A 115343-nucleotide genomic window follows, 5' to 3' on the forward strand; every position below is an offset into this window, starting at 1 on the left:
GGTTATTCGGACAATCCGCAGGGATTATTCGATGTTGGACTCAATGAACCACAGGAACTGATCCAGGTCGCGTGATGCGGCAGTGAAGATATCAGCGGTATCTTCATCTTTGGCTTCGCCAATCGCTTTACGAACATCGTTCGCCACAATCGCATAACGATCCGCCAGCTCTTTAAGGTGATCCTGAACGGTATGGATATCCAGCGGATAGCTTTTCAGCGGCGTTTTGCTGTTGATCACCTGTGTGGTACCCAGTGCCACGCCACCCAGCTGTACGGCGCGTTCGGCCATGGTATCCAGGTGAGTCACCAGTGCTGTGCGGAAGCCATCCAGCATTTCATGAACGGCAATAAAGTTTGCACCGCGCATATTCCAGTGGGCCTGTTTGGTGATCAGCGAAAGATCGATGAACTGGACCACCTGGCGATTCAGCAACTCGATGGTCGCTTTTTTATCGCTATCCGATACATCGTTACGGGTATAAAGCAGATTAGACGCTTTCGTTTTCACCAGTTTAGCGGTACTCATAATCTCATATCCTCTTGATGTTTGTGTCCCAGGTAATTACGGGACTAAGTATAGCACCGGATTTTTTCTCTGCGGTTTGGCTCTGCCTATCGGTTTAATAGCGAAAGGAAGGTTGTATTATCAACTGTTTGAAAAATAAGTGGTTTATTTAAATTGATACAGATCAATCTTAATCCACTCTCCAGGAAGGCGAGCAGGTGAAATATTTTGGCAATATGAGAGAGTTTGTAAGAAATTATTTGAGCTACTGACGTGGCGTATATTCTGCATGGCGGGTTAGCCATGCAGAATTTAAGGCTTAGTTGAGGTCTATTTTTTCCACTTTAGGTTCCGGACGCATGGTCAGGGTGGAGCCCATTGACGCCGCGATAATGGAACAGAGCGCCAGCGTTTGTACCAGGGTCAGGGTTTCACCGAGGAAAATCATTCCTGAGATGGCGGCCAGCGCGGGCTCCATGCTCATGAGCGTACCAAAAATGCGCGTGGGCAGGCGCGTCAGGGCGATCATCTCCAGAGAGTAGGGCAGCGCCGTGGAGAGAATGGCAACCGCCAGCCCAACCGGCAGGATTGACCATTGCCATATTGAGTCTGTCGCTTGTGCCATTCCTATCGGGACAAAGATAACGGCGGCAATCAGCGAGCCTAAGGCGACCGTCGCGGGGCCGTGCTCTTCGCCCGCACGCTGGCCAGTGAGAATATACACCGCCCAGCACGCCCCCGCGCCCAGCGCCAGAGCTGCCCCTGTCAGATCGATTTGTGAAACGCTTTGCCCGAGCGGCAGCAGGAACCATAGCCCCAGCACGGCCAGTACGACCCAGATAAAGTCTACCGGACGACGAGAAGAGAAGAGGGCAACCGCCAGCGGGCCGGTAAATTCAAGCGCGACCGCGATCCCCAGCGGGATCGTCTGAATAGAGAGATAGAACATGTAGTTCATCCCTCCCAGCGCCAGCCCATAAAAAAGCAGAGGCAGTCGCTGCTCCTTTTTAAACCGTAGCCGCCAGGGTTTAAAGACAACCACGAGGATCAGGGTGCCTAATGCGATACGCAGCGCCGTGACGCCGGGCGCACCAACCAGCGGAAACAGCGATTTTGCCAGCGACGCGCCGCTTTGTATGGACATCATCGCGATAAGTATGACTGCCACCGGCATCCAGACCGACGATTTACGAGGTAAACCTGGCATCCTTTCTCCTGTCAATTTATGTCAAATGAGGTAAAAGTCGCAGTGTAATGGAAATAAGCTGCAACGGTTGAGCTACTGTTGAAAAAAATCCAGGGAAAATCCGTAAAATGAGAAAACGTTGATGATTTTATCGCCTGAAAGATTAGGAATAATCTGGATGAACTAAATGGCGATGACGCGCACTATTAGCATTTACAGGTGAAAATCTGGAGTTATTTGAACGAGATAGCTGGTGCTGGAAATGTTCTGTTACAGGAAAGGTCGCATTAGACATCGTGAATGACAAAGAGTTTCACAGAATTTTTTGATATATTTAAAACTTACGGACTTACTTGAAGCACATTTGAGGTGGTTATGAAAAAAATTGCATGTCTTTCAGCACTGGCAGCTGTTCTGGCTGTTTCCGCAGGTACCGCTGTAGCGGCAACTTCTACTGTAACCGGTGGTTACGCTCAGAGCGATATGCAGGGCGTGATGAACAAAACCAACGGTTTCAACCTGAAGTACCGTTACGAGCAAGACAACAACCCGCTGGGTGTGATCGGTTCTTTCACTTACACCGAGAAAGATCGTACTGAAAATGGCTCTTACAATAAAGGTCAGTACTACGGCATCACCGCGGGTCCTGCTTACCGCCTGAATGACTGGGCAAGCATCTACGGTGTTGTAGGTGTTGGCTACGGTAAATTCCAGCAGACCGAAAACCAGGGTCTGAACCGTACTGCAAGCAACAGCGACTATGGTTTCTCCTATGGCGCAGGTATGCAGTTCAACCCAATCGAAAACGTTGCTCTGGACTTCTCCTATGAGCAGAGCCGTATCCGCAACGTAGACGTTGGCACCTGGATCGCGGGCGTAGGTTACCGCTTCTAATCACTTCGGTGAGCCAGTAAAAAATCCGCCCAATGTGGCGGATTTTTTTTGTTTGTACCCTCTTCCCGTGGGAGAGGGCCAGGGTGAGGGCATCAGCCCGCACAAAACGGCAGAAATTACTTACTCTTAATATCGAAAATATCCGTCCCAAGATGGTTATAGTCGACTTTCTGTAACTTAAAGTTGGTAATGTAAACTGGCGGGCCCTTCTTCCCGGAGATAAACGGGTAATCATTTTTTATCTCTTTCGCCTTAATCCCCGTCCATTGTGAGAAGAATTTCAGGAAATCGTTCGCGGAACGGCGCGCTTTGATGATGCGATGCGTTTTGTCATCACTCGACAGCACCATAAACGGTACCTGGAAGTTTTGCTGGAACTTGTCATCGTGTGCCAGATACTGCACCTGTTTACCGCGCTCCTTAAATGCCAGACCGTGGTCAGAGAAATAGACCATCGAGAAGCTGTCGCCGCTGTTGCGCAGCTGTGCGTACAGCTTGCTGAGCAGATCGTCGGTTTGCGTCATGGTGTAGAGATAACACGAGGTCTCTTTGGATTGCACAAACTCCGCATATTTTCCCCCGGTACGATCGCATGCCTGCGGGTGTGACCCCATAAGGTGCAGGACAATCAGCTGCGGCTGGGTGCGCTGAGTAGCAAAGACCTGCGCCGTCATTTTTAGCAACGCTTCATCTTTTGTGTTTTTATCGGCTTCGAAATCACCGCTTTTCAGGAACTGTACCTCGTCGGCACGCTTCGCGATGCTGGCGATGGCGGTATCATACTCGCCGATCTGTCCCTGGTTAGAGAACCACCATGTCTGAAAACCTGCCCGGTTGGCCAGGGTGACAAAATTATCCTGAAACTGCGGTTTTCCATCCACCACGCGGTTGAGCGTCAGACCGAGTGATTTCTGCGTCGAGCCGCTGGCCGCCACGTAGTCGGTAAACAGCGTACCGTTAACGGAGCTGGCAAACGGCGTGTTATCCCAGTGACCGCCAAACGCGCCGAGCGCATCGCGACGCGCGCTTTCACCGATCACCACCACGTAGGTGTGATACTTCGGTTTCACCGCCAGCACGTTCCAGGTGTCTTTCATGGTGGAAAGCTCGGCCATACGCGCCTGCTCGTCGAGCACTTCCTCGTTATTCACCACCACGTCTTTGACGAAGCGAAACACCGGATACCCGGTATCTTTAAGCTTAAACACGCCGCCCCAGGCCAGATTTTGTACCGGTGCAACAAAAAACGTCACCACGCTTAAGGCCAGGCACAGGCTTTCAATTTTACCCCATGCCTTTTTCCCGACGGGCTTACGGCGAACCGCAATCACGCCGAGGGCAAAAATGAAAAGGCCAACCACGTAGTTGTACCACGGGAAGATCGTCAGGATCTCTGTGGACTCTTCCATATTGGTGGAGTGGAGCGCCAGCAGGGTATTAAAGTTCGGCGCGCCATAGGCCTGGCCAAACGGGAAATAGGCGGCAGCAATCAGAGAACAGATCCCGATAAGCACTTTCTGCACGCGCGGTGCGCTTCGCCAGAGCAGGTGAAGAATACAGGTGAACCCGACGGCATAAAGCAGGCTAAAGGGGTAGCCAAGAGCAAAGTTAATCAACAGCGATTGCAAAAAATAGAATCCCGTCCACGGGCTTAAGGCCCGGCTGCGGGTAACAAGTGTATCAATCAGGGTTACGTTCATAGATCACTATCACGAAAACGCCATGTGCTCACCCTGGCGTCAAGGGTCAAAGCCTGCCGGACAGTGCGTGGAAAGGGAATGAGAGGTCCGCTTCAGCGAGCCGCAAATTGTGCAGGGCTGCAAGAAGATAGTGCGAGCGTGAATTAAGGTCAACAGTTGCTAAACAGATGTTTTGCGAAGGGGGCTGCAAATCCGCAAAAATAATCGGGAACAGGCCAGTTTACAACGTAAGTGTGACGGGAAAATGAAGCGGCGTACCGCGACGCCGCTTAGTGGGAAGAATTGTCGTCCTGCTGCGGTTTGGCGTTAAACATATCGCACAGCATGTTCAACAGCATCAGGCGCACTTTAAAAGGAGAGTGGGTAAACACGTTCATACACCTCTTGAATTCATTCATAAGACCTCCTGATTCATGATCCCTTCGATCCGTGAAGGGTGACTGCATTACATACAGATATAGCACAGGCTATATTGTATAGCTATGGCTAATTCGTTAATTTTTTGTGCTTGTAGAGCTATGGTTTACAATGTGCGCTCCGTTACAGGGCGCTGGAAGCGTCAACCCCATTGAGGAAGCACAATGAACCGTCGCGCAGGTAAGCCAACAACAAAAAAAACGACGCAACTGGTGAACGTTGAAGAGCATGTGGAAGGCTTCCGCCAGGTGCGTGAGGCGCACCGCCGGGAGCTGATTGATGATTATGTCGAACTGATCTCTGATCTGATCCGTGAGGTTGGAGAAGCGCGCCAGGTGGATATGGCCGCACGCCTTGGGGTGTCGCAGCCAACCGTTGCCAAAATGTTAAAACGTCTGGCGTCGGTCGGGCTGATCGAAATGATCCCCTGGCGCGGGGTGTTTCTCACCGCTGAGGGCGAGAAGCTGGCGCAGGAGAGCCGCGAGCGACACCAGATCGTCGAGAATTTTTTACTGGTGCTGGGCGTCAGCCCGGAAATTGCCCGTCGGGATGCCGAAGGTATGGAACACCACGTCAGCGAAGAGACGCTGTTGAAGTTCCGCGAGTTTACGCTCAAATACGGTCCCTCCGCTGAATGAACATCCCCGGCTTGCAGGCCCTGAAACGCGATCGCTTTTTCCATCTTTTACTGATCACTGGCGTTGGGCTCAGCGTCTTTGTACCCTTCACGCCGCACACCTGGCCGGCGGCCATAGACTGGCGCACCATTATTACTCTGAGCGGTTTGATGATGCTCACCAAAGGCGTGGAGCTGAGCGGCTATTTTGACGTGCTGGGGCGCAAAATGGTGCGCCGCTTCGCCACCGAGCGCAAACTGGCCCTGTTTATGGTCTTTTCGGCGGCGCTGTTGTCGACGTTTCTCACTAATGACGTGGCGCTTTTTATCGTGGTGCCGCTTACGCTAACGCTGCGTAAACTGTGCGAAATACCGGTTACCCGTCTGATTATCTTTGAAGCGCTGGCCGTCAATGCGGGCTCGCTGCTCACGCCGATCGGTAACCCGCAGAACATTCTGCTGTGGGGACGCTCCGGCCTGTCGTTTACCGCGTTTACCGGGCAGATGGCGCCGCTGGCGCTGGCGATCGTGGCGTCGCTGCTGGCGGTGGGCTGGTTTGCTTTCCCGAATAAATCGTTGCAGTACCACAGCGGTACAACCGGCCCCCAGTGGCAGCCGCGTCTCGTCTGGAGCTGCCTGGGGCTGTATATCGTTTTCCTTATCGCTCTGGAGTTAAACCAGGCGCTGGCGGGCGCGCTGCTGGTGGCGTGCGGCTTCCTGTTCCTCGCCCGGCGGGTGCTGGTGAGCGTTGACTGGACGCTGCTGCTGGTGTTTATGGCGATGTTTATTGACGTCCATCTCCTGATCCAGCTTCCGGTATTGCAGAACGTTCTCCATAGCGTCAGCGGTCTGTCGCAGCCGGGATTATGGCTGACGGCGATTGGTCTCTCGCAGGTGATCAGTAACGTGCCGTCCACCATTTTGCTGCTTAACTATGTTCCCCCAACGGTACTGCTGGCGTGGGCGGTCAACGTCGGCGGCTTTGGGTTGCTGCCTGGCTCGCTGGCTAACCTCATCGCCCTGCGGATGGCCAACGATCGCCGCATCTGGTGGCGCTTCCATTTATGGTCAATCCCGATGCTGCTCTGGTCAGCGACGGTCGGTTTCGGACTATTCCTTCTCATATAGTGCGCAATTTGTCAGTTTTTCCTGGCAAATGTATAGCAACGTCCTAGCTTTAGTGAACGGCATAGTGTGATGCCGCTCACTGACAGGACCGTTGCTGAACTATGGCAGAAGATCAAAACCCACCTGCTGACGAGCAGGATCAAAACAATAACGAGCGCAAGCGCCCGGGCAAAAAACCGTTAATTATCCTTGGCATTGTGGTCATCGTGATGGTGATCGTAGCGCTGGTCTGGTGGTTTTTAACCCGTAACGAAGAGACCACCGACGACGCCTTCACCGACGGCGACGTAGTGACCATTGCCCCAAAAACGGCAGGCTACGTTACCGAACTTCGCGTGCGGGATAACCAGCGCGTGAAGAAAGGGGATGTGCTGGTGGTGATCGATCCGCGTGATACCACCGCCCAGCGCGATCAGGCCCAGGCCCAGCTTGGGCTGGCGATTGCGCAGTTGCACCAGGCGCAGGCGCAGCTGGCGCTCTCGAAGGTGCAATATCCCGCTCAGCGCGATGAAGCCAAAGCCCAGGTACTGAAAGCCCAGGCGGATATGGCCAATGCGCAGGCGGAGTACCGCCGTCAGCGCGGCGTTGACCCGCGCGCGACCACGCAACAAAGTATCGATGCCGCGAACGCTCAACTGCGGAGTGCCCAGGCGGGTCTGGCCAGCGCGCAGGCGCAGCTGGAAGTGGCGGAGCAGGTTCAGCTGCAAATCCGCCAGCAGGAGACCAACGTCGAAGCCCGCGAACGGCAGGTCGATCAGGCCAGAGCGCAGCTGGAAACCGCCAACCTGAACCTCTCTTATACCGAAGTCCGCGCCCCGTTCGACGGTTTTGTCACCAAACGCAACGTCCAGCCCGGTACGCTGGTGCAGGCAGGTACGGCGCTGTTCTCGCTGGTTTCCCCGAACGTGTGGGTGGTGGCGAACTTCAAGGAGTCGCAGCTTGAGCGCATGAAGCCGGGCGACAAAGTGACCGTGTCCGTCGATGCCTGGCCGGATATGGAGCTGGAAGGCCATATCGACAGCATCCAGCAGGGCAGCGGCTCGCGCTTCTCCGCCTTCCCGTCGGAAAACGCCACCGGTAACTTTGTGAAGATCGTTCAGCGCGTGCCGGTGAAAATCGTCATTGATAAAGGGCTGGATCCGAATAAGCCGCTGCCGCTGGGGCTGTCGGTTGAACCGAAGGTCACCGTGGAATGACGGATCACAGCCACGATAACTGGAAGCCCGCCAGTAACCCGTGGGCGGTGGCGATTGTGGTCACCCTGGCGGTGTTTATGGAAATTCTGGACACCACCATCGTCAACGTGGCGCTGCCCCACGTCGCGGGGTCGCTCTCGGCCAGCTATGACGAATCCACCTGGGTGCTCACCAGCTACCTGGTGGCGAACGGCATCGTGCTGCCTATCTCGGCCTTTCTGAGCCGTCTGTTTGGCCGCAAGCAGTTCTTTCTGATCTGCATTGTGATGTTCACCATCTGCTCGTTCCTGTGCGGCATCGCCACCGAGCTATGGCAAATCATCCTGTTCCGCGTGATGCAGGGGTTCTTTGGCGGCGGATTGCAGCCTACCCAGCAGTCGGTGCTACTCGACTACTTCAAGCCGGAGGACAGGGGCAAAGCCTTTGGCCTTTCATCCATTGCCATTATCGTCGCGCCGGTACTCGGTCCCACGCTGGGGGGCTGGATCACCGATAACTACTCCTGGCGCTGGGTGTTCTTTATCAATATCCCGGTAGGGATTGTGACGGTGCTGGCCATCTATCAGCTGCTGGAAGATCCGCCGTGGGAGAAAAAGTCGGAAGAGAAGCTCACCGTCGACTGGACGGGGATCGGCCTGATCGCCCTCGGTCTTGGCTGTTTGCAGGTGATGCTCGACCGGGGCGAAGATGATGACTGGTTCTATTCGAACTTTATCCGCACCTTCGCAGTACTGACGCTGGTCGGCATTATCGGCGCGATCTACTGGCTGATGTATGCCAGAAAGCCGGTGGTGGATCTGCACTGTATGAAGGACCGCAACTTTGCGATCTCCAGCCTGCTGATGGCGGGGATGGCGATGATCCTGTACGGCAGTTCGGTGGTTATTCCGCAGCTGGCGCAGCAGGATTTGGGCTATACCGCCACCTGGTCCGGGCTGGTGCTCTCGCCCGGCGCGGTGCTGATTGTGCTGACCATCCCGCTGGTGCTGAAGCTGATGCCGGTGGTGCAGACGCGCTGGATCATCGCGTTCGGCTTTACCTGCCTGGCGGTGTCGTTCTTCTGGTCCCGCACGCTGACGCCGGATATCGACTTCGAAACGCTGGTGCTGTTCCGCAGCGCGCAGTCGATAGGGCTGGGGTTCCTGTTTGTGCCGCTGACCACCATCGCCTTTATCTCGATCCCGAGGCGGCTCAATGCCGACGCGGCGGCGCTGTTTACCATGTTCCGCAACGTGGCCGGCTCGATTGGGATTTCGCTCTCGACGGCGGCGATCACCGAGCGCTCGCAGGCGCACAGCGCGCATCTGGCTTACCACGCTTCGCCGTTTAACGAGCAGTTCCAGCTGGCGATTCGCGAAAGCGCCCAGGCTATCCAGAACTTCACCACTCAGGTGGGCGATCCGACCGGCATTGCCACCGGGCGGATGTACCAGACGATGATCGAGCAGTCGCGCTTTCTGGCCTACATCGACGTATTCACCATTCTGAGCGCGGTGGCCCTATTACTGATTCCGTTTTGTTTGTTGCTCTCGCCGGTTAAGAGCGAGGGGAGTGCAGGAGCACACTGATGATACACAGACGTTTACACCCCCTGATGATAATGATGCTGCTGGTGGGCTGCGCCGTCGGGCCGGACTACCAACAGCCAGCACCGCCCGCCACCACGCACTGGAACGATAAGGGCGACAGCGCGGTGAAATCGCAAACTTCCTCCGCGGCCACTAACCCGCGCTGGTGGAAAACCTTCGGCTCGCCGCAGCTCGACAGCCTGATTGAACGCGCCATCGCCGGGAATCTGACGCTACAGCAAACGGTATTACGCATTGCCGGCGCGCGCGAACAGATTAACCAGGCCGGTGGGGCGTTTTTCCCGTCGGTGAATGGCAATGTGCAGGCGACGCGCCAGCAGCTTGGGCTGGAAGGGGAGCTGAAATCCCACGGCGTGTATGACCAGTTGAATAATGTCGATCCTGAACTGCGGGGCGCGTTAGGCCCGCTGACGCAGCCGATTAATCTCTATCAGGGCAGCTTCGACGCCCAGTGGGAAATCGACCTGTGGGGCAAGGTGCGCCGTCAGGTAGAAGCGGCCGAGGCGCAGCAGCGGGCGGCGATCGAACAGCGTAACGATGCGCTGGTCTCGCTGGAAGCCGAAGTGGCGCGGGCGTGGCTACAGCTGTGTGGGGCGCAGAGCATCATTGCCACGCTTAATACGCAAATTGAAAGCGCGCAGCAGACGCTGGATCTGACCGAAAGCCGCCAGCGGGGCGGGCTGTCGCCGCAGATGGACGTGGAAAATGCCCGGGCGCAGCTGGGCAATCTTGAAGCGCAGCTGCCGCAGTATCAGGCGCAGGAACGCCAGGCGATGAACGGGCTGGCGATCCTGCTCGGCAAACCGCCGGGCGCGCTGGATGCCGAACTGCAATCCGTGCAGCCGATGCCTGCCCTGCCAGATATTGTGCAGACCGGTATTCCGTCGACGCTGGCCCGCCGTCGCCCGGACGTGCGCGAAGCCGAGGCGAATCTCCATGCCGCCACGGCGCAGATTGGCGTCTCGGTGGCAGAGCTGTTCCCGAGCTTTACCCTCTCCGGACAGTTTGGCCTGCGCAACAGTGAATCTAACTGGCTGACCGACTGGAGCAGCCACTTCTACAGCTTTGGCCCGCAGGTTTCCATACCGATTTTCCAGGGCGGTCGGCTGGTCTCCAGCGTCAAGGTGGCGCGCGCGCAGCAGGGGGCGGCAGTGCTGGACTATCGCCAGACGGTACTGACGGCGCTCGGCGACGTTGAAAACGCGCTGGTGAGCTATCGCACCGACCAGCAGCGTGAAGCGGGCCTGGCGAAAACCATCGACGCGCTGCAAAACGCCTTTGATCTCGCCAGCGACAGCTACCGGCAGGGGATCGCCAGCTTTATTGACGTGCTGGACGCCCAGCGTCAGCTCGCTCAGGCCGAACAGCAGCGGGCGCAGGCGCAGGTGCAGAGCGCGCTTGATCTGGTGGCGCTCTACAAAGCCCTCGGCGGCGGCTGGGAGCCATATCAGCAGGTGCGGTTGCCAGACTACAGCGTCTTTGGCGACGCCCCGCGCGGATAGATTCAGAGGATTGGGCAAGAAACGGACAGGAACGCCACATTCGCGATGGCTGGGGGGCGGGTATAACTAACAGACATCCAATCGACATGCGAGGAAAGCGTTATGCGTTATCAAAAACTGGGCAATACCGGACTGTTTGTTTCTGAACTCTGCCTCGGCACCATGACCTTCGGCGGTGAAGGCGGCATGTGGGGCAAAATTGGTCAGCTTCAGCAAAGCGACGCCGAGCAGCTGGTGGGCCGCGCGCTGGACGCCGGGATCAATTTTATCGACACGGCAGATGTCTACTCGGAAGGGCGTTCAGAGGAGATCACCGGGCAGGCGCTGAAGAACCTGAAAATTCCGCGCGAAAACGTGGTCGTTGCCACCAAGGTGTTCGGTGAAACCGGCACAGCGGGGGTGAACTCGCGCGGTAGCTCGCGCTATCACATCATCAGCGGCGTGAAGGAGAGCCTGCGTCGCTTGCAGCTGGATCATATCGATCTCTATCAGCTGCACGGTTTCGACCCCGCGACCCCCATCGAGGAGACGCTTTACGCGCTGGATAATCTTGTGCAGCACGGTCACGTACGCTATATCGGCGTCTCGAACTGGGCGGCATGGCAGATTGCCAAAGCGCTCGGCATCTCTGAGCGTCTGGGGCTGGCGCGTTTTGCCTCATTGCAGGCGTACTACACCATCGCCGGGCGTGACCTTGAGCGCGAACTGGTGCCGATGATGCAGAGCGAAGGCGTCGGGTTGATGGTATGGAGCCCGCTGGCGGGTGGTCTGCTGAGCGGAAAATACGATCGCGACGGGCAGAGCGCGGCCGGTAGTCGTCGCCTGGCGTTCGACTTCCCGCCAGTGGATAAAGATCGCGCCTTCGACTGCGTGGACGTGATGCGTACCATCGCCGAAAGTAAAGGCGTTTCCGTGGCGCAAATCGCGCTGGCGTGGCTGCTGCACCAGAAGGCGGTGACCAGCGTCATCATCGGGGCGAAACGGGTCGATCAGTTGGATGACAACATTGCCGCAACCGGCATTCAGCTGAGCGATGATGAGCTGAAACAGCTGGATGCGGTCAGCGCGCTGCCGCGCGAGTATCCTGGCTGGATGCTGGAGCGCCAGGGCGAGTACCGTCGCAATCAGTTAGCGCAACAATAACCTTTCTTTCCCCGGTGGCGCTTGCGCTTACCGGGGCTGCGTTCCCTTGTAATGACATATTAACGTTATGTCACTACACGAAATACCAATGGGCTGTTCTCTTCTTCCGCTGTTTCAGTATGCCAGCTTTACGAACGCACAGGGTGGTACCCGGGAAGAATCACTCCGGGCCAATGCGTGCGTTTCATTAATGCGCGCATCCGTGTATTAAGGATTGCCTTAATCCTCTCCAAATGATATTAATTATCATTCTTATTATAAAAATAATGGCAGTTTAAAATATCTGGCAAGGATGTGAGCTTAACGATCGATCACTTTTGCGTTAGGCATGTATTAGGGAATGGGTATGAGAATTATCAAGATCTTCTGGCCGCTCACTGCGCTCCTGGCAGGGTTGAACAGTCAGGTATCACTGGCAAAATCCTCCGATGATAACGACGAGACCCTGGTGGTGGAAGCCACCGCTGAGCAGGTACTCAAACAGCAGCCGGGCGTGTCGATTATTACCAGCGAAGATATTAAAAAGAACCCTCCGGTCAATGATCTCTCCGATATTATTCGCAAAATGCCCGGTGTCAATCTGACCGGCAACAGCGCCTCGGGTACACGTGGTAATAACCGCCAGATCGACATTCGCGGCATGGGGCCGGAGAACACCTTAATTTTAATTGATGGTGTACCGGTGACGTCGCGCAACGCCGTGCGTTATAGCTGGCGTGGAGAGCGTGATACCCGCGGCGACACCAACTGGGTGCCACCGGAACAGGTTGAGCGTATTGAAGTGATCCGCGGCCCTGCGGCGGCACGCTACGGTTCGGGCGCAGCGGGCGGGGTGGTGAACATCATTACCAAACGCCCTACCAACGACTGGCACGGTTCGCTGTCGTTATACACCAACCAGCCGGAAAGCAGCGATGAAGGCGCTACGCGTCGCGCCAACTTCAGCCTTAGCGGGCCGCTGGCTGGCGATGCGCTGACCATGCGCCTGTACGGAAACCTGAATAAAACCGATGCCGACAGCTGGGATATTAACTCCTCGGCCGGTACGAAAAACGCGGCCGGGCATGAAGGGGTGCGCAACAAAGATATCAACGGCGTTGTCTCGTGGAAATTAAATCCGCAGCAAATTATCGATTTCGAAGCCGGATATAGCCGTCAGGGGAATATCTATGCGGGCGATACGCAAAACAGTTCTTCCAGTGCCGTCACTGAAAGCCTGGCGAAATCCGGCGAAGAGACGAACCGCCTGTACCGGCAGAATTATGGCATTACACATAATGGTATCTGGGACTGGGGTCAAAGCCGTTTTGGTGTCTATTATGAGAAAACCAATAACACCCGCATGAATGAAGGATTATCCGGTGGCGGTGAAGGGCGTATTTCGGCGGATGAAAAGTTCACGACCAATCGCCTGAGCTCCTGGCGAACCAGCGGCGAGCTTAATATTCCGCTGAATGCGCTGGTCGATCAAACGCTGACCGTGGGTGCGGAGTGGAGCCGCGATGAGCTCGACGATCCTTCCTCTACCAGCCTGACCGTGGATGACAGTGATATCGGCGGCATTTCTGGTTCGGCTGCGGATCGCAGCAGTAAAAACCATTCCCAAATCAGTGCGCTGTATATTGAAGATAATATTGAGCCGGTTCCCGGCACGAATATCATTCCCGGCCTGCGCTTTGATTATCTCAACGAGTCCGGCGGTAACTTCAGCCCCAGCCTGAACCTCTCGCAGGAATTGGGGGATTACTTCAAAGTCAAAGCGGGGATTGCCCGAACCTTTAAAGCACCAAACCTGTATCAATCCAGCGAAGGTTATCTGCTCTACTCGAAAGGCAACGGTTGTCCAAAAGATATTACATCGGGCGGCTGCTACCTGATCGGTAATAAAGATCTCGATCCGGAAATCAGCATCAATAAAGAAATTGGGCTGGAGTTCGCCTGGGAAGATTACCACGCCAGCGTGACCTACTTCCGCAATGACTACCAGAATAAGATCGTGGCCGGGGATAATGTTATCGGGCAAACCGCTTCAGGCGCATATATCCTCCAGTGGCAGAACGGCGGGAAAGCGCTGGTGGACGGTATCGAAGCCAGCATGGCGTTCCCGCTGGTGAAAGATCGTCTGAACTGGAATACCAATGCCACCTGGATGATCACCTCGGAGCAAAAAGACACCGGTAATCCGCTGTCGATCATCCCGAAATACACCATTAATAACTCGCTTGACTGGACCATCACCCAGGCGTTCTCTGCCAGCGTCAACTGGACGTTATACGGCAGACAAAAACCGCGTACTCATTCGGAAACTCGTAGTGAAGATACTGGCGGTCTGTCAGGTAAAGAGCTGGGCGCTTATTCGCTGGTGGGGACGAACTTCAATTACGATATTAATAAAAATCTGCGTCTTAACGTTGGTGTCAGCAATATCTTAGATAAACAGATTTACCGATCTTCCGAAGGGGCGAATACCTATAACGAGCCTGGTCGGGCTTATTATGCCGGTGTAACCGCGTCATTCTGATCGTAGTGCCAGAGGCGTACTGCCCGCGTCAAGGCGGGCAGTGTTTAGCGGCTTAATGAATGACAGCCTGCTGTGTTACCTGCGTTTTCACCACTGATATCTAACAGCGCTCCGCGGAAGGAGGCGTTGAACATCGGCCCGTGTCCCAGGTTTGGGAAATCCCAAAAGGCGGCATTGACGCCTTTATCTTCCAGCGTGGCGAGGGTGGCATGAATTTTCGTCAGCACTCCGGCAGCATGCGTTTCCCGGTTATTGCCCGGTGTCGCCGAACCTTCCATTATCATCAGGCGCCTGGCGCAGTGTTGCGACGGCTCAACCGCCGTGATGCGGCTCAGTAGCGCATCATGGCCTCTGCCCAACGACGGGCTGGCGCTGTAATACGTCCGGAAATAAGGGGAAGACAGCCATGCATCCAGCACGAACAGGCCGCCGTAGGAGTGCCCCCACAGGCCGCGACGCTGCCGATCGATATTCAATCCCTGTTCCACCTTTGGCGCTATACGCGTTTCCAGTAACTGGCGAAAGTCGTTGCTACCCCCACTCTTACGGCTAAAACGCCCGTTGCGGGTATCCGTTTTGCCGCTTTCTGCTGCTGGCGTATAGTCGTAGGCCCTGCCGTTGAGATCGAAGGGGAGGTTGGTCTGATACCCGACAGCCACAATCACCGGCGGTGATTTTTCTGCCAGCTGTTTGAGCAGGTCGTCGTTCAGGCGGTCCATAACTGCGTTGCCGTCGAGCATATATAAAATCGGGTAGCCCGACGCCGGTGCGGCTTTATTTGGCACGGCCGTCCATACCCGATAATGGCGGCTGCCATCGGCGGAGTCGAACGAGTTGACGCTGAAATGGTAAAACGCAGAGCCTTTATCGGCGATATTCGGCCCCAGTGGCTGCATATCCGGCTTTGCGAAAGCGTGCGCATTCCAGATAAGGGTGAGACCAGAAAGAAGAGTGACAAGCGCCTTGCGTGAGCGTGTTGGGCGATACTCGCGGGCATACATCTGATGTTTATTCCTTTTCCGCAGGTGACATTTTCTTTATTCAGGAAGCCTGTACAGTTGCCTGAAAGTGTTCGCGGGTCAAGTCAACCCTGGAGTAAACCAAGCCCGTCAATCAGTGCGCCGCGCCACCATGCGTAATCGTGACCCCCGGTATACATTGCGCAATGGCTGTCGACGCCAGCGGTAAGCAACTGCTGATGCAGCCGCTGAACGTGGGGTACCGTCGAACCTTCCAGCGATCCCACGCACAGGCGGATGCGCACGCCCTGCGGCGGGGCAGAAAGCAGATGTTCGCTCACCCATGACGTATCGGTTTCGCTGAACACGTTTGGCCGGCTGGCACCCTCTGGCGTCCACCACATCGAAGGAGAGTGGCTGAGCGCCAGCCCGAACGTTTCCGGTGCGTAACGAGCGGCCATGAGCGCGCTGACCCCGCCGAGGCTCTGTCCGGCCAGCACGGTGCGCGAACGGTCTGCCCACCGCCGCTGCGGGTGTTCGGCGCGGATCGTCGGCAACAACTGGTCGGCGATATCCTTTATCAGCTCGCTGCGCCCGCCGAGTATCGCAGTTCGCTCGTGTTCATCGATATTGTCGATGCCAAGTACAGCCACAGGCACGATGCGTCCGTTGTTTATGGCGGCGTCAATTGCCGCGCATACGCCAAGGTGATCGAACCAGGTTTCACCATCGGGCAGTACCACCAGGCCGAGGGGCTGCGAAACATCAACGTCCGGCAGATAGAGCCGAACCCGGCGCGATTCCCCGGCGAGAGTGCGCGCCGAGGTAAGCAATTGCCCGCTGGGTGACCCGCCGCGCCATTCGGACTGGGCGGGGGCTTTATCAAGCGCCAGCACCGACTCCTGTGTGCTTCCCCGAACGTTGATCCCCGGCGTTTTGTTTAGCGGATCGACGTGCCCGACGAGGGTAGCAAAGCGGCCTCCGGACTGTGCAATCGTCTCGGCCGGGGTGCCGGGGGGGATTTCCACCAGCGAATAGGAGCCGCAGTAGCTTGCGGGTAAACGCAGTGTCAGAGTCCAGATATCCGTCGCGGGAAGGGCGGTCATCATCCCTTTCGCCACGTGCTCTTTATCCGTCACCCGATTCAGACGCAGATAAACGCCCTGTAGAGGGTGCCTGGCGCGCCACAGAAATGTCACATCACGCTCGTCTTTCGCTCCGTCGACTGGCGTCACCAGCGGTACATTTAGCGACTCAGCGTCTCGCCAGAAGTCAGAAAGGTTAGCAATGTGGCCTGCTGCCAGCTGGCTGCGCAGCCTGGCGATAGCAGAGGGATGTTGTTGCATGTTCAGCATTCACTCTCTTTGAATATGAAGGGTGTCAGTATAAATAGCTAAAGCGGCTATTCCGGGAACAGCCGCTTTAGCGCGTGTTTTGTAATGTCTTACGTGCGCAATTACTCTTCCACGATTTCCCCCGTGATGTCGTGCTGGCGATGGGGAACAGAGCTGCCGACGCTGTCATGCCACAAGCGGGTGTAGAGGCCGCCGGCCGCTAACAGCTGTTCGTGGGTGCCGTATTCCGCAAGCTGCCCCTTATCGATAACGGCAATCAGATCGCAGCGCTGCGCGGTGGTCAGACGGTGCGCCACAATCAGCGCCAGGTGCTTCCCGGTGTGCGCGACGTCTGTTAACGATGACATCAATCGCTCTTCGGATGTGCGATCCAGGCGTGACGTGGCTTCATCGAGCAGCAGGATGTGAGCATTCGCCAGTTGTGCGCGGGCCAGCGCAATCAGCTGGCGCTGACCTGCGGACAGATCGGCACCGCCGTTATTCACCGGTGTGCGGAATCCCTGCGGCAGATTGCGCACCGTCTCATACAGCCCTGCCTGTTGAGAGGCAATCTCAACGTCGTCATTGGTACTGGATGGCCGTGAATAACGAATGTTTTCCGCGATATCACCACTAAACAACGCCACATCCTGATCGACCAGCCCAATCTGGCGACGGTAATCGGCAAGCGAGGCATCATCAATTATCCGATCGCCAATGCTGATCCTGCCGTGGGTGGGGGAATACAATCCGGCGATCAGCTTAATCAGCGTTGACTTACCCGCACCGCTGCGACCAACGACCGCGACGACCCTTCCCTCAGGGATTGTCAGGGTAAGTTTGTTCAGCGCGGGTTGAGGACTGTCGGGATAACTGAACGTGACCTCATCAAGATGCAGCGCGCCGGTGGCGGGCGGTGCGGAAGAGGGCTCGATGTTCTCTGTGCCTTCGGTCGCCAGCAGTTCATTGATATGTTTGCCGCTGGCCGTCGCCTGCTGCCAGGCGTCGACAATTCCTGATAACTGCTGCACTGGCCCATAGAATTGCCCCAGCAGCAGGAAGAAAGCCGCCAGCACCCCGGCGGTCATTTCGCCTTCGGCGACTCGCGATGCACCCACCAGAAGAACGGCGGCATAGGAGGCCTCGGTGCAGAAGGTCAGGAACGGGAAATAGACGGCAAGGTATTTTTGCGCACGTACGCGGGTCGCACGGAACCGATCCGATAACGCGCGCAGCCGGGCGGCTTCCTGTTCCTGCTGGCCATGCGATTGCACAACGCGCAAGCCGGAGACTTTCTCCTGCAGGGTGCTGTTGACTTTGCCTATTTCCAGCCGCGCCTGCGCATAAGCAGGGGAGCTGAGGCGGCGATAAATCCAGGTTGCCAGTGCGACCACTGGCACCGCGCTTAATGCCGTCAGCGCCAGGAGCGGGTCGAGCCAGAACATGGCGGCGGCGATGGCGAACATTGTCACCAGGCTGGTGGCTGCACCGGCAAGGCCGTTTTGCAGAAAGCGGGCGAGAGAGTCCACATCTACGGTCATGCGGGTCAGACGCGAATCGACATGCTTTTCATGCCAGGGGAGACCAAGACGCAGCATATGGCCGAAGCTGCGCAAGCGCACCGTATGCTGGACTGACTCTGCCGCTCTGGCGGCGAAGACAGTCTGTAGTGAATAACAGCACCAGCTCACGGCCACCAGGCACAGGGCGAATAGGGCACAGAGGCCGATAGTCGACATATCGCCTGTGGCAACGCCGGAGTCAATGCCGCGCTGCAGCAGTATAAGTACCCCGACGCCTGCCGCCGAATCGAGGGCGATCAGCAGGGCGGCGATGACGAACATCCACGCCACGGGCTTCAGCAGCGACGTGACTTTGTGGCCTTTACCGGCCAGCGCCTGCTGTACTGCATTTTCCGGCACGCGCGTCATACGGGCGACAAAGCCTTTATCCCCCGTCTGCGCCGCATCGTCTTGTGCCGCTGATACGGTCGGCCACAATCCGTTAGGCCCACAGTGGGAAGGCGCGAGGAAATCGCCGTCGCCGGTCATCAGCGCGCGGAACGCCGGACAGCGCGCTTCAAGTTCTGCCTGGGTTCCGGTGTCCACCACCCGGCCCTTATCCAGCACCACAATCCGGCTGGCTAACTGAAGCGTCGAACGGCGTCGGGCAATCACCAGCAGCATATGCTTTTCGTCAGCATAGCGACTCAGCGCGGTGTTGATCTCCGCTTCAGTACCGGCATCGACCGCCGAGGTGGTGTCATCGAGGATCAACACTTCCGGCGCGGTAATGAGTGCCCGCGCCAGCGCGATTCGCTGCCTCTGTCCGCCGGAAAGATTCGTACCGCGTTCGGTTAATTGGGTATCGAAGCCTTTCGGCAGGGCGTTGATAAAATCGCTGGCTCCTGCTGCCCACGCCGCGAGGCGAATGTCGTCCGCCGTTGCCTGAGGGTGCCCGTAGGCGATATTTTCCGCCACCGTACCGGCAAACAGAAAAGCATCCTCAAACACAACGCCTACCCGACGACGAAGCGCCTCCAGCCTGAGATCGCGGAGGTTCTGTCGGCCTGCGCTGGTGTTGAGCCATATCTCTCCGGCGCTGGGATCGTAAAAACGCGCCAGCAGCATCAGCAGCGTGGATTTCCCGGAACCCGATGCGCCCACTACCGCCACGGTTTCACCGGCGTGCAGGGAAAAGGAGACATCGCTGAGGATGCGTCTGCCGCCACGGTACTCGAAGCTCATATTCTCCAGTTGCAGCCCGATAACCTGACCGTTAACCGCCTCCGTCCCGTCTTCCATCTGCGAACGGGTGTCGATCAGAGCAAACACGCGCTCCACGGACGCCTGGGTGCGCTGGGCGATAACCAGAAACGATGCCAGTACACGGGTTGGCCCGGTCAGCATCGCGAGGAAGCTGGCAAACGCCACGAAGGTGCCGAGATCGATGCGCCCGTGCATAACCGACCAGCCGCCGTAGCACAGCAGGACGATTTGCCCGAGCACCGGTAGCGCCAGCATGGTGGCACCTGGCATCGCCTGCGAGATGGCCGCGCCGATGCGTACCCGCACCATCTGCCGCGACTGGCGATCCAGCCAGCGCGTTTCACGCAGCTCCGCCACGCAGGATTTTACCACTGAGATTTGCGCCAGCACCTCGCGCATATGTTCGGTGAGATTTGCCAGTCGGTCCGAGGCCAGCCCGGTTTGCGCAAAGACCCGGCGACGCGCGCGCAGCGCAGTGATAGCCAGGCATGCCAGTACGCACACGACGATGAGCGTCATGGCGGGTGACATCCACAGCATCACGGCAATGCCGGCAATGTAATAAGTGAACACCGCCAGCGGCACCGGGCACATCTGCAGCAGGGTATGCACCTGCTGCAGATCGCTGTTAGTCCGTGAAATCACCTGCCCGGTGCGCAGTGCGTCCTGGCCTGCGCCGTCAAGTTTTTGAATACTGTCGAATGCCCGTCCTCGCAGGGTGTGCTGCACCCAGAGCGAGAGCTCCCCGGCATAACCGCGGCGCACGTAGTTACCGATGAAATCAAAAAAGGCAATCAGCAATAGCCCGCAGGCCAGCCACGGCAGACGAGTCGGATTGCCCGCCAGCGCGTCGTTCACAGCTTGCCTTGTCAGCAACGGCGTCAGCGCGGCCAGCAGAATGGTCGAGACCGACGCTACCACTACGATGATGCTAAGTTTCTTACGTTCCCAGCACACGCGTGCCAGGCGAACTATCCAGGACCGCGCAGGAGTGGGAGAGTGAGTCGCAGGCATTAAGCCTCCTCCGTCTGTAAACAATAGGATCCAAGTCGGATCGCTGTGCAAAAAAAAGCGCCAGCCCGATCCGGTCCCGCATTGTTACGGGCGTATCTCCTGGATGCGTGCTGGCGTATGATCGTCATGACGGCGTAGTGGCTACCCTTTCTGTACCCTCGCGATCAGGCTTTTCGCCACCTCGCTCGGACAGGGTTGCGCTGCCATTTCCGCCGCTACCTCTTCAGAGGCGTCGCGAAGCGCGCGATTGTCGAGGAAAGCATTGATCATGCTGCTCGACAGGCCGTCGTCGCCGGGGATGATCCCGCAGCCGCGTTCGACAACAGCGCGGGCATTTACCGGGCGATCGGCACCCTGGCCGAAGACGATCTGTGGAATACCGGCGTGCAGCGCCGTCAGGGTATTGCCCGCGCCACCATGATGAATGAAGCCATCTGCGCCGTTCAGGAAGGCTCCCATGGGTATCCAGTCGACCAGGCGAACATTTGAGGGCAGTGAGCGCAGATCCGACCGCGCATTGGCCGAAAGATGCAGGATGATCTCGGCATCGACTTCACTGGCGGAATCCATCACCCAGGCGATCAGGTCAAGGCCGTCGACCATCGGTTTGACGGTACCGAGACTCACCAGCAGACGTTTACGGTCGGGCGTCCTCTCCCACCACGGTTCCCACACCGCGCCGCCGTTGTACGGGACGTACTGCATGGGAATAATGGGTTCTCCGTCGTTTTCAAGAATGCTCATGCTCGGTGGTGTTACGTCGATCCAGGCCATATCGCGCGGTGCGGCCCCAACGCCGTGGCGATGATAGGCGTCCGCGAGCGAACGCGTTACGCCTTTGATATGCCAGGGCGTATGGCCGAAGCCGACGGTTTGCATTACGACCGGTATATCGTATTTGGCGGCAATCAGAGGCCCGATGACGCCGAGCGGCGGGTAGATGATGAGATCGGGCCGCCAGTGTCCGGCAAACTCCACCAGGTGGTCGGCCATCTCTTCGCTGAAGAATGAGAAGTTGCCCATTTTTGTGCCGATGTTGCTTTCTTTTCGCTGTGCCTCGCGGCGGCGATAGTCAGCTTCAGAATCAAAACCGGGTGCGGCGTCAAATACCACCAGCCCTGCTTCTGCCGCTTTTTGGGCGAATTTTCCTCCGCTGGCGATCAGCACTTCATGGCCGTTAACGCGAAACGCCTGTGCCAGAGACAGCACAGGATACAGCAGCCCATAGAGAGGCGGGCCTACAAACAAAATACGCATGAGAAAATCCCTCTCCGCTTGACGAACTAAATCAGGAAGTCGACGCAGTCATATGCCAGCAGCAGGACGTTAATTTTCGTTAAGCCTGCTTTGACAGACGCCGCGTCCTTTTTGAGTTTCACCAGCCTTACGAACGGTCCTGTCGCTGACTATTCCGTGACGTAGGCTGGTGAATCGGGAATTCCTTGTCCCGGCTTCCATTAACGCTTACGCGCCGTTGTCCTTTTGAACAGCCCAGGCGTCGTGCTGCCACGCCGCGGTGTTCAGATGCATTTGTTGAGTGTGAGACCGTTCAACAAACCTGGAGAGGCTTGTTTCCTGATACCTCTGTATACCTTGCCAGATAAACCATCAGTGCAAATGCTAATGATAATAATTACTATTATCATGTGTGGGTTGCAACTATAATTAAGCACTTAATGCACAATGAATCGATTATGGGAAAAATCGCAGGTGGGGCTCAGCAGAAGGGGACTCTGTGGATTTAGGCACAAAATCCCACGCTTGCGGCGGTTTACAGGCGGACCTGGTGATTCTGTGTAATTGATGGCGGGGGTCTACGATGACGCTACTTCACCAAATAGCGCGGGTTTACCTCCCGTAAATACTGGCGATGTTACTATGATGCCTGATTCACTGCTGTTTATCGTTATGGAAAACCTGCGTAATGTTAACAAAATTCCCTCCCCGACGCGTAATGACCTGTGCTGCGGCTCTGCTAATTATTTTTAGCATCGCCTTGTTCTTCTTCCTGAGAAGCCCCGAGGTTCCTGAGTATGTTACCGCTCCAGTACGCATCGGCGATATTGAAAACGCCGTACTTGCTACCGGTCGAATTGATGCGATTGAGCGGGTCAACGTTGGGGCACAGGTTTCTGGCCAGGTTAAGTCGCTGAAGGTGAAGTTAGGCGATCGTGTCACTAAAGGACAGCTCATCGCTGAAATTGATGACGTGCCGCAGCGGAATGATTTACGCAACGCAGAAGCTGCTCTCAACGTGGTAAAAGCGGACCTTCAGGCTAAGCAGGCGCAGTTGAAGCAAGCCTCATTGCGTTTTAAGCGCCAGCGCCAGATGTTAAATGAGGATGCCAGCTCGAGAGAAGATTTCGAAACGGCTGAAACCACGCTGGCCAGTACCCGCGCTGAGCTATCGGCACTGAACGCCAAACTCGTCCAGGCGCAAATTGATGTCGACAAGAAAAAGGTCGATTTGGGTTATACAAAAGTTGTTGCTCCCATGGACGGCATTGTTATTGCCGTTGTCACCCAACAGGGCCAAACGGTTAACTCCAGCCAAAGTGCGCCGACCATTATCAAACTCGCACGTCTGGACGTGATGACAATTAAAGCCCAGATCTCTGAGGCGGATATCACGCGAATTTCACCGGGACAGAAAGCCAGATTCACCATTTTCTCTGAGCCGGATAAGCATTATGACGCCACGTTACGTACCGTTGAACTGGCACCTGAGTCGGTTATGAAAGATGATAGCCTTGCCAGCAGTAGCTCAGCCTCAGGGTCAGGCACGTCAAATGCTTCGGTGTACTACAACGCGCTGCTGGATGTCCCCAATCCAGAAAATCGGCTGCGAATTGCCATGACAGCACAGGTGACCTTGCTGGCTGGAGAAGCTAAAAATACGTTACTGGTGCCGATTCAGGCTGTGCACAAGGTGAGTGGCAACAAACAGCAGGTGCAGATATTGACCAGTGATAAGCGGCTGGAAACCCGTGAGGTCAAAACCGGCATTACTAACAGTGTGGATATCCAGATCCTGGACGGTGTAAAAGTCGGGGAACATGTTGTGTTATCGCAGCCGGGTGAAAAAGCGCCCGGGGAAGGGTTTGTATCTTGAGTAATATCATAGAACTCAAGGGCATCAGCCGCACCTACAGGAACGGTGGACAGGATCTCACCGTGCTTAAAGGGATTGATTTGACTATCGCTGCTGGGGAGATGGTCGCGATCATCGGCGCCTCCGGTTCCGGTAAGTCAACCCTGATGAATATTATGGGCTGTCTCGATGTCCCTGATTGTGGCGATTACTTTATCAGCGGTCAAAATGCCGCCCAGCTTTCACCTGACGATCTGGCAAGGATCCGCCGTGAGCACATCGGTTTTATCTTCCAGCGTTATCATTTAATGCCCGACCTGAGCGCGTTAAGTAACGTTGAAATTCCGGCGATTTATGCCAATAGTGAGCGCGAAAAGCGCCGTCTGCGCGCGGCGACATTGCTTGGAAGACTCGGGCTGGAAGGTCGTGAACATCATAAGCCGGGAGAGCTTTCAGGCGGCCAGCAGCAGCGTGTGAGTATTGCCCGCTCGCTGATTAACGGCGGTGAAATCATTCTGGCGGATGAACCCACCGGCGCGCTGGATACGCAGTCCGGTCAGGAGGTACTGTCAATACTCAGTGAACTGAATCAGCGTGGCCATACCGTGGTTATGGTGACACATGATATGAAGGTAGCGCAGCATGCTAACCGTATTATTGAGCTGCGTGACGGTGAAATTATTTCTGATACCGGCAGTCGTGTTACCTCCGGGGTTGCCCTTAAACGACCTGACAGCGTTCAGCAAAGCTGGTGGCAAAGTATTGTTGACCGTACCCGTGAATCCCTGCACATGGCGTTAAAAGCGATGAATGCGCATCGCCTGCGCACGACGTTAACCATGACGGGCATTATTTTTGGTATCGCCGCGGTTGTTACGGTGGTGGCACTGGGTGAAGGCGCGAAACAGCGAACCCTTGATAATATCAAGGAGCTTGGAACCAACGTGGTGAGCATCTACCCGGGAAGGGATTTCTTTGACGACAGCACTGAAGCCATTCGTACACTGGTCCCGGCAGACGCCGAAGCATTAGCAAAGCAGGGGTTTGTTGACAGCGTCAGCCCCGAAGTTAACGCTTCCGACAACATTCGCTTTCTGGGTAAATCCGCTACCGCCACGATCAATGGCGTTGGGCGCGATCATTTTCGCGTAAACGGTATTGAACTGTTGCAGGGATCAACTTTCCAGGACGATCGAAATGCCTCGCAGGAAGTCATCATTGATGAAAACGCCCGCAAGGCGTTATTTGACGATGCGGGACTCAAGGCACTTGGGCAAATCGTTTTTCTGGGTTCCGTGCCTGCACGGGTTGTCGGCATCGCCAAAGGGAACAGCCGAAGCTATGCGCCTAATCGCATTAACGTCTGGATGCCTTACAGCACGGTGATGTATCGAATGACAGGAAAACCGGTGTTGACCAGCATCAGCGTAAGGCTTAAGGATGATGTTGCCAACGAGGCAGCGGTCAGCGCTATTTCTCAGCTTCTCACTCAACGCCACGGCGTGAAAGACTTCCAGCTTTATAATTTCGAGCAGATTCGACAATCAATCGAACGGACCTCAATGACCTTTAGCATCCTGATTCTGATGGTGGCCTGCATCTCGCTGATGATCGGCAGCATTGGGGTGATGAATATCATGCTGGTGTCGGTCACGGAACGGACCCATGAGATTGGCGTACGAATGGCGGTCGGTGCGCGTCAGGGCGATATCATGCAGCAGTTTATGATTGAGGCTGTGCTGGTATGTCTAATAGGCGGAGTGTTAGGTATTGCACTGTCGTATGCCGCCGGAGCGCTGTTCACCGCGCTGGCAGGGGGCATTTTCACCGCCATTTATTCGTGGCAGGCCGCTGCTGCCGCATTCTTCTGCTCAACTTTAATCGGCATGATCTTTGGTTATCTCCCTGCCCGCAAGGCAGCAAGGATGGATCCGGTCGTTTCACTGGCCAGCGAGTAACCCATGAAAATATTATCCCCTTTAACGGTATGCCTTGCTGTCCTGCTTAGCGCTGGCTGCGCCGACTCTCTGAAGAGCGACTATCAGCCTCCTGAGGTGAAATACCCTGCCAACTGGTATCAGGCGGATGCTGCGGAGGAGAGGATGCCATTCGACTGGCAGGCCTTTAACGATCCAGACCTCGACGGCTGGCTGCGGCAGGTGATGGTGCGCAATAACGATGTCGCTGGAGCGGTATTGCGTGTTTATCGCGCCCGCCTGGAAGAAGAGCGGATTGGCATCACAAACGATCCGGGACTAAAAGGTTCGCTCGCGCTTGACGGTAAAAAACAGCTGAACAGCTCAGCCAACTGGAGCAGGGGCAGCGTTGCCAGTATTAATACCAGCTATGAGCTGGATCTGTGGGGCAAAATAGCGCGGCAGCGCGATGGGAAGGCGTGGGCACATTTTGCCTCGGAAGAGGATCTGCGTTCTGCACGCCTGACGCTGCTTTCAAATGCCAGTAATAATTACTGGCGCTTAGGCTTTATTAACCAGCAGCTGTCTGTCCTGCAACAAAGCATCAACTATGCAAAAGAGACGCTGCGCCTGGCTAACGCGCGTTATGCCGCGGGCGGTGCCTCCTCTCTGGATGTTGTGGATGCTCAGCAGGGCGTGCTTTCGCAGGAAAACAGGCTGGCGGCGTTGAAGAATGAACGTTTACAGGCGCTCAATCAGCAAGCCGTTTTGCTTGGAACCGCGCCGGGCAGCGCGATAGTCGAACCGAAAACGTTACCAATGGGACCACTGCCGCAGGTCAGTGGAAAGATCCCGGTCAACGTGCTGCGGCATCGACCCGATATCAGCGCTAAAGAGTGGCGGGTACGGGAAGCATTGGCCACCGTTGATGTCCAGCGTACTGCATTTTATCCAGCGTTTAGTCTGACCGGCTCGCTTGGCACCAGCAGCAGCAGCCTTATGGCCTTCCTGGAAAATCCTGTAGGCTCTGTTGGAGCAAACCTGACCCTGCCGTTCCTGGAATGGAGAGAAAGGGGCATGGACGTGAAGATTGCCCGCAACGACTACGAGCAACGGGTTCTGGAGTTTAAACAGGAACTTTACAAGGCGATGAGTAGCATAGAAGATGCGCTTGCTTTGCGTCATCAACTCCTGGAACAGGAGACGCTTCTACGTGAAGGCCTGGAACTGGCGAAAAAATCAGAGAGGCTAAACGAAGTTCGCTATCGCCAGGGCGCGGTGCGAATTTCTTTCTGGCTTGATGCTCAGGAGAAACGCCGTCAGGCCGAACTGGCACTGTATGAAAATCGCTTTAACCAGTTAAATAATCTGGCAAAAATCTATATGGAGTTCGGCGGTTCGGTATCTTTCCCCTGAATTGCGCAGACTCATTTACGTCTGGCAGCAATATGACTTGCTGCCGGGGCGCAGTTCGCAAGACATCCCTCGTCATTATTCAAACCCATCTCACAAAAATCGTTCCTCCCCTTTGATCGAAATTTCATCTCCGGCTATATGACTAGTCATATCATTTAAATGACTAGTCATATAGGAGGCAACCATGAATCAATCACTGCCAGCCAACTTCTTATGGGGCAACTCGGTGTCGAGCATGCAGACGGAAGGGGCCTGGAATGAGGGCGGAAAGGGGATGTCGGTGTATGACATTCGCGAAGCCGGTGAAAATATCTCTGACTGGAAAGTGGCCACCGACTCCTACCACCGCTACCGGGAAGATTTCGACCTGATGCAGGATCTGGGCATGAACTGTTACCGCTTCCAGATCTCCTGGAGCCGCGTCTGCCCGCAGGGTGACGGCGAGTTCAACGCCGAAGGCATCGCGTTTTATGACCGTTTTATCGACGATCTGATCGCCCGCGGTATCGAGCCGATGGTCTGCCTCTACCACTTCGATATGCCGCTGGCGCTGGCGCAGGAGTACAACGGATTTAACGATCGTCGCGTCGTGGAGGCGTTTATCCGCTACGGCAAAAAGATGATCGACTGCTTTGGTGACCGGGTGAAGTACTGGCTGACCTTTAACGAGCAGAATATTTTCCACATGCCGATAGCCTTTCGCATCTCCGGCTATATGAAGGGGGAGGAAACCCTGCGCGAGCTGTACGAAGTGCAGCATCACACCATGGTGGCGCACATGGCGCTGACCGAGTACCTGCACCAGACTAAGCCGGGCAAGCTGATGGGCGGCATGCTGGCGCACCAGCTGATTTATCCGGCCACCTGCAAACCGCGTGACATCTTCTGCGCCCAGCAGTACGACGAATTCCTCAACCAGAACCTGCTGCGCGTCTTCGCGGGCCAGGGCTACAGCCCGGCGGTGATGGCGGTGGTGGAGCAGGAAGGCTTCGGCGATATCTACCGCGCAGACGATCTCGCGCTGTTTGCGCGCACGAAGAACGACTTTATGGCCTTCAGCTACTACGCCAGCAAAACGCTGGACAGCGATGCCATCCCGGAAGGCACGCCGGTGAACTATTACCTGCTGCACGGCGAGAAAAACAATCCGTACCTGAAGGCCACCGAGTGGAACTGGCAGATCGATCCGCTGGGCTTTCGCACCATCATCACCCGCTATGCCAACGACTGGCGGATGCCAGTATTCCCGATTGAGAACGGCATTGGGGTGATTGAGTCCTGGGATGGCGTAAACCCCATAGAGGATACCTACCGCATCGACTACCACCGGGCGCATATCGAGGCCATGAAAGAGGCGATGTTCGAGGACGGGGCAGAGGTATTGGGCTATCTCGGCTGGGGGTTGATTGACATTCTTAGCTCGCAGGGTGACATGCGCAAGCGCTACGGCGTGGTCTACGTCAACCGTGAAAATCACGACCTGAAAGACCTGAAGCGCGTGCCGAAGAAGAGCTATGCGTGGTTAAAACAGGTTATCCATACCAACGGACGCGAGATGTAAGCCGTACGCTGCCGGGCCGTTTTTGTGACTGATTGATGGGAACTATCCGCTATGTCTGAAACAAAAATAACACCGCACATGCAGTCTTTTGTCGATAAATTTGTTGAGTTCTCAGCGCGCCTGGCAAACCAGGTGCATCTTCGCTCCCTGCGCGATGCCTTCGCCACGGTAATGCCGATTTTCATCCTTGCCGGTCTGGCGGTGCTGGTGAATAACGTGGTGTTCCCGTGGATTTTTGCGGGCGACACGCTTACGCAGTTTAAGGTGTGGGGCGAGGCGATCATCAACGGCACGCTGAACATCGCCGCGCTGCTGCTGGCGCCGATGATCGCCTGGTCGCTAGCGCGCAACAAAGATTTCGACAATCCGGTCTCGGCAGTGGTTATCGCCGTCAGCAGTTTCATCATCATGATGCCGATGCGCTTACAGATTACCCCCGTCGGCAGCGACGCCACGGTAAACGTTACCCAGGTGCTGACGTTCGCCAATATCGGCTCCACCGGGATTTTCGCCGGGGTGCTGATTGGGCTGCTCTCAACCGAGCTGTTTATCGCCATTTCACGGCTGAAGGCGCTGCACATTTCGCTGGGGGAGAACGTACCGCCAGCGGTGAGCAAATCCTTTACCGCGCTGATCCCGACGATCCTCACGCTCTCCCTGTTTGCGGTGCTGGCGGCCATACTGGCGAACGTGCTGCACACGGATCTGATCCATCTCATTACGACATTTATTCAGCAGCCGCTGCGGCTGATCAACACCAGTCTGCCCGGGACGATCTTCATTTACAGCTTCGGTAACTTCCTGTTCACGCTCGGTATTCATCAGTCGGTGGTCAACAGCGTGGTGCTGGAGCCGTTCCTGCTGATCAATACCAATGAGAATATGCTGGCCTTTGCCAACGGCCAGCCGATCCCGCACATCATTAACAACATCTTTGTGCCGACCTTTGGCATGGTGGGCGGGACGGGCAGCACAATCTCATTGCTGATTGCTATCTTCATCTTCTCAAGACAGAAATCAGCGAAGCAGGTGGCGCGTCTGTCGCTGGCGCCGGGTCTGTTTAACATCAACGAGCCGGTGATTTTCGGCCTGCCGATAGTCTTTAACCTGCCGCTGATGATCCCGTTTGTGCTGCTGCCCGCTATCGGGATTTACTTTGCGTGGCTCTGTACCACGCTGGGGCTCATGTCGCGCTGCGTGGTGATGATCCCGTGGACGACCCCGCCGATCCTCAGCGCCTGGCTGGCGACGGCGGGGGACTGGCGGGCGGTGGTGGTGCAGTTGGCAATCATCGTATTTGGTGTATTCTTCTACCTGCCTTTCCTCAAAGTTGCCGAGCGAGTGGCGTTGAAAAACAGCGGGACAGAACACTAATTTAAGGAAGGACGATGGCGGCGAAGTACATCACCATAGCGCGGGAAATTAAGAAACGCATTATCACCCAGCAGTACGCCGCCAATGAACCTCTGCCGGACCAGTTCGCGCTGGCGGCGGAGTTCAGCACCAGCCGGATGACCATTCAGCAGGCGATGCGTCAGCTGATCGTAGAAGGGCTGGTCTATACCCGACAGGGGCAGGGCACGTTCATCCGCAAAAATTTCCTCCAGCTTTCCCAGTGGGATCTCTCCGGCAGCGACTACTTCGGGGCGACCAAAACATGGGAACATTTAGGCACGGTGACGAGCCAGGTGGTGCACTTCGAACTGCGCTTCCCGAACGAGAAAGAGCAGGCATCGCTGATGATAAATCCGGATACGCCGATCTATGACTTTATCCGTCTGCGTTTACTGAACGGTGAGCCGATGTCTCTGGACGCTACGGTAATGCCGCTCAATCTGGTGCCCGGTCTGAACAAAACCCATCTTGAAAGTTCGGTGTTCCGGTATGTACAGGAGACGCTGGGGCTGAAGATCATGGGATCGTATCGGGTGGTGCGGGCGCTGAAACCAAATGCGCTGGATATGCAGCACTTAATCTGTGAACTGACCGATCCGGTGCTGGAGGTGGAGCAGGTGATCTATCTTGAAGATGGCACGCCGCTGGAGTATGCCCATTGTCACTATCGCTATGACCATGGCGGCATCGTTATCGTGAATAACGGATAAAAAAAAGCGGGCCCCGCGGCCCGCTTTTATAATTCTCACGATTAGTTCAGACGCACCGGCATACCGGAACGGTTCTGAATCGCCTGGTCAACAATGGTCGTGTCAACATCCGCCTGAGAGGTGACGGACTGCACCGCGCTGGTCAGCTTAATCGGTACGATTTCGTTGTTGTTGATCTGATCTTCGCTGGTGGACAGCGGGTTATGCACTTCAATGTAACGGCTGCCGTCCGGCTCTGACGTCGCTTTCACCGGTTCGTTAATGAACTGCACGCGCGTACCGACCGGCACGTTATCGAACAGGAATTTGATGTCTTCATTACGCAGACGCACGCAGCCGTGGCTTACGCGCAGGCCGATACCGAAGTTGGCGTTAGTACCGTGAATGGCATACAGACGTCCAATGTACAGCGCGTACAGACCCATCGGGTTATCCGGGCCGGCAGGCACAACGGCTGGCAGCGGTTCGCCGGCAGCAATGTACTCAGCGTGCATTTTGGCGGTCGGCGTCCAGGTTGGGCCCGCTTTCTTACGCTCTACTTTGGTGGTCCAGTTCAGCGGAGTGTCTTTACCCAGCTGACCGATACCGATAGGCAGCACGATCACGGTGTTGGTGCCTTTCGGGTAGTAATACAGACGCATTTCGGCGCTGTTAATCACGATACCTTCGTGCACGGTATCCGGCAGGATCAGCTGCTGTGGAATGTTGAGTACGGTACCCGCTTTCGGCAGATACGGGTCAACGCCCGGGTTCGCCTCCAGCATGTTCGACAGACCGAGCTGATACTGCGCCGCGAAGTATTCCAGCGGCTGAGAGTTCCCTTCCGGCACCGTCACCACCTGGTTTTCACCCACCAGACGGCTTCCGTCTGTCGGCAGGGGATACGTCACCGCAGACGCGGTCTTACAAAAACCTACTACGGCTAACGCCGCCGCAAAAAGCGTTGTTAATTTCATGTTCATGTTATGCGAGGTATCTAAGCCATTCTGGCGATGAGTTGATAAGTCTGAATCGGTAATGGGAGCGCATTATATGTGCATTCCCGTTAACTGGGAATTCAGATGTGTACGAAATCACATTTTTTTCGATTTTGTTAAAGTTTAGTGGATTACCGCAACACGGGATCTCAATTCGGAATTGTGGCATAATGCCGCGTTTATCACACTTTTCGCAGGAATCTCTCCGTGTTAGTTACCAGCAACGTCACTATGCAGTTTGGCAGTAAGCCGCTGTTCGAAAACATTTCCGTCAAATTTGGCGGCGGCAACCGTTACGGCCTGATTGGTGCCAACGGTAGCGGAAAATCCACCTTTATGAAGATCCTCGGCGGTGACCTGGAGCCAACGCTCGGTAACGTGTCGCTCGACCCTAACGAGCGCATCGGTAAGCTGCGTCAGGATCAGTTCGCCTTCGAAGAGTTCACCGTGCTCGACACCGTGATCATGGGGCACGCGGAGCTGTGGGAAGTGAAGCAGGAGCGCGATCGTATCTACGGTCTCGCTGAGATGAGCGAAGAAGACGGTTACAAAGTGGCCGACCTGGAAACGCAATACGGCGAAATGGACGGCTACTCTGCGGAAGCGCGTGCGGGCGAACTGCTGCTGGGCGTCGGTATTCCGGTTGAACAGCATTACGGCCCGATGAGCGAAGTCGCGCCAGGCTGGAAGCTGCGTGTGCTGCTGGCACAGGCGCTGTTCTCTAACCCGGACATCCTGCTGCTCGACGAACCGACGAACAACCTGGACATCGACACCATCCGCTGGCTGGAGCAGACGCTGAACGATCGCGACAGCACCATGATCATCATCTCGCACGACCGTCACTTCCTGAACATGGTGTGTACTCACATGGCGGATCTGGACTACGGCGAGCTGCGCGTTTATCCGGGCAACTACGATGAGTACATGACGGCGGCAACCCAGGCGCGCGAGCGTCTGCTGGCCGACAACGCCAAGAAGAAAGCGCAGATTGCGGACCTGCAATCCTTCGTCAGCCGCTTCAGCGCCAACGCCTCTAAATCGCGCCAGGCAACGTCGCGTGCACGTCAGATCGACAAAATCAAGCTGGAAGAGGTTAAAGCCTCCAGCCGTCAGAACCCGTTCATCCGCTTCGAGCAGGACAAGAAGCTGTTCCGTAACGCGCTGGAAGTGGAAGCCCTCACCAAAGGCTTCGATGAAGGCCCGCTGTTCAAAAACTTCAACCTGCTGCTGGAAGTGGGCGAGAAGATTGCCATCCTGGGCGCCAACGGCGTGGGTAAATCCACTATGCTGAAAACCCTGGTGGGTGAACTGCAACCGGATAACGGTACCGTGAAATGGTCTGAAAACGCGCAGATTGGTTACTACGCGCAGGACCATGAATATGAGTTTGAAAACGATCTGACCGTCTTCGACTGGATGAGCCAGTGGAAGCAGGAAGGCGACGACGAGCAGGCGGTACGCAGCATTCTGGGGCGTCTGCTGTTCAGCCAGGACGACATCAAAAAGCCAGCCAAAGTGCTCTCCGGTGGTGAAAAGGGCCGTATGCTGTTCGGCAAGCTGATGATGGAAAAACCGAATATTCTGGTGATGGATGAACCGACCAACCACCTGGATATGGAATCTATTGAGTCGCTAAACATGGCGCTGGAGATGTATCAGGGCACCCTGATCTTCGTCTCTCACGACCGGGAGTTCGTCAGCTCGCTGGCGACCCGCGTGATCGAAATTACGCCAGAGCGCGTGGTGGACTTCACCGGTAACTACGAAGATTACCTGCGCAGTAAAGGTATCGAGAGTTAAAAAAATAGCCGGGTGGCGGCTTCGCCTTACCCGGCCTACGTTCTATCCCCTCTCCCTGTGGGAGAGGGTTAGGGTGAGGGCAACAGGCCGCACTATACCACCCACTCGCCCCCTTCAACCCCGTTCACCCGCAGCGTACGTTTTTCCCCCGCCGGTAATGACACCTTCAGCGCCTTCCATGCCGGACGATAGTCGCCGCGCGCATTCACCTTCAGGTTGATACTTGCGCCGTCGCACACCATCTCCCATTCCACCCACAGCGCGTTGCCGTTCTGGTAGCCCCAGCTTTCGCCGTCATCCTCAAACAGCAGCCCGGCGGTGGTGCCGACGCCTTTCACCGGGAACAGTTTCAGCTCGCGGGTATCGTCTTTATCTGCGCTCACGTGACGGATGCGTTCGCTGAGCGGCAAACCGGCCCCGGCGCGCACCAGCAGCGGCAGTTTTTCCAGCGGCGCATCAAGGACGATCGCTTGCCCGCCCGCATACCACGCGTGGGTGTAAAAATCGTACCAGCCGGTTTCGTTATCCGGCAGCCAGACGCGGCGCTCGCGCTGCCCGGCTTCGACGACGCTGGCCACCAGCAGGTCACGGCCCAGCAGGAAGTCGTCGCACTCTTCAAAGGTCTGCGCATCGTGCTCATGATCGAGGAAGGTCGGGCGCAGCATCGGCTCGTCGTCGGCGTGCGCCTGCCAGAGCAGGGTGTAGAGATACGGCAGCAGGCGGTAGCGCAGTTCAATGGCGCTGCGAATCGCAGGCGTGACGCCCGGGTACATCCACGGCTCGTTCACCGTGTGATCATCGTTCCACGAATGAATGGTAAAGCGCGGGTGCATCACGCCGTTCTGTACCCAGCGCACGAACAGCTCGGCATCCGGCTTGTCGCCGGAGAAACCGCCGACGTCGTGACCGACGTTGAACAGTCCGGACAGGCTCATGCCCAGCCCCATGCGGATGTTATAACGCAGGGTGTCCCAGTTGGTGCGGTTGTCGCCGCTCCAGGTCTGAACGTAGCGCTGCATCCCGGCGCAGCCGGAGCGGGAGATCAGATACGGACGTTTCTCCGGCGCAAAGCGCTGCTGCGCTTCCAGCGAGGCGCGCATCATCAGCAGCGGCATCACCGGGCGAATGTGCTTGATGGCGATCTCCTGACCGAAGCCATAGCAGCGCGCTTCCCCGTCCCACACTTCATACTCGTTGTTGTCGTTCCAGGTGGAGTCGATGCCCATCTCCAGCAGCTGCGTGGTCACGCCGTTCTGCCACCACTGCACCGTCTGCGGGTTGGTGAAGTCGAGATGCGATCCTTCGTCATCCCAGAAGCTGGAAAGTTCAGGCGCATCGGTTTCTGAATCACGAATGAACAGGCCGCGTTCCGCCACTTCGCTGTAGCGGGGATGATCCTGCAACAGACACGGCTTGATGTTGGCCGCAAGCCGCAGCCCCGCGTCGTGGAACGCCTGGCTCATCACCTTCGGCTGCGGCACTTTGTCGTAGTTCCAGTTAAAGACGTAGCGCTTGCCGTTAATCGAGGTATAGCCGGAGGAGAGCTGGAACGAGTCGCACGGAATGGCATGCTCATCGCACAGGCGGATGAAGTTCATCAGCTGGTTTTGCGCATCCGGCGCGTCGGTGTAGTGCATGGTCGAGCCGCTGTAGCCCAGGCTCCATTTCGGTCCGAACAGCGTTTTCCCCGTCAGGCGCACGAAGGCTTTGGTCACGTCCAGCACGCGCTTGCCGGTGAAGAGGTAGTAGTCAATATCGCCCGCTTCCGCCTGCCAGCGGCGGTAGGCAGTGTGATAGTTGTCGATCTCGTTACCCAGATCCAGCCAGCAGTTGCTCAGGTTATCGTAGAACAGACCGTAGCTCACGTCATCGCGACGGGTGAGGGTGAACGGGATGTGCTTGTAAAGCGGATCGGTGCTGGCCGCGTTATAGCCCATCGCGTCCAGGTTACGCATCTCATAGCGTTTGCCGTTGCGCTGTAAATCACCCGCTTTCTCACCCAGACCGTAAAAACGTTCATCCTTACGGCGGCTGAGATAGTGCGCCACGCCGTCACCGTGGGCGTTCAGCAGGTAGGCGCTGGTCGGGCGGTCATTGACCAGCGGCTGCCACTCGCCCGCCTCATTGCGGTAGTGCCACTCCAGCCACAGCGGCTGGTGGACGGTGACGCGCAGCTGTTCAGTCGCTACGGTTAACGTGTCGTCCTGCTGCGTCAGCGTCCAGGCAGGGCAGGTGAAGCCGCTGACATCGTCACGACGGCGGCCTTCCCACGGCACATCTTGTTCCGGCGCGATGCTCCAGGTGCGGTTCAGCGCCAGCTCGCCTTTACGTTTGATCAGCACACGGAACAGATTCTCTTCCAGCACATACAGGCACAGGCGGTGCTGGTTATCGATCAGCAGTTCCAGATGATTCGCCGGCTGCGTATCGACGGTCCAGTTTTTCAGGGTTTTCATATGCAATACATCCACTATCAGGCGCGCTTGGCGCGACGTTCAGCAATAAATGCCACCAGGAAAACAGCGCCAATCAGGTCAAAGAAGCCCATGGCGATAAAGAGCGGGTTAAAGCCGATTTTGTCGGCGGTCACCCCAATCAAAAGGGAGAACAGGAAGCTGGCGATCCACGCCGCCGAGCCGCGCATGCCGTTGACCGTCGCCATCTGGCCTTTGTCGAACGACTCCACGACCAGCGCGCTAAGCATGCAGGAGATGATCTGGTGCCCGAAGCCGCCGATGGAGATCAGCACGATGGTGATATACGGGTCGCGGGTCACGGCCACGACGGCCAGAGAAATCATCAGAAACGCGCCGGTGACGGAGCTGGCTACCACCGAGTTGACGCGGGTGCAGCCAAACCAGCGGGTGTAGAGCCGGGTCAGGTAGCCGCTCGCCACGCTGCCGAGGTCGGCGGCCAGGAACGGCAGCCAGGCGAACATCGCGATCTGCTTCAAATCCATACCGTGCTCTTTGGCGAGGTACAGCGGCACCCAGAAGCTCAGCACGGCCCAGGCCGGTTCCGCCATAAAGGCCGGGATGGCGATACCGTAGAACCGTTTGTTCTTCGAGACGGTTTTCAGCGCGGTCAGGAAGGGCAGTTTGACCGGCGCAGGTTCGTTATCCTGCTTGATAAACGCCAGCTCATCGCGGCTCAGGTTCGGGTGCTGTTCCGGGTTGTGATAAAACGCCCACCACAGGATCACCCACAGCAGCGCCAGCACGCCGGTAAACATAAACGCACCCTGCCAGCCGAACGACGCGTGGGCAAAGTAGATGATAGGCGGGGCCAGCATGGCCCCAATGGAGAAGCCTACCCCCGCCCAGCCTGCGGCAACAGGGCGCTCTGATTTCGGGAACCATTCACCGATGGTTTTGGCGTTCGCTGGCGTGGCGGCGGCTTCGGACGCACCCATAAAGAAGCGCAGAATCGCCAGGTGCAGCCAGCTTCCGGCACCCGCGTGGAAGATACACATCAGCGCCCAGATCCCGGCGCAGACCATAAAGCCGATTTTCAGGCCGATAACGTCAATCAGCCAGCCGCACAGGGGCTGGAAAATGGTGTAGGCGATCTGGAACGCGCCGACGATCCAGGAGTACTGCTCGGTGGTGATCCCGAGGCTCTCTTTCAGCTCAGGGGCGAGAATACCTAACGAGTTACGGGTGATGTAGTTAACGGTCACGCCGAGAAGAAACAGCACCAGTACGTACCAGCGCAGGTTCCTGATGACGCGACGTGTTTTGCTTGTCGCAACGGTGTTATTGATGTCCTGACTCATTTTCTTCTCCACAAGACGGACGGTAAGGGGACAAAGGTTCAGGTGTCACACAGCGTCAGGCGTTTGAAAGTTATCTGTTTTAGAGCGCTAAGCTGCTATACAACTAGTATGGAAGTTGTGTGACAGGTTCACCTTAAGAAAGAAATTGGGCAGGGAATAGTGGATTTTGTGCAAATTTTCTCATAACAGAGGTTTAATTTTCGGCATTATGACCTTCTCGCAAGTTATTACCTGATAAACATGTTGTGAAAATTTTTTCATTTCACATCCGGAGCCAGATCACAAAATGGACAAAAGGCTTAAAATCACCGAAATCGCCGCCCGGACGCAGCTCTCCATCAGCACCGTTTCTCGCGTGCTGGCTGGGAAGGCAAACACCAGCGAAAAGGCACGGGCAAAGGTGCTGGCGTGCGCGCGGGAGCTGGGGGTAATGGACGGCATGGCGGCGGGGCGTCTGCTGCTTAACAGCCTGGTGGTGTTTGCCCCGCAGCGGGCGTTTGACGAGCGGTCCGACATCTTTTACTACCGCGTCATCCAGAGCGTGAGCAAAGGACTGGCCTCGCACGAGGTGCGTCTGCGCTACTGTGCGCTGGAGGAGAACGACAGCGATGCCCAGCTGTTTCTGGCCCGCATGAACGAAGCGGACACTCAGGCGGCGATCCTCCTCGGTATCGACGATCCGCATATCCACGATCTGGCGGTAGACGTGGGCAAACCCTGCATGCTGATTAACTGCCGGGACCGCCACATGCGCCTGCCCGCCGTCGCGCCGGATCATCGCGCGATTGGCGAGCGGGCGGCAGAGTACCTGTTCGAGATGGGGCACCGGGAGGTGATGAACGTGCTGTGCCTGCGTCGCTACACCATGGAGCTGCGCCTGTCCGGGATCCGCGGCGCGTGGCACGGTCATAACCTCAGGTTCAGCGACAGGCGCGACCTGCTGATGGTGTCCAGCTTCAGCGCCAGAGAGACGGAGCAGCTGGTGAGCGAGTGGCTTCACCAGCAGAAAGGGAAGGACCTGCCAACGGCGTTCCTGGTTGGTGGCGATTTTATGGCGGCGGGGACCATCAGCGCGCTGCAAAAACACGGTCTGCGCGTGCCGCAGGATGTCTCGGTGATGAGCATTGACGGGTTTAATCTGGCCGCGATTCAGGATGTGCCCTTAACGGCAGTGCATGTCCCGCGCGATGAGCTGGGAACAGAAGCGGTATATATGCTCCAGCAGCGGCTGATGCGCCCGGACGCGCCGGTAGGAACGTTGCTGCTAAACGGCACGCTGACCGTGCGGGAGTCGGTACGGCGGATACGTCAGGGGAAGCGACGCACCGCCGTGGAGCGGGAAGGGCTGTACGACGGTTAAGCCATGCCCAGCGCGCGCCTGCCGTGGATGTTGAGATCGTTCACGGTAAAGCGATCCTGCCAGCTTTTCTCATAATCCTCGCGCGGGAAATCGCCCGGCGACGCGCCGGTTTCCAGCGCTTCCTTGACCTTTTTCGCATAGGCGAGATTCTTCTCGCACATTGGCGCGGCAGGAATGTACATCACGTTGCCCCAGCCCTGCTGATTTTCCACCGGCGCGACGGAGTGGATCACATCGCAGTGCCACCACACGGAATCACCGGCTTCCAGCGCCGGAATGCTGGTTAACGCTTCGATCAGCAGCGGGTGCCACTTCTCGGAAATCGGCAGTACGCGTCCCGGCGCCACGCCGCACAGCTCGTCTTCCGGCACGTCGTCCAGCAGCGGACGCAGCAGAATGTAAGCCATTGCCTCCGGGATCGGCACCACGTGCAGCAGCCCCTGGCCGGGGATCATATCCGACAGCGCCGTCCAGCCCTGGAAGGTGCGGAACACCGAGCATTTGGTGGTGTTATCCACGGTGTACTCTTCCACTTCGGTACGGTGCGCGGCATTCCACGGATCGTATTTCTCAACGTTGCCGTCAAACACGCGGGCAAAGACCTGCTGATAAGCGGGCAGCAGCCAGCGCTCCAGCGCGCCAGAATCAGTGTGTGCGCCAAGTCCCTTCGAGGTGGTTCCCGGTGGACGACGGCGGATGCGGTCCGGGTAAATCACGCTCACGTCCGGGTCGAACCACTGCTTGCCGTTGCTCTCAAATGTCCATAAGCGGTTAAGGAACGACTGTACCTGCGCCATCTCTTCACTCTGACGCGCCTGCATTTGCGCCTGAGACCAGTAGATCGGATAAATCTCCGGACGAGAGGCCGTTAAGGTGCCGAAGAAGTTATCGCCGGGTCCTTTGTACACCTCGTCAAATTTGTTCAGATCGAGGTAGTCGAGCATCGACTGATCCCACGCCAGCGCCTGCTCGCGCGGGAAGTGGCCTTTGATCACCGCGCAGCCGCGACGTTTAACGGCTTCGCGCTGTTCGGCGGTGATCGTGCCGTTTTTCACGTCGGCAAAAGGGATCACTGGCCAGACGGTTTCGCCTTTGTTTTTGAGAGCGTTGATTTCCGCCACGCGGGTGGCGATTTTATCGCTGAGCCGGTCGAACACCGCCTGCACGTCGCCGATCTGCGCGCGTAATTCACGTTTCATCTGACGGATTGCCGCTTTATGGTCCGCTGGCAACGTTTCGCTGGTAAAGGTCATAACTGCCTCGCATCTTTCATTCGAAAGTAAAAGTGTCTACAAGTGATACTTTAAGTTAAAAAAAAGTTAATGCAAGTTTAAAACCTTGACGGGTGCCACAGGATGGGAAAAGAGTGAGAGGCCGGAGCGAGGCTCCGGCAGGTAGGGGGATCAGGCGTCGAACGGGGAGTGCGCGTCGAGCACGGACTGAATCACATTCAGCGCGCCCTGATGGTTGTTATCGTCGGTAGTGTAACGGCTGACCTCTTTAATGCTGTCCGCCGCGTTGCCCATCGCAAAGGAGTATTTTACCAGCTTCAGCATTTCCGCATCGTTGCCGCTGTCGCCAATGCCGACGCACGCCTGAGGTGAGACTTTCCAGCGTTTAAGCAGGCGGCTGATGCCGTTGGCCTTGTGCAGGCCGGGGATAATCAAATCGACAAAACCGAAGCCGCTGGTGACCGGCTTCATGATGCCGTCCAGGGAGACATGCAGTTTATCAACCAGATTCGGGATATCGCTGTCCGGCAGGTTCAGGGAGAATTTAAACAGCACGTCGTCAATTTCGCGGTAATCGCTGATGGGTTTTAAGCGATGGTAGTGTTTCGACATCAGCTTCACGAACGCTTCTGGCGCTTTATCGCTGACGTACGCGCTCTCCAGCCCGCAGGCCACAAAGTTCAGCCCTTTGTCTTTCAGCAACTCGCCAATGACGATCTGCGATTCATGACGCGTCAGTTCGCCGTGGAAAATCTGTTCGCCGTGATCGAAGACCAGCGCGCCGTTTTCCGCGACGAAGGAGATCTGATCTTTCAGCTCCGGGAAGAAGGAGATGAGCTGGTAATACTGGTTGCCGCTGGCGACAACAAATTCAATGTCGCGGGCTTTAAGCTGCTCAAACTGTGCCTGGAAGCGGTCACGATCGTACTGCTTGGCATCATCAAGGAAAGTTCCGTCCATATCGGTGACGATAACTTTTACGGTCATACTGTGCTCCTGGGTCACTGCGTTTGAAACATTCTAATAACAAGGTGACGGGGAGCACAAATTTAATTTCATTCGAAAGTCAAAGCAAAACGGCAACCGAAGTTGCCGTTTTTAGTGTTTTCTCCCTCTCCCCGTGGGAGAGGGCCGGGGTGAGGGCATCAGCGTGCGCATTTCCCCCTCACCCTAACCCTCTCCCTAAAGGGAGAGGGGATAAACCGTTACAGCGTATGCTCAGTACGGGCAATAATATCGTCCTGCGCATCTGGCGACAGGGCAGTGAAGAACGCCGAGTAGCCCGCCACGCGCACCACCAGGTCACGATACTGATCCGGGTGTTTCTTCGCTTCCAGCAGCGTTTCGCGGGAGACGATGTTGTACTGAATGTGCCAGCCTTTATGCACCTCGAAGAAGGTGCGCAGCAGCACCATCAGCTTCTGGCGATCGCTGTCGTTTTCCAGCGTCGACGGGTTCAGCTTCTGGTTTAGCAGCACGCCGCCGAGAATCGCTTCCGTCGGCAGTTTACCCACGGAGCCAATCACCGCCGTCGGGCCGAGGTGGTCGGTACCGGAGGCCGGGCTTGCCCCTTCCGCCAGCGGGGTGTGGGCTTTACGCCCGTCCGGCGTTGCCATGGTTGCTGCGCCAAACGGCACGTTTGCGGAGATAGACGACGTGCCCGCATAGTAGTTACCCCCAATCGGGCCGCGGCCGTAGCGTGGGTTATGGTACTGCTTCAGCTCTTCAATGTAGGTTTCGTAGGCACGGGTCAGCAGCAGGTCCACGCTGTCGTCGTCGTTACCGTACTTCGGCGCGCCGTTGATCAGGCGCTGGCGCAGCTGCTCGTGGGTCAGCCCCTCGAAGTCATCCGCCAGCGCCGCCGCCAGCTGTTGCTGACCGATAACGCCCTGGTCAAACACCAGCTTCTTCACCGCTGCCAGGCTGTTGCCGAGGTTGGCGATCCCCACCTGTAGGCCGGAAACCCAGTCATACTTCGCGCCGCCCTGCTTAATGCTTTTCGCGCGTTCGATACAGTCGTCCACCAGCGCCGAGCAGAGAATATCGTGGACGTTCTCTTCCAGCATGGTGTCCACCACGTACTCGATCTCAATGGATTTGCGGGTGTAGTAGCGGATCTGGTTATCCCACGCCGCCATGACCTCATCAAAATTCCCGAAGTTACCGGCAGAAAGCGCTTTTTCCTGCGGCAGGAATACCTGGCCGCTGGTGGCGTCGCGACCGCCTTCCAGCGCCGCCAGCATCACGCGGGCGAAGTTGATAAAGCTCATGCCGGTGCAGCGATAGCCCCACTTGCCGCCGACGGCGGTTTCGATGCAGCCAATCGCCGCATAGTCATACGCGTCCGCTCGTTCCACGCCGAGCTTGATAAATTCCGGGATCACGATTTCATCGTTGTTAAACGCCGGCATCCCGAAGCCGCAGCGGATCACCTGCACGCAGGCGTCGAGGAAGTCGTTGCTCATGCCCGCGTGGTAGCGCACGCTCAGGTTTGGCTGGGTGGAGCGCAGGCGACCGCAGGATTCGAGAATGGCGTAAGAGAGCGGGTTGACCGCGTCCATCGGTTCACCGTTGACCAGCTTCTGGCCGCCGATGGTGACGTTCTGATACAGCGGGCTGCCCGCAGAGGCTTTGGAGTGCGAGCCGGAGCGGATTTTGTTCACTTCCAGCAGCTTCAGCCAGCAGCTGTGCAGCAGCTCAATGGCGTGTTCGCGATCCAGACTCTGGTCCAGCTCCACGTCGCGGCGGTAGTACGGGTAAAGGTACTGGTCCATACGGGCAAAGGAGACGGAGTGACCGTTGGACTCAATTTGCAGGATCAGCTGAATGAAGTAGCACAGCTGTAGCGCCTGCCAGAAGGTTTTTGGCGGTTGGTGGGCGATGATGTCGCAGTTTTCCGCCATGGCCAGCAGCTCGTCGCGGCGGCTGTCGCGGGTTTCTGTCGCGGCCATTTCACGCGCCAGGTCGGCAAAGCGTTTGATGTGCAGGCTTACGGCTTCCAGCACGATATCAATGGCTTTCAGGAACTGGTCGCCGTGCAGATCGTCCAGCACCGTCAGGTTGATGCGCGACCGGCGCTCGGCCACTTTCGCGCGCAGGCCGTCGAGACCTTTCTCCAGCACCAGCGGGAAATTCACCGCCAGGTGTGCGTCACCGGAGGTCATGTTGCCTTCCGCTTTGATGATGCCGGTTTCCAGCAGGCCTTTCTGCTCGTCGGTAAACATGCCGTAGCAGCGATCCTGCACCGTCTGGCCGCGCCACCACGGGCAGATCGCATGCAGGACGCGCTTGTTCTCTTCGCTCACCGCAAAGCCCGCGCCCGGACGGTCCGCCAGATCGTCAATCTCTTTCTCAATCCAGGAGACGGTATATTCCGGGAAAATCGGCGCGGCGCGCACTTCGCTTGCCTGGTTGCCGATAATCAGCTCGTCGTGCTTGATCCAGATGGTACGTTTTGCCAGGTGGTGGGCGAGGGCCAGCGCGCGACGTACCGGGATCGGCTTGTCCAGATGCTGCTGATACATTTCGGTATAGTGCTGCGCGCGCTCGGTACAGACCGGCGGCTTAACGATATGCACCAGCGCCGTTTTGTGCGCCTTGATGCGCTCGCTGAGGGTGTTGAGATTCAGGGTGGTCATAAGTTTATCCTCGTAAGGTCGCGGTTAACCCTTTCTGGCAGGCATACTGCTGCGCGAAGTCCAGCAGGGCAGGGTTATCCAGCGGTTTGTCAGGGGCAGAGTAGGGTTGGCCGAGCAGGGTGTATTTGTTCATGCCCAGCGTGTGATACGGCAGAAAATGAATATCGTGAACGCCGAGTTCGTCGGCGGCGAAATTGGTAATGGCGGTAACCGACGCTTCATCGGCGTTAAAGCCCTGGATCAGCGGCACGCGGATGGTGATTTTTTTCCCGGCAGCGGCGAGGCGCTTCAGGTTGTCCAGGATCCGTCTGGCTGAGCCATCGGTCCACTGTTTGAATACGTCACTGTCCACATGTTTCAGATCTGCCAGGAACAGATCGACATACGGCAGTGACGGCTCGATATAATGCCAGGGTACGTGAAGGCAGGTTTCAACGGCGGTATGAATACCTTGTTCATGGCTGGCTTTAAACAGGGCGTGTGCCAGCGCCGGATTCATGAACGGCTCGCCGCCGGAGAGGGTGATCCCGCCGCCGCTGCGGTCGTAGAAGGGCTTGTCGCGCAGCACGGTGGCCATAATCTCCTCCACCTGCTTCTCTTCACCGCAGACGGTAAGCGCCTGGGTCGGGCAACAGTCGGTAAGGGCAGTGAGCGTCTCGTCGTTAAGCGTCTCACGATGAATGACCAGCCCGTTCAGCGCGCGTTCAACACACCCCGGCGCGGCCTGCTGACACAGGTCACAGCCGTCCAGGCACAGACGGGCATCAAACAGGACGTCCCGCGTGCGGGAGCGGCTTTCCGGGTTCTGACACCAGCGACAGCCCAGCGAGCAGCCTTTCAGGAATACCACGGTTCGAATACCAGGGCCGTCGTGGGTGGAGTAACGCTGTATATTGAAGATCATTTTCTTGCCCTCTAATTACATATGAAGATTAAATTACTTTCGAATGAAAGTTATCTTGATGTGGGTCAATTCCTGAGCAGGTTTTGCTGTGATAGGGTAAGTGCAGGCTAATTTTGAGGGTGACATCATGGAACTTTATCTCGACACATCTGACGTTGCGGCAGTCAAAAAGCTGGCGCGTATCTTCCCGCTGGCGGGCGTGACCACTAACCCAAGCATTGTGGCGGCGGGTAAAACGCCTCTGGAAGAGCTGCTGCCCGCGCTGCACGACGCGCTGGGCGGCAAGGGCCGGCTGTTCGCTCAGGTGATGGCGAAGACCGCCGAGGGAATGGTGGAAGACGCACGTAAGCTGCGCGCGATAATCAATGACCTGGTGGTGAAAGTGCCCGTGACCGCTGAAGGGCTGGCGGCGATCAAAATGCTGAAAGCAGAAGGGATCCCGACGCTGGGTACGGCGGTGTACGGCGCAGCACAGGGGATGCTCTCCGCACTGGCGGGGGCTGAGTATGTGGCTCCTTATGTGAACCGCGTGGACGCGCAGGGCGGGGACGGGATCCAGACGGTGGTCGAACTGCAACAGTTGCTGACCCTGCATGCCCCGCAGTCAAAAGTGCTGGCGGCGAGCTTTAAAACCCCGCGCCAGGCGCTGGACTGCCTGCTGGCAGGGTGCGAATCCATCACGCTGCCGCTGGACGTGGCGCAGCAGTTTATTACCTCTCCGGCGGTGGATGCGGCAATTGTGAAGTTTGAGCAGGACTGGCAGGGGGCGTTTGGACGGACGTCTGTCTGATGCGGTTGCCGGGTGGCGCTAACGCTTACCCGGCCTACATTCGCATTGCTGTTGCCGGGTGGCGCCGTTCGAGCCGTTGTAGGTCGGGTAAGGCGAAGCCGCCACCCGACTTTTTTATTTGCTGCACACCTCACACCCCGGGTTACGCATCAGCTTCATCTCGCGAAACTGGCAGGTCATCGCGTCATACATCACGATTTTACCCGCTGCGGGCGTGCCGTAGTGCGCCAGCACTTTGATCGCCTCTATCGCCTGCAAGGAACCAATCACGCCAACCAGCGGCGCCATTACGCCCGCCTCGACGCAGGTCAGCGCATTCTCGCCAAACAGACGGCTCAGGCAGCGGTAGCAGGGCTCTCCTTCAGCGTAGGTGAAGACGCTGATTTGCCCCTCCATGCGGATGGCCGCGCCGGAAATCAGCGGCGTTTTATGGGCAAAGCAACCCGCATTGAGCTGGTTGCGAATGGCGACGTTATCGGTGCAGTCCAGCACCAGGTCATGCCGTGCAATCTGCGCAAACAGCGCGTCGTCATCCAGCATCGCGTCAATCAGGGTGAACTGAACGTTGGGGTTAATGCGCGCCAGCGCTGTGCGTGCTGATTCCACTTTAGGCTGACCGACCGTCGCGTCGCTGTGCAGCGTCTGGCGTTGCAGGTTGGACACCGACACGGTGTCGAAATCCAGCAGTGTCATGCTGCCGACGCCCGCCGCAGCCAGATATTGCGCTGCCGCGCAGCCCAGCCCGCCAAGACCAACAACCAGCACGCTGGCCGCCTTGAGCGCTTCCTGGCCCTCGAAATCAAACCCGCGCAGCACGATCTGGCGGTTATAGCGCATCATCTCCGGGTCGCTCAGTTCCACCGTCATGTCAGCCTCCGAACAGGTGGTTAAAGCGTTCCACTTCAACCCATTCGCCCGCCTCAACGTGGCCGCGATCGCGCTCCAGCACGATAAAGCAGTTACCCTGACTGAAGGAGCTAAAGATGTGCGAACCCTGATGCCCGGTGGTGCTCACCTCCAGCTCGCCGTCGGCGTTGCGCGCCAGAATGCCGCGCTGGAAATCGAGACGGCCCGGTGATTTTTTGAGGCGCGTTGCCGCCCGCACGCGCACGCGCTCCGGCAGCGGGCTGGCATTGTTGCCTGAAAGCTTCGCCAGCAGCGGGATCACCAGCTGGTAGAAGGTCAGCGCGGCGGAGACCGGGTTACCCGGCAGGCCACAGAACCAGCTGTGCGGAAGTTTGCCAAACGCGAACGGTTTGCCCGGTTTAATCGCCAGCTTCCAGAAGGCGATTTCACCCAGCTCTTCAAGCAGGGTTTTGGTGTAATCCGCTTCGCCAACCGATACGCCGCCGGAGCTGATCACCACGTCGGCAGAGGCGTCAGCGTCGATAAACGCCGCGCGCAGTTTTTGCGGATCGTCAGGAATGATACCGAGGTTAATCACCTCGCAGCCCAACTGCTCAAGCATCAGGTGCACCGCCAGACGGTTGGTGTCGTAAATCTGCCCCTCGTTCAGCGGCTGACCCGGAAGCTGTAGCTCGTCTCCCGTGGAGAACACCGCCACGCGCACTTTGCGGATCACGTCAATCTCCGCGATGCCAAGCGATGCCAGCACCGGCAGTTCGGCGACCGTCAGTTTTTGCCCGGCGGCAAAGACCGTTGCGCCCAGGGTAATGTCTTCCCCGATGTGGCGGATATTTTGTCCCGCTTTGACGCTGGCGGTAAAGCGCACGCCGTCGTCCGTTTGTTCGGTCTCTTCCTGCATCACCACGGCTTCACAGCCCTTTGGCACCGGTGCCCCGGTCATAATGCGCACGCAGGTGCCCGCTGGCCACTCACCGTTAAACGGCTGCCCGGCAAACGCTTTACCTGCCACCGGCAGCGGCTGACCCGTTTGCAGATCCGCCAGACGTACGGCATAGCCGTCCATCGCCGCGTTATCGAACCCCGGCACGTTCAGCGGCGAGACGATATCGCGCGCGGCAATACGGCCAAAACAGCGCACAAGCGGCAGTGTCTCAACGTCGTGCAGGGGAGTAATACGATCAAGCATCTGCGAGAGTGCCGTCTCAAGCGGCATCAGTCCGGCGGTAAAATCCATGGTGGGCTCCTGCGGAGTAACAACGAAAGCGCTCATTATGGCAGAAAAGTGCGGCTAACTGTATGACCCGATGGGTGTACGCTTTACATCACAGTTGCGTCTTTCTATATTCAAAAATCATCTGAAGATTCGTCGACGATAATGATATTTATAGAAAAAGCAGCCAGCCAGGCTGATGGGTGATGCGAAATGAGTAAAGCGGTTATCGCAATTCATGGCGGTGCCGGGGCAATCACCCGTGCACAGCTCAGTCCCGAGCAGGAGAAGCGTTATATTGATGCGCTGAACGCCATTGTGGAAACAGGCCAGCGCATGCTGGAAGCGGGCGACAGCGCGCTGGACGTGGTGACCGAGGCGGTACGTCTGCTGGAGGAGTGCCCGCTGTTTAATGCCGGTATTGGCTCGGTCTTTACGCGCGATGAAACGCACGAGCTGGATGCCTGCGTGATGGACGGCGTCACTCTGAAGGCGGGCGCGGTAGCGGGCGTCAGCCGTCTGCGTAATCCGGTGCTGGCCGCGCGTCTGGTGATGGAACAAAGCCCGCATGTGCTGCTGGCCGGGGCGGGGGCGGAAAAATTTGCCGTCGAGCACGGGATGGACACGGTCTCGCCCGATCTTTTTTCCACCGAGGAGCGTTACCGGCAACTGCTGGAGGCCCGTACAGCGGGGATGACGCAGCTGGACCATGCCGCGCCGCTCGATGAACGCAGCAAAATGGGCACGGTAGGCGCGGTGGCGCTGGATAAAGCCGGTAATCTCGCCGCCGCGACGTCGACAGGCGGTATGACCAACAAACTTCCCGGTCGCGTCGGCGACAGCCCGCTGCCGGGGGCCGGGTGTTACGCCAATAACGCCACCGCGGCGGTGTCATGCACCGGCACCGGCGAAGTGTTTATCCGCGCGCTGGCGGCCTACGACATTACCGCGCTAATGGATTACGGCGGATTAAGCCTGAGTGAGGCCTGCGAGCGGGTAGTGATGGAGAAACTGCCGGCGCTGGGCGGGATTGGCGGCTTAATTGCGGTGGATCGGGAGGGCAACGTGGCTCTGCCGTTCAACAGTGAAGGGATGTACCGGGCGTGGGGGTATGCCGGCGATGCGCCCAGCACAGGCATTTATCGTGAATAAGGGGGCATTGCGTGCCGCACCGTGAAGAGCTGGACAACTGCGAAGTGCTGGCTGTCCACCAACTGAATATTGCGTTTCAGGAAGAGCGGCAGTTCATCCCCGCAGTACAGAATTTATCGTTTTCGCTCAGGCGCGGCGAGACGCTGGCGATTGTTGGCGAATCAGGTTCCGGTAAATCCGTTACCGCGCTGGCGCTGATGCGTCTGCTTGAGCAGACGGGCGGGCAGGTCACCAGCGAGCGGATGCTGTTGCGCCGTCGCAACCGTCAGGTAATCGATCTCAACGAGCTGAGCGCGTCCCAGATGCAGGGGGTGCGCGGGGCAGATATTGCGATGATTTTTCAGGAGCCGATGACCTCCCTGAACCCGGTTTTTCCGGTGGGCGAGCAGATTGCCGAATCTATCCGCCTGCATCAGGGACTGAGCGGTGATGAGGCGCTCAATGAAGCAAAACGGATGCTGGAGCTGGTGCGTATCCCTGAGGCGCACGCGATTTTGTCCCGCTATCCGCATCAGCTTTCCGGCGGCATGCGCCAGCGGGTGATGATTGCGATGGCGCTGTCGTGCCGTCCGGCGGTGCTCATTGCGGACGAACCCACCACGGCGCTGGATGTCACCATTCAGGCCCAGATCCTGCAACTGATTAAGGTATTGCAGCAGGAGATGGAGATGGGGGTGATTTTCATCACCCACGATATGGGGGTGGTGGCGGATATTGCCGATCGGGTGCTGGTTATGCATCAGGGCAATGCCGTGGAAACCGGCACGGTGGAGCAGGTCTTTCATGCGCCGGTGCATCCTTATACCAAAGCGCTGCTGGCGGCGGTCCCGCGTCTGGGGGCCATGAATGGCAGTGATTTTCCGCGCCGTTTTCCGCTGTTCTCACAGACCGAACAGGGCCAGCAGGAAGACGAAACCGAGCAGGATACGGTGGTTCCCGGCAGGCCAATCCTCGAAGTGCGTGACCTGGTGACCCGTTTCCCGCTGCGTAGCGGGATCCTCAATCGCGTGAAGCGCGAAGTGCATGCGGTTGAAAACGTCAGTTTTGATCTCTGGCCGGGCGAAACACTGGCGCTGGTGGGGGAGTCCGGCTGCGGTAAATCCACCACCGGACGGGCGCTGCTCAGGCTGGTGGCGTCGCAGGAGGGGAGCATCACCTTCAACGGTGAGCGCATCGACACGCTCCCTAACAGTAAATTGCAGGCGGTGCGCCGGGATATTCAGTTTATATTCCAGGATCCTTATGCGTCGCTCGATCCGCGCCATACGGTGGGGTACTCGATTATGGAGCCGCTGCGGGTGCATAACCTGCTCGACGGTGAAGCCGCGCAGCGCCGCGTCGCATGGCTGCTGGAGCGCGTGGGCCTGAAGCCGGAGCATGCCTGGCGTTATCCGCACGAATTTTCTGGCGGTCAGCGTCAGCGTATCTGCATTGCGAGGGCATTGGCCCTCAATCCGAAAGTGGTGATTGCGGATGAGTCCGTGTCAGCGCTGGATGTCTCTATCCGCGCGCAAATCATCAATCTCCTGCTCGATTTACAGCGGGATTTAGGCATTGCGTTTCTGTTTATCTCCCACGATATGGCGGTGGTGGAGCGGATCAGCCATCGCGTGGCGGTGATGTACATGGGGCAAATTGTTGAAATCGGCCCCCGTCGGGCGGTGTTTGAAAACCCGCAGCACCCGTACACCCGCAAGCTGATGGCCGCCGTACCGGTTGCCGATCCTGAGCATCGTCACGCCCAGCGCGTGCTGTTGCAGGACGAAATGCCGAGCAATATTCGTAAACGGGGCGAAACCCTGGAGCGCGTGGCGCTGCGTGAGGTGGGACCCGGTCATTTTGTCGCACCACCGCGTCAGGGCAATGCATTCTCGCGGTTATAACTTACAACAGGCAGGAGAACACAATGGTTCCTTTTGTTGCTCGTAAATGGCTGCTGGCCGCGAGCGTGACGGCTGCGCTGGCCGCCGCCCCCGCGTTCGCGGCGAAAGATGTGGTGGTGGCTGTGGGGTCTAACTTCACGACCCTGGATCCGTATGATGCCAACGACACTCTTTCTCAGGCGGTGGCAAAATCCTTCTACCAGGGGCTGTTCGGCCTGGACCGCGAAATGAAGCTGAAAAACGTGCTGGCGGAAGGCTATACCGTGTCGGACGACGGGCTGGTCTATACCGTTAAGCTCCGTACCGGCGTGAAGTTCCAGGATGGCACCGACTTCAACGCCGAGGCGGTTAAGGTCAACCTGGATCGTGCCAGCAATCCGGAAAACGGTCTTAAACGCTACAACCTGTATAAAAATATCGCCCAAACCGAGGTGGTTGATCCGGCGACGGTGAAGATCACCCTCAAAGAGCCGTTCTCGGCGTTTATCAATATCCTGGCGCATCCCGCGACGGCGATGATTTCGCCCGCCGCCCTGAAAAAATACGGCAAAGAGATTGGCTTCCACCCGGTGGGGACCGGACCGTACGAACTGCTCACCTGGAACCAGACCGATTTTGTGAAGGTGAAAAAATTCGCCGGATACTGGCAGCAGGGGCTGCCGAAGCTGGATACCATCACCTGGCGGCCGGTGGTGGACAACAACACCCGCGCCGCAATGCTGCAAACCGGCGAAGCGCAGTTTGCCTTCCCGATCCCGTACGAACAGGCGGCGCTGCTGGCGAAAAACAGCAAGCTGGAACTGGTGGCCAGCCCGTCGATTATGCAGCGCTACATCAGCATGAACGTTACGCAGAAACCGTTTGATAACCCGAAGGTGCGTGAAGCCATCAACTACGCCATTAACCGCCAGGCGCTGGTGAAGGTGGCCTTTGCCGGCTACGCCACCCCGGCGACGGGCGTGATGCCGCCAACCATTGAGTACGCGCAAAGCTATCAGCCGTGGCCTTACGATCCGGCGAAAGCGCGGGAACTGCTGAAAGAGGCGGGCTATCCGAACGGCTTTAGCACTACGCTGTGGTCGTCGCATAACCACAGTACCGCGCAGAAGGTGCTGCAATTTACTCAGCAGCAGCTGGCGCAGGTGGGCATTAAAGCCAGGGTTACGGCGATGGATGCCGGACAGCGAGCGGCGGAAGTGGAAGGCAAAGGACAGAAAGAGAGCGGCGTGCGGATGTTCTACACCGGCTGGACGGCTTCAACCGGAGAAGCGGACTGGTCCCTGTCGCCGCTGTTTGCTTCCCAGAACTGGCCGCCAACGCTGTTCAATACCGCGTTCTACAGTAATCCGCAGGTGGATAAAGATCTGGCCGATGCCCTGAAAACCACCAAACCGGAAGAGAAAGCACGCCTGTACAAAGAGGCGCAGGACATTATCTGGAAAGAGTCGCCGTGGGTGCCGCTGGTGGTGGAAAAACTGGTCTCAGCCCACAACAAAGCGCTGACCGGTTTTTACATCATGCCGGATACGGGCTTTAGCTTTGATGACGCGGATTTGAAATAAAACTCATGCTGAATTATGTGTGTAAACGCCTGCTGGGGCTTATCCCGACGCTGCTGATTGTGGCCGTGCTGGTGTTTTTGTTTGTCCATATGCTGCCCGGCGATCCGGCGCGTTTGATTGCCGGACCGGAAGCGGATGCGACGGTTATTGAACTGGTGCGTAAACAGCTCGGTCTTGACCAGCCGCTGTACAGGCAATTTCTGCGTTACATTGGCAATGTCCTTCAGGGCGATTTCGGCATCTCAATGGTGTCGCGTCGTCCGGTGTCGGAGGAGATTGCCAGCCGCTTTATGCCTACCTTCTGGTTAACGATTGCCAGTATGAGCTGGGCGGTTGTCTTTGGCCTGGGCGCGGGGATTGTCGCCGCCGTCTGGCGCAACCGCTGGCCGGATAAGCTCGGTATGGCGCTGGCGGTCACCGGCATCTCTTTCCCGGCGTTTGCGCTGGGCATGCTGCTGATGCAGATTTTCTCCGTCGAGCTGGGCTGGTTGCCGACCGTCGGGGCCGACACCTGGAAGCACTACATTCTGCCCTCTATGACGCTAGGCGCGGCCGTTGCGGCGGTTATGGCCCGGTTTACCCGCGCCTCGTTTGTCGACGTGCTGAGCGAAGATTACATTCGCACCGCGCGGGCAAAAGGGGTGAGTGAGAAATGGGTCATTCTGAAGCATGGTTTTCGTAATGCGATGATCCCGGTGGTCACGATGATGGGGCTACAGTTCGGCTTCCTGCTGGGGGGCTCTATCGTGGTTGAGAAGGTCTTTAACTGGCCGGGGCTGGGGCGCCTGCTGGTCGACTCGGTCGATATGCGTGACTATCCGGTTATTCAGGCTGAAGTCCTGCTTTTCTCGCTGGAGTTTATTCTTATCAACTTAGTGGTGGATGTGCTTTACGCCGCCATTAACCCGGCCATCAGGTATAAGTAAGATGCGATTACTGAACTGGCGTCGCCAGGCCATTTTAAACGCTATGCCGGGGATCAGGCCGGACCATATTCGCACCCCGTGGGTTGAGTTCTGGCGTCGATTCCGTCGTCAGCCCGTCGCTATGGTCGCCGGGTTGTTTGTGTTACTGCTGATCCTGGTGGCGATTATCGCCCCCTGGATAGCCCCGTTTGATGCGGAAAACTACTTCGACTACGACCGGCTGAACGATGGTCCGTCGATGATGCACTGGTTTGGCGTGGACTCGCTCGGGCGCGATATTTTTAGCCGCGTGCTGGTAGGGGCGCAGATCTCACTGGCGGCCGGGGTCTTCGCGGTGCTGATGGGCGCAGCAATTGGCACCGTGCTGGGGCTGGTGGCCGGGTACTACGAAGGCTGGTGGGACCGCATCATCATGCGTATCTGCGACGTGCTGTTTGCCTTTCCCGGTATTCTGCTGGCGATTGCCGTGGTGGCGGTGATGGGCAGCGGCATGGCGAACGTCATTATCGCCGTGGCGGTATTCTCGATTCCCGCTTTCGCGCGTCTGGTACGTGGCAACACGCTGGTGCTGAAGCAGCAGACCTTTATCGAGTCGGCGCGCAGCATGGGAGCCAGCGATGCCACCATCCTGTTCAGCCATATTCTGCCGGGAACGGTCTCGTCTATCGTGGTCTATTTCACCATGCGCATAGGCGTGTCGATTATCTCGGCGGCCAGCCTGTCGTTTCTGGGGTTAGGGGCACAGCCGCCGACGCCGGAGTGGGGCGCGATGCTGAACGAGGCGCGGGCGGATATGGTGATTGCGCCACACGTGGCGATCTTCCCGAGCCTGGCGATTTTCCTGACCGTGCTGGCGTTTAACCTGCTGGGGGATGGGCTGCGCGACGCGCTGGATCCGCGGATAAAAGGGTAGTGCTGTGGAATGTGCCGGGTGGCGGCTACGCCTTACCCGGCCTACAAAAGGGAAGCAGGGTGTTTAAACCCGGCTACCCCACAGGTCATACTCATCCGCGTTTTCAACCTTCACGCGAATAATATCACCCGGCTTAACCTGTGTTTCGCCGTTCAGGTACACCGCGCCATCGATTTCCGGTGCATCCGCCATGCTGCGGCCAATCGCGCCTTCTTCGTCCACTTCGTCGATAATCACCAGAATTTCGCGGCCCACTTTCTCCTGCAAGCGTTCAGCAGAGATCTGCTGTTGCAGCTGCATAAAGCGGTTCCAGCGCTCCTCTTTTACCTCTTCCGGTACCTGGTCCGCCAGCTCGTTGGCCGTTGCGCCTTCAACCGGGCTGTACTTGAAGCAGCCGACGCGATCCAGACGCGCCTCTTTCAGGAAGTCGAGCAGCATCTGGAAATCTTCTTCGGTTTCACCCGGGAAGCCGACAATAAAGGTGGAGCGCAGGGTCAGATCCGGGCAGATCTCACGCCACTGCTTGATGCGCGCCAGTTGGCGATCCACGGAGCCAGGACGTTTCATCAGCTTCAGAATGCGCGGGCTGGCGTGCTGTAGCGGGATATCCAGATACGGCAGGATTTTGCCTTCCGCCATCAGCGGGATCACATCGTCAACGTGCGGATAAGGGTAGACGTAGTGCAGGCGCGTCCAGATCCCGAGCTTAGCCAGCTGCTCGCACAGGCCGACCATGCTGGTTTTCACCGGCTCGCCGTTGTGGAAACCGGAGCGGTGTTTGACGTCCACACCGTAGGCGGAGGTGTCCTGGGAGATGACCAGCAGCTCCTTCACGCCCGCGTCGGCCAGGCGTTTGGCTTCTGCCAGCACCTCGCCAATCGGACGGCTCACCAGATCGCCACGCATCGACGGGATGATGCAGAAGGTACAGCGGTGGTTGCAGCCTTCGGAAATTTTCAGGTAGGCGTAGTGGCGCGGCGTCAGCTTCACGCCCTGTTCCGGCACCAGGCTCAGGAACGGGTTGTGCTTTGGTTTGGGGACGTAGTGATGAACATGTTCCAGCACCTGCTCGTAGCTGTGCGGGCCGGTGATCTCCAGCACTTTCGGGTGCACTTCGCGGATCTGATCCACCTTCGCGCCCAGGCAGCCGGTGACAATCACTTTGCCGTTTTCCGTCAGGGCTTCACCAATGGCTTCCAGTGACTCCTGGACCGCGCTGTCGATGAACCCGCAGGTGTTGACGATCACCATGTCGGCGTTGTCGTAGCTTGGCACCACGTCATAGCCTTCAGTGCGAAGTTCAGTCAGGATGCGTTCGGAGTCCACCAGGTTCTTCGGGCAGCCGAGGGAGACAAAGCCGATTTTCGGCGGGTGCGTAACATTGCTCATAGGTTAAAAATTCATCAATTATGGAGTTATCAGGGCGGGATTTTACAGCGTATCGCGGGGGATTTATACACTCTTGATGGCGCAGTTGAGGCGGGCAATCGTTGTAACATTGTAAAGAATGTTAATCAGTTATCGTTTATTGATCTCAGGCATTACATTGTACAAAAAATGACCTTATCCTTAATAAGGTAACATGGCTGACAGGGGAGGAAATAGCATGTCCGTTGACAGACTGAAACGCGATCTGCTTAACAAGCTGATCAACGCCCGAATCGACCTGGCCGCATATCTGCAACTCCGCAAGGCGAAAGGGTATATGTCAGTCAGCGAAAGCGAAAATCTGCGTGATAACTTCTTTGAACTTTGCAATTTCATGCGTGAAAAAGCACCCATCCTGAAAGCGCACTACGCTGAAAGCGAATTAGTGGCGCTGCGCCGCGCCGCCGAGGTGCTCTCCATCGCCGGAGTCTGTTTGATGAACGGACGTCACGACTGCCCGAATTTTATTGCCGTTAACGCGGAGAAGCTTGAAAACTGCCTGACCACGCTCGCGCTTTGCATCATGTGTCTGAACAAGCCGGAAACGCTTGCCCGGCACTGAACCCGGGGGAGGCAACTCCCCCTTCTGATTAAGTTTTTGTAAAAGTGGTAACGCACCCGGGAACAGTGGCTAATCTTTAAGCCATATGTCGATAAAGGAGTGCGTTATGCCTCGATCCTCGCTGATTTTCCTTCCAGTCTTGTTATTCCCGCTTTCACTGCTTGCAGCGCCTGAGACGGTTAAGGTCGACGTGCTACAGACAAAACTGGATCACCCCTGGTCGCTGGCGTTTCTGCCAGATAACAAGGGGCTGCTCATCACGCTCAAAGACGGGCAGCTTAAGCACTGGCAGGCAGGAAAAGGGCTCTCCGATCCGATTGTCGGCGTGCCGAAAGTGTGGGCGAGCGGCCAGGGCGGACTGCTGGACGTCGCGCTGGCCCCGGATTTTGCACAGTCACGGCGGGTCTGGCTCAGCTTCGCCGAGGCAGGTAATGATGGCAAAGCGGGTACCGCCGTGGGCTACGGGCGGTTGAGCGATGACCTTTCGCGCATTGAGGGCTTCCAGGTGGTGTTCCGACAGATGCCGAAGCTCTCTACCGGCAACCACTTTGGCGGACGGCTTGTGTTCGACGGCAAAGGCCATCTCTTTATTGGCCTGGGTGAAAACAACCAGCGCCCGACGGCGCAGGATCTGGACAAGCTTCAGGGCAAGGTGGTGCGCCTGACGGAGGACGGAAAAGTGCCGCCGGATAATCCGTTTGTGAACACCGCCGGTGCGCGCCCTGAAATCTGGTCCTATGGCATTCGCAACCCGCAGGGGATGGCGATGAATCCGTGGAGTGACACGCTGTGGCTCAACGAACACGGACCACGCGGTGGGGATGAGATTAACATTCCTGAGAAGGGCAAAAACTACGGCTGGCCCCTGGCGACGCACGGGATTAATTACAGCGGCCTGAAAATCCCGGAAGCGAAAGGCGAGCACGTTGAGGGCACCGAAAAGCCGCTGTTTGTCTGGAAAGTATCGCCCGCCGTCAGCGGCATGGCGTTCTACAACAGCGACGTCTTCCCGCAGTGGAAAAACAAGCTATTTATCGGCGCGCTGAAGGAGAAAGACGTGATCGTGCTGAGCGTGAAGGGCAATAGCGTGACGGAGGACGGACGCATTCTGGGCGATAAAGATCAGCGTATTCGCGATGTGCGCGTCGGGCCGGATGGCTATCTGTACGTGCTGACTGACGAGACGGACGGGCAACTGCTGAAAGTCAGCCCGTCCGGGTCGTAATCAGGTCACCGGGATCATCACCACGTTGCGATACGCCGGGCGCTCGCTAAGCTGCTGGATCCAGCGCTCCAGGTGAGGGCGCGGGGTCCAGCTAAGACCCATGTTAGTGAGGTTCCAGACGAAGGGGGCGACGGCGATATCACCCACGCCAAAGGTGTCGCCGGAGAACCAGGTGTGCTTCGCCAGTTCGTCGTCCATCATCGCGAACAGGGATTCGCAGGCGTCCTGGGCGGCATGAATGGCGGGATAATCACGTTCGGCTTCCGGCGTGCGGATAAGCCCCATCAGGATCACCCGGTGCGTGGGGGAAAGCGTCTGGTTTGCCCAGTCCATCCATTTTTCGCCCTGCGCGCGCCGGGCCGGATTTTCCACCCACAGGCGACCCTGGCCGTACTGCGCGGCGAGATAACGCACGATGGTGTTGGACTCCCAGAGCGTGGCGTCTGTCTCGTCATCGCGCAGCAACGGCACCAGTCCGTTTGGGTTCATCGCCAGATAGTCGGCGTCTTTATTCACCCCGAACGCCATGCCTGCCATGATTTGATTGAACGGTAAATCCAGCTCCTCCAGCGTCCAAAGCACTTTCTTCACGTTGGTCGAATTGTTCCTGCCCCACAGCGTAATCATATTTACTCCCGATGAGATGTGAATCCGAGTCAGCTTTTCGCCATGGTGAGATAAACCTAACAATTACGCAACAGATGCTAAAAAAAACGCCGCAATCAAAGCGTATCTGAATGTTATTGCATAAACTTTAAAAACTTTACCTGGAACAGGTTTCTTTGAACGCTGTAGTGCGCTATTACTCATCGCTTCTTGCGACACGGTGATTGTGACGTGATTTTTAGAATGGACACTCGGGTGGCATTTATGACGCAAAAAACTTCTTCTCTGCGCAGCCTGGCGGCAGGCTCGGCGCTGCTTTTCCTTTTTGCCCCAACGCTCCATGCGGCGGAACAGACGGCGCCCGAAGCGCCGCCTGTCGATGCGCGCGCCTGGATCCTGATGGATTACGCCAGCGGGAAAGTGCTGGCGGAAGGTAACGCTGACGAAAAACTCGACCCGGCGAGCCTGACGAAAATTATGACCAGCTATGTGGTCGGCCAGGCGTTGAAAGCGGGCAAGATCAAGCTGGATGACATGGTCACCGTCGGCAAAGATGCCTGGGCGACCGGTAACCCGGCGCTGCGCGGCTCGTCCGTCATGTTCCTGAAGCCCGGTGATCAGGTCTCCGTTTCCGATCTGAATAAAGGGGTCATTATTCAGTCGGGAAATGATGCCTGTATTGCGCTGGCCGATTACGTCGCAGGCAGTCAGGACTCATTTATTGGGTTGATGAATGGCTACGCGCAAAAACTGGGCCTGACCAACACCACCTTTAAAACCGTTCACGGCCTGGATGCGCCGGGTCAGTTCAGCACCGCGCGCGACATGGCGCTTCTGGGCAAAGCACTGATCCATGACGTGCCGGATGAGTACGCCATCCATAAAGAGAAAGAGTTTACCTTCAACAATATCCGCCAGCCTAACCGTAACCGTCTGCTCTGGAGCAGTAACGTTAACGTGGACGGCATGAAAACGGGGACGACCGCCGGGGCCGGATACAACCTGGTGGCTTCTGCGACGCAGGGCGACATGCGCCTGATCTCGGTGGTGCTGGGGACGAAAACCGACCGCATTCGTTTTAACGAATCCGAAAAACTGCTGACCTGGGGCTTCCGCTTCTTTGAAACCGTCACGCCGATTAAGCCGGACGCCACCTTCGTCAGCCAGCGCGTCTGGTTTGGGGATAAAAGTGAAGTGAACCTGGGGGCAGGTGAAGCGGGGTCCGTCACCATTCCCCGCGGTCAGCTGAAAAACCTGAAAGCCAGCTATACCCTGACCGAGCCACAGCTGACCGCGCCGTTGAAAAAAGGCCAGGTGGTCGGGACGATAGATTTCCAGCTTAACGGCAAATCCATTGAGCAGCGTCCGCTGGTGGTGATGGAAGCGGTGGAAGAGGGCGGCTTCTTCAGCCGGATGTGGGACTTTGTATTAATGAAGTTCCACGGCTGGTTTGGCAGCTGGTTTAGCTAGGTTTTTGCCGGGTGGCGCTGCGCTTACCCGGCCTTCGTTTGAGCCGTTGTAGGCCGGGTAAGGCGAAGCCGCCACCCGGCACAACCTCAATACATCAACTTCACCTGCTGCGCCTTTGCATACGACACCAGCTCGTCATCCGGGCGGCAATCACTGACGATGGCGTCAAAGCGCGACAGTTCACCCATCCTTGCCGGACGAACCTTGCCAAATTTACTGTGATCAACCACCAGCACATGCTGCTGTGCGGCGTTGAGCGCCCACTGTTTCACCGGTAACTCTTCAAGATTAAAACAGGTTGCCCCCTGTTTCACATTCACGCCCGCCGCAGAGTAAAAGGCGATATCCGGGCACACATTGCTCAGCGTGTCCTGAATATTCAGCGGTTTGAAGATGGCGTTGCTGGCATGAAACTCGCCGCCACACAAAATCACCCGGCACGCCGGTTTCTCCTGCAAGGCCAGGAAGGTGTTTAGTGAATAACAGACGGCGGTAAAGGGAACGGTGCTGTCGATGGCCTCGATGATCCACGGGGTTGTCGTACCGCAGTCAAAAAACAGCGTTTGATGTGGCTGCACCAGCGAGGCGGCGAGCCGCGCTGCTTTGCGCTTCTCTTCCACCAGGCGTGTTTTTTGATCGCTTAACAGATAATGGCTGGCGCTACGCGGCTCCAGAACAATATACCCGCCAAGCAGCACAACGGGGGCGCTGTCGCTGTTCAGATCGCGACGAATGGTCATTTCAGACACGCCAAGCAGGGTAGCGGCTTCCTTAAGATGCAGCTTATCGCTGCGCTTCAGCGCCTGAAGCAGCTGAGCAATGCGGTCATCGCGACGTGTTTCCATAGATCCTCGGGCTAAAAAAGTGAGCCCCCGCAGGGCGGGGGCTCAAGTGTAACCTGACGGACCGGGGTTAGTCACGTATCCAGCCTTTGCGGATCGGAAGGGCAAACAGAACGCGATAGGCCTGTGATAATCCACGATAAAGCGCCGGACCAAAGAGGCTCCACAGGATGGCTGCGCTGACGCAGCCCATCAGCCCCACCAGGAAACCGCCGACCATATCCAGCGGCCAATGTACGCCCAGGTAGACGCGGGACCAGGCGATGGCGACCGCCACGCCCATCAGCACCATGCCGGACCACAGGCGATGCCAGAACAGGAAGGCCAGCGCAAAGGTGAAGATCACCGTGCCGTGATCGCTCGGGAACGAGTCATCCGGCGCATGGTGCAGGAAGTTGTAGCCGACGTGCTCGACAAACGGACGATCGTGCGGGAAGGCGTGGCCCAGCACGTAGCTTGCCAGCACGCTCACGCCGATCGCCATCGCCATTTTGATCACCAGATGGCGCTGGGCGGTGACCTGTGTACGAGGTCCCCATAACCAGAGGATCACCGCCAGCGCCGGTACAATGCTGATCACATCTTTCGCAATGAAGGTGGCGAGATCGATCATCCATTCCGGTGATGCTGGCGTGGCGTTGAGCAGGTAAAACAGTTCGTAGTTCAGATTTTCTAACATAATCTCGTTACTCTTTAGCAAACCAGGTGGAAACCAGCCCGTAAACCAGCACCTGGGAAAACCAGACCCACCACCCGGCCCACAGGTTGTGAGAGAAAAAATGCGCGCCGCGCATGACCTGCCCGAATCCCATTAGCAGCCCCATAACAACGCCCAACGCGACAAAGAACCAGGCCAGGCGCGGACGTTCACGCCAGAAGGCAAAAAACAGCCCCATCACCATAAACCCGCTTGAGGCGTGGCCGCCGGGAAAGCAGCGTCCCGGTCCGCTGTCTGCCGGAACGGCGCTGAACAGGGGATACGAGACGGCTTTGCCGCCATACTCCACCAGATCCCACGGACAGCTGTGGTGGCTTATGCTTTTCAGCACCCCAACTACCAGCGCCCCCAGCCCCATCAGAAGCGCGGCCGTCACCAGCCGGGCATTGCGTTTGTAAGCGCCGTAAATCAGCGATGCGGCAGCCAGCGCAATGGTCACATATTTCGCCAGCCGATGGTTCAGCAGATCCAGCAGCGGGTTTTGCTGTAGCGGGAAATGGTGCGTCGCCGCGTCATACCAGAAGCCGGTTATCCATCGGTCAAGCGATTCATCGCGCGAAAGCCAGGTAAAAAGCAGCGCAAGGACGATCAGCCCGAAAAGCTGATAACCATAAAAGCGGGCAGGCAAACGGTAAAGGCATTTTGTCTTATTTGTCGGTAACTTAGATAATTCTGAAGGGCTGACGGCGTGTGTCATAGTTTCGGTCAATAACGTGAAATAGCACTATCATAGGGAGGGCAACTTAAGGAAACCTTAAACAACAACGATAAGTGCCTTATTTCTGTGTTTTCACGTGATTATGCTATCTCAGACAGCGGCAATTCATTACACTCATCGCGATTTTTTCATACTAAAGAGATTGCATGATAAACCGTTCTTCTTCCGGTAATCGTCTGGGTCGTCAGGCGTTACTTTTTCCTCTGTGTCTGGTGCTTTACGAATTCTCTACCTACATCGGCAACGACATGATCCAGCCAGGCATGCTGGCTGTGGTTGAGCAGTACAACGCAGGTATTGAATGGGTACCTACATCCATGACCGCCTATCTGGCGGGCGGCATGTTTTTACAATGGCTTTTAGGGCCGCTGTCGGATCGTATTGGCCGCCGCCCGGTGATGCTGACGGGCGTGGTGTGGTTTATCGTCACCTGTCTCGCCACGCTGCTGGCGCAGAACATTGAGCAATTCACGCTGCTGCGTTTCCTTCAGGGCGTGAGCCTGTGCTTTATTGGCGCCGTGGGCTACGCCGCTATTCAGGAGTCGTTTGAGGAGGCGGTATGTATCAAAATAACCGCGCTGATGGCGAACGTGGCGCTGATTGCGCCGCTTCTGGGGCCGCTGGTGGGAGCCGCATGGGTTCACGTTGCGCCGTGGGAAGGGATGTTCGTCCTCTTTGCCGCGCTTGCGGCCATCTCTTTCTTTGGGCTGCACCGTGCGATGCCGGAGACCGCCACCCGCCTGGGCGAAAAGCTCTCGCTTAAAGAGCTGGGGCGTGACTATAAGGCGGTGCTGCAAAACGGCCGTTTTGTCGCGGGCGCGCTGGCGACGGGCTTTGTCAGCCTGCCGCTGCTGGCGTGGATTGCCCAGTCGCCGGTCATTATCATCAGCGGCGAACAGCTTAGCAGCTATGAGTATGGCCTGTTACAGGTGCCGATTTTTGGCGCGCTGATTATCGGTAACCTGGTGCTGGCGCGTCTGACGTCGCGCCGTACCGTTCGTTCGCTGATTATTATGGGTGGCTGGCCCATAGCGGCAGGGCTGATTGTGGCGGCTGTCGCCACGGTGGCCTCTTCCCACGCCTACCTGTGGATGACCGCAGGGCTGAGCATTTACGCCTTTGGCATAGGGGTGGCGAATGCCGGGCTGGTGCGCCTGACGCTGTTTGCCAGCGAGATGAGTAAAGGCACCGTGTCGGCGGCAATGGGAATGTTACAGATGCTGATTTTCACCGTCGGTATCGAGGTGAGCAAACACGCCTACGCGCTTGGCGGCAACGGGCTGTTCAGCCTGTTCAACCTTGCTAACGGCGTGCTGTGGGTAGGATTAATGGTGGTGTTCCTGAAAGACAAACGCGTCGGAAGCGCCCTGCAACCTTAATTCTTATTCCCTTTCCCTGTGTGAGTGCACGGAACAGTCCCCTCTCCCTGTGGGAGAGGGTTAGGGTGAGGGCACCAGAACGCACGGTATCAATTAAACGGCGCTTCCCCGTTCAACACCTTCTCAATCACGTTTAAAACGCCTTCATCATTATTGTGCGGCGCCTCGAACCGGGCGACGGCTTTGATATGCGGTTTGGCGTTGGCCATCGCAAAGCTAAACCCTGACTGACGCAGCATCTCCACGTCGTTACCGCTGTCGCCAAAGGCCACCACTTCGCCGTCTTCAATCCCCCAGCGTTGCTGCAAAATCCGCAAACCGTTAGCTTTATGTACGCCCGGGATGATCAGGTCAATGCTGCCGTGGCCGGTGGTGACGGGCACCATGATGTCGCCCAGCTTTTCATGCAGCAGCGCCTGAATGCGGGGGATCTCATCATCGGAAACGTTCAGGCCGAACTTAAAGAAGATATCGTTCAGGTTGTCGAAATCCTTCACCCTTTCCAGGCGGTGATAATATTTTGACGCGATATCGATGAAGGTATCGTCATAGGCTTTTAGCGTGTAGGCGCTGCCTTTCCCGCAGGCGATGATCTCAATGCCGGCAACATCGTTTAGCACGGCGGCCACGGTGTCGAAATGGGCTTTCGTCAGCTCGCCGTTGAATACGTCTTCGCCCGCATCCACCACCCAGCCGCCGTTTTCGGCGACGAAGGCGATTTCATGGGCGATCTCCGGGAAAAATGAGATCAGCTGGTAGTACTGGTTTCCGCTGGCGACCACAAAACGGATGCCTTGCGCTTTCATGCGCGCGTACTGCGCCAGAAAACGCGCGCGGTTATAGGTTTTCGCATCGCTCAGGAAGGAGCCATCCATGTCGACTGCAATCAGTTTAACGCTCATATCCCTTCTCCATTGACGTTGTTTCTGCTTCCGGTTTTGCCACCGCTCGCGCCACCAGGGCGGCAATAATGACTAACCCTAATACCACCAGCATCGCGCTGCGTAACCCGTAGTGCTCCCCGAGGAATCCAAGCAGCGGCGGGCCCACCAGGAAAGCGAGGTAGCCCGTGGTCGCCACGACGCTCACGCGCGTCGGCGCGTCGGGGCCGGTATCGCTGGCAGCGGAAATGGTCAGCGGGAAGCCAAGGGAGGCGCCCAGTCCCCACAGGATCACCGACACGCCGGCAATCCAGTCCACATCCACAAAGATAATCATCGCGATGCCCAGCCCACCCAGCAGGGCGCTGGCACGGACGACCGCCACGCGGCTGTAACGGTCGATAAACCAGCCCCCGGTAAAGCGTCCGACGGTCATGCCGAGCGTAAACCCGGCGTAAATCAGCGAGCCGGAGGTGGGGCTAAATCCGTGCCCGTCCACCATCAGCAACGGTAGCCAGTCGTTGGCGGAGCCTTCAGCAAACGCCATCGCCAGTACCACCACGCCAATCAGCATCAGCTGGAAATCGCGATAGAAGGGCAACCCTTTTGCCGCAGACTTCTGTTCGTCCGAGGCATTTTGTCCTGTGCCTGCGGGAATAGCCCTGATGCCGGTGAGGATCGGGATAATACAGACCAGCGCGGCCAGCAAAATGTGCACATTGGCCGCAATGCCCAGCGCCGTCAGCGCCATCCCCACGCCCGCGCCTGCCAGCGTGCCGAGGCTGTAAAAGCCATGCATCATCGGCAGCACCGTTTTGTTCATCGCCTGTTCAACGGCGGCCCCCTCGACGTTAATGGCCACTTCCGCCGCACCAAAGCTGCCGCCAAATACCATCAGCCCAAGGGCAAACATCAGCGGCGAGGCGAACCACAGCGCCACGCTCAGACCGAGCATACCTACCACTGCGCAGCACATGGTGGTGCGGATCACCGCGCGCGTGCCAAAGCGTTTCACCAGCCAGGCCGAGCAGAGGATGCCGCTCATCGAGCCAATCGACAGGCCAAACAGCACGATCCCCATCTCCGCCGTCGAAACGGATAGCGTATCGCGGATTGCCGGGGTGCGCGTTGCCCAGGAAGCCATCAGCAGCCCGGGGATGAAGAAGAACATAAACAGCGCCCACATGCGCAGATGCAGGGCTTTGCGAGGAGAAGTTAGCGTCATTGGGATCAGCACCAGAAGTACAACAATAGCGACAACACTAGCAACTTTGTGTACATTTGTACATAAACCGGATGAGGATTTTATGAGCAGACCACCGAACGACCCTAACCGCCGCGAGAAGATACTCCAGGCGACGCTGGACACCATTGCTGAGCACGGTATTCATGCCGTCACGCACCGCAAAATTGCCACCTGCGCAGGCGTGCCGCTGGGGTCGATGACCTACTATTTCGACGGGATGGAGTCGCTTCTGGAGGAGGCATTCACGTGGTTTACGCAGCAGATGTCTCAGCAGTACCGGGATTTCTTCGCGGGGGTTACCGGGCGGGAGAGGGCGTGCGAGGCGATTACCACGCTGATCCACAGTTCAGCCGTGACCACGCCACACAATATGGCGCTGATGTATCAGCTGTACGCGTTTATGCACCGCAGCGCCGCGCTGAAAACGGTGATGCAGGACTGGATGAAGATGAGCCAGACTACGCTGGAGCAGTGGTTTGAGCCGGCCACCGCCCGCGCGCTGGATGCGTTTATCGAGGGGATGACGCTGCATTTTGTGACCGATCGGTCGCCGTTAACCCGGGAGGAGATCCGGGTGATGGTGGGGCGGATTGCAGGCGAGGATACCGTCTGATAGCACTCGCCCCGGCTACGCTTACTGTCGGGAGATTTTTTTCCCGCTGGCGTCAACGGCGACTTCGCCATCTTCCTTCGTAAATGCCCCTTTTTGCGCGTCAGGAAGGATGTCGAGAACGACTTCAGAAGGACGGCACAGACGGGTGCCCAGCGGTGTCACCACAATCGGACGGTTAATCAGGATGGGGTATTGCAGCATGAAATCGATAAGCTGGTCGTCGGTGAAATTTCCCCCCGCAAGGCCCAGTTGCTCATAAGGTTCGACGTTTTTACGCAGCAGATCGCATACGGAAATCTCCATGTCTGCAATCAGCCTGGTCAGTTGATCGCGTGACGGCGGGTTTTCCAGATAGAGGACAATCTCTGGTTCCGTACCGCTGTTGCGGATCATCGCCAGCGTATTGCGCGACGTGCCGCAGGCGGGGTTGTGATAAATAGTGATGTGGCTCATATCAGTGACTCATTATGGTGTGAAGGAGAGACGTAGCGCGAGTGCGGCGAGCGTCACAAAGAGAACCGGCAGGGTCATTATGATGCCCGTCCTGAAGTAGTAGCCCCAGGTAACAGTCATGTTTTTCTGTGCCAGCACATGGAGCCAGAGCAGGGTAGCCAGACTTCCGATGGGGGTAATTTTCGGCCCCAAATCGCAGCCAATCACGTTAGCGTAAATCATCGCCTCTTTGATCAACCCTGTTGCAGCACTACCCTCAATGGAGAGCGCGCCAATCAGCACCGTTGGCATATTGTTCATTATGGATGACAGGAAGGCGGTGATAAATCCGGTTCCCAGCGTGGTAACCCAGAGTCCGTATCCGGCTAAGTGATCAAGAACGCCTGAAAGAGACTCCGTCAGCCTGGCGTTGCGCAGGCCATACACCACCAGATACATCCCCAGCGAGAAGATTACGATTTGCCACGGTGCGCCGCGCAGCACTTTTCCGGTGTTAATGGCGTGCCCGCGTTTTGCAACGGCAAACAAAATCAGCGCGCCAGTTGTTGCGATAGCGCTGACCGGGATACCCAGAGGTTCAAGCACAAAGAAACCGACAAGCAGTAATAGCAGCACGATCCAGCCCGTTCTGAACGTCGGCAGGTCGTGAATGGCCCGTGCGGGCTCGCGGAGTTTTGCCAGGTCATATTCCGGGGGAATTTCTTTTCGGAAGAAAAGATGCAGCATCACCAGCGTTGCGGCAATCGCAGCGATATCAACCGGGATCATCACCGAGGCGTATTCGCTAAAGCCCAGCTTAAAGAAGTCCGCCGACACAATGTTGACCAGGTTGGATACAATCAGCGGCAGGCTGGCGGTATCGGCGATAAATCCCGCCGCCATCACGAACGCCAGCGTGGCCTGCTTGCTGAACCCCAGCGCCAGCAGCATAGCGATGACGATAGGGGTGAGGATCAGCGCCGCGCCGTCATTGGCAAACAGCGCCGCCACGGCTGCGCCCAGCAGCACGATCCGGGTAAACAGCAATCGCCCGCGACCGTTTCCCGAGCGGGCAACGTGCAGCGCGGCCCACTCGAAAAAGCCGGACTCATCCAGCAGCAGGCTGATAACGATAACCGCGATAAACGTTGCCGTCGCATTCCAGACGATATTCCACACCACAGGGATATCGTTAATGTGGATCACGCCGCTCATCAGCGCCAGCGCGGCGCCAATGGTCGCGCTCCAGCCGATGCTGAGCCCTCTGGGTTGCCAGATGACCAGCACCAGTGTGAATAAAAAAATCGCTCCTGCCAGAAACATCTTTTACTCCATTATATCTGTTATTGTGAATATGTTTTGGTCAGCACGAGCCCGGAAGTCGATTTTTCAGCTTCATACGCGTCTCTTCCCGCAGGCAGTTCCAGCTGGTGTCGATAACGGTTGCCGCCCATGCAGGCATGTTGGGAGAGAGACGGTAGTAGATCCACTTACCCTCGCGACGGTCGATGGCCAGCCCGGCCTCGCGCAGCAAGGCCATGTGGCGGGAGACTTTCGGCTGCGGCTCGTTGGTAGCGGAGCAGAGATCGCAGACGCACAGCTCGCCCGCTTCACGCAGAAGCATGACGATGGAGAGGCGCGTTTCGTCGGAGAGGGTTTTGAAGAGCTGAACGGGGTGAAGCATCGGATGATCCTGCGTACATTCATATTTGTTAAATCATATATGTTTGCAGGGCGAGGAGAAAGCGAAAATGGCAAAATGAGCAAGTTTCAGGCAACAAAAAACCCATCAACCTTGAACCAAAACGGCGGGGTTGATGGGCTCCACAAATTGGGGACATCAAAGAAAAGCAGTGGCACTAGTTATGACTGCACCCTGCGTAAAAAGTTCTGCGCGTAACGAAAATTTTTTGCGCCACACGCAAACTTGAGATTTATCCGAGTCCAGGCCAGATAATGATGATCAGCGTACCTGCCAGCGTCAGCAGCACGTTGGCGATTGCGTACGTGCCTGCATAGCCCAGTGCCGGGATATTGCTGCGCGCGGTGTCGCTGATGATCTCCATCGCAGGTGCGCAGGTGCGCGCGCCCATCATCGCGCCGAAGAGCAGGGCGCGGTTCATGCGCAGCACGTAGGCGCCGAACAGGAAACAGATCACCACCGGTACCAGGCTGACGATAAGTCCGGAAACCAACATTTGCCAGCCGACCGCGCCCAGGCCGTTGCCAATGCCGCTCCCGGCGCTTAATCCGACACCCGCCATAAAGACCATCAGACCGAACTCTTTCACCATGTTCAGCGCCCCCTGAGGGATATAGCCGAAGGTGGGATGGTTCGCTCGCAGGAAGCCCAGCATGATCCCGGCGAACAGCAGACCGGCTGCGTTACCAATGCCGAAGCTAAAGTTGCTGAACTGGAAGGTTATCATCCCGATCATCAGGCCGACAATGAAGAAGGCGCAGAAGGCTAACAGGTCCGTCACCTGGCTGTGGATCGAGATAAAGCCGATACGGTCGGCAACGGTTTTAACCCGTCGGGCATCGCCGCTGACCTGCAACACATCGCCTTTATTGAGCACCACGTTATCGTCGATAGGCATTTCAATCTGGCTGCGGATCACGCGGTTGAGGAAACAGCCGTGGTCGGTCAGCTTCAGCTGTGCCAGACGGCGGCCCACGGCGTTGTGGTTTTTCACCACAATCTCTTCGGTGACGATACGCATGTCCAGCAGGTCGCGGTCAAACACCTCTTTCCCGTTGCGGAAGCTCGGATCGAGACGCGCGTGGGCGTCCGGGTAGCCAACAAGGGCGATGTCATCGCCCATCTGGAGCACCGCGTCACCGTCCGGGTTTGCAAGAATGCCGTTACGACGGATACGTTCGATGTAGCAGCCGGTCTGACGGTAGATCCCCAGCTCGCGCAGGTTTTTCCCGTCGGTCCAGGCAACCAGCTCCGGCCCGACGCGGTAGGCGCGGATCACCGGCAGGTAAACTTTACGTTTGGAGTCCGTGTCCAGGCCGCGCTCGCGGGCGATGGTCTGGGCGCTGGTCTGAAGATCCTGATGCTGAAGTTTTGGCAGATAGCGCGCGCCAACAATCAGGCTCACCAGACCAATCAGATAGGTCAGGGCATAGCCCAGGCTCAGGTTGTCCAGCGCGGAGGAAAGCTGCGTGCCTGCCATGCCAGAATGACGAAGCGTATCCCCCGCGCCAACAAGCACCGGCGTGGAGGTCATCGAGCCTGCCAGCATACCGGCCGTTAAGCCGATGTCCCAGCCAAACAGTTTGCCCAGCCCTAACGCAATCAGCAGGGCGCTGCCGACCATCACCAGCGCCAGCATCAGGTAATTTTTGCCGTCTCGGAAGAAAATGGAAAAAAAGTTCGGACCAGCTTCCACGCCTACGCAAAAAATAAACAGCATGAAACCTAAGTTAAGCGCGTCCGTGTTAATACTGAAATGTTGTTGACCTAATAACAGGGAGACGACTAAAACGCCAATGGAATTACCAAGTTGAACTGAACCCAGGCGTAATTTACCCAGACAAAGGCCCAGCGCCAGTACCACAAATAATAACAGGATGTAATTCCCATTTAACAAGTCTGCGACGTTTATATTCACGGAGGCTAACTTCTTGTTTACCAGTAAGTTGTTGAATGAAAGGACTATTTGGGCTACTGTTTTCAGAGTCAGGGAATCACTTTGCATCTCCCTGCTTCCTGATAAATACCCTAAACACTAGCAGTCGGTTAGTTTAATCGTAATAGCTACCGACAGCCACCTATTATCGCACGACTTCTGTGCGTGCTTTGGCAAGGATTGCCGCATTGCTTTATCTGACTGGGCGTCCACCGGACGATTTTTGTATTTGATAGAGATAAGTCAGGAGGATAGTTTGAACTTTAAACGAAACTGGGCTGGCGTAATCAGCTGTTTTTTGCTGTTTACGGTCGTTTGCATGTCGCTCGCTTTTAACGTGAAAGGCGCCTTCAGAGCGTCCGGTCATCCCGAGCTGGGCCTGTTGTTCTTTATCCTGCCGGGGGTAGTCGCCGGTTTTCTCTCGCGTAAAGGCGAGGTGGTGATGCCGCTTATTGGGGCAATGCTTGCGGCCCCGCTCTGCCTGCTTCTGATGCGCGTGCTGTTTCTCTCGTCGAGAAGCGTCTGGCAGGAAGTGGCGTGGCTACTGAGTGGTGTTTTCTGGTGTGCGCTGGGCGCGCTCTGTTTCTTATTTACGCGCAGCCTGCTGCAACAGCGGAAGCACCGTAAATAAAAACGCCCTCAGGGTGAGGGCGTCTTCGCATTACTGAGCCGCAAACAGGCCCAGGTGTTCTTTGGCGTAGGCCTCAAAATCGGTGCAGCCGCCGATGTGTTTCTGATCGAGGAAGATCTGCGGCACGGTTTCAACCGGTTTACCCACGGTTTTTTCCAGATCGGCTTTAGTGATGCCTTCCGCGTGGATATCCACGTAACGGAAGTTGAAATCATCACGTTCTTCAGTCAGTTTCTCTGCCAGCTCTTTCGCGCGTACACAGTAAGGGCATCCTGGACGACCAAAAATTACTGCAAACATTTCTCTCTCCTCAAAAAACAAGCCTGACGGCGAATGGCGCCTATAGTGCACGATAACCTGCCGTCATGGAAAGAAGGTTTCACCTGTCACTTTGATACAGTCAGGCTATGTTTCGCCAATTACATCAGGTGGATCATTGCCTATACTGGCTGCCATACGTTTTACGCAACACAAAGAGAGACAAAATGACGCCAACCATTGACCTGCTTCGTTCCCACCGTTCCATTCGCCATTTCACCGATGAGCCGATTACCCAGGCGCAGCGGGAAGCGATCATCGACAGCGCAAGAGGCACCTCCAGCTCCAGCTTTTTGCAGTGCAGCTCCATTATCCGCATCACCGATCCGGCGATGCGTGAGCAGCTGGTAACGCTGACGGGCGGACAAAAGCACGTTGCCCAGGCGGCTGAGTTCTGGGTGTTCTGCGCCGATTTTAACCGTCATCTGCAAATCTGCCCCGAGGCCGAGCTGGGGCTGGCGGAACAGCTGCTGCTGGGCGTGGTAGATACGGCGCTGATGGCGCAAAACGCGTTCACGGCGGCGGAATCGCTGGGGCTTGGCGGCGTCTATATTGGCGGGCTGCGTAACAACATCGAAAGCGTGACGGAACTGCTGAAGCTGCCGAAACACGTGCTGCCGCTGTTTGGTCTGTGCCTCGGCTGGCCGGCGGATAACCCGGATCTGAAGCCGCGCATTCCTGCTGCGATGCTGGTGCATGAAAACCACTACCAGCCGGTCGACCAGGACGTTCTGCATCAATACGATGAAGAGCTGGCGAACTACTATCTGACGCGCGACAGCAACAACCGCCGCGACACCTGGAGCGACCATATTCGTCGCACCATCATCAAGGAGAACCGCCCGTTCATTCTTGATTACCTGCACAAACAGGGCTGGGCAACGCGGTAGTCCATTCCTCCTGCGCCTCGTGTATGATAGGCAGGCTTTTACCATGTCTTTAGAGAGGTGCAGGGTGAAAATTGCCATATTGTCCCGGGATGGAACGCTCTATTCATGTAAACGCCTGCGAGAAGCGGCGGCGAAACGCGGACATCAGATTGAAATCCTCGATCCGATGTCCTGCTATATGAACATCGACCCTGCGGCGTCGTCGATTCATTACAAAGGCCGCAAACTCCCGCATTTTGATGCGGTAATTCCCCGCATTGGCTCCCAGATCACCTATTACGGTACGGCTGCGCTGCGCCAGTTTGAAATGCTGGGAAGCTATCCGCTCAACGAGTCCGTGGCGATCTCCCGCGCCCGCGATAAGCTGCGCTCGCTGCAACTGCTGGCGCGCCAGGGGATCGATCTGCCCGTCACCGGGATTGCCCACTCCCCGGACGACACCAGCGATTTAATCGACATGGTGGGCGGTGCGCCGCTGGTTATTAAGCTGGTGGAAGGTACGCAGGGTATTGGGGTGGTACTGGCGGAGACGCGTCAGGCGGCGGAAAGCGTGATCGACGCGTTTCGCGGTCTGAATGCCCATATTCTGGTGCAGGAGTATATTAAAGAGGCCAACGGGTGCGACATCCGCTGCTTTGTGGTGGGCGATGAGGTGGTGGCCGCCATAGAGCGGCAGGCAAAAGAGGGCGACTTCCGCTCTAACCTGCACCGCGGCGGTATCGCGCGGGTGGCCCTTATTAGCGAGCGCGAGCGCGAGATTGCGGTGAAAGCAGCGCAGACGCTGGGCCTGGACGTGGCGGGGGTCGATCTGCTGCGTGCCGGGCGCGGGCCGCTGGTGATGGAAGTCAACGCCTCGCCGGGGCTGGAAGGGGTGGAAAAAACCACAGGCGTCGATATTGCAGGTAAAATGATCGCATGGATTGAACGCCATGCGACGCCGGGATTTTGCCTGAAAACGGGCGGTTAAATGGATCGGCGCGCACTTTTTGCGTAATCTGGACAACGTTTTTATTTAAGAGGCTGCACAGCGATGGATTTACAGGTCGTACCTACACTGGATACGTTACGTCAATGGCTCGATGATGCCGGTATTACTTTCTTCGAATGCGACTCCTGCCAGGCGCTGCATCTGCCTCACATGCAAAATTTCGATGGGATTTTCGATGCCAAAATCGATCTGATTAACGACGTGATCCTGTTCTCGGCGCTGGCTGAAGTAAAGCCTTCTGCGCTGCTGGCGCTGGCGTCTGATCTGTCAGCGATCAACGCCAGTTCTTTGACGGTGAAAGCGTTTCTCGACATACAGGATGATAATCTGCCAAAGCTGGTGGTTTGCCAGTCTTTATTCTCCGGCGCGGGGCTCTCCTTCAAGCAGTTCGCCTGGTTTATGCGCCTGAGCGAAGAGCAAATTTCCATGGTAATGATGGAAGCCAACGCACATCACCTGCTGTATAGCGCGGAAGATGATGCCGAGAATAATGATGCATCTCCCAATTTTCTCCACTAAGCCTGTCTGACTTTTGCGCAGTCGCTGCCAGAGCGGCTGCATAACACCGCTTTTTCTGCTGCTTTTAACCTTTCTTTAAAGAGTTTTTCACCTCCTCTCCGGCCGTTTCGGCTTATCACGTAGACATAATCTGCATAAAAAATTGATAAAAGGCGTTTTTTCGTCTGGGCTATAGCCGGAGACACGGGCTACAGTTATTCTTGCGGTGCTTAAAAAAGCGAGCGGAACCTGCCGGGAAGAGGGGGGTATTTTATTTCGGGCAGAGCGACAAACTATGCATGATTATTGCATATCTTCAGGCTGCACAGTTTTGGTTCGTTTGTTAACGAACTTTCAGAAGGAATAACAATATGATCGCCTTGAATAAAAAATGGTTATCGGGTCTGGTTGCGGGTGCTCTGATGGCCGTCTCTGCCGGCACGCTCGCTGCGGAACAAAAAACGCTGCACGTCTATAACTGGTCTGACTATATTGCGCCGGACACCGTCGCCAGTTTTGAAAAAGAGACCGGCATTAAGGTTGTCTACGACGTATTCGATTCCAACGAAGTGCTGGAAGGCAAACTGATGGCGGGCAGCACCGGTTTCGACCTGGTGGTGCCGTCGGCAAGCTTCCTGGAGCGTCAGCTGACCGCCGGTGTCTTCCAGCCGCTGGACAAGAGCAAATTACCGAACTGGAAGAACCTCGATCCGGACGTGCTGAAGCTGGTGGCGAAGCACGATCCGGAGAATAAATACGCGATGCCTTACCTGTGGGCGACCACCGGTATTGGCTATAACGTTGATAAAGTCAAAGCGGCGCTGGGCCCGGACGTCAAGCTGGACAGCTGGGATGTGGTGCTGAAGCCGGAAAACCTCGAGAAGCTGAAAAGCTGCGGCGTCTCTTTCCTCGATGCGCCGGAAGAGATTTTCGCCACCGTGCTTAACTATCTCGGCAAAGATCCAAACAGCAGCAAGGCTGACGACTACACCGGTCCGGCGACCGACCTGCTATTGAAGCTGCGTCCGAATATTCGCTACTTCCACTCCTCTCAGTACATCAACGACCTGGCTAACGGGGATATCTGCGTGGCCATCGGCTGGGCGGGCGATGTCTGGCAGGCGGCGAACCGCGCGAAAGAGGCGAAAAACGGCGTGAATGTTTCCTACTTCATTCCGAAGGAGGGGGCGCTGGCGTTCTTCGACGTCTTCGCGATGCCGGCTGATGCGAAAAATAAAGAGGAAGCGTATCAGTTCCTCAACTACCTGATGCGTCCGGAGGTGATTGCCCACATCAGCGACCATGTCTACTACGCCAACGGTAACAAGGCCTCCGTGCCGCTGGTGAGCGAAGAAATCCGCAATAATCCGGCGATCTATCCGCCAGCCGATGTGTTTGCCAAGCTCTTCACCCTGAAAGTGCAGGAACCGAAAATTGACCGTGTGCGTACCCGCGCGTGGACCAAGGTGAAAAGCGGTAAGTAACGGCGTTTGATATCGTTGCCCGGTGGCGCTGTCGCTTACCGGGCCGACAGATCCCGTAGGCCGGGCAAGCGTTAGCGCCGCCCGGCGATGCGCACCCTGACGGTGCGTTTGCACCAGTGTTGATCTATGCCGGAGAGCACCCCGTGAATGACGCGATCCCCCGCCCGCAGGCGAAAGTCCGTAAAGCGCTGACCCCGCTTCTTGAAATTCGTAACCTCACCAAATCCTTCGACGGCCAGCATGCCGTGGACGATGTCAGCCTGACGATCTACAAAGGTGAAATTTTTGCTTTGCTCGGTGCATCGGGCTGCGGCAAATCCACACTGCTGCGTATGCTGGCAGGCTTTGAACAGCCTACCGCCGGGCAGATCGTGCTGGATGGGGTAGACCTCTCCAGCGTGCCGCCGTACCAGCGGCCCATAAACATGATGTTCCAGTCCTATGCCCTGTTCCCGCACATGACCGTTGAGCAGAACATCGCCTTCGGCCTGAAGCAGGACAAACTGCCGAAAGCCGAAATCACCGCGCGCGTGGCAGAGATGCTGAGCCTGGTGCATATGCAGGAGTTTGCGAAGCGTAAGCCGCATCAGCTTTCCGGCGGCCAGCGTCAGCGCGTGGCGCTGGCAAGAAGTCTGGCGAAGCGTCCAAAATTATTACTGCTCGACGAGCCGATGGGCGCGCTGGATAAAAAGCTGCGCGACCGGATGCAGCTGGAAGTGGTGGATATCCTCGAGCGCGTGGGGGTGACCTGCGTGATGGTGACTCATGACCAGGAAGAGGCGATGACCATGGCCGGGCGCATTGCGATCATGAATCGCGGTAAGTTCGTGCAGATCGGCGAGCCGGAAGAGATCTATGAACACCCGACAACCCGCTACAGCGCGGAGTTCATCGGCTCGGTAAACGTCTTCGAAGGGCTACTGAAGGAACGCCAGGACGACGGTCTGGTGATTGAATCGCCGGGGCTGGTGCACCCGCTGAAGGTTGATTCTGATAACTCCGTGGTGGACAACGTGCCGGTTTACGTTGCCCTGCGCCCGGAAAAAATCATGCTTTGCGATGAGCCGCCCGCCGATGGCTATAACTTTGCCGTGGGCGAAGTGGTGCACATTGCCTATCTCGGCGATCTGTCGATTTACCATGTGCGCCTGAAAAGCGGCCAGATGCTCAGCGCCCAGTTACAGAACGAACACCGGTATCGCAAGGGGCAGCCAACCTGGGGCGACGAAGTGAGCCTCTGCTGGGATGCGGACAGTTGCGTAGTCCTGACGGTATAAGGAGCGGTCATGAGCACACTTGAACCTCCAGCCCGCGTCAAAAAACCGGGCGGTTTCGCGCTCTGGCTGGCGCGCATGCAGATGGCGCATGGCCGCAAGCTGGTCATCGCCATGCCCTATATCTGGCTGATCCTGCTGTTTCTGCTGCCGTTCCTGATCGTCTTTAAGATCAGCCTGGCGGAGATGGCGCGGGCGATCCCACCGTATACCGATCTGTGGGAGTGGGCCGACGGGCAGCTGACGCTGACCTTAAACCTCGGTAATTTCCTGCAACTGACCGACGATCCGCTCTATTTCGAAGCCTATTTGCAGTCGTTACAGGTTGCGGCTATTTCTACGATTTGCTGCTTGTTGATGGGCTACCCGCTGGCGTGGGCAGTGGCGCACAGCAAGCCGTCGACGCGAAATATTTTACTGCTGTTGGTCATTTTACCGTCGTGGACGTCGTTCCTGATCCGCGTGTACGCGTGGATGGGGATCCTGAAGAATAACGGCATACTGAATAACTTCCTGCTGTGGCTTGGGGTCATCGACCAGCCGCTGACGATCCTGCACACCAACCTTGCGGTGTATATCGGGATTGTCTATGCCTATCTGCCGTTTATGGTGCTGCCAATCTATACGGCGCTGACGCGAATCGATTACTCGCTGGTGGAAGCCTCGCTGGATCTCGGCGCACGCCCGTTGAAGACTTTCTTCAGCGTCATTGTGCCGCTCACCAAAGGCGGGATCATCGCCGGATCGATGCTGGTATTTATCCCGGCGGTCGGGGAGTTTGTGATCCCGGAACTGCTCGGTGGCCCGGACAGCATCATGATTGGCCGCGTGCTGTGGCAGGAGTTTTTCAATAACCGCGACTGGCCGGTGGCCTCGGCGGTGGCGATCGTCATGTTACTGCTGCTGATCGTGCCGATCATGTGGTTCCACAAACATCAGCAGAAACAGATGGGAGACCACGGATGAACAACTTACCGGTAGTACGCTCCCCGTGGCGAATTGCGATCCTGATTATCGGCTTTACCTTCCTGTATGCGCCGATGCTGATGCTGGTGATCTACTCGTTCAACAGCTCTAAGCTGGTCACCGTCTGGGCGGGCTGGTCCACGCGCTGGTACAGCGAGCTGTTCCACGATGATGCGATGATGAGCGCGGTGGGGCTGAGCCTGACCATTGCGGCGCTGGCGGCGACGATGGCCTGCGTGCTGGGCACTATCGCCGCGCTGGTGATGGTGCGCTTTGGCCGTTTCCGCGGGGCGAATGGTTTCGCGTTTATGATCACCGCCCCGCTGGTTATGCCGGACGTCATCACCGGCCTGTCGCTACTGCTGCTGTTTGTCGCGCTGGCGCACGCCATCGGCTGGCCAGCGGATCGCGGGATGCTCACCATCTGGCTGGCACATGTCACCTTCTGTACGGCGTATGTGGCGGTGGTGATCTCCTCGCGGCTGCGCGAGCTGGATCGCTCCATTGAAGAGGCGGCGATGGATCTCGGCGCAACGCCGCTGAAGGTCTTTTTCATCATCACGCTGCCGATGATTATGCCGGCGGTGATCTCCGGCTGGCTGCTGGCGTTCACGCTCTCGCTCGACGATCTGGTTATCGCCAGCTTTGTGTCGGGACCGGGCGCGACAACGCTGCCGATGCTGGTCTTCTCCAGCGTGCGGATGGGGGTGAATCCGGAGATCAACGCCCTGGCGTCCATCATCCTTGGCGTGGTCGGAATTGTCGGATTTATCGCCTGGTATTTGATGGCGCGCGCGGAAAAACAGCGTGTGCGCGATATCCAGCGTGCAAGACGCGGCTGAAGGAATTACTATTTCCAGTGATGTGCCGCGTATGACGCGGCACTGTTTTTCAGGGAAGTAAAAACATTGGGATTCTTACAAAAAACACGTCATTCGCACGCTCGTCCGAACGTCCCTGCACTGGTGCAGGTGGCGGCGCTCGCCATTATTATGATCCGCTGCCTGGATGTGCTGATGATAATGAACACGCTGGGTCCGCGCGGAATGGGGGAATTTATTCACCGCAGCGCGCAGACGTGGAATCTGACGCTGGTGTTTCTCAGCAGCCTGATGCTGGTGTTTATTGAGATCTACTGTGCGTTCTCGCTGGTGAAAGGACGTAACTGGGCGCGCTGGGTGTATCTGCTTACGCAGATCACCGCCGCAGGCTACCTGTGGGCCGCCTCGCTGGGCTATGGCTATCCGGAGCTGTTCAGCATACCCGGTGAGTCGCGACGCGAGATTTTCCATTCACTGGTGATGCAAAAACTGCCGGATATGCTGGTGCTCTGCCTGCTTTATCTCCCGGCTTCCAGTCGGCGGTTCTTCCGCCTGCAATAATGTGTATAATCGCAGCCCTCGTGTTTCTTAAGGTTTTCATATGCAGTGCGCACTCTATGACGCCGGACGCTGCCGCTCCTGTCAGTGGATAGAACAGCCGGTCTCTCAACAACTCACCGCCAAAATGGCCGACCTGCAACAGCTGCTGACAGCACATGCGGTGGGCGAGTGGTGCGCACCCGTCAGTGGCCCGGAACAGGGCTTTCGCAATAAAGCCAAAATGGTGGTCAGCGGCAGCGTTGAAAAGCCGCTGCTGGGGATGCTGCACCGCGACGGCACCCCGGAAGATTTAACCGACTGCCCGCTATATCCCGCCTCGTTTGAGCCGGTGTTTAGCGCGCTGAAACCGTTTATCGCCCGGGCGGGGTTAACGCCCTATAACGTTGCCCGCAGGCGCGGCGAGCTGAAATACCTTTTGCTGACCGAAAGCCAGATCGACGGCGGGATGATGCTGCGCTTTGTGCTGCGTTCGGAAAACAAGCTGGAGCAGCTGCGCGCGGCGCTTCCGGGGTTGCAGGAACAGCTTCCGCAGCTCAAGGTTATCACCGCGAATATTCAGCCGGTGCATATGGCGATCATGGAAGGGGAGAAAGAGATTTTCTTCACCGAACAGCATGCGCTGGCGGAGAGCTTTAACGGCGTGCCGCTGTGGATCCGTCCGCAAAGCTTCTTTCAGACTAACCCCACCGTCGCCAGCGCGCTGTATGCCACCGCGCGCGACTGGGTGCGTGCGTTACAGGTTCATCACATGTGGGATCTGTTCTGCGGCGTCGGCGGCTTTGGTCTGCACTGTGCCACGCCAGACATGCAGCTCACCGGAATTGAGATCTCCGCCGAAGCGATTGCCTGCGCGAAACAGTCCGCCGCGGAGCTGGGGCTGACGAATCTGCACTTCCAGGCGCTGGACTCGACCCGGTTCGCCACCGGACAGGGCAACGTGCCGGAGCTGGTGCTGGTGAACCCGCCGCGCCGGGGTATCGGCCAGGCGCTCTGCGACTACCTGAGCCAGATGGCGCCGGAGTACATCGTCTACTCCAGCTGTAACGCGCAGACCATGGCGAAGGATATCGCCAGCCTGCCGGGCTACCGCATTGCGCGCGTTCAGCTTTTCGATATGTTCCCGCATACCGCCCATTATGAAGTGTTGACGTTGTTGGTGAAAACGCGTTAATCCTCAACATCGCCCGGTGGCGCTGCGCTTACCGGGCCTACGATCCGGAGTAGGCCGGGTAAGGCGTAGCCGCCACCCGGCTTTGTTTGCTCAACCCAGGAATGCGACTCCCCCGCAAGTACTCCCTTCCTCACAATAACGGCAAAGGTTCAAGCAGCATCGGGCGGAGCAAGGCAAGACAGGTGGCGAGGCGGCCACAGAGCGCCATTTTTCTGGCAGGATCGATTTCTTCAACCAGCGCTTCGCAGTAGCGTTGGCAGTTGTCGGCCAGATCGGTGAATTCGGTATTGTGATTAACAGGAAGGGTGAGAAGTGTGTCTGAAAAAGGCGAGACGATCGACATATAAACATCATTGAAGTGTAACCGGACGCACAGCGTAAAAAAGTCTCATGCCGTCAGTATGTTATGCAGGATGCCAATCCCGACACCAGATTTTGCTGGTGTGAGCTGAACATACGTCGGTAAAACCGTAATAAAAAGAGGGGGGAAAGGAGAATTTAAATCCTGCGAGGCTGCTTCAGAAAATACAGAGGAGACCGGTTGTGTGGTTTGTTAACCTCCAAATCTTCAACAAAATGTGAACTCTTCCCCCGCTCGAAATCAGGTAAGCTTACGTCATAACAAATGATTGAAGGCTTACCCATGAAGCAGATCCTGCTGGTAGAAGACGACCACGATATCGCGGCACTCCTGCGTCTTAACCTGGAAGATGAAGGCTACGCCATTACCCACGAGCCCGACGGGGGCAACGCCTTACAGCGTCTTGAAACACAGCCGTGGGACGCGGTGATCCTCGATCTGATGCTGCCGAATGTTGATGGTCTGGAGATTTGCCGCCGTATCCGCCAGATGACCCGCTACCTGCCCATTATCATCATTAGCGCCCGCAGCAGTGAAACTGACCGTATTACCGGCCTGGAAACCGGGGCGGATGATTATCTGGCAAAACCTTTCTCGGTGCAGGAGCTGATTGCCCGCATTAAGGCGCTGTTTCGCCGTCAGCAGGCGATGGGCCAGGCGCAGACGGACGGCATTATTCAGGCGCACGGACTGACTATCGATCCGCTGGCGCGCACCGTGCGCCTTAACGGCCAACACGTCGATCTCACCCCGCGCGAATTTGAACTGCTCTATTTCTTTGCCCGCCATCCCGGAGAGGTCTTTTCGCGGCTGGCACTGCTGGAGCAGGTATGGGGGTATCAGCACGAAGGCTACGAACACACCGTCAATACCCACATTAACCGCCTGCGCATTAAAATAGAGAAAGATGCCGCCGAGCCGGAGATCGTTCGCACCGTCTGGGGCAAAGGCTACAAATTTGCGGAGCAGAATCATGATGCGTCGCTTTAGCCTGAGCCAGCGCCTGACGCTGCTGTTTACGGCGTTACTGCTGCTCTGCGCCACCGTCGCCTGTGCGGTGCAGCTCTACAGTAGCATGCAGTACGGCAATGCGATGGTGCAGCGGCTCTCCGGCGGGCTGGCGCAGCAGATTGTGCAGCGGGAAGCGATTCTGGATGCGCAGGGCAGGGTGGATCGCAGCGCCTTAAAACCGCTGTTCGACCGGCTGATGACCTTTAATCCGAGCGTCGAGCTGTATGTTGTCTCGCCAGATGGCGATATCCTGGCCGATGCCGCCCCGCCGGGGCACATTCAGCGGCAAAAAATTGACCTCGCGCCGATACAGAATTTCCTCAGCGGGACGGTGATGCCGGTGTTTGGCGACGATCCCCGAAGCCAGAATAAGAAAGTCTTCAGCGCCACCCCGCTGCGGCAGGACGGTGAGCTGAAGGGGTATCTGTACATTATTTTGCAGGGGGAGGAGTCCAACGCGCTGGCGGAGATGGCCTGGCACAAAGCGCTCTGGAGTACGGCGCTGTGGTCGATGCTGCTGGTGGCGCTGTTTGGTCTGCTGGCGGGGTTGCTGCTCTGGTACTGGGTGACGCGCCCGGTTAAAGAGCTCACGCTGGACGTGGCCGGGCTGGAGCAGGACAGCATCAGCGCGATTAAGCAGCTGGCGGCCCAGCCGCTTGAGCCTGCCGGCCAGGATGAAGTGGCGATCCTGCGCAATACCTTTATCGAGCTGGCGCGCAAAATCACCTCTCAGTGGGATCGGCTGGCCGACAGCGACCGCCAGCGCCGGGAGTTTATCGCCAACATTTCGCACGACTTACGCACCCCGCTGACGTCGCTGCTGGGTTATCTGGAAACGCTGTCGCTGAAATCCGCAACGCTGTCGCCGCAGGAGCATCAGCAGTACCTCGCTACCGCGCTGCGTCAGGGGCAAAAGGTACGCCATCTGTCGCAGCAGTTGTTCGAGCTGGCGCGTCTTGAGCACGGCGGCATCAAGCCCCAGCGCGAGCGTTTTGCCATGGCTGAACTGATTTCCGACGTGGCGCAAAAGTTTGAACTCGCTGCCCGCACGCGTGAGTTAAATCTGCACATTGACGTCCCGGGTCCGCTGCCGCTGGTGTTGGCCGATGTTTCCATGATTGAACGGGTGGTGACGAATCTGCTGGATAATGCGATACGCCATACCCCAGCAGGTGGAGACATTCGTCTGGCGGTGTGGCAGGAGAACGACCGGTTACAGGTTGAAGTGGCCGACAGCGGAACGGGTGTTGATGCCGCATTACGGGACGATCTGTTCCAGCGTCCGTCAGCGTTAAATCCACAGGCCTCGCGGGAGCACCGGGGCGGGTTAGGGTTGTTAATCGTGAAAAGAATGCTGGAGCTGCACGGCGGGGGGATCAGGCTGATGGAGTCCGTGAGCGGGGCACGGTTCAGGTTCTTTGTGCCGCTTTAAGAAATTGCCGGGTGGCGGCTTCGCCTTACCCGGCCTACAGACCACCCCCGTAGGCCAGGTCACCCGGCAAAAAAGGTTATTGCGGGAACCACTGCTCGCTGATTTTCTGGTATGTGCCGTCAGCTTTGATCGCTTTCAGCGCGCCGTTCAGTTTCTCAAGCAGAGCCTTGTTATCCGGACGCACGGCAATACCGAGGCCAGTGCCGAAATACTGCGGATCGGTCACTTTTTCCGTCGCTGTACCCAGCTGCGGGTTGGTTTTCAGCCACTCATTCACGACCGCGGTGTCGCCAAATACGCCATCAATACGGCCATTTTTCAGGTCGATAATGGCGTTCTGGTAGCTGTCGTAGGCCACGGTTTTCACTTCAGGATGCTTGTCCTGGAGGTATTTCTGGTGCGTGGTGCCGTTCTCCATGCCGATGCGCTTGCCTTTCAGCTCGTCGAAAGATTTATAAGCCCCTTTCTTCGCAATCACCACCGCAGAGTTCGCGTAGTACGGGTCGGTGAACGCGACCTGCTTGCTGCGCTCTGGCGTGATGTCCATGCCGGAGATCACCGCGTCGTACTTTTTAAATTTCAGGGACGGGATCAGGCTGTCAAATGCGTGGTTAGTAAAGGTGCAGTCGGCCTGCATCTGCTTGCACAGCGCTTTCGCCAGGTCGATGTCGAAGCCGACGATCTGGTTGCTGGCATCCAGCGATTCAAACGGCGGATAGGTGGCAGAAACGCCGAAATTGATTTTATCGGCGGCGGATGCGCCAGCGGCGAAGGTTGCGAGGAATGCGGCCAGAACTAACTTTTTCATTGTAATGCTCCCGTCTGTCAATCTTGTCATTATGCGCCGTGTCTGCGGCATGGATGTACAATGCCACTCAATGAATTTATATGCAATAAATATGATTAAATATTATTTAATGCATAAAAAAATGCGGGTAACCCATCAGGTTACCCGCACTACGAAAACAGCTTTATGCATTAAGTCGATTAATTTCTGCGCTCAAACGCCAGCGCCTTACGCTCGATAAGACGCATCATCAGGGTCAGCAGACCGTTGACCACCAGATAGACCAGACCCGCCGCACCGAACACCATCACGTCGTAGGTGCGTCCGTACAGCAGCTGTCCGTGGCCCATCACTTCCATCAGGGTGATGGTGTAGGCCAGAGAGGTACTTTTGAACACCAGCACGACTTCGTTGGAATAGGAAGAGAGGGCGCGCTTAAAGGCATAAGGCAGCAGGATCGCCAGCGTATCCTTCTTGCTCATGCCCAGCGCCCCGCAGGACTGCCACTGGCCTTCCGGGATCGCGCGAATGGCGCCGTAGAACAGCTGCGTGGTATAGGCCGCGCTGTTCAGGGAGAGGGCAATCAGGGCGCAGAGCCATGGCTCAGAGAGCAGATGCCAGATAACCGGATATTCCTGTAACGACGGGAACTGGCCCGGGCCGTAGTAAATCAGGAAGATCTGCACCAGCAGCGGCGTTCCGGTGAAGAGCGTAATGTAGCCACGTACAATCCACACCAGCACCGGCGTTTTCAGCGTCAGGACGATGGTGAAGATCAGCGCCAGGATCAGCGCCACGATGATAGACGCGACGGTCAGCGTCAGGCTGGTGTGCAGCCCTTTCATCAGTTCGGGTAAATAATCCAGCATCAGCCTGGTCTCCGTTCAAAACGCGTTGCGCGCAGATCAATACGCTTCAGAACGTACTGGCTCAGCAACGTGATCACCAGGTAGATAGCCGCCGCGACGATGTACCAGGTAAACGGCTCCTGCGTACGGGTGGCGATACTTTTGGTTTGCAACATCAAATCGTTCACGCTGATCAGGCTCACCAGCGCGGTATCTTTCAGCAGTACCAGCCACTGGTTACCCAGCCCTGGCAAGGCATGACGCCACATCTGCGGCATCACCAGGCGGAAGAAGATCGCCGCTTTCGACAGACCCAGCGCCTGGCCGGATTCCCATTGACCCTGCGGTACCGCTTTCAGCGCGCCGCGCAGCGTTTGTGACGCATAGGCCGAATAGAGCAGGGAGAGCGCAATCACGCCGCACAGGAACGGGCTGACGTCGAAGTTCTCAATCTGCATCTGCACCGGGATCTGCGCAAAGCCGAGATTAATCGTGAAGCCGTCCGACAGCGTTAACAGCAGCTGTGAGGAGCCGAAATAGATAAACAGGACCACCAGAATTTCCGGCAGTCCACGCAGCACAGTCACCAGCGCTGAACCGAGCCATGCGACAGGGCGCCACTTAACGGACTCCCACACCGCAAAGAACATCGCCAGTACGAGGCCGATAATCAGTGCACAAACGGCAAGGCCGACGGTCATCCCGGCGGCGCTTGCTAAAGGAAAAATTTCATTCATCAGGAATTACTTCTGGAACCATTTTTTGTAGATGGTTTCGTAGGTGCCGTCTTTCTTCACTTTTTCCAGCGCAGCGTTGAATTTCTGCTGCAACTCGGTATTGCCCTGACGTACGGCAATACCCAGACCTGTACCGAAGTAGTCTTTATCGGTCACCTTGTCACCCACGGCGGCCAGCTTGTCGTTCGCTTTCAGCCATTCAGTCACAACAGCCGTGTCCCCGAACACCGCATCGATACGACCGTTTTGCAGGTCCAGCTTCGCATTCTGGTAGCTGTCATACGGCACGGTGGTGATTTCCGGATGCTTATCCATGATGAATTTCTGGTGCGTGGTGCCGTTCTGCACGCCGACTTTCTTGCCTTTCAGCAGGTCAACGGAGGCGTATTTACCTTTCTGACCGATGAACAGGGCCGAGTTGTCATAGTAAGGGGTGGTGAACAGAACCTGCTTTTCTCGCTCCGGAGTGATGTCCATTCCGGCCATTACGGCGTCGATACGGCGGAACTTCAGGCTTGGGATCAGGCTGTCGAACGCCTGGTTGCTGAAGGTACAGGTCGCGTCGATCTCTTTACACAGGGCGTTTGCCAGGTCCACGTCGAAGCCAACAATCTTGTTGTTCGCATCAATGGATTCAAACGGAGGGTAGGACGCTTCAGTGGCGAAACGGATGGTCTGGGCTGCGGTAGCGGAAAGGCTGACGCTAGCAAGCAGCGCGGCAATCAATACTTTTTTCATTATAATTTCCCTAACACATTAGTGTGATAAGTAGTTTTTGAAGGCATCGGTTTGCGGGTTAGTGAAGCAGCTCGCGTCACCCTGCTCAACGATATACCCGTTTTCCATATAAACCACGCGGCTGGCGGTTTTGCGCGCCACTTCCACCTCGTGGGTCACGATGACCTGGGTAATGTTGGTTTCCGCCAGCTCACGAATAATGCTCACGATCTGGGCGGTAATTTCCGGGTCCAGCGCCGCGGTTGGCTCGTCAAACAGCAGCACCGCCGGCTCCATCATCAGCGCACGGGCGATCGCCACACGCTGTTGCTGACCACCAGAGAGGTGTAAAGGATACCGGTCGCTGTACGGTTTCAGACGCAGACGTTCCAGCAGCTTTTCCGCACGCGCCATCGCCTGGTCTTTGCTTAAGCCAAGCACGCGGCACGGGGCTTCAATCAGGTTTTGCACCACCGTCAGATGCGGCCAGAGATTGTATTGCTGGAAAACCATGCCCACGTTTTGACGCAGTTCACGAATCGCTTTATCAGACGGGGTTTTCGCGAAGTCAAAATGGTTACCGGCGATGGCCAGCGTCCCCGAACGGGGCATTTCAAGCAGATTAAGAACACGCAGAAGGGAGCTTTTTCCCGCGCCGCTTGGGCCGAGCAAAACCAGCGTTTCGCCCTCCGGGCAACTCAGCGTAATGTCGAACAGCGCCTGGTGTGCGCCGTAGAAGCAGTTAATGCCGTTTAGTTTAATACTCATCGGGGCAGTCTTTACTCATCCAGGCAATCTATAGCAATTGAGGCCGCAGATAGTACCGTTGACAGAATAGTTATGCAATATTTCTGCGTTAAAAGTTAAATATAACCCGTGTTTCCTCTTAAACATAGCACAAAATAGCGACGGGAAAGGGGGGCGAGTATAAATGTCGGCATTCCGCAGGAAATGCCGGACATTTTACGGGGTTAACGTTTATTGAACGGAGGCGTTAGCGGTTCTCGATCGACTGGCGAAGGGTGCCCGCCGGGGCATGAACGCTGCCGCCAATGTAGCGCACATCGTCTATTGCCCAGCACTGGCCTTCACGGATCATCAGCACCTCATCCTGCCAGGTTTGCGTCCCCTGGGTGAGCTTCACGCGCAGGGGAATATTGCGTGCGTCGGTATTCGGTATGGTGGACGCGCTGGCGACGTCGGCGCTGTCCGGCAGCGTGGCGCGGCTGGAGAACGGATCGGATGACAGCAGGGCGTTGTGCTGCGGATCGCGCGAAGCGTCGGTGAGCAGTTTCGCCAGATTATCGCTCAGGTACGGGCGCAGGGCGGTCAGGTCATTACCGCGATGCTGAATACGGTAATCATAAAATTGTTGCGCCACGGCATCCGGGCCACCCTCAATACAAGGGCCGCTGCGGGTTCCGATATCCTTAAAGGCTGGCGTGACCGGCGTTGTGCAGGCGCTGAGCACCAGCGCGCATGGCACTAAAAGCGTTAAAGCAGAGTAGCGCATGTTGATTTCCTTATTTATTAACTATCCTTTCAATCATAGCGTAACGAACCGATAATGCTGTCGCTAACGCATTGAACGCTAAAGAAGGAGAGAAAGTATGCAATTTTCAACAACGCCAACCCTGGAAGGTCAACCGATTACCGAGTACTGCGGCGTGGTCACCGGTGAGGCGATTCTGGGCGCCAATATTTTCCGCGATTTCTTTGCCGGCATTCGGGATATCGTCGGGGGTCGTTCCGGCGCGTACGAGAAAGAGCTGCGTAAGGCGCGCGAGATTGCGTTTAAGGAGCTGGGCGAGCAGGCCAAAGCGCTGGGCGCGGATGCGGTGGTGGGCATTGATATCGACTACGAAACGGTCGGGAAAGATGCCAGCATGCTGATGGTGAGCGTAAGCGGTACGGCGGTGAAAACCCGTCGATGAAGCGTTCGCTCTCAACCCTCCTGCTGGCGATGTTGCTGGCAGGATGCGCCTCGGAAGAGGGCATTGTTGATAAAGGCGCGTACGAGCTGGATACGCGCCATCAGGCGCAGGCGGCCTACCCGCGTATAAAGGTGCTGGTTATTCACTACACCGCCGATGATTTCGACACCTCGCTTGCGACCCTGACCGATAAAAACGTCAGCTCTCACTATCTCATCCCCGCAAAGCCGCCAGCTCCGCAGGGCAAACCGCGTATCTGGCAGCTGGTCCCAGAGAGCGAACTGGCCTGGCATGCGGGCATCAGCTTCTGGCGTGGCACCAACCGCATAAATGATACCTCCGTCGGCATTGAGCTGGAAAACCGCGGCTGGCGGAAAACCGGTGACGTGAAAACCTTTACCCCCTTCGAACCGGGGCAAATTGCGGCGCTGATCCCGCTTGCCAGAGACATCATCGCCCGCTACGACATTAAACCGCAGAACGTGGTGGCACACTCGGATATCGCCCCGCAGCGTAAAGACGATCCTGGGCCACTGTTTCCTTGGCGCGAACTGGCGCAGCAGGGTATCGGAGCCTGGCCCGATCCGGGGCGCGTGAATTTTTATATCAACGGGCGACCGCATTATCAGCAGGTTGATACCGCAGCACTGCTCGATTTGCTGGCGCGCTACGGTTACGAGGTGCCAGAAAACAGTACGCCCGAACAGCAAAAACGCATCATCATGGTTTTCCAGATGCATTTCCGTCCGCAGTTATGGAGTGGCGTTGCAGATGTTGAAACCATGGCGATTGCTGAAGCACTTTTAGAGAAATACGGACAGGGGTAAGCCTTCGGATTACCCCCGAATGAGTATATTTTAGCAAGTTTCTATCAGATTAATCTTAAGTACAAACTCATTTCATTTTTAGTTAATTGACTTAAAATTATCCGGATTTAAGATGGACATATAGCACGCTAAGTAATTTGGCGAATAAAAAATCTTCACACTTTTATTTTTATTCTTGACGTTTTCATCAGGAAAAATATTTATGGCTCGGTATGAATGCCGTTGCCATGCTTTTTAAAAATCACATCTTAAATCGGGTATAACCATGTTAAGCATCTATGGAAAAAAATTACGTCCGCAACATGAAATGGAAAAGATCATTTCTGCAACCTCAGGCGTTGAAGAAAGAACATTAAAAAAATGGCAGAAAATTTCCACTTCTGATTCCGGCTATATTCATATTATCGTCAGCGGTGAAGTCGAATTTCGACGTGAATCTGACGAACTGTGCATGTTCACCGTCACCGGGCAATGCATTTTCGGCCTGTCGTCAATGTATTACAGCGCCACCCATATGTACGGCCTTGTTCGGACGAATACGGTTGTTCGCTCGATCAAGAAAGAGGTCTTCGCCCAGCTGATGACCGAAAAAAATCTGTGGCCAGAACTGACCAAAGTCCTTTCCTGGTACATCTGCATGCTGAGCAAACGTGATGATGTTCTGGTTGCCCGCAGTGCGTATTCCGTTGTCCGCGAATTTTTATATGAGATTAACGACCTGATTGTTCAACAACAGCGTGATATTAACGTTTATGATTACATTCAGGAATACACTAACCTGGCACGTAGCACTATTATTAAAATCCTCTCCGATCTGAAAAAGGGTCAATATATTGTGGTGGAAAAAGGTCGACTGCTTAACCTTACCGCACTGCCTGAAAAATATTAATACCTGCTCCCGCCGTCTCCTTTTTCACTGAAAGGAGAACGGCTATTACCACTGTTTTTTACACTGGCTTGTGAATTATCCTGCGTTTCGTCAACCGGCGGCGCGGGAATTTTTCCTTGAGAATAATCCTGCTCCTGCTCTTTTAGCGCCTGCTTAAATAATTCCGTTAATGATGACTCTTCACTGCCCGTGCTGGCGGGAGCGTTATCGTGCTCATGCGCTTCGGTCCCGGGTAAGGTATCCCGCGAGGCGTCGTGTGGCACCGCGCCGTCGGGCGCCTGCTGCCAGTCGCCATCATCACTGTTGATAGGCAGATCCTGCATCGATGGAACATCAACTGGCACTGGCGCAGCTTTAGGCTGCGGATGCGGGAACGGTTTACTCACGTACACGTAATGCATATCCGAAAGCTGCGTTTCCGGTTTCGCAACGCTGGCGTTGACCGGTTCAGGCGCCGGGTGGCGCAGGTTCCAGTAGACGTGCATATACAGGCCGACAACCAGCATGGCGCAAAGCCCGACCAGCCATAACGCTGTTTTGCCGAATATGTTTTTCAGGCTGGGGAGACGGTACGAAAACCAGACCGCTTCCCCGGTTGTATAGCTGCGCTGGGCCGCAAGACAGATGGTCGACATTAGGCTTTCTTCTCCTGCATTTTCGCGTCCGGGGTGGTGCGGGTGGTCTGAATCAGTACGCCCGGCGTGCTGTTGGTCACGCGCATCAGCTGCATCAGCGTATCTTCACCGGGGATACCATCCACGTGCAGATGCATTTTTTGCTGGAACTCGCGGGTGCGTTTCATCATCTCTGTGGTCCAGATCCGGGCATGCGTTTCGGGCTGGCTCAGCGCCAGGCTTAATTGCTGATCCAGCCAGGCCATATCTTTGCTGTCGCTGGCCGCGCCGATCGCGTCTTTACCTTCCGGTGTCAGGCGGTGCAGCTGGGTAAAGTTGCCGGTCGCGTGCCGGTTAAACCAGCTGCGGCTCACCTGCCAGGTCCGGTTATTCATTAACAGGTCAATGGACGTGTCCCCGACCCTGGCGACCACCGCATAGTTAAGATGGCCGCTGGTTTTCAGTTCACTGACCCACGGATACCCTTCCTGCGCCAGCGTCTCCGGCGACGCGTTCCCCTGTTTACACATCAGGTTCACTTTGGCGGCGTTCTGGCACAGCGCATCTTCGGCCGAGGCGTCATACCCCCACATGAGATACAGCTGATGCATCGCATCCGGCTGATTAACTATTTCGTTGTCGATAACCGGCACTACGGGCGCTTCGACTTTTAGCGATTGCTGTTTCCAGCTGACGGGCACCGGCAGCTGGATCGGCAGGCGTGCGCCGATCGATGAGGTCAAATACCAGCCGCAGGCGGCAAACAGCACGGACGCAAACAGCCCCACGGTCGCCAGGCGCTTACCGTGTTTTTGGGCGGGCAGGATCTCTCCCGCCGCCAGACGTAAATGACGTGGGCTGACCTGGGCCGCGCGTTCCGTCCAGGCGGCGAGCATTGACAGGTGCGCCAGCGCATTCAGTTTGCTGATGTTGCCTTTGGTCAGTGTGTGCATTTTGCGCACGCGGGCCGGTGGTAACGGCGAGTTTTCGCAGCCGTGTTCTTCGCACTGGGCCTGAACATAGCTCAGGTATTCGCGGCAGGTCAGGGGGCGCAGGGCATGATGCGTGTGCGTATATTCGCGCAGTTCAGGTTGCTTAAGCAGGATCTCCTGATCCGTAGTGCCCGTCAGCACCACGGCGAGCCGGAAGTTCAGCTCCTGGGCGCGCGTGAGCAGCGTTCCCAGGACTTCACGGCAGCTTTCCTTCATGGCTTCGGAATGGGCGATCGTCACTACTCTGGATTTCGCTTTCCCCTCCTGCCACTGGCGCAGGACGGCATCCACCGCCTGCATGCGATCTTTAATCACTTTCGTTCCCGGGTTGAGTTTGTACAGCAGGCTACTGGCACTCAGTTTGGGAAACGCGTTAATGGCAAGAACGGTATTGTTGCTGGCTTTAAGCGCGTCGATGAACTGGCCCAGAAGCGGAGCGTCGTCGCAAAAAAGCCCGATAATTCCCGCCAGCTGGGTTTTCTCTTTCAGCAGGTTGAACACGTCCTGATGATAAGGCACCAGAAAATCACCGGATAAACGGGTGATTGTCCTGAATGGCGGATTGTTAAAATTAAAGTGGCTCTGATACATAACGACTTACCGTCTCTGATTAGGAAAAGCAACAGCAGCAGAAAGTAAGGTAATGCCCCTGAGCGGTCAATTTGCAGACAGAGTAAAAATATCCAGCTGGCTGTGCTTAACATCTGAATTTTATACGGTCAATATTTTTCTTTATGAAAGTTGGTGGCGAAGTCAGTGGTCGCGTTTGCAACAGCTTATTACTATTTTCCTCCATATTGGCGCAGTATGACGCTGCTTATTTTTGCTTTGCTATAGGCCGGATAAAAAATGAGGTTCTCATTTCTGTCACGGTGGATAACGCCTTGTATTATGTTTTTGCTGCTCATTTTTTGCGGTCAGCAAGGCTATCTCACCTTTAAAGATTATAAAAAAGTTACGAATAAGCTTGCTAATTCTGACCTACAGCAGCTGAAAAAAAAGCGCGAAGACAAACCCTTCACGCTTTTTACGGCTGCCGTCCGTCAGGAGAACTTATCGGCTGCGGCAAAAGCCCCGCTGGCGGCGGAGATTGAAGGCATTGTGCGCAGTGATGACGCCTGGCTCTCCTTCGCTGTCATCAAAACGCCAGGCGGCCAGCGAAGCTACCGTGAGGGTGAACCACTCGCCGGCTTTAACGACGCATTTATTCAGGAAATAAACAAAGAGAATGTGGTGGTTAATTATGAAGGTACTGCGCAGATACTGGCGTTAAATAAACCGGACTATTTTAAGGGGGGCGTGGAGAGCGGCCCGGTAACGAAATCGACAAAAGATGTTGGCGCAGAGAGTGTGCATCTTGATGATTATCTGGTGTTAAAACCCATCATTGAAAAGGGCCGACTGGAAGGCTACAGGATAAACCCAAGGAATGCCTCTGCCTTTTACAGCCAGTCAGGTCTGGAAAAAGGCGATGTGGCGGTTCAGGTTAACTCTGTCGATATGACCGATGAAGCAAAAGCGAAAAGCATTATTGCCAACTGGTCGAAAATGAAAGAAGCGGAGGTCATCGTACGACGTCACGCTCACCTTGAAAATATTCGGGTTAATGTTCTAAACAATTAACAAGTGTGCAGACATGAAAAAATTTCCCTGGGCGTGCGTGGCGCTGACCGCATTGTCGTTATATTCCAGTTCGCTGCTTGCAGCTAACTTTAGCGCGAGTTTTAAAAATACGGATATTCGCGAGTTTATCGATACGGTAGGTCGCAATCTCAACAAAACCATTCTGGTCGATCCGTCCGTCCAGGGAACCGTCTCGGTCAGAACCTACAACGTGCTGACGGAAGATGAGTATTACCAGTTCTTTCTGAGCGTGCTGGATCTCTACGGCCTGTCGGTGATCCCGATGGACAATGGCATGGTCAAAGTGGTGCGCTCAAGCGTGGCGCGTACCGCCGGTGCGCCGCTGGCAGACAGCAAAAACCCGGGCAAAGGTGACGAGATCATCACCCGCGTGGTGCGCATGGAAAACGTACCCGTTCGCGAGCTGGCCCCGCTGCTGCGTCAGCTCAACGATGCCACCGGCATCGGGAATGTGGTCCACTTTGAGCCGTCCAACGTCCTGCTGTTAACCGGTAAAGCCTCGGTGGTGAACCGCCTGGTGGATCTGGTTCAGCGCGTCGATAAAGACGGTATTCAGCGCCGCGAAATCATCCCGCTGCGCTTTGCGTCTGCCAAAGAGCTTTCGGATATGTTGAATAACCTCAACAACGAAGAGCAGAAGGGGCAGAACGCGCCGCAGTTGGCGACCAAGGTGGTGGCCGATGACGAAACCAATAGCCTGGTGATCAGCGGTTCGGAAGATGCGCGGGCGCGTACCCGTTCCCTTATCCATCAGCTGGATCGCGAGCAGAATAACGAGGGGAACACCCGCGTCTTCTACCTCAAATATGCCAGCGCCACCAAAGTGGTACCGGTGCTGACCGGGATTGGCGAGCAGCTGAAAGACAAGCCGGGCGCAGCCAAAGCGAAAACCGCGAGCGCCTCAACCGACCTGAACATTACCGCCGACGAGTCGACCAACTCCCTGGTGATCACCGCGCAGCCTAACGTGATGAACTCCCTGGAGAAGGTGATCGACAAGCTGGATATTCGCCGTCCGCAGGTGCTGGTGGAAGCGATCATTGCCGAAGTGCAGGACGGCAACGGCCTGGATCTTGGCGTGCAGTGGACCAGCAAGCACGGCGGCGTCCAGTTTGGCGCTACCGGCCTGCCAATCAGCCAGATTAAAAATGGCACCATGAAGGGGGCGAGCTTCACGGGCCTGGCGACCGGCTTCTTTAACGGTGATTTCGGTGCGCTGGTGACCGCGCTCTCCACCGACGGTAAAAACGACATCCTCTCCACGCCAAGCGTGGTCACGCTGGATAATAAAGAAGCATCGTTCAACGTCGGTCAGGATGTGCCGGTGCTTTCCGGTTCGCAAACCACCAGCGGCGACAACGTCTTTAACTCGGTTGAGCGTAAAACCGTGGGGACCAAACTGAAGATTGTGCCGCAAATCAACGATGGCGACATGATCCACCTGAAGATTGAGCAGGAAGTGTCCAGCGTCGACAACAGTGCGACGGAAGACGCCAGCCTCGGCCCAACCTTCAATACGCGCACGATTAATAACGAAGTGATGGTCCACAGTGGCCAGACGGTGGTACTCGGCGGTCTGATGGAAAATGTGACCAAACAGTCCGTGTCCAAAGTGCCGCTGCTCGGCGATATCCCGCTGGTCGGTCAGCTGTTCCGCTACACCTCGCAGGATACCTCTAAACGCAACCTGATGGTGTTTATTCATACCACCGTCCTGCGTGACGACGACAACTACAGCGCAGCCTCGAAAGAGAAATATGACCAGATCCGCGCCCGCCAGCAGCAGCGCGTGGAAGAGAAAAAGCTCGGTATTGTTGAGCCGAGCGACAACGCCGTACTGCCAGCGTTTCCTGCCGCCAGCACTGCACCCGTGAAAACCCACGCGGCACGCAATCCGTTTAAAGAGTAAGGCGGAGGGGAACCGTGGACGAACTGACTAAAACCTTGTGTAGCAGCAACTACGCAAAAGAAAACGGCGTTCTGCTTTACAATAATGACGTCTATATCCGTGAGGACACCCCGGCGTTAGCGCTGCTGGAGGTGCGCCGGGTGCTGGGATGCGCGTTTGTCCCGGTTACCCTGGCGCCGGAAGCGTTTGACGAGATGCTGGCCAAAATCTGGCAGCAGAGCAGCGGCGTGTCGCAGCAGCTGGTGGACGACATGGACGCGGATATCGATCTGATGGCGTTAACCGAGGAGATCCCGGATAACGAAGATCTGCTCGATAACGACGAAAACTCGCCGGTGATCCGCCTGATCAACGCCATTCTCGGCGAGGCGGTGAAGGAGGGCGCGTCGGATATTCATATCGAAACCTTCGAGCGCACCCTGAGCATTCGCTTTCGCGTTGACGGCGTGCTGCGCCCGGTGCTGCAACCGGCGCGTAAGCTCGCCCCGCTGCTGGTGTCGCGTATTAAGGTGATGTCGAAACTGGACATCGCCGAGAAACGCCTCCCGCAGGATGGCCGTATCTCCCTGCGCATCGGTCGCAAGGCCATCGACGTGCGCGTCTCGACCATTCCGTCCCAGTACGGCGAGCGCGTGGTGATGCGCCTGCTCGATAAAAGCAATCTGAAGCCCGACATCAACAAGCTGGGGCTGATTGATGAAGAGCTGGAGAAGCTGAAAGGGCTGATCGACCGCCCGCACGGGATCATCCTCGTTACCGGCCCGACGGGTTCCGGTAAAAGTACCACGCTGTACGCCATACTCTCGGCGCTGAACGGCCACGAACGCAACATTCTGACCGTGGAAGACCCGATTGAGTACGAGCTGGAAGGGGTGGGGCAGACGCAGGTTAACCCGCGCGTGGACATGACCTTTGCCCGCGGGCTGCGCGCCATTCTGCGTCAGGACCCGGACGTGGTGATGATCGGGGAAATTCGCGACGGTGAGACCGCCCAGATTGCGGTGCAGGCGTCGCTGACCGGTCACCTGGTAATGTCGACGCTGCACACCAACAGTGCCGCAGGGGCGATAACCCGTCTGCGGGATATGGGGCTGGAGTCCTTCTTAATCGGTTCATCGTTGCTCGGTGTCATTGCCCAGCGTCTGGTGCGTCGGCTGTGTACGCACTGCCGGGCCACCAGTCCGCTGGACGCCAATGAAAAAGCGCTGTTCAGCTTTATGGCCGCGCCGCCAGAAGCGATTTACCGCGCGGTGGGGTGCGAACACTGCCGTCAGAGCGGCTATCAGGGCCGCGCCGGTATTCATGAATTTCTGGTGGTGGACAGCGCCATGCGCCGCGCCATCCATGAAGATAAGGACGAAATGTCCCTCGAAACGCAGCTCTTTAAGCAGGCCTACAGCCTGCGTGAAAACGGGCTGCTGAAGGTGATCGGCGGCGTGACGTCTCTGGAAGAGGTCATGCGCGTCACCGCCGAACGTGGGGGGGATGCGTAATGGCTTTCTACGCCTGGACGGCGACGGATGCCGCGGGGAAAACACAGCGCGGGACGTTACAGGCCGAGGGGCAGAAGCAGGTTCGCCAGTGGCTTCGCGAGCAAAAGCTGATGCCCGTCAGCATCACCGAAACCCGCGAAACGGCGGCTGGCGGGAAAGCGAAAACCGGGGTGAAGCTCTCCACTCCGGTGCTGTCGATGTTTACCCGTCAGCTTTCGACGCTGGTCAACGCCGCGCTGCCGCTGGAGAGCGCGCTGAAAGCGATCTCAAAGCAGACGGAAGACAAAAAGCTGGCGGCGATGGTGGTGGAGATCCGCGAGAAGGTGGTGGAAGGCCATACCCTGTTCGATGCCTTCAGCCAGTTTCCGCGCACCTTCGACAAGCTTTACTGCACGCTGGTGATGGCCGGGGAGAAAACCGGTCACCTGGGCGACGTGCTGGAAAAGCTGGCGGAGTACAACGAGCAGCGCCAGAAGATGAAAAGCAAGCTGACGCAGGCAATGGTCTACCCGATAACCCTCACCGTGGTCGCCATCGCGGTCATCAGCATCCTGCTGGTGGCGGTGGTGCCGCAGGTGATTGAGCAGTTCACCCACATGAAGCAGCAGCTGCCGATCACCACCCGGACGCTGATTGCGGTCAGTGATTTCCTGCAAGCCTGGGGCATTTATATTGTGGGCATTCTGGGGGGCGGCTTTATCGGCTTCAAAACCTGGCTGAGGAATGCCAAAAACCGTTTTCGCTGGCACAGCTGGCTGGTGAACGGCTCGCCGATTAAAAAGCTGGTCTGCGCCATCAACAGCGCCCGCTATATCCGTACCCTGAGCATTTTGCAGGCCAGTAGCGTGCCGCTGCTGGAGGGAATGTATATCGCGATGGACGGTATTGAAAACCGCTATGCCCGGCAGGTGCTGGAGCAGGCCGCCGACACCGTGCGCCAGGGGGCGTCGCTGTATGCGGCGCTGGAACAGGCGAAATTATTCCCGCCAACCATGCTGTATATGATTGCCTCCGGTGAAGAGAGCGGGGAATTAGGTAATTTAATGGATCGCGCGGCGGAAAATCAGGAATCGGCCTTACAACATCGAATTACATTAACGCTGTCGGTCTTTGAACCGGCGCTGGTGGTATCCATGGCGACGATTGTTTTATTCATCGTTCTGTCAATATTACAACCGCTTCTGCAACTTAATAATATGGTAGGTTAAATCATGGCTTTAAAACGTAATAACCTGGCTCGCCAGGCGGGCTTTACATTGCTCGAATTAATGGTGGTCATTGTTATTCTCGGCGTACTGGCGAGTATGGTGGTGCCAAATTTAATGGGCAATAAGGAAAAAGCCGATACGCAAAAAGCAACCAGCGATATTGTCGCGCTCGAAGGCTCGCTGGATATGTACAAGCTGGATAACCACCGCTACCCGACCACAGAGCAGGGTTTGCAGGCGCTGGTGACCAAACCTGAAATCGCGCCAATTCCGAACGGCTACCGCACGGACGGCTATATCCGTCGCCTGCCGCAGGATCCCTGGGGCAATGATTATCTTCTGGTGAGCCCGGGTGAACACGGCGCGGTGGACGTCTTCTCAGCCGGTCCGGACGGCGAAGCCAATACCGCCGATGACATTACCAACTGGTCTCTGGATAAAAAAGAGAAATAATGAAAAATCAACGCGGCTTTACGTTGCTGGAAATTATTCTGGCGCTGGTGATATTTGCCAGTTGCGCCATGATGGTGGTTTCCACCATTCCTTCGCGCAGCGGCGCGGATATATTTGGCCAGCAACTCAAAGCGCTCGTTGATTATGGTTCAGACCGTGCGGTGATGGACGGAAATATTGTCGGGCTGGTGATCGCCACCGATAAATATCAGCTGGTGACGATCGCCGATAAAAAAGGCGAACGTCACTGGGTGCCATTATCTGCCGGACGTATTACCACCAAAGGTGATTTTCCGGAAGAGATGCACGTGTCGCTTTCGCCGCAGCGCCTGGCCGCGACGGTGGCGTCCGAGCCGCAGGTGATCTTTCTACCGGACGGTGAAATCAGCCGCTTTACGCTGACGCTGCAAAGTTACGACAAACAGCACCATTTCCGCGTGGTGTCGCACGGTGCGGCGCCGGTATCGGTAGAAAACGATGGTTAACGGCAACAAAAAGCAAAAGGGGATGACGCTGCTGGAGGTGATGGTCGCGCTGGTGATTTTCTCCACCGCCGCGCTGGCGCTGATGAACTCGGTCTCCCTGAACGTACGTTTTACCCATGGCCTGGCCGATACCTTGCAGGCCAGTTGGGTTGCGGAAAACCAGCTGGCGGAAGCACAGCTCACCAGAACCGACTTCCCGGATGCTGAACAGCAGGGGACGGAAATCATGGGCGGGCGCAGCTGGAACTGGCGTAAGCAGCGGGTGAAAACCGCCGACAACGTCTGGGCGAATACCCTACACGTATATGCGGAAGGCGATGAGAGCCAGCCGGTTATTTCCCTGCGCATCATTCCGCCGGGAGAGAGCAAGTGAAGAAAACGCGACGCCAGCGCGGATTTACCCTGCTGGAGATCATGATTGCGCTGACTATCTTCGCGGTGATCAGCACCCTGGCCTGGCAAATTCTGGACGGCGCGATGCGTACCAGCTCGGCCACCGATGCCAGCGCCGCAAAGCTCAACCAGCTTCAGCGCGCCTGGAGTCTGATGGAGCGTGATTTTTTCCAGCTTCAGGCGCGCGCCCCACGTAATGAGCCGGAGCTGTTTCGTCAGGAGGGCGATGCTCTTGAACTGACCACCCTGAATGGCGTGAGCGGAACGGTCCAGCTGGAGCGCGTGCGCTGGCGGCTGGAAGAGGGGCGTTTGTATCGCGACGTCTGGCCGGTCATTGACGGCCAGGCGGACGTTAAGCCTGACGAAGTGCCGATTGTCAGCGGCGTAAAATCATTGCAGTGGCGGTTTTATCGTCAGGGCTGGCTGACAGCCTGGCACGACGCCGCCCATCTGCCGGACGGCGTGGAGGTTACGTTGACGATGGAAAACGGAGATACCTGGCGCTGGGTGTTCACCACGCCGGGTGAGATGCCGGAGGTGGCCGCTGACGCGGCGCCAGAGAAAGCCGCCGACGCGCCTGGGACGACCCCGGATGCAGCCCCTGCGCCTGCCCCTTCGCCGGAGACCAGACCATGAACCGAATCCGTCAACAACAGGGCGTCGCCCTGCTGGTGGTGCTGATTTTGCTGGTAATGATGTCGGCGCTGGCCGCCAAAATCAGCCAGCAGTTCTGCCGTAATTTGCAGAAAACGCATTATCAGGTAAGCCAGCAGCAGCTGCGCTGGGCGATGCAGGCCCAGGAAAAAGTGGTGAAGGACCGGTTACAGACCGACGCCAGCGGCGAGAGCAAGCCGCTGGCGCTGGACGGCGACTGGCATCAGCCGCTCGAGACGCAGGGTGAGGACTACACGGTCGTGAGCCAGGTGGAAGATGCGCAGGACTGCTTTAACGTCAATAACCTGTTGACCGTCGACGTCGCACCCCAGGGGCAAAGCGCTCCCGCGGTGGCGGAAAAACCGCGTAAAGCGCGGATTGTAGAACAACTCCTGACGGAAAGCGGCCTCAGCCCGGGCACGGCGGAGGCGGTCTATTTCCAGCTGGTGGATTATCTCGATGGTGACAGCACCACGGCGAAGGAGGGCGCCGAAAGCGATGCGTGGGCTGGCGTCGTGCCCGCGCAGCAACCGGCAAATCAGATGATGCGCAGCATCGCGGAAATCAAACTGCTGCCGGCGTTCCCTGTTACGGCGTATCCGAAGGTGAGCAAGCTGTTATGCGCGCTGCCGGACGCTGCCAGCAAGGTCGATGTCAACACCCTGCAACCGGAACAGGCCGCCGTGCTGGCGGCCATGTTCCCGGGAAAACTGACGTGGGATGACGCCGTTCGCCTGCTGGATGCGCGTCCGGAATCGGGCTGGGAAAATATGGAAGCGTTCAGCAAAGCGCTGGAGCAGACCTTCCCGCAGTTAAAAGACGATCTCCCGCAGGTGGCGGATCAATTTTCTATAAACAGCCGGTACTTCCGCGTGAATTACACCGGCAATACCGATGAATTAACGCTTCGCGTGGTCAGCCAGCTTCAGGTGAATAACGAAGCCGGTGAGATCGTGACGTGGCAGCGTCGTTACCGAATGATTGAATAAGAAAAGTAGAACGTTATGAAACAGGTACTTTTTGTTCGTCCCGACAGCCGCGAGTGCGGGAAAATAATGTGGTGTGAGTCCGGCAGCGAGCGCGTCGAGGTGGTCGACAGCCTGGAGATGCTGGCCGAACACCCCCTGGCTACGCGCGTTTGTCTCCTGTTGCCCGCCAGCGACATGATTTTCCGCCATTTTACGCTGCCGAAAAAGGTGGTTTCTCAGGCGATGGCCTTCTCGTGGATGGCGGAAGAGACGCTGATTGGCGACGTAGACAACCTGCACTGGACGGTACTCCACAAAAAAGGCGCCGACGTCGACGCCGTGGCCATTGACGCCGACCGCCTGCGCGCGGCATTAACCCGCTGTCAGGAGGCCGGATTAAACGTGATTCAGGCCCTGCCTGATGCCTGGCTGCTGCCCGTGACGGCAGGGGGCAGCACGCTGGTCGCGCAGGATGATGGCTACTGGCTGCGTTTATCGCCCCATGTGGCGGGTGAAATGGAGGCAACCCTGCTGCCGCTGTTAATGCAGAAAGCTGGGGTCGGGGAAGTGCGGTGCTACGGCGATGCGCCTGCGAAGGTGCACGTTGACGTGCAGCATACCTGGCAGCACCCACTGGCGCTGATCCAGCCGCAGTGGCAAACCTGTCGCGTTAACCTGCTTCACGGTGATTTCAGCCTCAAGGCCGGTCATGGGCGGGCGGCGAAAAGTATGAAAGCCGCGATGGTGACGGCGGGCGTGCTGTCTGTTGCTCTGCTGCTGGGGCCACGCATTGCGATGGCCTGGATGCTGGTGCAGCAGGAAAATCGGGTGCAGGAGGAGATCGTCCTGGTTTATCAGCACCATTTCCCCAGCATGCGCCAGCAGACCAATATCAAATATCACTTTGGTCAAAGCCTGAAAAAACAGAGTAAGGGGTTCTTTCTTCAGCTTGAGGAGCTGGAGAACGCCCGGCAGTCAGTTCCTGCGATGGAGATCGAACTGCTGGAGTACGATGCGCAGCAAAACACCCTGAAGCTGAGCGTCAGCGCGCAAAATCAGCCCGCGTTGCAGGCGTTTGTTAACCAGACCAGTGAGAATTTTGATTTTACCTTACAGCCTGTTTCAACAACCGAACCGTATACCGCCATGATCGCAGGGAAACATAAATGAAAGAGCGAATCGCGCAGCTGAAATCACGCTATCAGAATTACAGCGCCCGGGAAAAAATTATTTTAAAAATATGTGCCGTTGCCATTGTGGGGGCGGCGGTGTATTACACGGGAGTGATCCCCCTGGATAATATGATTCAAAATAGTAAATCGACGCTTAAAAGACAAAAAGAGACGCTTAACTGGATGCGCAGTGAAATTGATAAAAATCATCTTCAGGTCCAGATAGTCAAAACGAATAATCCGCGTACGGTGGTCGAGAATAGCGCCCATGAAATTAACCTTTCACTGACGGATGTGCGCCAGGAGGGGCAAACTTTATCGTTCGTGGTGAATCGGGTGAATGTTTATGAATTAAAAAGCTGGCTGCGTGAAATTAATCAGACCTCCGGCGTGAGACTGCAAAAAATAAACCTCACGCCGGTGGACCACCTCAGCGACGTGAAAGCGCAGGTGCAGCTCACCTGGTCAAGAAACGCATGAATACCTTTTCGCTGATGCGGGACGCCTGCCCGGTAGGGTTCCCGATAATGAGTGCGATCCTGGGCGGCATTGTGGGCAGTTTTCTTGGCGTTGTCGCCGAGCGCGTACCGGGGATGGTGATGGATGAGGAGGGGAGTGGCAATCTGCTCTTTCCGGCCTCGCACTGTCCGGTGTGCCAGCACGCGCTTGCCGCGTGGGAAAATATCCCGCTGCTCAGCTGGATGTTATTACGGGGACGCTGCCACCAGTGCGGGAGCGCGATCCCGCTGCGACTCTTTCTGGTCGAACTGGTCTCCGCGCTGTTTTTTGGCATCACGGCCTGGTGCATGCCGGACGTTCAGGCGCTGTTCTCTTTGTGGTTACTGGCGGCTTTTTTACTGCCGCTGGCCATGATCGACTGGCAGCATCAGTTGCTTCCGGACTGCCTGACCCAGCCGCTGCTGTGGGCGGGGTTAGTGCTCCATGCGTTTGACCACACGTTGCCGCTACGCGATGCGCTGTTCGGCGCGGTGGCGGGCTATCTGTCGCTCTGGCTGCTCTACTGGGCTTTTCGTCTGATCACGGGACGAGAAGGTGTGGGTTACGGGGATTTTAAGCTACTGGCGGCGCTGGGTGCCTGGTGCGGCTGGCAGGCGTTGCCCTCCATTGAACTGGCGGCAGCGCTAAGCGGTATTGTCGGTTATTTCGCCGTAAATAATTTAAATAAAAATAACCTCACTATTTCTTTTGGTCCTTATCTCGCCTTTGCTGGAATAGGGGTGTTTATGAGTCAGCAATTCGCTTTCACATTTTAAATATACAGGTCAAGATTTTTTATGAGTTTTTTCGATGGTAGAAGAGAAGGACGTCTCTTTATGCTCAGTGTATCGTAAAGGATATAAGCTACACGGAATCTGGGCTTGTATCTTTTAATGGAGGAATACAACGCAGCAACAATTTTTTTGTTCACGACACTCACGTTGGTTAAATACGCATTACGCGAAACGCATCCATGATCTCACGGAAGACATGGGTTATTACGTTACGAATAAATTTATCAGGAAATAAAAATGAAATTTATGAAGCCAAAATATCTGGCGCTCTTTATTGCGGCGGCAACCAGCTCCGCATTTGCAGCAGCGCCAGGTGCACCGACGATCGGCTATGGCAATGACAAATTTGCCCTGGTGGAAGTGGATCAGGCTGCCCAGGATTATAACAATCTTGTCAAAGTGCATAACGATGGCGTGGATGTAAAAGTTGAGTGGAACGTCTGGAGTGGTGATGCGCCAACTTCTGCGAAAGTTCTGCTGGACGGACAGACCGTATGGACCGGCGCAGCCGGCGCGACGGGCTCTGCAACGTTTAAAGTGAAAAAAGGCGGGCGTTATCAGGAACAGGTTGAAGTCTGTAACGCCAGCGGCTGTGCGAAAAGCGCCAGCAAGCTGATTATTGTGGCAGACACCGACGGTAGCCACCTGCTGCCGCTGAATACGTCTCTCAAAGAGAATAACAAAGCGTTTGCGAAGCATACCGATAAAGTGGTTGCGGCCTACTTCCCGGAGTGGGGCGTTTATGACCGTAACTTCCCGGTTGATAAGATCCCTGCGGCAAACCTCAACCACATTCTGTACGGCTTCATTCCAATCTGTGGCGGTGACGGCATCAACGACGGCCTGAAAACCATTGAAGGCGGCAACAGCTTCCGCGTGCTCCAGAACGACTGTAAGGGCCGTCCTGACTATACCGTGGCGATCCACGACCCATGGGCTGCGCTGCAAAAACCACAGGCTGGCGTCTCCGGCTGGGACGACCCGTACAAAGGTAACTTTGGTCAGCTGATGGCGCTGAAAAAAGCGCATCCGGACCTGAAAGTGCTGCCATCTATCGGCGGCTGGACGCTCTCCGATCCCTTCTTCCACATGGGTGACCCGGCTATCCGCGCACGCTTTGTCTCTTCTGTGAAAGAGTTCCTCCAGACCTGGAAATTCTTTGACGGCGTGGATATCGACTGGGAATTCCCTGGTGGTGGCGGTGTGAGCGAAAATCTGGGTAACCCGCAGCAGGATAAAGCGACCTATACCGCACTGATGCACGACCTGCGCACCATGCTGAACGAGCTGTCTGCACAGACGGGACGTACCTATGAACTGACCAGCGCCATCGGTGCAGGCCGCGATAAGATCGAAGACGTGGATTACACTGCCGCTCAGCAGTACCTCGACCACATCTTCCTGATGAGCTATGACTTCTACGGCGGCTGGAGCAACACCGTTCTCGGCCACTAGGCGGCGCTGCGCGCGCCAGCATGGCGTCCGGACACTGACTACACCACTGAAAATGGCGTTAACGCGCTGCTTTCCCAGGGCGTACAACCGGGCAAGATCGTGGTGGGTGCGGGAATGTATGGCCGCGGCTGGACCGGCGTGCATGGCTACACCGGTAACAATCCTTTCACCGGCACCGCTACGGGTATGGTGAAAGGGACCTGGGAACCCGGCGTGGTTGACTATCGTCAGATCGTTAACGAATACAAAGGCAAACCAGGCTGGGAATACGGCTACGACGCTGATGCGGAAGCCCCTTACGTCTTCAACAAAACTACCGGCGACCTGATCACGTATGAAGATGCGCGTTCAACCACGGCGAAAGGTAAGTATGTTCTGGCGAATAAACTGGGTGGCCTGTTCGCATGGTCTATCGACTCTGACACCGGCGACATCCTGAACGCGATGAACGAAAGCCTGCTGGGCGGTGACGCTACGCCGGTTGATCCGGTGGTCACCAACCACGCGCCAATCGCGTCCTCTGCCGATCAGAACGTGTCTGGCCCGGTAACCGTCACGCTCGATGGCTCTGCTTCAAGCGATCCTGATGGCGATGCGATTACCTACAAATGGACTCAGGTCTCTGGTCCGTCTGTCACCATCACCAACAGCACCAAAGCGAAAGCGACCTTTAACGTTGCCGCCGCGACGTCCGACCAGACCATGGTGTTCCGCCTGACGGTGACCGATGCAAAAGGCCTGAGCAACGCGATTGATGTCCAGGTGGTGAACAAGGCGCCGAAAGCTAACCAGGCACCGGTTTTAAACCCAATGGAAGCGATCACGCTTGAATCAGGTGAAACCTATGCGCTGCATGCCCAGGCCGCGGATCCAGACGGAGATGCGCTGACCTACGCCTGGAGTGTACCAGCAGATATGCACGCTACCGGGACTGACTCCGCGAACGTGAACATCACTGCGCCGGAAGTAAGCTCGACGTCTACCTACACCCTGAGCGTGGTTGTGAGCGACGGTAAGACCAGCGTGCAGTCTAACGTCCAGGTCACCGTGAATCCGAAAGCGGCGCCTGCACCTGTGCCAGCTGACGAAGACACTAACCCGGCGGATGACGTTACCCCTCCGGCTGATGATGTGACTCCACCGTCTGACAAAGGGAGCTGCGATGCACCTGTGGATGCTAATGCCAGCAAATATGCGGCGTGGGAATCCAGCAAAATCTACAACGGTGGCGATACCGTAAGCTTCGACCATCTGGTGTGGAAAGCGAAGTACTGGACTCAGGGCAATCAGCCTGGCTTCGGTGTGGATGCATGGGAGCTGGTGAGCAACGTGAAGATGAACTGGCGTTCTGACCTGGTCTACAACGGCGGCGACACCACCACCTATGAAGGAAACGTTTACCGTGCGAAATGGTGGACCCGTGGTGATAATCCAGCCAACAGCGACGTATGGGTAAAAGAAGGCGCATCAACAGATTGCAAATAATCTAACCCATTAATGACTCCCCCTTTTAGAGGGGGAGTGATTCAAAATTCATTTTACAGGATGTTGGTAAGGAGAAATAACCGAAACTGTCAGCAGGTAAAAATGAAAAAGTTGATTTTGTTGTTATTGATAATAAGCCAAAGCGCTCCGGCAAACTGTTGGAATAAAGCGGCGCATTATTATCATGTCGACCCTTATTTACTGTATGCGATAGCGAATGTGGAATCCGGAATGAATCCGTATGCGGTTGGGCAAAACCGCGATGGCACGCGGGATGTCGGGCTGATGCAAATCAACAGTTCGCATTTTACCGCGCTGGAAAGCAGAGGAATCGACGAATACCGATTAATCACGGAGCCGTGTACCTCGATCATGGTCGGGGCTTCTATCCTCGCCGGGATGATCAGGGTGTATGGCTATAACTGGGAAGCCGTTGGCGCGTATAACGCCGGACTAAAAAAAGAAAATTATCCGCAGAGGATGAAATATGCCCATAAGGTCTGGGCCAAATATCAGCAACTGAAATTAGCAGCACGTTATTAACGTTTTTTATTTTTGAAGAATTCCTGAAGGTGTTCTTCGAAAAGTGAAAACAGCTGAATGTGGTTTATGTATTAACGGAGTAATACCTAAGCCGGGATTTTAACATTTAATTTTAAACGAACAGGAAAACTGAAATGAACAAAAGGACGTTACTGAGTGTACTCATTGCGGGAGCCTGCGTGGCGCCACTCATGGCTCAGGCTGCTAACCTGAAGGAGACCAGCAGTGAGCCGTACACCATCAAAGCCAGCGATCTGGCGAAGAAAGAGAAGGAACTGACGGACTTCCCGCTGATGGCTTCGGTTAAAGAGACCATCCAGACGCTGGATAACGCGCAGGTTGAACTGATTGAGCCAGGCCGGGCGGCGAACCCGGACAACGTTAAGCGCGTTGAAGGGATTGTGAAAGCCAGCGACTGGGAATATCTCTTCCCGCTGCGCGCGCAGGCCTATACCTACAGCAACTTCCTGAAGGCCGTGGGTAAATTCCCGGCGCTGTGTAAGACCTACAATGACGGTCGTGACAGCGACGCTATTTGTCGCAAAGAGCTGGCCACCATGTTTGCCCACTTTGCCCAGGAGACCGGTGGCCACGAAAGCTGGCGTCCGGAAGCCGAATGGCGTCAGGCGCTGGTCCACGTGCGTGAAATGGGCTGGAGCGAAGGGCAGAAGGGCGGTTATAACGGCGAATGTAACCCGGAGGTCTGGCAGGGGCAGACCTGGCCTTGCGGTAAAGATAAAGACGGCGATTTCCTGAGCTACTTCGGTCGTGGGGCGAAACAGTTGTCCTACAACTACAACTACGGCCCATTCTCTGAAGCGATGTATGGCGACGTGCGTACGTTGCTCGACAAACCCGAGCTGGTGGCGGACACCTGGCTGAACCTGGCGAGTGCAATCTTCTTCTTCGCCTATCCGCAGCCGCCAAAACCAAGCATGTTGCAGGTGATCGACGGTACATGGCAGCCGAACGATCACGATAAAGCCAACGGTCTGGTTCCGGGCTTCGGTGTGACCACCCAGATCATCAACGGCGGCGTTGAGTGCGGCGGCCCGACTGAAATTGCGCAGTCTCAAAACCGTATCAAGTACTACAAAGAGTTTGCGAACTACCTGAAAGTGCCTGTTCCGGCGAACGAAGTGTTGGGTTGCGCCAACATGAAGCAGTTCGACGAAGGTGGCGCAGGCGCCCTGAAGATTTACTGGGAACAGGACTGGGGATGGAGCGCGGATACCCCGGACGGCAAAACCTACTCTTGCCAGCTGGTGGGCTACCAGACCCCGTTCAGCGCATTTAAAGACGGTGACTACAGCAAGTGCGTGCAGCACTTCTTTAACGTGAAAATTGTTAACGACGAGGGTTCTTCCGAGACCCCGGACGAAACGCCGGTCACGCCAACACCGACGCCATCCGACGATGCAACGCCGGCACCAACCCCAACGCCGGATGAAACGCCGGTTGTGGTGAACCACGCGCCGGTTGCGCAGATTGCCGGTCCGATCGGTGCAGTGGAAGCAGGTGCGCAGGTTTCTCTGAGCGCCGAAGGCTCAACCGATCCAGATGGTAACCCGCTGACGTATACCTGGCGTTCCCAGGATGGTCAGACTGTTACCGGTCAGGACAAAGCGGTTGTGACCTTTACAGCGCCAGAGTCTGCGACGGCGCAGCAGTATGAAGTAAGCCTGACCGTCAGCGATGGCGAACTGAGCAGCACCACGTCTTACCTGCTGAACGTGAAAGCGAAAGCGGCAACGCCATCCGGAGAAGATACGTCTTACCCGGCATGGAGCGCGAACAGCAAGTACAACGCCGGTGATATCGTGAACAACCACGGTAAACTGTTCCAGTGCAAACCGTTCCCGTACAGCGGCTGGTGTAACAATGCGCCGACGTACTATGAACCTGGCGCAGGTCTGGCATGGGCTGAAGCCTGGACGGCGTTATAAACAGCAAACGGCAACCCCCAGGGTTGCCGTTTTAGTGTCTGCTCTTTCCCCTCACCCCAAGGGGGCGAGGGGACAGTACGGTGCAGTTGTAGGCCCGGTAAGGCGCAGCCGCCACCGGGCAAAAGGCTAACGATGAAGTTTCCCGTGATCCCGTAACCACGCCGCCGTACGCACTATCCCTTCATCCAGCGATACAATCGGTTTATATCCCAGCTCGTTCTCCGCCCGCGAAATATCCAGCGTAAAATCAAAGTTGAGCTTCGACACACCGTAATGCGTCAGTGCAGGCTCTTTCGCCGATTTACTGCCAAAGCGCTCCATGCTGCGGGCAATCATGTCCAGCATCGGGTAGGGAACGGAACGGATCCGGCAGTCGATCTTTAACTCGTCAATCAGCCTTTGCACAATGCTGCGCAGGGTACAGGGTTCGCCGTTGGTGATGTTGTACGCGCGGCCCGACACCAGCTTATCGCATTCCGACTGGCTCGCCAGCCACATGGCGTGAACGGCATTTTCGTAATAGGTCATGTCCACCAGCGCATCGCCGCCGCGCGGTAACAGCACGCTGCCGTAGTGGTGCATCATCTGGGCCAGTCGCGGGATAAAGACTTTGTCGTGCGGCCCAAACAGGCTCTGCGGACGCAGCACGGTAAAGCGGGTGTGCGGGTTTGACTGGGCCAGCAGGTCGATCACCTCTTCGCCCGCCGCTTTACTGCGGGCAAACTCACAGGCGAAGCGCGCCGGGCGGAAATCTTCCTGAATATCACGATGGTGGTGATAGTCGAAATAGAGCGACGGGGAGGAGATATGAATAAAGTTACGCACGCCCCAGGCGACGGCCCATTCGCCCAGACGACGCGTGGCGCGCACGTTAGCGAGATCAAAGGCTTCCTGGGTACCCCACGGAGAGGTAAAACTGGAGCAGTGCCACAGCGTATCGATACCGGCGAGCATCACCTTGGCCTGAGAGGAGACCAGCTCCGTCAGATCGGCATGGACAAATTCAGCGCCCATTTTTTGCAGGAGCTTACCCATCGCCTCATTGCGACCGGTGGCCCTCACGCTGATGCCTTTGTTGCGCAGAAACTCGACCGCATTTCGGCCTAAACCGCTGGTCGCCCCGGTAACCAGTACCTTCATAACAATCCACTGTGTTGAAAAGAATTTCGTGCGCATTCTTTCGTGAATTACGATGTGTTGCAATGGGAAAGGTGAAAGATTAAGAGTTTTATTTAGTTATTTTCCCGCTTTTCTTCTGCCAGTTGCGCAATCCGTTTCGCCATTCCGCGGAAGATAAACAGGTGTGCCGGGATCATCAGCAACCAGTAAAATAGACCCGGCATTCCGTGCGGATGCCACCATGCCCGAACGTCCAGTTCACGATGGTCGCCGTTGTCCTTGAGGGTGAAGCAGAGCCGCCCCAGCCCCGGTGCCTTCATGCCAAACAGCAGCGCCAGCTGTTTTTCCGGCTCAACAATAATCACTTTCCAGCTGTCGACGGTATCGCCCACCTTCAGCCAGGGATGGGCAGGGCGGCCTTTTGCCAGCCGGTGACCGACCAGCAGGTCCAGCGCGCCGCGCGTTTGCCACAGAATATTGCCGAAGAAATAGCGCTCTTTGCCGCCGATCTGGTTCACAACTTCCCACAGCGCTGCCAGGCTGGCCGTGGTTTTTACCGTACAGCCCGCCTGTTTCGGATAATAGCCGTACTCGGGCCGCCAGCGGGCAAACGCCTGCGCGTCATAACCCCAGTCGCTGGAGTTCACCAGCTTCTCTTCCTCTTTCAGCGTGTTGCGCACCGCGTCGTCAAAGCGGATGAGTTCCTGGGGAATTAAGGCGCGCAGCGCGCGATCGTCCGCCAGCAGATCGTGCTTCAACCCCTGGATAAGCGCTTTGGCGGTCGTCGGCGGCACGGAGGTGATCACATTCAAAAACCACACCGATATCCAGCGGGTCGGGAAGGGGACGGGGATCAGCCAGCGGTGGCGGCCACTCACCCGCATAAAATGTTCGAACTGCGCCTGATAGCTCAGCACTTCCGGACCTGCCGCCTCCAGCACGCGATGCTGCTCCGCCGGGTGATCCAGCAATGCCACCAGATAATGGAGTAAATTCTCCAGCGCAATGGGCGTGGTGCGCGAGCGTACCCAGCGCGGCGGCGTCAGCACAGGCAGGTTGTAGACCATATCGCGCATCACTTCGAACGCGGCGGACCCCGCGCCGACGATGATCCCTGCCCGCAGTTCGGTAACGGGGATACGGGCGCTTCGCAGCGTTTCTGCCGTCAGCTGTCGGGCGCGCAGATGGTCCGACTGCTCGTGCTCAGGCGCCTGGAGCGAGCTTAAAAAAATCACCTGCTTCACCGGCGTTTGCAGCAGCGCATCACGAACGTTCATCGCCACCTGACGCTCGTGGGCGATAAAATCGCCGCCTTCGCCCATGCTGTGGACAAGGTAGTAAAGCGTATCGACCCCTTCCAGCAGCGCAGGAAGCGCTTTCGGCCAGCTAAGGTCAACGTTGTGACACGTCACGCCAGGCAAATGTAGCTTTTGCAGGCGTTCCGTGTTGCGTGCCGCTGCCAGCACCTGGTGCCCCTGCTGGCTTAACGCAGTGGTCAGATGCTGACCGATATACCCGCTGGCGCCGAGCACCAGAATACGTTGCGGCACGGTATTCTCCTTAACGCTGTAAAAACGCCTGCCAGTGTTTCACCACCTCGGTCAGCTGCTCGCGGTTAACGTCAAGATGCATCACCAGCCGCACGACCGGAGAGGCGTTAATCAGCACGCCTCGGGCTTTCATAAAGTCGCCCAGCGCGGCAGCATGCTCATCGCCGACGCGGACAAACAGCATGTTGGTGTCGTGACGCATGACATCAGCGCCGATTTCACGCAGCTGCGCTGCCATCCACGCCGCATTGTCGTGATCGTCTTTCAGGCGTGACACGTTATTTTTCAGGGCGTACAGTCCGGCAGCCGCCAGAATACCCGCCTGACGCATCCCGCCGCCGGTCATTTTGCGCCAGCGGTTGGCGCGCCTGATGTAGTCCGCGCTGCCAACCAGCAGAGAACCTACCGGCGTACCCAGCCCTTTAGAGAGGCAAATGGTGAACGAGTCGCAATATTGGGTGATCTCTTTCAGCTCGCAGCCGTACTCCACCACGGCGTTGAAGATACGTGCGCCGTCAACGTGCAGGCCGAGCTTACGCTCGCGGGTAAAGTCCCATGCCGCTTTCAGGTATTCGCGCGGCAGGACTTTACCGTTATGGGTGTTTTCGAGGCTCAGCAGTTTAGTGCGGGCGAAGTGAATATCGTCGGCTTTGATTTTCGCCGCGACTTTGTCCAGCGGCAGCGTACCGTCCGGCGCGGCATCGATCGGCTGCGGCTGGATGCTGCCAAGCACCGCCGCGCCGCCGGCTTCGTACAGGTAGTTATGCGCCCCCTGCCCGACGATATACTCTTCGCCGCGCTCGCAGTGGCTGAGCAGTGCCACCAGGTTAGCCTGCGTGCCGGTGGGCAGGAACAGGGCAGCCTCTTTACCGCTCAGCTCTGCCGCATAGCGCTGGAGTTCGTTGACCGTCGGGTCATCGCCGTAGACGTCGTCCCCGACCGGGGCGGCCATCATCTCTTCGAGCATGGCGCGGCCCGGACGGGTAACGGTATCACTACGTAAATCAATCATTTCACATCCCTTTAATTTAAGAGGTCTTGTGAAATGTTTTACCTGAGCCAGTTGGTTTTTGCCAGTTCGATCACTTCGTCACCGCGCCCGCTGATGATGGCGCGCAGCATGTAGAGGCTAAAACCTTTGGCCTGTTCCAGCTTGATTTGAGGCGGGATCGCCAGCTCTTCTTTGGCGACCACCACATCCACCAGCACCGGGCCGTCGATGGCGAAGGCGCGTTGCAGGGCGTCGTCCACCTCTGAGGCTTTCTCCACCCGAATACCGGTGATACCGCAGGCTTCGGCGATGCGGGCGAAGTTGGTGTCGTGCAGTTCGGTGCCGTCCGTGAGGTAGCCTCCGGCCTTCATCTCCATTGCCACGAAGCCCAGAACGCTGTTGTTAAAGACCACGATTTTGAGCGGAAGCTTCATCTGCGCCACCGACAGGAAATCCCCCATCAGCATACTGAACCCGCCGTCGCCGCACATCGCCACCACCTGACGTTCCGGTGCCGTCGCCTTTGCACCCAGCGCCTGCGGCATGGCGTTGGCCATTGAGCCATGGTTGAACGACCCAAGCAGGCGACGTTTGCCGTTCATTTTCAGATAGCGCGCGGCCCAGACGGTGGGCGTTCCTACGTCGCAGGTGAAGATGGCATCGTCGTCGGCGAAGTGGCTGATCTGCTGCGCCAGATACTGCGGGTGGATCGCTTTTTCGCTCGGTTTGGCGAGATCGTCCAGCCCCTTGCGCGCATCGCGATAATCGCTCAGGGCTTTATCGAGGAATTTGCGGTCCGTTTTTTCTTCCAGCAGCGGCAGCAAGGCGGCGAGGGTGGATTTGATATCGCCGATAAGCGCCATATCCACCTTGCTGTGCGCGCCGATGCTGCCGGGATTAATGTCGATCTGGATAATTTTGGCATCCGTCGGGTAGAACGCGCGGTACGGGAACTGGGTGCCGAGCAGGATCAGCGTGTCGGCGTTCATCATGGTGTGGAAGCCGCTGGAAAAACCGATCAGCCCGGTCATGCCGACATCGTACGGGTTATCGTATTCAACGTGCTCTTTCCCGCGCAGGGCGTGCACAACTGGCGCCTTCAGCTTACCGGCAAATTCCACCAGCTCTTTATGCGCGCCGGCGCAGCCGCTGCCGCACATCAGGGCGATATTGCTGGAGTATCGCAGCAGCTGAGCCAGCTTTTTCAGCTCTTCATCGGCAGGGGTAATGGTTGGCTGTGGCGCAGAGTACCAGTGGGTGGTGGCGGTTTCAGGTGCTGCCTTCAGCGCCACGTCCCCCGGCAGCACAACCACCGAAACCCCGCGATTCAGGATCGCCTTACGCATGGCTATCGCCAGCACCTGTGGGATCTGCTCCGGCGATGAGACCAGCTCGCAATAGTGGCTGCATTCACGGAACAGCTCCTGCGGATGCGTCTCCTGAAAATAGCCGCTACCGATTTCAGATGACGGAATGTGAGCCGCAATCGCCAGCACCGGAACATGGTTGCGGTGACAGTCGAACAGACCGTTGATGAGGTGCAGGTTTCCCGGTCCGCAGGAACCTGCACAGACGGCGAGTTCACCCGTAAGCTGCGCTTCGGCACCGGCGGCAAAGGCGGCGACTTCTTCATGGCGGGTGGGCATCCACTCAATAGTTTTCATCTTGTTAAGGCTATCGCTGAGTCCGTTCAGAGAATCGCCAGTGACGCCCCAGATACGCTTTACGCCAGCCTGCTCAAGGGTTTTCGCTATGTATGCAGCCACGGTTTGTTTCATGGTTGTCCGTCTCCTTTATGTGATATCGCTTACAAGCTTAGAAGAAAGTCGCTGTATTGCCTGCTCAGTATTCCTTAAGTACAGGTGGTTTTTCTGCGCGACGCGCCTGGCAAAGTCTAAAAATAACGGGCTGCCGTACAGGCAGTAGGCACAATGTAGGCCGGGTAAACGTAGTGCCACCCGGCAAAAAGCCCGGTGGCGCTGACGCGTACCGGGCCTACAGGGGTTCCAAAGGCAATTGCGCTGGCCTGCACGGACAAAAAAGCCCGGTGGCGCTGACGCTTACCGGGCCTACAGGTGAACTACGACAGATTATGCGAGCACAAGATCGCCCTGCGGATGGCACGAACATGCCAGCACATAGCCCTCTGCGATTTCCGCGTCGGTCAGCGTCATGGTGCTGGTGACCGTGTACTCACCGGAAACCACTTTGGTCTTGCAGCAACCGCACACCCCTGCACGACAGGCCGCTGCCACCGGTACGTTGTTGCTTTCCAGCGCTTCAAGCAGCGTGGTGCCCACGCGGCCAAAGAAGGTCTGCGCCGGTTGCAGCTTCGTAAACTTCATCCCGCTGGTCGCCGCTGCCGCTACAGGCGTGAAGAACTGCTCTTTGAAGAAGCGGGTCACGCCGAGCGCTTTCACTTCTTTCTCCACGATCTCCATGTATGGCGCCGGGCCGCAGGTCATCACGATGCGGTTCGCAATATCCGGCACGCTTTGCAGCAGCTCGCGGCTCAGGCGCCCCGCGACAAAACCGTGAGTCGCGTTGTGCTCAGCCACCAGCGTCACCGGATAGTTGCGCCATTCTTCGGCAAAAATCACATCTTCCGGGGAACGCACGCTGAAAATCACCTGCACGTCGGCCTGAGGACGGTATTTCGCCAGCCAGCGACGCATCGACATTATCGGCGTCACGCCGCAACCCGCCGCCAGCAGCAGGAATTTATCTTCCGTCTTGTCGTCACAGGTAAACTCGCCCTGCGCGTCGGACAGCCAGATGTAGTCCCCGCGCTTCACGTCGCGAGTCAGCCACTGAGAGCCCGCGCCGTCATCAATGCGGCGGATGGTCAGCGTAATGTACTCGCTCACGCCCGGCGTTGAGGAGATCGTGTAAGCGCGCAGGGTGTCCGCAGAATTGCGGACGCTGACCAGCGCATACTGACCTGCACGGTACGGGTAGTAGTCGTGGCACAGCAGCGACAGCGTCCACACATCCGGCGTCTCCTGATGGATGTGATGAACCTGCATCCGCCACGGGCATTGTGGGGTTGGCATGGTCATGAATCTCTCCTTACGCGCTCAGCAGCTGCTTCATATCGTCTTCTACATTTGTTACTGAACGCAGACCGAATTTCTCGTTCAGCACCGCCAGCAGGTCTGGCGTCAGGAAGCCTGGCGCGGTCGGGCCGGTCACGATATTGGTGACGCCGAGAGAGAGCAGGGTCAGCAGGATGACAATCGCTTTCTGTTCAAACCATGAGAGCACCAGCGACAGCGGCAGATCGTTCACGCCGCAGCCCAGTTTCTCCGCCAGCGTGACCGCCAGAATAATGGCTGAATACGCATCGTTACACTGACCAGCATCCACCAGGCGCGGCAGACCTTCGATGTTGCCGAAGTCCAGCTTGTTGAAACGGTACTTACCGCACGCCAGGGTCAGGATCAGACAGTCTTCCGGTACGCGGGTGGCGAAATCGGTGAAGTAGTTACGTTCCCCGCGCGCGCCGTCACAGCCGCCGATCAGGAAGATGTGACGCAGTTTTTCACGGCTGACGAGGTCAATCAGGGAATCCGCCGCACCCAGCAGAGTTTCACGACCAAAACCGACGGTGATGAGGTGCGGAATTTCGCTGTACGGGAAGCCTGCCATCTGCTGCGCCTGAGCGATAACCGGACCGAAATCGTCGCCTTCAAGGTGGCTCACGCCCGGCCAGCCGACGATGCTGCGGGTCCAGATACGGTCGTCATACGCGCCGACGGTCGGGTCGATGATGCAGTTAGAGGTCATGACGATTGGGCCAGGGAAGCGGGCGAACTCCACCTGCTGGTTCTGCCAGCCGCTGCCGTAGTTACCGATCAGATGCTTAAATTTACGCAGCTCCGGGTAACCGTGCGCAGGCAGCATTTCGCCGTGGGTATAAACGTTAACGCCGGTGCCTTCGGTCTGCTTCAGCAGGTTGTAGAGATCTTTCAGGTCATGACCGGAGATCAGAATGCATTTGCCTTCGGTTGCTTTGACGTTGACCTGCGTTGGCGTTGGGTGGCCGTAGGTGCTGGTTTCACCGGCATCCAGAATGCTCATCACTTTGAAGTTCATCTGGCCGATTTCCATCGAGCATTCCAGCAGGGCGTTCATATCGGAAGGCCAGGTGCCCAGCCAGGCCATGATTTTGTGGTACTGGGCGTAAATAGCGTTGTCGTACTGGCCGAGTACGTGCGCGTGTTCCATATAGGCCGCAGCACCTTTCAGACCGTACAGGCACAGCAGGCGCAGGCCGAGAATGTTTTCGCCAATCGCCGCTTTGTCTTTATTGGGAGTAAATTCTGCGGCCTGACGCTGTAGCTCGCCCAGGTCGTCGCTCACCAGCTGTAGCTCCGCCATCGGGTTGTCCACGCGGGCGCTGGCGTCGGCATTCAGGCACTGCGCTTTCAGGGCTTCACGCAGGGCAATCGCTTCGCGGGCATAGCCCACAATGCGTGGAGAATCGAAGTTAACGTTGGTCAGCGTGGAGAAAAATGCG

Annotated in this window: 100 protein-coding genes and 1 pseudogene (1 of these 101 only partly in view); 57 read left to right on the forward strand and 44 right to left on the reverse strand. The window is 56.8% G+C overall.

The annotated features are described in order from the left end of the window. Window positions 1-24: 24 nt before the first annotated feature. Both dps and rhtA read right to left on the reverse strand, forming a co-directional pair. Entirely contained in the window at window positions 25-528 is a 504-nt protein-coding gene (gene dps, locus RS584_RS06850) for a DNA starvation/stationary phase protection protein Dps (RefSeq protein WP_000100801.1), read from the reverse strand. A 298-nt stretch (window positions 529-826) separates the two neighbouring features. Beyond that, complete coding sequence (rhtA, locus tag RS584_RS06855; RefSeq protein ID WP_017384917.1) at window positions 827-1714, reverse strand: threonine/homoserine exporter RhtA; 888 nt, start codon at window positions 1712-1714, stop codon at window positions 827-829. A 354-nt stretch (window positions 1715-2068) separates the two neighbouring features. Here rhtA and ompX point away from each other — a divergent pair, with 354 nt between their 5' ends. Beyond that, window positions 2069-2587, forward strand: coding sequence for an outer membrane protein OmpX (ompX, locus tag RS584_RS06860; protein ID WP_003858450.1), 519 nt, complete (start codon window positions 2069-2071; stop codon window positions 2585-2587). Window positions 2588-2703: 116 nt separating this feature from the next. Here ompX and RS584_RS06865 read toward each other — a convergent pair whose 3' ends face one another. Continuing rightward, complete coding sequence (locus tag RS584_RS06865) at window positions 2704-4287, reverse strand: phosphoethanolamine transferase (RefSeq protein WP_193041678.1); 1584 nt, start codon at window positions 4285-4287, stop codon at window positions 2704-2706. A 269-nt stretch (window positions 4288-4556) separates the two neighbouring features. Next, complete coding sequence (gene mntS, locus RS584_RS06870; RefSeq protein ID WP_017384915.1) at window positions 4557-4685, reverse strand: manganase accumulation protein MntS; 129 nt, start codon at window positions 4683-4685, stop codon at window positions 4557-4559. Between the two features lie 183 nt (window positions 4686-4868). On the opposite strand from mntS, the gene mntR reads away from it, so the two are divergent. The 7 genes from mntR (at window position 4869) to iroN (ending at window position 14399) form a co-directional block, all read left to right on the forward strand. Beyond that, a complete protein-coding gene (mntR, locus tag RS584_RS06875) occupies window positions 4869-5342 on the forward strand; it encodes a manganese-binding transcriptional regulator MntR (protein WP_015571059.1) in 474 nt (157 codons plus the stop codon). After that, window positions 5339-6448 (forward strand): anion transporter, encoded by a 1110-nt coding sequence (locus RS584_RS06880; protein ID WP_159403211.1) that lies wholly within the window; start codon window positions 5339-5341, stop codon window positions 6446-6448. Before mntR ends, RS584_RS06880 begins: the two co-directional genes overlap by 4 nt. Window positions 6449-6549: 101 nt before the next feature. Next, the gene (locus tag RS584_RS06885; protein ID WP_032653048.1) at window positions 6550-7644 is read left to right on the forward strand and encodes an HlyD family secretion protein; all 1095 of its coding nucleotides are present in this window, start codon (window positions 6550-6552) and stop codon (window positions 7642-7644) included. After that, window positions 7641-9212, forward strand: coding sequence for a DHA2 family efflux MFS transporter permease subunit (locus RS584_RS06890; RefSeq protein ID WP_015571056.1), 1572 nt, complete (start codon window positions 7641-7643; stop codon window positions 9210-9212). The genes RS584_RS06885 and RS584_RS06890 overlap by 4 nt, the downstream gene beginning before the upstream one ends. After that, entirely contained in the window at window positions 9212-10735 is a 1524-nt protein-coding gene (locus RS584_RS06895; RefSeq protein WP_278109392.1) for an efflux transporter outer membrane subunit, read from the forward strand. The genes RS584_RS06890 and RS584_RS06895 overlap by 1 nt, the downstream gene beginning before the upstream one ends. Before the next feature lie 102 nt (window positions 10736-10837). Then, a complete protein-coding gene (locus RS584_RS06900; RefSeq protein WP_028012455.1) occupies window positions 10838-11878 on the forward strand; it encodes an aldo/keto reductase in 1041 nt (346 codons plus the stop codon). A 346-nt stretch (window positions 11879-12224) separates the two neighbouring features. Then, window positions 12225-14399 carry a siderophore salmochelin receptor IroN gene (gene iroN / locus RS584_RS06905; protein WP_023303341.1) on the forward strand — a complete coding sequence of 725 codons (2175 nt, stop codon included), beginning with the start codon at window positions 12225-12227 and terminating at the stop codon, window positions 14397-14399. 44 nt (window positions 14400-14443) lie between these two features. Here iroN and RS584_RS06910 read toward each other — a convergent pair whose 3' ends face one another. The 4 genes from RS584_RS06910 to iroB form a co-directional block, all read right to left on the reverse strand. After that, window positions 14444-15400 (reverse strand): alpha/beta hydrolase, encoded by a 957-nt coding sequence (locus RS584_RS06910; protein WP_254309678.1) that lies wholly within the window; start codon window positions 15398-15400, stop codon window positions 14444-14446. 83 nt (window positions 15401-15483) lie between these two features. After that, window positions 15484-16713 (reverse strand): esterase family protein, encoded by a 1230-nt coding sequence (locus RS584_RS06915; RefSeq protein WP_015571051.1) that lies wholly within the window; start codon window positions 16711-16713, stop codon window positions 15484-15486. Window positions 16714-16814: 101 nt separating this feature from the next. After that, a complete protein-coding gene (gene iroC, locus RS584_RS06920; protein ID WP_315749138.1) occupies window positions 16815-20474 on the reverse strand; it encodes a salmochelin/enterobactin export ABC transporter IroC in 3660 nt (1219 codons plus the stop codon). A 141-nt stretch (window positions 20475-20615) separates the two neighbouring features. Next, window positions 20616-21731: a salmochelin biosynthesis C-glycosyltransferase IroB gene (gene iroB / locus RS584_RS06925; protein WP_017384908.1), complete on the reverse strand. Its 1116-nt coding sequence runs from the start codon at window positions 21729-21731 to the stop codon at window positions 20616-20618. Window positions 21732-22398: 667 nt separating this feature from the next. Between iroB and RS584_RS06930 the strand changes: the two genes are divergently transcribed. From RS584_RS06930 to RS584_RS06955, 6 genes are all read left to right on the forward strand, one after another. Beyond that, window positions 22399-23586 (forward strand): efflux RND transporter periplasmic adaptor subunit, encoded by a 1188-nt coding sequence (locus RS584_RS06930; RefSeq protein ID WP_039271269.1) that lies wholly within the window; start codon window positions 22399-22401, stop codon window positions 23584-23586. Further along, window positions 23583-25523, forward strand: a complete 1941-nt coding sequence (locus tag RS584_RS06935) for a MacB family efflux pump subunit (protein ID WP_023296167.1) — start codon at window positions 23583-23585, stop codon at window positions 25521-25523. The genes RS584_RS06930 and RS584_RS06935 overlap by 4 nt, the downstream gene beginning before the upstream one ends. 3 nt (window positions 25524-25526) lie before the next feature. Continuing rightward, a complete protein-coding gene (locus tag RS584_RS06940; RefSeq protein ID WP_315749139.1) occupies window positions 25527-26897 on the forward strand; it encodes an efflux transporter outer membrane subunit in 1371 nt (456 codons plus the stop codon). 184 nt (window positions 26898-27081) lie between these two features. Continuing rightward, on the forward strand, window positions 27082-28458 hold the full coding sequence (locus tag RS584_RS06945; RefSeq protein WP_017384904.1) for a glycoside hydrolase family 1 protein: 1377 nt from the start codon (window positions 27082-27084) through the stop codon (window positions 28456-28458). A 51-nt stretch (window positions 28459-28509) separates the two neighbouring features. Continuing rightward, a complete protein-coding gene (locus RS584_RS06950) occupies window positions 28510-29832 on the forward strand; it encodes a PTS sugar transporter subunit IIC (RefSeq protein WP_040117415.1) in 1323 nt (440 codons plus the stop codon). A gap of 14 nt (window positions 29833-29846) precedes the next feature. After that, window positions 29847-30563, forward strand: a complete 717-nt coding sequence (locus RS584_RS06955) for a GntR family transcriptional regulator (RefSeq protein ID WP_315749140.1) — start codon at window positions 29847-29849, stop codon at window positions 30561-30563. A 41-nt stretch (window positions 30564-30604) separates the two neighbouring features. Here the strand turns inward: RS584_RS06955 and ldtB are convergent, their stop codons facing one another. Continuing rightward, window positions 30605-31525 (reverse strand): L,D-transpeptidase, encoded by a 921-nt coding sequence (ldtB, locus tag RS584_RS06960; protein ID WP_015571042.1) that lies wholly within the window; start codon window positions 31523-31525, stop codon window positions 30605-30607. 222 nt (window positions 31526-31747) lie between these two features. Between ldtB and RS584_RS06965 the strand changes: the two genes are divergently transcribed. Further along, window positions 31748-33343: an ABC-F family ATPase gene (locus tag RS584_RS06965; protein ID WP_003858434.1), complete on the forward strand. Its 1596-nt coding sequence runs from the start codon at window positions 31748-31750 to the stop codon at window positions 33341-33343. 92 nt (window positions 33344-33435) lie between these two features. On the opposite strand, the gene RS584_RS06970 is transcribed toward RS584_RS06965, so the two are convergent. Together RS584_RS06970 and RS584_RS06975 are read right to left on the reverse strand one after the other, a co-directional pair. After that, a complete protein-coding gene (locus tag RS584_RS06970; RefSeq protein WP_315749141.1) occupies window positions 33436-35799 on the reverse strand; it encodes a glycoside hydrolase family 31 protein in 2364 nt (787 codons plus the stop codon). A 17-nt stretch (window positions 35800-35816) separates the two neighbouring features. Further along, window positions 35817-37118 carry an MFS transporter gene (locus RS584_RS06975; protein WP_015571039.1) on the reverse strand — a complete coding sequence of 434 codons (1302 nt, stop codon included), beginning with the start codon at window positions 37116-37118 and terminating at the stop codon, window positions 35817-35819. Between the two features lie 286 nt (window positions 37119-37404). On the opposite strand from RS584_RS06975, the gene RS584_RS06980 reads away from it, so the two are divergent. Beyond that, complete coding sequence (locus RS584_RS06980) at window positions 37405-38478, forward strand: LacI family DNA-binding transcriptional regulator (RefSeq protein ID WP_193041668.1); 1074 nt, start codon at window positions 37405-37407, stop codon at window positions 38476-38478. On the opposite strand, the gene RS584_RS06985 is transcribed toward RS584_RS06980, so the two are convergent. The 4 genes from RS584_RS06985 to RS584_RS07000 form a co-directional block, all read right to left on the reverse strand. Continuing rightward, entirely contained in the window at window positions 38475-39731 is a 1257-nt protein-coding gene (locus tag RS584_RS06985) for a DUF1479 domain-containing protein (protein ID WP_315749142.1), read from the reverse strand. The genes RS584_RS06980 and RS584_RS06985 overlap by 4 nt on opposite strands. 150 nt (window positions 39732-39881) lie before the next feature. Next, window positions 39882-40697, reverse strand: a complete 816-nt coding sequence (locus tag RS584_RS06990) for a Cof-type HAD-IIB family hydrolase (RefSeq protein ID WP_032620018.1) — start codon at window positions 40695-40697, stop codon at window positions 39882-39884. A gap of 218 nt (window positions 40698-40915) precedes the next feature. Continuing rightward, the gene (locus RS584_RS06995) at window positions 40916-43348 is read right to left on the reverse strand and encodes a formate C-acetyltransferase/glycerol dehydratase family glycyl radical enzyme (RefSeq protein WP_315749143.1); all 2433 of its coding nucleotides are present in this window, start codon (window positions 43346-43348) and stop codon (window positions 40916-40918) included. 4 nt (window positions 43349-43352) lie between these two features. Next, entirely contained in the window at window positions 43353-44252 is a 900-nt protein-coding gene (locus RS584_RS07000; RefSeq protein WP_017384897.1) for a glycyl-radical enzyme activating protein, read from the reverse strand. Between the two features lie 127 nt (window positions 44253-44379). Between RS584_RS07000 and fsa the strand changes: the two genes are divergently transcribed. Then, a complete protein-coding gene (gene fsa, locus RS584_RS07005) occupies window positions 44380-45042 on the forward strand; it encodes a fructose-6-phosphate aldolase (RefSeq protein ID WP_017693747.1) in 663 nt (220 codons plus the stop codon). 114 nt (window positions 45043-45156) lie between these two features. Here fsa and moeB read toward each other — a convergent pair whose 3' ends face one another. Beyond that, a complete protein-coding gene (gene moeB, locus RS584_RS07010; RefSeq protein ID WP_315749144.1) occupies window positions 45157-45909 on the reverse strand; it encodes a molybdopterin-synthase adenylyltransferase MoeB in 753 nt (250 codons plus the stop codon). A 1-nt stretch (window position 45910) separates the two neighbouring features. After that, a complete protein-coding gene (gene moeA / locus RS584_RS07015) occupies window positions 45911-47143 on the reverse strand; it encodes a molybdopterin molybdotransferase MoeA (protein WP_252010863.1) in 1233 nt (410 codons plus the stop codon). A gap of 189 nt (window positions 47144-47332) precedes the next feature. Here moeA and iaaA point away from each other — a divergent pair, with 189 nt between their 5' ends. From iaaA to gsiD, 5 genes are read left to right on the forward strand one after another with little or no spacing between them, the layout of a single operon-like run. After that, complete coding sequence (iaaA, locus tag RS584_RS07020; protein ID WP_015571030.1) at window positions 47333-48271, forward strand: beta-aspartyl-peptidase; 939 nt, start codon at window positions 47333-47335, stop codon at window positions 48269-48271. An 11-nt stretch (window positions 48272-48282) separates the two neighbouring features. Next, complete coding sequence (gene gsiA, locus RS584_RS07025) at window positions 48283-50154, forward strand: glutathione ABC transporter ATP-binding protein GsiA (RefSeq protein ID WP_023296179.1); 1872 nt, start codon at window positions 48283-48285, stop codon at window positions 50152-50154. A gap of 23 nt (window positions 50155-50177) precedes the next feature. Further along, the gene (gene gsiB / locus RS584_RS07030; RefSeq protein WP_015571028.1) at window positions 50178-51716 is read left to right on the forward strand and encodes a glutathione ABC transporter substrate-binding protein GsiB; all 1539 of its coding nucleotides are present in this window, start codon (window positions 50178-50180) and stop codon (window positions 51714-51716) included. Window positions 51717-51721: 5 nt separating this feature from the next. Next, the gene (gene gsiC, locus RS584_RS07035; protein WP_006809475.1) at window positions 51722-52642 is read left to right on the forward strand and encodes a glutathione ABC transporter permease GsiC; all 921 of its coding nucleotides are present in this window, start codon (window positions 51722-51724) and stop codon (window positions 52640-52642) included. Between the two features lies 1 nt (window position 52643). Continuing rightward, window positions 52644-53555: a glutathione ABC transporter permease GsiD gene (gene gsiD, locus RS584_RS07040; RefSeq protein WP_015571027.1), complete on the forward strand. Its 912-nt coding sequence runs from the start codon at window positions 52644-52646 to the stop codon at window positions 53553-53555. 63 nt (window positions 53556-53618) lie between these two features. Here gsiD and rimO read toward each other — a convergent pair whose 3' ends face one another. After that, window positions 53619-54944 carry a 30S ribosomal protein S12 methylthiotransferase RimO gene (gene rimO / locus RS584_RS07045; RefSeq protein ID WP_017693743.1) on the reverse strand — a complete coding sequence of 442 codons (1326 nt, stop codon included), beginning with the start codon at window positions 54942-54944 and terminating at the stop codon, window positions 53619-53621. A gap of 217 nt (window positions 54945-55161) precedes the next feature. On the opposite strand from rimO, the gene bssR reads away from it, so the two are divergent. Both bssR and RS584_RS07055 read left to right on the forward strand, forming a co-directional pair. Then, window positions 55162-55545 carry a biofilm formation regulator BssR gene (gene bssR / locus RS584_RS07050; RefSeq protein WP_003858412.1) on the forward strand — a complete coding sequence of 128 codons (384 nt, stop codon included), beginning with the start codon at window positions 55162-55164 and terminating at the stop codon, window positions 55543-55545. 106 nt (window positions 55546-55651) lie between these two features. Beyond that, on the forward strand, window positions 55652-56770 hold the full coding sequence (locus RS584_RS07055; protein ID WP_149603855.1) for a PQQ-dependent sugar dehydrogenase: 1119 nt from the start codon (window positions 55652-55654) through the stop codon (window positions 56768-56770). Here the strand turns inward: RS584_RS07055 and RS584_RS07060 are convergent, their stop codons facing one another. Further along, window positions 56771-57397, reverse strand: coding sequence for a glutathione S-transferase family protein (locus tag RS584_RS07060; protein WP_063931441.1), 627 nt, complete (start codon window positions 57395-57397; stop codon window positions 56771-56773). Between the two features lie 243 nt (window positions 57398-57640). Here RS584_RS07060 and dacC point away from each other — a divergent pair, with 243 nt between their 5' ends. After that, complete coding sequence (gene dacC, locus RS584_RS07065; protein WP_023296184.1) at window positions 57641-58846, forward strand: serine-type D-Ala-D-Ala carboxypeptidase; 1206 nt, start codon at window positions 57641-57643, stop codon at window positions 58844-58846. Window positions 58847-58932: 86 nt separating this feature from the next. On the opposite strand, the gene deoR is transcribed toward dacC, so the two are convergent. The 3 genes from deoR to RS584_RS07080 all read right to left on the reverse strand — a co-directional run bounded on the left by deoR (window position 58933) and on the right by RS584_RS07080 (window position 61103). Further along, window positions 58933-59691, reverse strand: a complete 759-nt coding sequence (gene deoR / locus RS584_RS07070) for a DNA-binding transcriptional repressor DeoR (RefSeq protein ID WP_017384886.1) — start codon at window positions 59689-59691, stop codon at window positions 58933-58935. Window positions 59692-59758: 67 nt separating this feature from the next. Next, a complete protein-coding gene (gene ybjG, locus RS584_RS07075; protein ID WP_023296185.1) occupies window positions 59759-60367 on the reverse strand; it encodes an undecaprenyl-diphosphate phosphatase in 609 nt (202 codons plus the stop codon). Between the two features lie 7 nt (window positions 60368-60374). Then, on the reverse strand, window positions 60375-61103 hold the full coding sequence (locus RS584_RS07080; protein ID WP_315749145.1) for a phosphatase PAP2 family protein: 729 nt from the start codon (window positions 61101-61103) through the stop codon (window positions 60375-60377). A 167-nt stretch (window positions 61104-61270) separates the two neighbouring features. On the opposite strand from RS584_RS07080, the gene RS584_RS07085 reads away from it, so the two are divergent. Further along, complete coding sequence (locus RS584_RS07085; RefSeq protein ID WP_315749146.1) at window positions 61271-62503, forward strand: MFS transporter; 1233 nt, start codon at window positions 61271-61273, stop codon at window positions 62501-62503. 89 nt (window positions 62504-62592) lie between these two features. On the opposite strand, the gene RS584_RS07090 is transcribed toward RS584_RS07085, so the two are convergent. Continuing rightward, the gene (locus tag RS584_RS07090; RefSeq protein WP_315749147.1) at window positions 62593-63405 is read right to left on the reverse strand and encodes a Cof-type HAD-IIB family hydrolase; all 813 of its coding nucleotides are present in this window, start codon (window positions 63403-63405) and stop codon (window positions 62593-62595) included. Then, window positions 63395-64609 carry an MFS transporter gene (locus RS584_RS07095; protein ID WP_017693738.1) on the reverse strand — a complete coding sequence of 405 codons (1215 nt, stop codon included), beginning with the start codon at window positions 64607-64609 and terminating at the stop codon, window positions 63395-63397. The genes RS584_RS07090 and RS584_RS07095 overlap by 11 nt, the downstream gene beginning before the upstream one ends. Before the next feature lie 82 nt (window positions 64610-64691). Between RS584_RS07095 and RS584_RS07100 the strand changes: the two genes are divergently transcribed. After that, window positions 64692-65243: a TetR/AcrR family transcriptional regulator gene (locus RS584_RS07100; RefSeq protein WP_193041652.1), complete on the forward strand. Its 552-nt coding sequence runs from the start codon at window positions 64692-64694 to the stop codon at window positions 65241-65243. A gap of 21 nt (window positions 65244-65264) precedes the next feature. Here RS584_RS07100 and arsC read toward each other — a convergent pair whose 3' ends face one another. From arsC to RS584_RS07120, 4 genes are all read right to left on the reverse strand, one after another. After that, a complete protein-coding gene (arsC, locus tag RS584_RS07105; RefSeq protein ID WP_017693736.1) occupies window positions 65265-65696 on the reverse strand; it encodes a glutaredoxin-dependent arsenate reductase in 432 nt (143 codons plus the stop codon). 12 nt (window positions 65697-65708) lie between these two features. Continuing rightward, entirely contained in the window at window positions 65709-66998 is a 1290-nt protein-coding gene (locus tag RS584_RS07110) for an arsenic transporter (protein WP_315749148.1), read from the reverse strand. 40 nt (window positions 66999-67038) lie between these two features. After that, complete coding sequence (locus RS584_RS07115) at window positions 67039-67359, reverse strand: metalloregulator ArsR/SmtB family transcription factor (RefSeq protein ID WP_015571018.1); 321 nt, start codon at window positions 67357-67359, stop codon at window positions 67039-67041. Between the two features lie 250 nt (window positions 67360-67609). After that, window positions 67610-69295, reverse strand: coding sequence for an aspartate:alanine antiporter (locus RS584_RS07120; protein WP_026080732.1), 1686 nt, complete (start codon window positions 69293-69295; stop codon window positions 67610-67612). Between the two features lie 274 nt (window positions 69296-69569). On the opposite strand from RS584_RS07120, the gene RS584_RS07125 reads away from it, so the two are divergent. Then, window positions 69570-69944 carry an inner membrane protein YbjM gene (locus RS584_RS07125; protein ID WP_017384878.1) on the forward strand — a complete coding sequence of 125 codons (375 nt, stop codon included), beginning with the start codon at window positions 69570-69572 and terminating at the stop codon, window positions 69942-69944. Window positions 69945-69974: 30 nt separating this feature from the next. On the opposite strand, the gene RS584_RS07130 is transcribed toward RS584_RS07125, so the two are convergent. After that, a complete protein-coding gene (locus tag RS584_RS07130) occupies window positions 69975-70244 on the reverse strand; it encodes a GrxA family glutaredoxin (RefSeq protein WP_006809455.1) in 270 nt (89 codons plus the stop codon). A 185-nt stretch (window positions 70245-70429) separates the two neighbouring features. Here RS584_RS07130 and nfsA point away from each other — a divergent pair, with 185 nt between their 5' ends. The 9 genes from nfsA (at window position 70430) to rlmC (ending at window position 78915) form a co-directional block, all read left to right on the forward strand. Continuing rightward, complete coding sequence (gene nfsA, locus RS584_RS07135; protein WP_015571015.1) at window positions 70430-71152, forward strand: nitroreductase NfsA; 723 nt, start codon at window positions 70430-70432, stop codon at window positions 71150-71152. Between the two features lie 64 nt (window positions 71153-71216). Further along, window positions 71217-72119, forward strand: coding sequence for a 30S ribosomal protein S6--L-glutamate ligase (gene rimK, locus RS584_RS07140; protein ID WP_017693733.1), 903 nt, complete (start codon window positions 71217-71219; stop codon window positions 72117-72119). A 63-nt stretch (window positions 72120-72182) separates the two neighbouring features. Then, complete coding sequence (locus tag RS584_RS07145; protein WP_003858385.1) at window positions 72183-72659, forward strand: YbjN domain-containing protein; 477 nt, start codon at window positions 72183-72185, stop codon at window positions 72657-72659. A gap of 350 nt (window positions 72660-73009) precedes the next feature. Then, window positions 73010-74122 (forward strand): spermidine/putrescine ABC transporter substrate-binding protein PotF, encoded by a 1113-nt coding sequence (gene potF, locus RS584_RS07150; RefSeq protein WP_040117429.1) that lies wholly within the window; start codon window positions 73010-73012, stop codon window positions 74120-74122. Between the two features lie 143 nt (window positions 74123-74265). Then, a complete protein-coding gene (gene potG / locus RS584_RS07155) occupies window positions 74266-75399 on the forward strand; it encodes a putrescine ABC transporter ATP-binding subunit PotG (RefSeq protein ID WP_017693732.1) in 1134 nt (377 codons plus the stop codon). Window positions 75400-75408: 9 nt separating this feature from the next. Next, the gene (gene potH / locus RS584_RS07160) at window positions 75409-76362 is read left to right on the forward strand and encodes a putrescine ABC transporter permease PotH (protein WP_017693731.1); all 954 of its coding nucleotides are present in this window, start codon (window positions 75409-75411) and stop codon (window positions 76360-76362) included. Beyond that, window positions 76359-77204, forward strand: coding sequence for a putrescine ABC transporter permease PotI (gene potI, locus RS584_RS07165; RefSeq protein WP_003858378.1), 846 nt, complete (start codon window positions 76359-76361; stop codon window positions 77202-77204). Before potH ends, potI begins: the two co-directional genes overlap by 4 nt. A gap of 42 nt (window positions 77205-77246) precedes the next feature. Then, window positions 77247-77744 carry a YbjO family protein gene (locus RS584_RS07170; protein ID WP_085929694.1) on the forward strand — a complete coding sequence of 166 codons (498 nt, stop codon included), beginning with the start codon at window positions 77247-77249 and terminating at the stop codon, window positions 77742-77744. A 40-nt stretch (window positions 77745-77784) separates the two neighbouring features. Next, window positions 77785-78915 carry a 23S rRNA (uracil(747)-C(5))-methyltransferase RlmC gene (rlmC, locus tag RS584_RS07175; RefSeq protein ID WP_045348014.1) on the forward strand — a complete coding sequence of 377 codons (1131 nt, stop codon included), beginning with the start codon at window positions 77785-77787 and terminating at the stop codon, window positions 78913-78915. Between the two features lie 130 nt (window positions 78916-79045). Here rlmC and RS584_RS07180 read toward each other — a convergent pair whose 3' ends face one another. Continuing rightward, window positions 79046-79258: a hypothetical protein gene (locus RS584_RS07180; RefSeq protein ID WP_240740596.1), complete on the reverse strand. Its 213-nt coding sequence runs from the start codon at window positions 79256-79258 to the stop codon at window positions 79046-79048. Window positions 79259-79558: 300 nt separating this feature from the next. Here RS584_RS07180 and RS584_RS07185 point away from each other — a divergent pair, with 300 nt between their 5' ends. Beyond that, window positions 79559-80266, forward strand: coding sequence for a response regulator transcription factor (locus RS584_RS07185; protein ID WP_022650690.1), 708 nt, complete (start codon window positions 79559-79561; stop codon window positions 80264-80266). Then, on the forward strand, window positions 80250-81719 hold the full coding sequence (locus RS584_RS07190) for a sensor histidine kinase (RefSeq protein WP_032671249.1): 1470 nt from the start codon (window positions 80250-80252) through the stop codon (window positions 81717-81719). Before RS584_RS07185 ends, RS584_RS07190 begins: the two co-directional genes overlap by 17 nt. 76 nt (window positions 81720-81795) lie before the next feature. On the opposite strand, the gene artJ is transcribed toward RS584_RS07190, so the two are convergent. The 6 genes from artJ to RS584_RS07220 form a co-directional block, all read right to left on the reverse strand. After that, window positions 81796-82527, reverse strand: coding sequence for an arginine ABC transporter substrate-binding protein ArtJ (artJ, locus tag RS584_RS07195; RefSeq protein WP_063933206.1), 732 nt, complete (start codon window positions 82525-82527; stop codon window positions 81796-81798). A gap of 179 nt (window positions 82528-82706) precedes the next feature. Continuing rightward, window positions 82707-83375, reverse strand: a complete 669-nt coding sequence (gene artM, locus RS584_RS07200; protein WP_003858369.1) for an arginine ABC transporter permease ArtM — start codon at window positions 83373-83375, stop codon at window positions 82707-82709. Further along, window positions 83375-84091 carry an arginine ABC transporter permease ArtQ gene (gene artQ / locus RS584_RS07205; RefSeq protein ID WP_003858367.1) on the reverse strand — a complete coding sequence of 239 codons (717 nt, stop codon included), beginning with the start codon at window positions 84089-84091 and terminating at the stop codon, window positions 83375-83377. The genes artM and artQ overlap by 1 nt, the downstream gene beginning before the upstream one ends. Before the next feature lie 6 nt (window positions 84092-84097). Continuing rightward, entirely contained in the window at window positions 84098-84829 is a 732-nt protein-coding gene (artI, locus tag RS584_RS07210) for an arginine ABC transporter substrate-binding protein ArtI (protein WP_006174322.1), read from the reverse strand. An 18-nt stretch (window positions 84830-84847) separates the two neighbouring features. Further along, window positions 84848-85576, reverse strand: coding sequence for an arginine ABC transporter ATP-binding protein ArtP (gene artP / locus RS584_RS07215; RefSeq protein WP_006809439.1), 729 nt, complete (start codon window positions 85574-85576; stop codon window positions 84848-84850). Between the two features lie 226 nt (window positions 85577-85802). Further along, on the reverse strand, window positions 85803-86321 hold the full coding sequence (locus RS584_RS07220; RefSeq protein ID WP_015571007.1) for a lipoprotein: 519 nt from the start codon (window positions 86319-86321) through the stop codon (window positions 85803-85805). Between the two features lie 97 nt (window positions 86322-86418). Here RS584_RS07220 and RS584_RS07225 point away from each other — a divergent pair, with 97 nt between their 5' ends. From RS584_RS07225 to RS584_RS07235, 3 genes are all read left to right on the forward strand, one after another. After that, window positions 86419-86742: a heavy metal-binding domain-containing protein gene (locus RS584_RS07225; RefSeq protein WP_006174327.1), complete on the forward strand. Its 324-nt coding sequence runs from the start codon at window positions 86419-86421 to the stop codon at window positions 86740-86742. Continuing rightward, window positions 86739-87569, forward strand: a complete 831-nt coding sequence (locus RS584_RS07230; RefSeq protein ID WP_015571006.1) for an N-acetylmuramoyl-L-alanine amidase — start codon at window positions 86739-86741, stop codon at window positions 87567-87569. Before RS584_RS07225 ends, RS584_RS07230 begins: the two co-directional genes overlap by 4 nt. 265 nt (window positions 87570-87834) lie before the next feature. Next, entirely contained in the window at window positions 87835-88458 is a 624-nt protein-coding gene (locus RS584_RS07235) for a helix-turn-helix domain-containing protein (protein ID WP_023303371.1), read from the forward strand. Here the strand turns inward: RS584_RS07235 and RS584_RS07240 are convergent. Then, window positions 88455-89093, reverse strand: a complete 639-nt coding sequence (locus RS584_RS07240; protein WP_017693725.1) for a hypothetical protein — start codon at window positions 89091-89093, stop codon at window positions 88455-88457. The genes RS584_RS07235 and RS584_RS07240 overlap by 4 nt on opposite strands. Then, a complete protein-coding gene (locus RS584_RS07245; protein WP_315749153.1) occupies window positions 89093-90655 on the reverse strand; it encodes a peptidoglycan-binding protein in 1563 nt (520 codons plus the stop codon). The genes RS584_RS07240 and RS584_RS07245 overlap by 1 nt, the downstream gene beginning before the upstream one ends. Window positions 90656-90955: 300 nt before the next feature. Between RS584_RS07245 and gspC the strand changes: the two genes are divergently transcribed. The 15 genes and pseudogenes from gspC to RS584_RS07320 all read left to right on the forward strand — a co-directional run bounded on the left by gspC (window position 90956) and on the right by RS584_RS07320 (window position 107164). Beyond that, on the forward strand, window positions 90956-91687 hold the full coding sequence (gene gspC, locus RS584_RS07250) for a type II secretion system protein GspC (RefSeq protein WP_062938629.1): 732 nt from the start codon (window positions 90956-90958) through the stop codon (window positions 91685-91687). 13 nt (window positions 91688-91700) lie between these two features. Further along, window positions 91701-93617: a type II secretion system secretin GspD gene (gene gspD / locus RS584_RS07255; RefSeq protein WP_047734162.1), complete on the forward strand. Its 1917-nt coding sequence runs from the start codon at window positions 91701-91703 to the stop codon at window positions 93615-93617. Window positions 93618-93631: 14 nt separating this feature from the next. Further along, a complete protein-coding gene (gspE, locus tag RS584_RS07260; protein ID WP_047734160.1) occupies window positions 93632-95110 on the forward strand; it encodes a type II secretion system ATPase GspE in 1479 nt (492 codons plus the stop codon). Continuing rightward, a complete protein-coding gene (gene gspF, locus RS584_RS07265) occupies window positions 95110-96318 on the forward strand; it encodes a type II secretion system inner membrane protein GspF (RefSeq protein ID WP_017384864.1) in 1209 nt (402 codons plus the stop codon). Before gspE ends, gspF begins: the two co-directional genes overlap by 1 nt. A 3-nt stretch (window positions 96319-96321) precedes the next feature. Further along, window positions 96322-96771, forward strand: coding sequence for a type II secretion system major pseudopilin GspG (gene gspG / locus RS584_RS07270; RefSeq protein ID WP_315749159.1), 450 nt, complete (start codon window positions 96322-96324; stop codon window positions 96769-96771). Next, window positions 96771-97256, forward strand: coding sequence for a type II secretion system minor pseudopilin GspH (gspH, locus tag RS584_RS07275; protein WP_032670233.1), 486 nt, complete (start codon window positions 96771-96773; stop codon window positions 97254-97256). Before gspG ends, gspH begins: the two co-directional genes overlap by 1 nt. Further along, window positions 97249-97629, forward strand: a complete 381-nt coding sequence (gspI, locus tag RS584_RS07280; protein WP_315749162.1) for a type II secretion system minor pseudopilin GspI — start codon at window positions 97249-97251, stop codon at window positions 97627-97629. The genes gspH and gspI overlap by 8 nt, the downstream gene beginning before the upstream one ends. Then, complete coding sequence (gene gspJ, locus RS584_RS07285) at window positions 97626-98285, forward strand: type II secretion system minor pseudopilin GspJ (protein WP_315749164.1); 660 nt, start codon at window positions 97626-97628, stop codon at window positions 98283-98285. The genes gspI and gspJ overlap by 4 nt, the downstream gene beginning before the upstream one ends. Further along, complete coding sequence (gspK, locus tag RS584_RS07290; RefSeq protein WP_047734154.1) at window positions 98282-99292, forward strand: type II secretion system minor pseudopilin GspK; 1011 nt, start codon at window positions 98282-98284, stop codon at window positions 99290-99292. Before gspJ ends, gspK begins: the two co-directional genes overlap by 4 nt. A 15-nt stretch (window positions 99293-99307) precedes the next feature. Beyond that, on the forward strand, window positions 99308-100441 hold the full coding sequence (gene gspL, locus RS584_RS07295) for a type II secretion system protein GspL (protein ID WP_315749166.1): 1134 nt from the start codon (window positions 99308-99310) through the stop codon (window positions 100439-100441). Continuing rightward, window positions 100438-100923 (forward strand): type II secretion system protein GspM, encoded by a 486-nt coding sequence (gene gspM / locus RS584_RS07300; RefSeq protein ID WP_047734150.1) that lies wholly within the window; start codon window positions 100438-100440, stop codon window positions 100921-100923. Before gspL ends, gspM begins: the two co-directional genes overlap by 4 nt. After that, window positions 100920-101717, forward strand: a complete 798-nt coding sequence (locus RS584_RS07305; RefSeq protein WP_315749169.1) for a prepilin peptidase — start codon at window positions 100920-100922, stop codon at window positions 101715-101717. Before gspM ends, RS584_RS07305 begins: the two co-directional genes overlap by 4 nt. A gap of 255 nt (window positions 101718-101972) precedes the next feature. Then, window positions 101973-104675, forward strand: a pseudogene (locus tag RS584_RS07310) (glycosyl hydrolase family 18 protein). A gap of 102 nt (window positions 104676-104777) precedes the next feature. Continuing rightward, entirely contained in the window at window positions 104778-105218 is a 441-nt protein-coding gene (gene iagB / locus RS584_RS07315; RefSeq protein ID WP_315749171.1) for a type III secretion system invasion protein IagB, read from the forward strand. 134 nt (window positions 105219-105352) lie between these two features. Then, window positions 105353-107164 carry a glycoside hydrolase family 19 protein gene (locus RS584_RS07320; RefSeq protein ID WP_315749173.1) on the forward strand — a complete coding sequence of 604 codons (1812 nt, stop codon included), beginning with the start codon at window positions 105353-105355 and terminating at the stop codon, window positions 107162-107164. A gap of 126 nt (window positions 107165-107290) precedes the next feature. On the opposite strand, the gene RS584_RS07325 is transcribed toward RS584_RS07320, so the two are convergent. From RS584_RS07325 to hcp, 6 genes are all read right to left on the reverse strand, one after another. Beyond that, complete coding sequence (locus tag RS584_RS07325) at window positions 107291-108304, reverse strand: NAD(P)-dependent oxidoreductase (RefSeq protein ID WP_315749175.1); 1014 nt, start codon at window positions 108302-108304, stop codon at window positions 107291-107293. Between the two features lie 92 nt (window positions 108305-108396). Next, window positions 108397-109833 (reverse strand): SDR family oxidoreductase, encoded by a 1437-nt coding sequence (locus RS584_RS07330; protein ID WP_315749177.1) that lies wholly within the window; start codon window positions 109831-109833, stop codon window positions 108397-108399. 10 nt (window positions 109834-109843) lie between these two features. Continuing rightward, entirely contained in the window at window positions 109844-110845 is a 1002-nt protein-coding gene (ltaE, locus tag RS584_RS07335) for a low-specificity L-threonine aldolase (protein WP_022650711.1), read from the reverse strand. A gap of 38 nt (window positions 110846-110883) precedes the next feature. Continuing rightward, window positions 110884-112602, reverse strand: coding sequence for a ubiquinone-dependent pyruvate dehydrogenase (poxB, locus tag RS584_RS07340; RefSeq protein WP_032653119.1), 1719 nt, complete (start codon window positions 112600-112602; stop codon window positions 110884-110886). A 312-nt stretch (window positions 112603-112914) separates the two neighbouring features. Continuing rightward, window positions 112915-113883 (reverse strand): NADH oxidoreductase, encoded by a 969-nt coding sequence (hcr, locus tag RS584_RS07345; protein WP_315749180.1) that lies wholly within the window; start codon window positions 113881-113883, stop codon window positions 112915-112917. A 10-nt stretch (window positions 113884-113893) separates the two neighbouring features. Beyond that, window positions 113894-115343: the 3' portion of a hydroxylamine reductase gene (hcp, locus tag RS584_RS07350; RefSeq protein ID WP_193041637.1), read on the reverse strand. Its footprint extends 203 nt past the window's final position; 1450 of the gene's 1653 nt are visible here — the last part of the coding sequence; its start codon lies off the right edge, out of view; it ends in the stop codon at window positions 113894-113896.

The sequence above is a fragment of the Enterobacter sp. DTU_2021_1002640_1_SI_PRY_ASU_LCPMC_013 genome (genome assembly GCF_032389435.1).
Taxonomy (GTDB): domain Bacteria; phylum Pseudomonadota; class Gammaproteobacteria; order Enterobacterales; family Enterobacteriaceae; genus Enterobacter; species Enterobacter hormaechei_C.

Excerpts from the sequence above, each read along its gene's own strand:
- ldtB (WP_015571042.1), bottom strand. The coding sequence starts at position 31,525 with ATGAACATGAAATTAACAACGCTTTTTGCGGCGGCGTTAGCCGTAGTA.
- deoR (WP_017384886.1), bottom strand. The coding sequence starts at position 59,691 with ATGGAAACACGTCGCGATGACCGCATTGCTCAGCTGCTTCAGGCGCTG.
- gsiC (WP_006809475.1), top strand. The coding sequence starts at position 51,722 with ATGCTGAATTATGTGTGTAAACGCCTGCTGGGGCTTATCCCGACGCTG.
- nfsA (WP_015571015.1), top strand. The coding sequence starts at position 70,430 with ATGACGCCAACCATTGACCTGCTTCGTTCCCACCGTTCCATTCGCCAT.
- RS584_RS06995 (WP_315749143.1), bottom strand. The coding sequence starts at position 43,348 with ATGACCACCCTGAATCTCAACACCCTCAGCGAGCGCATCAAGGCGCAC.
- fsa (WP_017693747.1), top strand. The coding sequence starts at position 44,380 with ATGGAACTTTATCTCGACACATCTGACGTTGCGGCAGTCAAAAAGCTG.
- RS584_RS07305 (WP_315749169.1), top strand. The coding sequence starts at position 100,920 with ATGAATACCTTTTCGCTGATGCGGGACGCCTGCCCGGTAGGGTTCCCG.
- RS584_RS06975 (WP_015571039.1), bottom strand. The coding sequence starts at position 37,118 with ATGAGTCAGGACATCAATAACACCGTTGCGACAAGCAAAACACGTCGC.
- gspG (WP_315749159.1), top strand. The coding sequence starts at position 96,322 with ATGGCTTTAAAACGTAATAACCTGGCTCGCCAGGCGGGCTTTACATTG.
- RS584_RS07085 (WP_315749146.1), top strand. The coding sequence starts at position 61,271 with ATGATAAACCGTTCTTCTTCCGGTAATCGTCTGGGTCGTCAGGCGTTA.
- gspC (WP_062938629.1), top strand. The coding sequence starts at position 90,956 with ATGTTTTTGCTGCTCATTTTTTGCGGTCAGCAAGGCTATCTCACCTTT.
- RS584_RS07225 (WP_006174327.1), top strand. The coding sequence starts at position 86,419 with ATGCAATTTTCAACAACGCCAACCCTGGAAGGTCAACCGATTACCGAG.
- potI (WP_003858378.1), top strand. The coding sequence starts at position 76,359 with ATGAACAACTTACCGGTAGTACGCTCCCCGTGGCGAATTGCGATCCTG.
- rimO (WP_017693743.1), bottom strand. The coding sequence starts at position 54,944 with ATGAGCAATGTTACGCACCCGCCGAAAATCGGCTTTGTCTCCCTCGGC.
- artJ (WP_063933206.1), bottom strand. The coding sequence starts at position 82,527 with ATGAAAAAGTTAGTTCTGGCCGCATTCCTCGCAACCTTCGCCGCTGGC.
- gspF (WP_017384864.1), top strand. The coding sequence starts at position 95,110 with ATGGCTTTCTACGCCTGGACGGCGACGGATGCCGCGGGGAAAACACAG.
- RS584_RS06970 (WP_315749141.1), bottom strand. The coding sequence starts at position 35,799 with ATGAAAACCCTGAAAAACTGGACCGTCGATACGCAGCCGGCGAATCAT.
- dps (WP_000100801.1), bottom strand. The coding sequence starts at position 528 with ATGAGTACCGCTAAACTGGTGAAAACGAAAGCGTCTAATCTGCTTTAT.
- RS584_RS07100 (WP_193041652.1), top strand. The coding sequence starts at position 64,692 with ATGAGCAGACCACCGAACGACCCTAACCGCCGCGAGAAGATACTCCAG.
- RS584_RS06950 (WP_040117415.1), top strand. The coding sequence starts at position 28,510 with ATGTCTGAAACAAAAATAACACCGCACATGCAGTCTTTTGTCGATAAA.
- potH (WP_017693731.1), top strand. The coding sequence starts at position 75,409 with ATGAGCACACTTGAACCTCCAGCCCGCGTCAAAAAACCGGGCGGTTTC.
- potF (WP_040117429.1), top strand. The coding sequence starts at position 73,010 with ATGATCGCCTTGAATAAAAAATGGTTATCGGGTCTGGTTGCGGGTGCT.
- RS584_RS07185 (WP_022650690.1), top strand. The coding sequence starts at position 79,559 with ATGAAGCAGATCCTGCTGGTAGAAGACGACCACGATATCGCGGCACTC.
- RS584_RS06945 (WP_017384904.1), top strand. The coding sequence starts at position 27,082 with ATGAATCAATCACTGCCAGCCAACTTCTTATGGGGCAACTCGGTGTCG.
- ltaE (WP_022650711.1), bottom strand. The coding sequence starts at position 110,845 with ATGATTGATTTACGTAGTGATACCGTTACCCGTCCGGGCCGCGCCATG.
- RS584_RS07080 (WP_315749145.1), bottom strand. The coding sequence starts at position 61,103 with ATGACACACGCCGTCAGCCCTTCAGAATTATCTAAGTTACCGACAAAT.
- hcr (WP_315749180.1), bottom strand. The coding sequence starts at position 113,883 with ATGACCATGCCAACCCCACAATGCCCGTGGCGGATGCAGGTTCATCAC.
- gsiB (WP_015571028.1), top strand. The coding sequence starts at position 50,178 with ATGGTTCCTTTTGTTGCTCGTAAATGGCTGCTGGCCGCGAGCGTGACG.
- RS584_RS07000 (WP_017384897.1), bottom strand. The coding sequence starts at position 44,252 with ATGATCTTCAATATACAGCGTTACTCCACCCACGACGGCCCTGGTATT.
- RS584_RS07110 (WP_315749148.1), bottom strand. The coding sequence starts at position 66,998 with ATGTTTCTGGCAGGAGCGATTTTTTTATTCACACTGGTGCTGGTCATC.
- RS584_RS07235 (WP_023303371.1), top strand. The coding sequence starts at position 87,835 with ATGTTAAGCATCTATGGAAAAAAATTACGTCCGCAACATGAAATGGAA.
- gspI (WP_315749162.1), top strand. The coding sequence starts at position 97,249 with ATGGTTAACGGCAACAAAAAGCAAAAGGGGATGACGCTGCTGGAGGTG.
- RS584_RS07145 (WP_003858385.1), top strand. The coding sequence starts at position 72,183 with ATGGATTTACAGGTCGTACCTACACTGGATACGTTACGTCAATGGCTC.
- gspK (WP_047734154.1), top strand. The coding sequence starts at position 98,282 with ATGAACCGAATCCGTCAACAACAGGGCGTCGCCCTGCTGGTGGTGCTG.
- RS584_RS06900 (WP_028012455.1), top strand. The coding sequence starts at position 10,838 with ATGCGTTATCAAAAACTGGGCAATACCGGACTGTTTGTTTCTGAACTC.
- gspL (WP_315749166.1), top strand. The coding sequence starts at position 99,308 with ATGAAACAGGTACTTTTTGTTCGTCCCGACAGCCGCGAGTGCGGGAAA.
- bssR (WP_003858412.1), top strand. The coding sequence starts at position 55,162 with ATGTCCGTTGACAGACTGAAACGCGATCTGCTTAACAAGCTGATCAAC.
- RS584_RS06940 (WP_315749139.1), top strand. The coding sequence starts at position 25,527 with ATGAAAATATTATCCCCTTTAACGGTATGCCTTGCTGTCCTGCTTAGC.
- moeA (WP_252010863.1), bottom strand. The coding sequence starts at position 47,143 with ATGGATTTTACCGCCGGACTGATGCCGCTTGAGACGGCACTCTCGCAG.
- RS584_RS07095 (WP_017693738.1), bottom strand. The coding sequence starts at position 64,609 with ATGACGCTAACTTCTCCTCGCAAAGCCCTGCATCTGCGCATGTGGGCG.
- iroB (WP_017384908.1), bottom strand. The coding sequence starts at position 21,731 with ATGCGTATTTTGTTTGTAGGCCCGCCTCTCTATGGGCTGCTGTATCCT.
- RS584_RS07130 (WP_006809455.1), bottom strand. The coding sequence starts at position 70,244 with ATGTTTGCAGTAATTTTTGGTCGTCCAGGATGCCCTTACTGTGTACGC.
- RS584_RS07220 (WP_015571007.1), bottom strand. The coding sequence starts at position 86,321 with ATGCGCTACTCTGCTTTAACGCTTTTAGTGCCATGCGCGCTGGTGCTC.
- gspD (WP_047734162.1), top strand. The coding sequence starts at position 91,701 with ATGAAAAAATTTCCCTGGGCGTGCGTGGCGCTGACCGCATTGTCGTTA.
- iroN (WP_023303341.1), top strand. The coding sequence starts at position 12,225 with ATGAGAATTATCAAGATCTTCTGGCCGCTCACTGCGCTCCTGGCAGGG.
- iaaA (WP_015571030.1), top strand. The coding sequence starts at position 47,333 with ATGAGTAAAGCGGTTATCGCAATTCATGGCGGTGCCGGGGCAATCACC.
- RS584_RS06985 (WP_315749142.1), bottom strand. The coding sequence starts at position 39,731 with ATGACCTTTACCAGCGAAACGTTGCCAGCGGACCATAAAGCGGCAATC.
- arsC (WP_017693736.1), bottom strand. The coding sequence starts at position 65,696 with ATGAGCCACATCACTATTTATCACAACCCCGCCTGCGGCACGTCGCGC.
- RS584_RS06885 (WP_032653048.1), top strand. The coding sequence starts at position 6,550 with ATGGCAGAAGATCAAAACCCACCTGCTGACGAGCAGGATCAAAACAAT.
- moeB (WP_315749144.1), bottom strand. The coding sequence starts at position 45,909 with ATGACGGTGGAACTGAGCGACCCGGAGATGATGCGCTATAACCGCCAG.
- iroC (WP_315749138.1), bottom strand. The coding sequence starts at position 20,474 with ATGCCTGCGACTCACTCTCCCACTCCTGCGCGGTCCTGGATAGTTCGC.
- RS584_RS06915 (WP_015571051.1), bottom strand. The coding sequence starts at position 16,713 with ATGCTGAACATGCAACAACATCCCTCTGCTATCGCCAGGCTGCGCAGC.
- RS584_RS07055 (WP_149603855.1), top strand. The coding sequence starts at position 55,652 with ATGCCTCGATCCTCGCTGATTTTCCTTCCAGTCTTGTTATTCCCGCTT.
- artI (WP_006174322.1), bottom strand. The coding sequence starts at position 84,829 with ATGAAAAAAGTATTGATTGCCGCGCTGCTTGCTAGCGTCAGCCTTTCC.
- RS584_RS07325 (WP_315749175.1), bottom strand. The coding sequence starts at position 108,304 with ATGAAGGTACTGGTTACCGGGGCGACCAGCGGTTTAGGCCGAAATGCG.
- RS584_RS07230 (WP_015571006.1), top strand. The coding sequence starts at position 86,739 with ATGAAGCGTTCGCTCTCAACCCTCCTGCTGGCGATGTTGCTGGCAGGA.
- ybjG (WP_023296185.1), bottom strand. The coding sequence starts at position 60,367 with ATGTTAGAAAATCTGAACTACGAACTGTTTTACCTGCTCAACGCCACG.
- RS584_RS06910 (WP_254309678.1), bottom strand. The coding sequence starts at position 15,400 with ATGTATGCCCGCGAGTATCGCCCAACACGCTCACGCAAGGCGCTTGTC.
- rlmC (WP_045348014.1), top strand. The coding sequence starts at position 77,785 with ATGCAGTGCGCACTCTATGACGCCGGACGCTGCCGCTCCTGTCAGTGG.
- RS584_RS07090 (WP_315749147.1), bottom strand. The coding sequence starts at position 63,405 with ATGAGCGTTAAACTGATTGCAGTCGACATGGATGGCTCCTTCCTGAGC.
- RS584_RS06880 (WP_159403211.1), top strand. The coding sequence starts at position 5,339 with ATGAACATCCCCGGCTTGCAGGCCCTGAAACGCGATCGCTTTTTCCAT.
- RS584_RS06955 (WP_315749140.1), top strand. The coding sequence starts at position 29,847 with ATGGCGGCGAAGTACATCACCATAGCGCGGGAAATTAAGAAACGCATT.
- dacC (WP_023296184.1), top strand. The coding sequence starts at position 57,641 with ATGACGCAAAAAACTTCTTCTCTGCGCAGCCTGGCGGCAGGCTCGGCG.
- RS584_RS06895 (WP_278109392.1), top strand. The coding sequence starts at position 9,212 with ATGATACACAGACGTTTACACCCCCTGATGATAATGATGCTGCTGGTG.
- poxB (WP_032653119.1), bottom strand. The coding sequence starts at position 112,602 with ATGAAACAAACCGTGGCTGCATACATAGCGAAAACCCTTGAGCAGGCT.
- artM (WP_003858369.1), bottom strand. The coding sequence starts at position 83,375 with ATGCTGGATTATTTACCCGAACTGATGAAAGGGCTGCACACCAGCCTG.
- RS584_RS06865 (WP_193041678.1), bottom strand. The coding sequence starts at position 4,287 with ATGAACGTAACCCTGATTGATACACTTGTTACCCGCAGCCGGGCCTTA.
- RS584_RS06980 (WP_193041668.1), top strand. The coding sequence starts at position 37,405 with ATGGACAAAAGGCTTAAAATCACCGAAATCGCCGCCCGGACGCAGCTC.
- RS584_RS06990 (WP_032620018.1), bottom strand. The coding sequence starts at position 40,697 with ATGACCGTAAAAGTTATCGTCACCGATATGGACGGAACTTTCCTTGAT.
- iagB (WP_315749171.1), top strand. The coding sequence starts at position 104,778 with ATGAAAAAGTTGATTTTGTTGTTATTGATAATAAGCCAAAGCGCTCCG.
- mntR (WP_015571059.1), top strand. The coding sequence starts at position 4,869 with ATGAACCGTCGCGCAGGTAAGCCAACAACAAAAAAAACGACGCAACTG.
- gsiD (WP_015571027.1), top strand. The coding sequence starts at position 52,644 with ATGCGATTACTGAACTGGCGTCGCCAGGCCATTTTAAACGCTATGCCG.
- RS584_RS07060 (WP_063931441.1), bottom strand. The coding sequence starts at position 57,397 with ATGATTACGCTGTGGGGCAGGAACAATTCGACCAACGTGAAGAAAGTG.
- RS584_RS07320 (WP_315749173.1), top strand. The coding sequence starts at position 105,353 with ATGAACAAAAGGACGTTACTGAGTGTACTCATTGCGGGAGCCTGCGTG.
- RS584_RS06890 (WP_015571056.1), top strand. The coding sequence starts at position 7,641 with ATGACGGATCACAGCCACGATAACTGGAAGCCCGCCAGTAACCCGTGG.
- artP (WP_006809439.1), bottom strand. The coding sequence starts at position 85,576 with ATGAGTATTAAACTAAACGGCATTAACTGCTTCTACGGCGCACACCAG.
- RS584_RS07240 (WP_017693725.1), bottom strand. The coding sequence starts at position 89,093 with ATGTCGACCATCTGTCTTGCGGCCCAGCGCAGCTATACAACCGGGGAA.
- rhtA (WP_017384917.1), bottom strand. The coding sequence starts at position 1,714 with ATGCCAGGTTTACCTCGTAAATCGTCGGTCTGGATGCCGGTGGCAGTC.
- mntS (WP_017384915.1), bottom strand. The coding sequence starts at position 4,685 with ATGAATGAATTCAAGAGGTGTATGAACGTGTTTACCCACTCTCCTTTT.
- RS584_RS06930 (WP_039271269.1), top strand. The coding sequence starts at position 22,399 with ATGTTAACAAAATTCCCTCCCCGACGCGTAATGACCTGTGCTGCGGCT.
- artQ (WP_003858367.1), bottom strand. The coding sequence starts at position 84,091 with ATGAATGAAATTTTTCCTTTAGCAAGCGCCGCCGGGATGACCGTCGGC.
- RS584_RS07115 (WP_015571018.1), bottom strand. The coding sequence starts at position 67,359 with ATGCTTCACCCCGTTCAGCTCTTCAAAACCCTCTCCGACGAAACGCGC.
- RS584_RS07245 (WP_315749153.1), bottom strand. The coding sequence starts at position 90,655 with ATGTATCAGAGCCACTTTAATTTTAACAATCCGCCATTCAGGACAATC.
- gspM (WP_047734150.1), top strand. The coding sequence starts at position 100,438 with ATGAAAGAGCGAATCGCGCAGCTGAAATCACGCTATCAGAATTACAGC.
- ompX (WP_003858450.1), top strand. The coding sequence starts at position 2,069 with ATGAAAAAAATTGCATGTCTTTCAGCACTGGCAGCTGTTCTGGCTGTT.
- RS584_RS07180 (WP_240740596.1), bottom strand. The coding sequence starts at position 79,258 with ATGTCGATCGTCTCGCCTTTTTCAGACACACTTCTCACCCTTCCTGTT.
- gspH (WP_032670233.1), top strand. The coding sequence starts at position 96,771 with ATGAAAAATCAACGCGGCTTTACGTTGCTGGAAATTATTCTGGCGCTG.
- RS584_RS07190 (WP_032671249.1), top strand. The coding sequence starts at position 80,250 with ATGATGCGTCGCTTTAGCCTGAGCCAGCGCCTGACGCTGCTGTTTACG.